Here is a 94,122-nt window from a genome sequence, read left to right as displayed (position 1 = left end):
TCTGATACGGAGCCCATGGAGTTCTCCACGCCATACTACACTCTTTCGCTACACGACGCTCTTCCGTTCTCTCGGCCAGCTGGGCGCGGTCGTGCTCCGCACCCGCCCGCGCCGCGGAGAGCGGCACGACCGCGGCACCGCCCCGGGTGACGGCGGGGTGGCGGCGGGCGATCGCCGACAGCCCCTGGCCGGGTCCGGCCTCCACCAGCAGGAACGGTCCGGGTCCCAGCGGGCCGCCCGTACCGAGGAGATGACCGAGCGCCGCGCCGAAGTGCACCGGCCGGGAGGGCTGCATGGCCCAGAACCGCGGGTCGCGCACGAGGGGTTCGCCCAGCTCCCGCCCGGTGTACCCGGACACCACCGGGGTGTGCGGCAGGCGCAGGGAGATCCGCCGGTAGGCGGGTACGGTCGCCGCGCAGGCGTCCGCCACCGAGGGGCTGTGGAACCCGGTGGTGGCCTTGGCCGGCATCCAGGGCGTGCCGTCCTCGGTGAGCCGGTCGGTGACCTCGCCCAGGTCCGGGTCGGGGCCGGCCAGCATGACCTGGGTGGGCGCGTTCACGGCGGCCACCACGACCCGGGGGGTGAGCCGCCCGGCGACCTGGGCCGCGCTCGCCGCCACCGCGACCATGCCGCCGGGCGGCGCCCCGGCCAGGGACTCCACCCGCGCGGCGAGTACGTCCACGGCGTCGTCCAGGCTCATGATCCCGGCGAGCACGGCGGCCGCGTACTCACCGGCGCTGTGCCCCAGGTATGCGGCCGGCCGCACCCCCCACGAGGCGAGCAGCGTGCCCAGCGCCACGTCCAGGCCGAACAGCAGGGGCTGCGCGCGCCGCACGTCGTCCAGCGGGACGGCCGGATTGTCGCCGAGCCAGTCCGCCCTGACCCGGGCACCCTCCTCGCCGAGCCGCCCGAGAACCTCGTCCAGCACCCGGGTGAACACCGGCTCGGTTCCGTACAGCCCGCGCAGCATGCCCGGGTACTGCGAGCCCTGGCCCGGCAGCAGCACGACCACCGGCGGGCCGGCGGACTCCCGTTCCGTGACGGCGCTCACCGGACCTCGCCCCCGCGGGTCTCCACGGTCGCCGGGGTCGCTGCGTCGGTGGCTGTCATCGCCATAGGTCCCTTCTCTCTGCGGAGTGCGCGGTGCGGAGCGCGCCGATGACGGAGCGCTCCGCTCAGGAGGGTCGCGGCAGCGGATAGCGCTGAGGTGGAGAAGCCCTGGAGAACCGGCCCCGGCGGCGGGCTGCTGTCCGTTGCCCGTCCCGCTGTCCGTCCCGCTGTCCGTCCCGTTCAGCAACCGCTGCCGGGCTCGCGGTACGGCTCCGGGTCGGTGACCCAGCCCGCCGCGAGGACCGGGCGCGTGTGCCGGTGCACGGTGAGAAAGCGTCCGTCACCCGCATACCGCCCCCGTCCGACGCGCGCTTAGCATGCGCTCTGTGACCGGCCGGCCGCCCGTCGGGCCCGGCCCCGAACCCCCAGTCCCGCGGCGCGTTCGCGTCATCGCCCGAAACAGGAGCACGGTACACGTGTCCACACCGCCGCCGCCCGACCCCCAAGGGCCCCATCCCCAGGGCCAGTTCCCGCCGGGACAGCACCCGCAGGGGTCGTACCAGCCGCAAGGGCCGTACCACGGGCCGTACCCGCAGCAGGGGCCGTACCCGCCGCACCAGCCCTACCCGGGCGCCTGGGGGCAGCCCTTCGGGACCCACCCCCGGCAGCCACCCGTCAACGGTGTCGCCATAGCCGCGTTCGTGCTGGGCGTGTTCTGCTTGGTGCCGGCGGTCGGGCTCGTGCTGGGGCTGATCGCGCTGGCCCGGATCAGGAAGCGGGGCGAGCGGGGCAAGGGGTTCGCCGTGGCCGGTTCCGTGCTGTCCTCCGTGGGGCTGGCCCTGTGGGTGGTGTTCCTCTCCACGGGCGCCGCCGGCGACTTCTGGGACGGCTTGCGGGACGCCGCGAGGGGCGGGGGCACGGCGCACGCGCTCTCGACGGGCCAGTGCTTCACCACCCCCAGCGGTTCCCTGCAGGGGGTGACGTACGACATCGACGAGGTGCCCTGCGAGGAGGAGCACGACGGTGAGGTGTTCGCCTCCTTCGAGCTGCCGGGCGGAGCCTTCCCCGGCGAGGGGGAGGTCGCCCGCGCCGCCGACGAGCGGTGCTACGCCCTCCAGGACACCTACGCCATGGATCGATGGGCCCTGCCGGCCGACGTGGACGTGTACCACCTGACACCGACCTCGCAGAGCTGGCGCACGGGCGACCGGGAGATCACCTGCCTGTTCGGGAACACGGACGAGCGGGGCACGCTGACCGGTTCGCTGCGCAACGACGCCACGCGGCTCGACCCGGACCAGCACGCCTACCTGGCGGCGGAGCTCCAGCTCCACCTCGCCATGGACGAGATGCCGGTGGCGGAGACCGTCGAGGAGGACCTCGCGGCATACCGGTCCTGGGCGGCGCGGATGTCGACGGCGCTCGACCGGGAGACCGGGATGCTGCGCGGGCACAGCTGGCCCGCCGCCGCCGAGCGGCCGGTCGCCGGCCTGGTCGCGGATCTGGAGGCGGCACAGCGGGAATGGGACCGGGCGGCCGAGGCCGCCGACGCCGACACGTACTACGAGCACCTCGACAACGGCTTCGGACTCGTCGAGGCCGAGTCGACGGTCACCGCCCGCAAGGCTCTGGGGCTGGACACGACCCCGCCGGTGTACGAGGAGGACGGCGGCGGTGCCGGGGAGGCGCCCGGCCGGGAGGTGTGACGACGGCCGTGGAGGGGAGAAAACGCCTGCGTAAAGCCTTCCCACACATAAGTCATCACATTGAGTGATTCTCTGGCCTTTGCTTGCCTGGCACAACCTGCGGTTGCCACGCTGTCGCTGTCTGTACAACCTGATGGGAGCGGCCAGTGACTTTCGGTGAGCAGCCGGCTTATCTGCGTGTCGCGGGCGATCTCCGCAAGAAGATCACCGACGGCCTGCTGCCGCCCCACACCCGCCTCCCGTCCCAGGCGCGGATCCGCGAGGAGTACGGCGTCTCGGACACCGTCGCCCTGGAGGCGCGCAAGGTGCTGATGGCCGAGGGGCTGGTCGAGGGCCGCTCCGGCTCCGGGACGTACGTCCGCGAACGGCCCGTGCCCCGGCGCATCGCCCGCTCCGGCTTCCGGCCGGCCGGCGGCGCCACCCCCTTCCGGCAGGAGCAGGCCGACGGCGAGGTGCGCGGCACGTGGGAGTCGCGCAGTGAGCAGGCCGAGGCGAGCGGCGCCGTCGCCGAGCGGCTCGGGATCAAGCCCGGGGACCGTGTGATGTGCACGCGGTACGTCTTCCGGGAGGGCGGCGAGGCCATGATGCTCTCCACCTCCTGGGAGCCGCTGGACCTCACCGGCCGCACACCGGTGATGCTGCCGGAGGAGGGGCCGCTCGGCGGTATGGGCGTCGTGGAGCGGATGGCCGCCATCGACGTCGTCGTCGACAACGTCACCGAGGAGGTCGGCGCCCGCCCCGGCCTCGCCGAGGAACTGCTCGCCCTGGGCGGCGTCCCGGGGCACGTGGTCCTGGACATCCAGCGCACGTTCTACGCCTCGGGGCGGGCGGTCGAGACCGCCGACGTGGTCGTCCCCGCCGACCGGTACCGGGCGGCGTACCACCTGCCCGTCAAGTAGCGGCGCTGCTACGGGAGTTCATGCCTCCCCGGTGGTGTGAGATGGCGCACGCCCTCAGTGCGCCTCTCGCGCCCCTTTCCCGTGCTCGCACCGGTGTCCGCTCCCCGCGCCGTCGTGCGCGCGGGCATCGGAATCCGGTCGTTCCCGCAGGTCGCCCCCACGTTCCCGGCATGCCTCCGACCAGAAGCACCGGCCTGCGGAGGCGGCGCGTTCCGCATCGTGCGCCCCTGCCGTTCTGGCTGGTTGCGTACCTCTTTGTGCAAAGCCGTGTTCGCTGCGTAAAGGTTAGGCGTAGGCTCCGGCATATGCGGACTGGGGTTTCCTTGGCGGGCGGGGCACGGCGCGGGCCGTGGACGGGAAGTGGAGGGGCGCGATGAACGACGGCACGGTCACTCTTCCCTGGCTGGTCTTCCGGCAGGACGACAACGGCAATCGCTACCGAGTGGGCAGGTACGCGACCCGGGCCGAGGCCCAGCGGATCGCGGACACCCTCGACGGACGCGGCCACAAGCAGCTCTACTGGATCGAGAAGCTCGGCGCGAACGGAACCGGCGCGGCGGACTGACCGCACCGGCGGGACCGGCCGGCGCCACCCGCGTAGGCTCCGGCGCATGACGGAACGGATCGTGGTGGGTGCCGCACTGGTCGACGGCGGGCGCCTGCTCGCCGCGCGCCGCAGCGCACCGGCCGAACTGGCCGGACGGTGGGAGCTGCCCGGCGGCAAGGTGGAGACGGGCGAGACGCCCGAGGCGGCCCTCGTGCGCGAACTGCGCGAGGAGCTGGGCGTGACGGCCGAACCCGGTGAGCGCGTCCCGGGGCAGTGGCCGCTGAGGACCCCGTTCGTCCTGCACGTGTGGACCGCACGTCTGCTCCCCGGCTCCGCCGCCCCCGAACCCCTCGAGGACCACGACGCCCTGCGCTGGCTCGCTCCCGACGAGATCTGGGACGTGCCCTGGCTCGACCAGGACGTGCCGGCCGTCGAGCGGGCGCTCGCCCACCTGGGACTGGAGGCGACGGACGCACGCGGCGCGTGAGCCGGACGGCGCGAGCGCCCCGTACGCCGTTGGTGCCACAGTGCGCCCTCCCTCGCGATACCCGGCCCCCCATATCGGGTATGGGCCCATTAACCCCACGAAATCGGACATGGGTGGGGGTGTCGGCCGGGGAAGTGATCGGCGTGATCGACAGCGAAGGCGGCTGTGCCGAATGGGTCTTCCCCGCGGCGCCGGACGCCGTGCGGACCGCCCGCTCCCTGGTCCGCCGCACGCTGCGCGGCTGGGGCCTCGACAGCCTCGGCGACATCGCCGCCCTGCTGGTCAGCGAGTTGGTCACCAACGCCCTCCGGCACGCGACCGGCCCCATCGGCGTCCGCCTGGTGCGCCGCCCCGCCGGGCCGGACGGCGTCCTGCTGGTGGAGGTCTCCGACCCGCTCCCGGACCCGCCGCGCGAGCGCGTCGCCCGCCCCGGCGACGAGGGCGGCCGGGGCCTGCAACTGGTGGCCTCCTCCGCGAGCCGCTGGGGGACCCGGCCCGGAGAGGTGGGCAAGACGGTGTGGTTCGAACTCGCGGTACCGGAAGGACCGGGCGGCTGGTGACACAGCGTTCCCGCCGTGCTGAAATGTCCTGACATCGGACCCCGTCCCGCCGGTCAACCGGTTCAGGCCAGTGGCAGTTGTCGAACTACGTGATTCGATGCCGTGTCCGCTGGTTAGAAGACTGGAAGTGTTGTCACGGTCCGGACCGAAAACCATCGGGACCGTGCTGTGATCGTGAACACCGTGTCGTGCGGCGCCGTAGTGCTGGATACTGCGGGCAGCCGCTCCCGGTGACCGGTGCCGGACGCGGTGAGCTGGAGGGGACGGTTCGCGTGAGCGAGATACCAGCGAGGGCCTCGGGGCCCGAGGGCCCGTCGGACGGCGCGTCCGGCGGCGCGCCGTTCGGTGACGCGGTGTGGCAGAGCAGCCCGCCCGGCTCCATCTACGACTACATCAAGGTCGCGTCCTTCTCCATCGGCCCCGACGGGCTCGTCGACCAGTGGAGCCTGCGCGCGGAGCAGCTGCTCGGCATCCGGGCCGAACACGCCGTGGGCACCGACCCCATCGAGGCCTTCGTCGACCCGGACCTGCGCGAGCGGGGCCAGCGCAAGATGGCCGAGATCCTCGACGGACGGGAATGGACCGGCGTGGTCCCCTTCCGCGTGCCGGACGACGGCGCCGAAGGCGGGCACCACCGGCGCGGACAGCGCGGGCTCGCCGAGGTCTACGTCATGCCGACCCGCACGGAGGACGGGGAGAAGGCCGCCGTCTGCATCGTCGTCGACGTCCGCGTCCTGCGCAGCATCGAGACCGACCTCGCCGCCTCGCAGGCCATATTCGGCCAGTCTCCGTTCGGTTTCCTGCTCATCGACCCCGAGCTGCGGGTGCGCCGAGCCAACCAGCGGTTCGCCTCCGTCTTCGGCGGCACGCCCGACGACCACCGCGGCAAGGGCGTCCACGACTACCTGCCGCGCGCCGAGGGCGACCGGGTCTCCGCGACCCTGCGCCGGGTGCTGGAGACCGGCGAATCCATCACCGACATGCACGTCACCGGCTTCGCACCGGGCACCGAGGAACGCCGCCACTGGTCCGTCAACCTCTACCGCGTGCACAGCGGTTCCGGCCGCCCCATCGGCGTCGCCTGGCTCGGCACCGACATCACCGCCCGCCGCGAGGCCGCCCGCGAGGCCGCCGCCGCCCGGCGCAACCTCGCCCTCCTCAACGAGGCGGGCGCCCGCATCGGCAACTCCCTCGACCTGGAGACCACCGCCCGCGAACTCCTCGACGTCGTCGTCCCCGGCTTCTGCGACCTGGCCACCGTCGACCTCTACCAGGGCCTGCTGGTGGGCGACGAGACCCCGCCGGGCCTCGCCGACGGCAGCGCGGAGCTGCGCCGCGTCGCCTTCTCCAGCGCCGTCTCCGACGTGCCGTTCCACGGCACCGGCGAGCGGGTCAAGCTCGGCGCCGTCCACCACTACCCGTTCAACTCGCCCTGCGCCGACGCCCTGCGCACCGCCCGCCCGCGCACTGTCCCCGCCGAGGACGGCGGCCTCGTGCAGTCCACGCTCGCCGTGCCGATGGTCGCCCACGACACGGTCGTCGGACTCGCGCAGTTCGCCCGGACCAAGGGCAGCGAACCGTTCGGGGACCGCGACCGCGACCTCGCCGTGGAACTGGCCGCGCGGGCCGCCGTCTGCATCGACAACGCCCGCCTCTACCGGCGCGAGCACGAGCGCGCGCTGATACTGCAGCGCTCCCTGCTCCCGCCCGGCGACCCCGAGGCATCCGGCCTCGACATCGCCTGCCGCTACCTGCCCGGCAACGCGGCCACCGGCCGGCCCAGCGAGGTCGGCGGCGACTGGTTCGACGTCATCCAGTTGCCCGGACACCGCACCGCGTTGGTCGTCGGCGACGTCATGGGCCGCGGCCTGCGCGCCGCCGTCGCGATGGGCGAGCTCCGCACGGCCGTCCGCACCCTGGCCGGGCTCGACATCGAACCGGCCGAGGTGCTCTCCCAGCTGGACGAGATCGCCCGCGGCCTCGGCGCCCCCGGAGGCGTCCAGCAGGCGACCCGGGCCGCCCGCCGCCCCCGCGAGGCGGACCTCTCCGAGGTCTACCTGGCGACCTGCGTCTACGCCGTCTACGACGCGGTGACCAGGCGCTGCACCTTCGCCAACGCGGGCCACCTGCCCCCCGTACTGGTCGAGCCAGGCGAGCCCGCGCTGATGCTGGACGTGCCGCCGGGCCTGCCGCTCGGCGTCGGCGGGGAGCCCTTCGAGGAGGTGCAGGTCGAGCTGCCCGAAGGCTCCCTGCTCGCCCTCTACACGGACGGCCTGGTCGAAAGCCGCGACCACCCCCTCGACGAGGGCCTCCACGCCTTCGTGGGGGCGCTCACCGACCCGCCCGCCCCGTCGCCCGGCCGCCCCTCCGCGACGACCGCGCCGCGCGCCGGCACCCACCGGGACCTGGAGGACGTCTGCGACCAGGTCCTCAGCACCCTCGACAGCCACCACGCCGAGGACGACATCGCCCTGCTGATGGCCCGCGTCCAGGGCCTGCCCAGCGAGTCCGTCGGCGACTGGACCCTGCCGCGCGAGCCGCGCAGCGTCGGCCGGGCCCGCGAGCTGGCCCGCGCCCGGCTGCTCGACTGGGACCTGGAACCGCTGGTCGACACGACGGAACTCCTCGTCAGCGAACTGGTCACCAACGCCCTGAGGTACGGCGAGGGCGAGATCAGACTCCGCCTCCTGCTCGACCGCACCCTGGTCTGCGAGGTCTGGGACTCCGGTCTGGTCCAGCCCCGCCGGCGCCGCGCCCGCGACACCGACGAGGGCGGCCGCGGCCTGCAACTGGTGGGCCTGCTCAGCGCCGCCTGGGGCTCGCGCCGCACGCCGCGCGGCAAGACGGTCTGGTTCGAACTGCCCCTGCCGGGCGCCGACACCCAGCTGACGGACCCCGCGGAGGCCCTGCTCAGCCTGTTCTGACGGGCGCCCCGGCGTCACCTCCCGGGGCGGCCCGGTGTCGTACGGGTCCGGGCCCGCCGGACCCGGCGCACCCGGCCGTATCCGGCCAGCAGCAGGGCCGCCCCCGCGGTGACCAGGGGCGGCACCAGATCGGCGGACATCACGGCGCCGCGCTCCCGACCGCAACCGGAACACCGCTTCGAGTCGTCCGCGCCGGCAACACCGGCAACACCGGCCACGCCCGGTCCCGGCTGACGCATGGCATCACCTTCGGAGCCTACGAGCACGAACGAGCCACCGCGACCGGGGACGGTCGACAGGGAGGGGAACGCCGTGGACCACACGGAGCCGCATACGGACCCGGACACGGACCCGACATCCACGGACCCGACGACCACCGGCCCGCCGGCCGCCGACGGCGGGGACACCCCACCGGGACGGCGGATGGACGGGAAACGCCGACTGGAACGCGGCCCGGAACATCCTGCACCTGTACCGGACCGGCCACGTCTTCGTGGAGGTCCCGGCCGCCGGAAGACGCGGTCGCAGGGCGGGCAGGACTGTCCGTCGCCGTCGCCGTCGCCGTCGCCGTCACCGCCGCCGTCCGCGGCGTCCGCCTCGGCCTCTCCCGGACGGACGCCGACCGGGAGCTCTTCGGTGTCGCCCCGTACATCGACTTCGCGGTGACGGAGACGAACCGGAAGGAGTACCGGGAGGACTGGGTCCGCTAGGACGACCGGCGCCTGATCTTCGACCCCAGCCACACCAGCGGGTCGTACTTGCGGTCCACGGCCCGTTCCTTCAACGGGATCAGCGCGTTGTCGGTGATCCTGATGCCTTCGGGGCAGACCTCCGTGCAGCACTTGGTGATGTTGCAGTAGCCGAGGCCGTGCTCGTCCTGGGCCGTGCGACCGCGGTCCAGGCCGGTGTCGCCGGCCGCGTCCAGCGGGTGCATGTCCAGTTCGGCGACGCGCATCAGGAACCGCGGGCCCGCGAAGGCCGGCTTGTTCTCCTCGTGGTCACGGACGACATGGCAGGTGTCCTGGCACAGGAAGCACTCGATGCACTTGCGGAACTCCTGCGAGCGGTCCACGTCCTCCTGCGTCATCCGGTACTCGCCGGGGCCGAGGTCGGAGGGCGGGACGAAGGCCGGGATCTCGCGCGCCTTGGTGTAGTTGAAGCCGACGTCCGTCACCAGGTCGCGGATGACCGGGAAGGCCCGCAGGGGCGTGACGGTGATCGTCTCCTCGCGGGTGAAGACGGACATCCGGGTCATGCACAGCAGCCGCGGACGCCCGTTGATCTCCGCCGAGCACGAACCGCACTTGCCCGCCTTGCAGTTCCAGCGCACGGCGAGATCGGGCGCCTGGGTGGCCTGGAGGCGGTGGATGATGTCGAGGACCACCTCGCCGTCGTTCACCTCGACACGGAAGGCCTCCAGCCCACCGCCCTCCACGTCGCCGCGCCACACCCTGAAGCGGGCCTCGTAGCCGCTCATTCGGACAGCTCCTCTTCCGCGAGGTACTTGGCCAGCTCGTCCTTCTCGAAGAGGGCGAGCAGGTCGGGACGGACGGGCTCGGTCCGCTCGCGGGTGAGCGCGATCCGGCCGCGCGCCGGGTCGGTGGCCGCGAGGCTCCCCGTGGGATCGGTCAGGGCGCACAGCAGGTTGACGCCGCGCCAGGCGCGGTCCATCGCCGCGTGGTCCTCGCGGGTGTGTCCGCCGCGCGATTCGGTGCGCTCCAGAGCCGACCGCGCCACGCACTCGCTGACCAGCAGCATGTTGCGCAGGTCCAGGGCGAGGTGCCAGCCCGGGTTGAACTGCCGGTGCCCCTCCACGCCGGCCCGGCGGGCCCGTAGCCGCAGCTCCGCGAGCTTCTCCAGGGCCTGTTTCATCTCCGGCTCGCGGCGGATGATGCCGACCAGGTCGTTCATCGTCTGCTGGAGCTCCTGGTGGAGGGTGTACGGGTTCTCCGGCGGGCCGTCGGCGGGCTGCCCGTCCTCCGCCTCGGCGGAGAACGGCCGCAGCGCCTCCGCGGCGGCGGCGTCGACCTGCGCGTCGTCCACCCGGGGCCGCGCTCCGGACGCCCGCTTCGCCGCGTACTCGGCGGCGTGCCAGCCCGCCCGCCGGCCGAACACCAGCAGGTCGGACAGCGAGTTGCCGCCGAGCCGGTTGGAGCCGTGCATGCCCCCGGCCACCTCACCGGCCGCGAACAGCCCCGGTACCCGCCGCGCGGCGGCCGTGTCGGAGTCGACGGCGATGCCGCCCATCACGTAGTGGCAGGTGGGCCCGACCTCCATCGGCTCGGCCGTGATGTCGACGTCGGCCAGCTCCTTGAACTGGTGGTACATGGAGGGCAGCCGGCGCTTGATCGCCTCGGCGGGCATCCGGGTCGAGACGTCGAGGAAGACACCGCCGTGCGGGGAGCCCCGGCCCTCCTTCACCTCGGCGTTGATCGCGCGCGCGACCTCGTCCCGGGGGAGGAGTTCGGGCGGCCGCCGGTTGTGGTCCGGGTCGTCGTACCAGCGGTCGGCCTCCTCCTCCGTCACCGCGTACTTGTCCTTGAAGACGTCGGGCACGTAGTCGAACATGAACCGCTTGCCGTCCGAGTTCCTGAGCACCCCGCCGTCGCCGCGCACCGACTCCGTGACGAGGATGCCTTTCACCGACGGGGGCCAGACCATGCCCGTCGGGTGGAACTGCACGAACTCCATGTTCAGCAGCGGCGCCCCGGCCAGCAGCGCCAGGGCGTGGCCGTCCCCGGTGTACTCCCACGAGTTCGACGTCACCTTGAAGGACTTGCCGATGCCGCCGGTGGCGATCACCACCGCGGGCGCCTCCAGCACGAAGAACCGGCCGGTCTCCCGCTCGTAGCCGAAGACGCCCGAGACCCTCCCCCGGCCTTCGGCCGGGGGGACCCCCACCCCGCTGCGCTCGCCCTCCTTGAGCACCCGGGTGACCGTGCACTCCTGGAAGACCCTGAGGCGGGACTCGTAGTCGCCGGTCTCCGCGAAGTCCTCCTGCTGGAGCGAGACGATCTTCTGCTGGAGGGTGCGGATCAGCTCCAGGCCCGTGCGGTCGCCGACGTGCGCGAGGCGCGGGTACTCGTGGCCGCCGAAGTTGCGCTGGGAGATCCGGCCGTCCTGCGTACGGTCGAACAGCGCGCCCCACGTTTCCAGCTCCCACACCCGCTGCGGGGCCTCCTGGGCGTGCAGTTCGGCCATCCGCCACTGGTTGAGGAACTTCCCGCCGCGCATGGTGTCGCGGAAGTGGACCTGCCAGTTGTCGCCGGAGTTGGCGTTGCCCATGGCGGCCGCGATGCCGCCCTCGGCCATCACGGTGTGCGCCTTGCCGAACAGCGACTTGCAGATCACGGCCGTACGGGCGCCCCGCTCGCGGGCCTCGATCGCGGCGCGCAGCCCGGCGCCGCCCGCGCCCACCACGACGACGTCCCATTCCTGCCGGTCGACCACGGACATCAGAAGAACCTCGGATCGTCGAAGGCACCGGAAGCGACGAGATAGACGTAGAAGTCGGCGAGCGCCACGCTCACCAGCGACGCCCAGGCGAGCTGCATGTGCCGGGCGTTGAGCCTGCCGACCAGCTGCCACGCCCGGTAGCGCACGGGGTGCCGGGAGAAGTGCTTGAGCTTGCCGCCGACGATGTGCCGACAGGAGTGGCAGGAGAGGGTGTACGCCCAGATCAGCGCGATGTTGGCGAGGAAGACCAGGGTGCCCAGCCCCATGTGGCCCCACCCGTAGTCCTCGTCGCGGAAGGCGAGCACGGTGTCGTAGGTGAGGATGAGCGCGACCAGGAGCGCGGCGTAGAAGAAGTACCGGTGGAGGTTCTGCAGGATGAGCGGGAAGCGGGTCTCGCCGGTGTACTTCTTGTGCGGCTCGGCCACCGCGCAGGCCGGCGGGGACGCCCAGAAGGCCCGGTAGTAGGCCTTGCGGTAGTAGTAGCAGGTCAGGCGGAAGCCGAGCGGGAAGATCAGGATGATGATCGCGGGGGAGATGCCCCACCAGCTGCCGAACAGCTCCCAGTTCGGCCCGCCGCGCATCGGCTCGCAGTTCTCCGCCAGACAGGGGGAGTAGAAGGGCGAGACGTAGGGGGCCGCGTAGTAGTCCGTGTTGGCGAAGGCCCGCCAGGTCGAGTAGACCACGAAGGCCAGCAGGCCGGCGGCGGTGGCGGCCGGCGCCGGCCACCAGCGGTCGGTGCGCAGGTGCGGGGCGCGGATGGCGGCGCGCGTCGGGGTGTGGACGCCGGCGCCTCGGGGGTGGGGTTCGGTGGCTGGTCGTTCCGTACCAGTGGCCACTGGGCGACTCCGGTCGGTCGGGTCGGGGTGGATGGCCTGTTCCGAGGCCTCAGGGGGCGCGGCGGTCGCGGGCGCCGAGTCCCTCGTCGTCCGAGTCCGTCCACAGGGAGCCGTCGTACGGCGTGTCGGGGATCGTGACGAGGTCCGGACGCGCGGGCGCGTCGGGTATGGCCGCCGCCCGCAGCAGCGCGACGCTCTCGCGCAGATGGTCGGCGTCGGTGCGGATCCGACGGACGTCCAGGCCGCCGCCGCCCAGTCGCTGCTCCAGCCGGGCCACCGACCGGGACAGGTCGTCGAGACTGCGTTGGATCGATGCCAGGTCGTCGTGCACGGACATGACGTGACCTCACTTCCGCCGGACACGGGACGCGACCGGCCTTGGGTGGCGACGTTCATGCGCCTGAGAGTGTCGCGCGTCACACCTGCCGCTGGGAAGGGATGTGCGGCGATTGGCCGGGGCGTGTCGGCGCATCACGGGGGTCGTTGGGCCGCACGGGTGGGCTTGCGGACCGCCACCGCCGTGTCTCCCGGCGTCGCCGAACCGTTTCCCCTTCAGTGGGCCGCATCCCCGTCCGGATACAAATGATCAACTCCAATACCGCATATAAGGCATAAGCCGCCCAAAGCGACCATCACGCCCGCGGCCTTCCGGAGGTAGCAGAGATGTCCCACGTCGGCGTCGGACCGCGCGCGGTCATGCGCTCGGTCGCCTTCCTCACCGCGGGCGTGCTCGCGGTCCCCGCGCTGGCCGGCTGCAGCTCCGAGGACCCGTCGGGCAAGCCGCTCGCCGAGCAGGACATCGCCTCCGCGGCCCGCGCCCGGATCTCCGACGGCGGCACCCTGCGCTGGGCCGTGGACTCCGTACCGGACACGCTGAACACCTTCCAGTCCGACGCCGACGCCACCACGGCCCGCGTCGCGCAGGCCGTGCTGCCCTCGATGTACCGGATGGACGGGACCGGCCGCCCGGTGCGCGACCCGGACTACCTGGAGTCGGCGGAGGTCGTCGAGACCGAGCCCAAGCAGGTCGTCGTCTACAAGCTCAACCAGCAGGCCGTCTGGAGCGACGGCCGGGAGATCGGCGCCGCCGACTTCGCCGCCCAGTGGCGCGCCCTGTCGGGCAAGGACAGCGCCTACTGGACCGCCCGCAACGCCGGCTACGACCGCATCGAGAAGATCGAGCGCGGTGCCGGGGACCTGGAGGTCCAGGTCACCTTCAGCCGGCCCTACGCGGACTGGCAGTCCCTGTTCACGCCGCTGTACCCGAAGAGTGTCACGGGCACCCCCGACGCCTTCAACGACGGTGCGCGGCGCAAGCTGGAGATCACCGCCGGCCCCTTCGTCCCGGCCGAGGTCGACACGCAGGACGACGAGATCGTCCTCACCCGCAATCCGCGCTGGTGGGGCGACCCGCCCAAACTGAACCGGATCGTCCTGCGCGCCGTGCCGCGTGACAAGCGGATCGCCGAGCTGGTCGCCGGCAAGCTCGACCTGGCCGAGATCGACCCGGACACGGCCGAGCAGGTCGCCCTGGCCGCCGCGCCCCGCGACGCCGGCACCGGCACCCCGCTCATGGGGCCGGAGGGAACTCCGGCCGCCGGGTCGGGCGGCTCGCCGTTCCGGGCCCCGCGGGCCGGGTCCGCCGCTCAGGCGCTGCGGTCCTGGGCGGTCGCCCACGGCTCCGACGAGGAGGCCGCCGAGGAGGAGATCCTCGCCCGGGAGAAGCGGCGCGAGGCCCTGGCGAAGTTCGAACGCCGGCGGAAGGCCCTCAGCGGCTACGAGGTCCGCAAGTCGCTGGAGCCCGCCTACACCCAGCTCGCCCTGAACGGCTCCGACGGGCCCCTCGCCGACGAACGCGTCCGCCGTGCCGTAGCCCGCGCCCTGGACCGCGAGAAGCTGGCGGAGGCGGTGCTGAAGCCCCTGGGCCTGCCCGCCGAGCCCGTGGGCAGCCACCTGGCGCTGCCCGGTCAGGCCGTCTACGCGGACGGCAGCGGCGCGCTCGGCGACCAGGACGTCAAGGAGGCGCGGGCGCTCCTCGCGGACGCCGGGTGGGTGCCCGGCGGGCCGGTGAGGAAGCCCGAGGACGGCGAGGAGGCGGCCGGGGCCCAGAAGTCCGAGGACGGCGAGGGCGGCGAGGACGAGCAGCAGTCCGAGGGCGGCGACGAGGGGACGTACATCGTCGGCGAGGACAACGAGAACGACAAGGACAACGAGAACGACAAGGACAACGACAAGGACGACAAGGACAACAAGGAGAACGGCGCGGAGGGCGGCGGGGACGGCAAGAACGCGGACGACGAGGAGGACGAGAAGGACGGCGGCACGGGCCGGGAGCGCGGCGAGAAGCACAGCAGCGGCAAGAACACCGCCCGGAGCGGTGCCTCCGGCGCCTACGCCCCCAAGGGCACCGCCGCCCCGGCCGGCCCGGCGGTGGCCCCGCTGGCGAAGGACGGCAAGGCGCTCACCCTGAACTTCGTGCTCCCCTCGGGCCCCGGCTCCGAGGCCCTGCGCACCGTGGCCGACCGCATCTCGGACATGCTGGAGGAGATCGGTATCGGCACCGACATCACCAAGGTCCCGGACAAGAGCTACTTCAAGGACCACATCGCCTCCGGCGAGTACGACCTCGCGCTCTACTCCTGGCCCGCCACCGCCTTCCCCGCCACCGACGCCCGCCCCATCTACGCCAAGCCCGTCCCGGCCGCCGACGGCTCCCTGAACGTCGCGCAGAACTACACCCGGGTCGGCACCGACCAGGTCGACCAGCTCTTCGACCAGGCCGTGGCCACGCTGGACCGGAAGGAGGCCCGGGGCCTGCTGCGCAAGGCGGACTCGCGGATCTGGGCGGCGGCCGGCTCCGTCCCCCTCTACCAGCGCCCCCAGCTCATGGCGGCCCGGAAGAACCTCGCCAACGCGGGCGCCTTCGGTTTCGAGACCCCGGTGCACGAGGACATGGGCTTCCTGGAGAAGGGCGCCCGGGGCTCGCGCCCGTCGACGGCGCCCTCGCCCTGACCGGTGTCCCGGCGCCGTCCCGAGCGGTGTCTGGGGCTGTCGTGGCCGGTGTCCCGGTGGTTCTGGGCGGCTGTCTGGGGCTGTCGTGGCCGGTGTCCCGGTGGTTCTGGGCGGCTGTCTGGGGCTGTCGTGGCCGGTGTCCCGGCCGTTCTGGGCGCTGTCCGGGACCGTCCTGACCGGTGTCCCGGCCGTTCTGAGCGCTGACCTGGACCGTCCTGACCGGCCTGACCGGTCGTCCCGCACCCTCCTGACCTCCGCCCGGACCTGTCCTGCCCCGGTGTCCCCGGTCCGCGCGCACAGCACCTGGCAAGCCCCAGCCCCCGGGGCCCCGTACCATTGGGTGAGGCCGTGGCATGTACCGCCCGGCGGGCCCGCGTGACAAGGACGTACGCGAGGGCCGACCTCACACCCTCCGGGAGTACGCCTCATATGGCTGCGTCTACAACGCGTCACGACATCCGCAACGTCGCCATCGTCGCCCACGTCGACCACGGCAAGACCACCATCGTCGACGGAATGCTGAAGCAGGCCGGTGCCTTCGCCGCCCACCAGCTCGACTCCGTCGACGACCGCATGATGGACTCGAACGACCTGGAGCGTGAGAAGGGCATCACGATCCTCGCCAAGAACACCGCGGTGAAGTACCACCCGAAGGCCGGCGGGGACCCGATCACGATCAACATCATCGACACCCCCGGCCACGCCGACTTCGGTGGCGAGGTCGAGCGCGGTCTGTCGATGGTCGACGGCGTCGTCCTGCTCGTGGACGCCTCCGAGGGCCCGCTGCCGCAGACCCGCTTCGTGCTGCGCAAGGCCCTCAGCCAGCGGCTGCCGATCATCCTCTGCATCAACAAGACGGACCGTCCGGACGCCCGGATCGACGAGGTCGTCAACGAGACGTACGACCTCTTCCTCGACCTGGACGCCGACGAGGAGCAGATCGAGTTCCCGATCGTCTACGCGTGCGGCCGGGACGGCGTCGCCTCCCTCACCAAGCCCGACGACGGCACGGTCCCGTCCGACTCCACCAGCCTGGAGCCGTTCTTCTCGACGATCCTGGACTACATCCCGGCCCCGACCTACGACGAGGACGCCCCGCTCCAGGCGCACGTGACCAACCTGGACGCCGACAACTTCCTCGGCCGTATCGCCCTGCTCCGCGTCCACCAGGGCGAGCTGAAGAAGGGGCAGACGGTCGCCTGGATGAAGCGCGACGGGTCCGTGCAGAACGTGCGGATCTCCGAGCTGATGATGACCGAGGCGCTCACCCGCAAGCCCGCGGAGAAGGCCGGCCCCGGTGACATCTGCGCCGTCGCCGGTATCCCGGACATCATGATCGGCGAGACCCTGGCCGACCAGGAGAACCCGGTACCGCTGCCGCTGATCACGGTGGACGAGCCCGCGATCTCCATGACCATCGGCACCAACACCTCCCCGCTGGTCGGCCGCGGCGCCACCGGCAAGGGCGCGGACAACAAGGCGGTCGTCAAGGACCGCAAGGTCACCGCCCGCCAGGTCAAGGACCGCCTGGACCGCGAGCTGATCGGCAACGTCTCGCTCCGCGTCCTGGACACCGAGCGTCCGGACGCCTGGGAGGTGCAGGGCCGTGGTGAGCTGGCGCTGGCCATCCTGGTCGAGCAGATGCGCCGCGAGGGCTTCGAGCTGACCATCGGCAAGCCGCAGGTCGTCACCAAGCAGGTCGAGGGCAAGACGTACGAGCCCGTCGAGCGCATGACGATCGACGTGCCCGAGGAGCACATGGGCGCGGTCACGCAGCTCATGGGCGTGCGCAAGGGCCGGATGGACAACATGTCCAACCACGGCTCGGGCTGGGTCCGCATGGAGTTCGTGGTTCCGTCCCGCGGTCTGATCGGCTTCCGTACCGAGTTCCTGACCCAGACCCGCGGCACCGGCATCGCCCACTCCATCCACGAGGGCCACGAGCCCTGGTTCGGCACCCTCACGACCCGTAACAACGGCTCGCTGGTCGCCGACCGCTCCGGTGCCGTCACCGCGTTCGCGATGACGAACCTCCAGGAGCGCGGCGTGCTCTTCACGGAGCCCGGCACCGAGGTGTACGAGGGCATGATCGTCGGCGAGAACTCTCGCGCCGACGACATGGACGTGAACATCACCAAGGAGAAGAAGCTCACCAACATGCGGTCGTCCTCGGCCGACTCGTTCGAGGCGATCGTCCCGCCGCGCAAGCTCTCGCTGGAGCAGTCGCTGGAGTTCTGCCGCGACGACGAGTGCGTCGAGGTGACCCCGGAGGCCGTTCGCATCCGCAAGGTGAACCTGGACGCCCGCGAGCGCGCCCGCGCCGCGAGCCGCGCCAAGCACGGCTGATCCACCGGCCGCTTGCGCGCGGTCCGGCGCACAACGGAGCCCGGGTGCCCCCGATCATGGGGGCACCCGGGCTTTTTTCAACTGGTTTTCCGGGACCCGGACAGCCGCCCGAAGCCTTCCGCGGGCCCCCGGGAGCCCTCCGAGGGCCCTCCGGTGTCCGAAACACGGAGATCGACGCCCGATAGCCATGTAACACGTCCGTTTCGCGGCCTTCTCGTCCCGAACAGTTTGTCCAGATTTTGGAAGATCTTCCTTTCAGCTGTGACTGAATTGAGATTTAAAGACGGTGGTCGGTCCTTCTGGTCATGGCAGATAGTTAGCCGCGTAGCGCTCGGGTCAATGGGTCTCGCGCTGTGGGGACAGCGCCCGACTCACGAGCACCAGGGGGTGTCTGACCTTCCGTCAGGGGTGTCGGAAGGCAGATGTGCGCCCCCTCCTGTCGGTGAACACGTGGAGTCATGAGGAGGAGCCCCATGCGCGGTGTCACGCACACCAGGTGGGTCACACGGTCTGTCGCCCCCCGCTTCGCCCCGTCGGACGGCGATCGGCTCTGAGGAGCGGACCGGGCCGCTGACGTCCGGGCATCCGGCTACGCGCGTCCGGCTGCGGGTTTCCCGCGTTCCCCGGGCTTTCCCGACGCTTCTCCATGATCCGTTCCGCGATCGCGCACACCCTGCGCCGGTCGCCGGTTCGGCACACCCACACCTGTGAAATGGGCGAACTGTGACAAGTCCAATCGACATTGAGGGCGGCGGAACGCCGGCCGTCGTCGACGGCGCACCGGAGCCGGCCCGGAAGAGCGGGACCAGCGGTCTCGAGGGCCGTTCCCCCGGGCAGTTGATGTGGCTGCGCTTCAAGCGCGACCGGACCGGAGTCGTCTGCGCCTGGATCGTGGTCTGCTACTTCCTGATCGCCGCGCTGGCGCCGGTGATCGCCAAGCTGTACGGGAAGAACCCGTACACCCTGTACGGGCAGGATCCCGAGTACGCGACCGACACTCCCGTCCTCGACGAGTTCGGGCTGCCGCTCGGCTACTTCGGTGGCGTCTCCGGGGACCACTGGTTCGGCGTGGAACCGCAGTTCGGCCGCGACGTCTTCACCATGCTCCTGTACGGCATGCGCACCTCGCTGTACATGGCGCTGGGCGTCACCACGCTGCTGATGCTGACCGGTGTCCTCATCGGCCTGGTCGGCGGCTACTTCGGAGGCCGGACCGACTACTTCCTCGGCCGGTTCACCGACTTCTTCCTCTCCTTCCCGCAGCAGCTCTTCTTCATCGCCTTCATGCCGGTGGTGACCTCGTTCTTCGTGGACCCGCGGGACGAGACGCCCACCTACTTCCGGGCGCTGGCCATCCTGATCGTGCTGTGGCTGCTCGGCTGGATGGGCATGGCCCGGCTGGTGCGGTCCACCGTGCTGTCCCTGCGGGAGCGGGAGTTCGTCGAGGCCGCCCGGGTCGCCGGCGCCTCGCCCTGGCGGATCATCCGCAAGGAGATCCTGCCGAACGTGGTCTCGCCGATCCTGATCCAGTTCACGTACCTGCTCCCCAGCACGATCCTCGGCATCGCGTTCCTCTCCTTCGCCGGTGTCGGCTTCGTCGAACCGACCCCCGACTGGGGGCGGATGTTCGCCACCGGCGCCAAGGTCGCCGAACAGGACCCGGCGTTCATGTTCTTCCCGGGCGTCGCGCTGGTCGTCTTCGTCCTGTGTTTCAACCTCCTCGGAGACTCCGTGCGGGACGCCCTCGACCCCAAGTCAGGACGGTAGGAGGGGGTCCATGGGTGGGGGGACTGCCGCCCCCGCGCCGGCCCACCGGCCGCGTCAGGCAGTGCACAGCAGTGCTCAGTGGACAACAACCCGACAGGCAGGTGCATCACCTCATGAAGTCGTTCAACTCTCGCACTGCGCGCGCCGTCATGGTCGCGCTCGCGGCGGGCTCGCTGGTCCTCACCGGATGCTCGGAGAACAAGGGCGGTGGCACCTCCGGCAAGGACTCGAAGAAGGACCAGAAGGAAGCCAAGGTCCAGTCCAACGCGGTCACCTATGCCGACGCCGCCGCGTCCACCGGGCCGGCCAAGGACGTCCCCGGCGCCAGGCCCGGCGGCACCATCATGGTCTACCAGGAGCAGGGCCTGTCCCACCTGGACCCCGGGCAGATCTACGTCTCCGACGCCGGCCAGGTCGCCAACCTGCTCTTCCGCGGCCTGACCAACTTCCAGGAGGACGGCAAGGGCAACGTCTCCGTCGTCGGCGACCTCGCCACCGACTCCGGCAAGTCCTCGGACGGCGGCAAGACCTGGACGTTCACGCTCAAGGACGGCGTCAAGGACCAGAACGGCAACCCGATCACGTCCGCCGACATACGGCACACCGTCGAGCGCCAGTACGCGAAGTTCATCTTCGACGGCCCGACCTACCTGCAGACCTGGCTGAGCGGCCCGAAGTACCGCGACGCCCTGCCCGACGGCGGCTACGGCGACAAGCACCTGCCGGACTCCGTCCTGGAGACGCCGGACGAGAAGACCGTCGTCTTCCACTTCGACACCCCGCGCCCCGACCTGCCGCAGACGCTGGCCATGCCGGGCTACACGGTCGTGCCCGAGGAGACCGACACCAAGGAGAAGTACGACAAGGCCCCGGTCGCCTCCGGCCCGTACAAGATCGCGGAGTACAAGGTCGGCAAGTCCCTGAAGCTCGTCAAGAACGAGAACTGGGACCCCAAGACCGACGCGGTGCGCCACCAGTACCTGGACGGCTACGACTTCGACTTCGGCGTCACGGAGTCGACCCAGACCAAGCGCCTGATCGCCGACCAGGGCGAGGCCAAGAACGCCATCCAGCTGACCGGCGGTGTCGAGGCCACCCAGATCCAGGACGTCGTCGGCGACCCGGCCGTCAACAAGCGCACGATCAAGGGCTACCAGCCCTACGTCATGACGCTGACGTTCAACCTGGACCGGATCAAGAACAAGGCGGTCCGCGACGCCATCACCCACGCCATCAACTCCAAGTCGCTCATCGCCGGCGAGGGCGGCGCGTACGGCGGCGACGTCGCGCCCAACCTCTTCGCCCCGACCCTGCCGGGCTACGAGGCCGACTACGACCCGTACGGCCGGCTGAAGACGCCGTCCGGCAACATCGAGAAGGCCAAGGAACTCCTCAAGGACGTCCCCGCCGCGGAGAAGAAGCTCGTCTTCGCCTACCGCAACAGCGAGGCGGGGCAGAAGCGCAAGGTCGCCGTCGAGGACGCGCTGAGCAAGGTCGGCCTGGAGGTCGTCTCCAAGGAGGTCGACGCGGCGAGCTTCTACGAGCAGATCGGCAAGCTCAAGAACCCGTACGACATGTACATCACCGGCTGGGGCCAGGACTGGCCGTCCCCGGGCACGGTCGTCACGCCGATCTACGACGGTGACCAGGTCGCCGACGGTGCGCCGAACTACTCGCACATGAACGACCCCAAGGTCCAGGACCTGATCAAGAAGGCGCTCACCCAGGAGCCGACCGAGGCCGCGGCGACCTGGAAGGAAGCCCACCGCTACATCCTGGAGGAGATCAACCCGTCCGCTCCGCTGTGGTACACGAAGACGTTCCAGCTCTACGGCTCGAACATCGGCGGCGCGCGCTACAGCACCGAGGCCAGCTACATCGACGTCAACGGCCTGTTCCTCAAGTCGTAACTCTCTACGGCTGACTGCGGGGGTGCGCACCAGGCGGAGCGCACCCCCAGGGTTCCGTGAAAATCCCCGACCACCTCCGCAGAGAGCAGCCATCCCGCCATGCTTCAGTTCATCATCCGACGCGCGGTCGGTGCCCTCGTCACCCTGTTCCTGATCGGTGCCGCGACGTTCTTCCTCTTCGTCGCCGCCCCGTCCGACTACGCCTCGCTGGCCTGCGGCAAGGACTGCTCGGCCACGAGACTGGAAGACATCCGCGAGGCCCTGGGCCTCAACCTGCCGATCGCCCAGCAGTTCTGGGACTTCATGTCCGGCATCGTCACGGGCCGGGACTTCCCCGAGGGCCACTGCGCCGCCCCGTGCCTGGGGCAGTCCTTCTACTCGGGGGAAATGGTCTGGACCGTCATCAAGGACCGCTTCCCGCTCACCCTGTCGCTGACCGTCGGCGCCGCGATCGTCTTCCTGATCGTCGGTCTCGGCACGGGCATGCTCGCCGCCTTCCGGCGCGGCTCGCACATCGACAAGGTGGCCACCGGCGCCTCCATGGTCCTCAGCTCCTTCCAGATCTACTTCCTCGGCCCGATCGCCCTGGCGATCCTCGTCTACGGCACGGGCGTGATGGAGGACCCCAAGTACGTCCCCATCACCGAGGACCCGGTCGGCTGGCTCGTCGGCCTGTCCATTCCGATGGTCGTGATGGCCACCATCTTCACCGCCCAGTACACCCGTATGTCGCGCTCCTCGCTGGTCGAGCAGCTGGCGGAGGACCATGTGCGCACCGCCCGGGCCAAGGGCATGTCGCAGAAGTACGTCTTCTTCCGCTACGCCTGGCGCGGCTCGCTCATCCCCATCGTCACCATCCTCGGCATCGACCTCAGCAGCCTGCTCGGCGGCGCCGTCGTCACCGAGCTGACCTTCTCCCTGCAGGGCATCGGCCGGCTCGCCGTGGACGGCGCGGTCAACAAGGACCTGCCGCTGACCATGGGCGTCATGCTGGTCGGCGCCTTCATGATCCTGATGCTGAACATCCTCGTCGACATCGCGTACGCCTGGATCGACCCGCGCGTCCGGCTTTCCTAGGAAGAGGGCATCGAGTGACCACACTGACCAAGACCGAGGGCGCGCCACCGCCCACGGGGCCCGAGGGCTTCCTGTCGGTCCGCGACCTGAGCGTGCGGTTCGCCACGGAGGACGGTGTCGTCAAGGCGGTCGACGGTCTCTCCTTCGACGTCGAGCGGGGCCGGACCCTGGGCATCGTGGGCGAGTCCGGCTCCGGCAAGTCCGTGACCAACCTGACGATCCTGGGCCTGCACAACCCGCGGACGACCACGGTCGACGGCGAGATCGTCTTCGACGGCAAGGAACTCGTCACCGCCACCGAGCGGGAACTGGAACAGCTGCGCGGCAACCGGATCGCCATGATCTTCCAGGACCCGCTGACGGCGATGTCCCCGTACTACACGGTGGGCCGGCAGATCGCCGAGCCGTACCGCAAGCACACCGGCTCCTCCAAGCAGGAGGCCTGGAACCGGGCGGTGGAGATGCTGGGCAAGGTCGGCATCCCCAACCCGGCCCAGCGCGCCAAGGACTACCCGCACCAGTTCTCCGGCGGTATGCGCCAGCGCGCGATGATCGCCATGGCGCTGGTCTGCGACCCCGACCTGCTCATCGCCGACGAGCCGACGACCGCGCTGGACGTGACGGTGCAGGCGCAGATCCTCGACCTGCTCAAGGACCTCCAGCAGGAGTTCGGCTCGGCGATCGTCTTCATCACCCACGACCTCGGTGTCATCGCCGACGTGGCCGACGACATCATGGTGATGTACGCGGGCAGCGCGGTGGAGCGGGGCAGCACCGACCAGGTGCTCAGGGCGCCCCGGCACCCGTACACGTGGGGCCTGCTGAACTCGATGCCGCGCCTGGACTCCGACCTCAGCGCCGCGCTCGCGCCGATCCCCGGCACTCCGCCGTCGCTGCTCACCCCGCCGTCCGGCTGCCGTTTCCACCCCCGCTGCACCTTCCAGGACCGGGTCGGCGGCAACCGCTGCGTCACCGAACGGCCGCTGCTGGGCGCGGACCGGTCCTCGGCGTGCCATCTGACGGCGGAGCAGAAGCAGACCATCTTCGTCGACGAGATCAAGCCCCGGCTGGGGTAGGGGAGGACCGGCCGACGGGCCGGGACGCCCACTAGGAGGACCTGCCGCATGAAAGAGGAATCATGAAAGAAGACCTCGTCCTCCCCGCCCCGCGCGAGGCCGCGGCCGGCGGGTCGGGGGAGCCGCTGCTGGTGGCGGAGGGCCTGACCAAGTACTTCCCGGTCAAGGGCGGCTTCCCCATCCGGCGGACCGTCGGCCAGGTCCAGGCGGTCGACGGCATCGACCTGACCGTGCACTCCGGCGAGAGCTTCGGCCTGGTGGGGGAGTCCGGGTGCGGCAAGTCGACGACCGGCCGGCTGATCACCCGCCTGCTGGAGCCGACCGCCGGGAAGATCACGTACCGGGGCCGGGACATCTCCCACGCGGGGCGCAAGGGGCTGGCGCCGATCCGGTCCGAGATCCAGATGATCTTCCAGGACCCGTACTCCTCGCTGAACCCCCGGCAGACGGTCGGCAAGATCATCTCCGGTCCGATGGAGATCAACGGCATCAACCCGGCGGGCGGCCGGGAGAAGCGCGTCCGCGAGCTGCTGGAGATCGTGGGTCTCAACCCCGAGCACTTCAACCGCTTCCCGCACGAGTTCTCCGGCGGCCAGCGCCAGCGCATCGGGGTCGCCCGCGCCCTGGCCCTGGAACCCAAGCTGATCGTGGCCGACGAGCCGGTCTCCGCGCTCGACGTCTCCATCCAGGCCCAGGTGGTGAACCTGCTCCAGAAGGTGCAGAGGGAACTGGGCATCGCGTTCCTGTTCATCGCCCACGACCTGGCCGTCGTACGGCACTTCTCGCAGCGCGTCGCGGTCATGTACCTCGGCAAGGTGATCGAGGTCGGCGACCGGGACTCCATCTACACCCGGCCCCGGCACCCCTACACCCACGCCCTGCTGTCCGCCGTGCCCGAGGTGAACCTGACGGACGGCGACAGCGACCGGCGCGAACGCATCCGCCTGGCCGGCGACGTGCCGTCCCCGATCAACCCGCCGTCGGGCTGCCGCTTCCGCACCCGGTGCTGGAAGGCGCAGGACAAGTGCGCGAGCGAGGCGCCGCCGCTGGTCCGGATCGACGGCAACCGCGACGGCCACCTCACGGCCTGCCACTTCCCGGAGGAGCCGACGATCGCCGCCCGCGGGGAGGACATCGTCCTGGACCCGGCGCTGGCCGCGCTGGAGGAGCCGGACGAGGACTGACCCGGCCCCGCGGCGAACAGACCGAGGGCCCGTGCCTGGGGAGGCGCGGGCCCTCGGTTTCCCTGGAGCGGACGTTCCGGGCTCGGGTCAATGGGCCGAGGAGGTCCGTTCCGCGGGCGGTGCCGACAGAAAAGGGGTGTTGTCAGGCGGCCGCCCGGGGGCTCTTGGTGAGACGGGGCGAGGGTACGTCATCCGTCTCGGGGTAGTGGCACGCGGTCAGGTGTCCGGCCTTGTTGCCCTCCACCTGCACCAGCGGCGGTGCCTCGGACGCGCACTTGTCCGTCGCCTTCCAGCACCGGGTACGGAAGGGGCAGCCCGAGGGCGGGTTGATGGGCGAGGGCACGTCGCCGACGAGCCGGATGCGCTCGCGGGGCGTGTCCTCCACCGTGGCCTCGGGCACGGCGGACAACAGGGCGCGCGTGTAGGGGTGACGCGGGTTGTCGTACAGGTCGTCGCGGTCGGCGATCTCCATGATCTTACCGAGGTACATGACCGCGACGCGCTGTGAGAAGTGCCGCACCACGGCCAGGTCGTGGGCGATGAAGACGAAGGCGATGCCCAGTTCCTTCTGGACCTTCTGGAGCAGGTTCACGACCTGGGCCTGGATGGAGACGTCGAGCGCGGAGACCGGCTCGTCGGCCACGATCAGCTTCGGCTCCAGGGCCAGCGCCCGTGCCACGCCGATGCGCTGGCGCTGGCCGCCGGAGAACTCGTGCGGGAAGCGGTTGAAGTGCTCGGGGTTGAGACCCACGATCTCCAGGAGTTCCCGGACGCGCTTCTCCCGGCCGCCCGCCGGGTTGATGCCGTTGATCTCCATCGGACCGGCGATGATCTTGCCGACCGTCTGGCGGGGGTTCAGGGACGCGTACGGGTCCTGGAAGATCATCTGGATCTCGGACCGGATCGGCGCGAGCGCCTTCCGCTTGGCGTGCGTGATGTCCTGGCCCCGGTACGTGATCTTCCCGCCGGTCGGCTCCAGCAGGCGGGTGATCAGCCGGCCGGTCGTCGACTTGCCGCACCCGGACTCGCCGACCAGGCCCAGGCTCTCGCCCTCGCGCACCTGGAAGTCCAGGCCGTCCACCGCCCGCACGGCCCCGACCGTACGCGCGATCGGGAAGCCGCCCTTGATCGGGAAGTGCTTGGTCAGGCCGCTGACGTCCAGGAGCGTTTCCGCGTTGCTCATGATGGTGAAGTCCTGTCTCTTGTACGTCAGTTGAGCCGGGATCCGGCGAAGTCGGCGAACAGCTCGGTGCGCTGCTCCTGGGGAAGGTGGCAGGCGGAGCCCCGGCCCTCGACCACGTCCAGTGGGGGCTGCTCCGAGGAGCACAGCCCCCCGCCGACCTTCTCGACGAAGGCGCACCGCGGGTGGAACCGGCAGCCGGAGGGCGGGTTGAGCAGCGAGGGCGGCGAGCCCGGGATCGGCGCCAGCGGCACGTCGACCGGTCCGTCCAGGCTGGGCATGGAACTCATCAGGCCCAGCGTGTACGGGTGCTGCGGGTCGCGCAGCACCTCCTCCTTGGTCCCGCGCTCCACGCACCGGCCGCCGTACATCACCAGCACGTCGTCCGCGATGTCCGCGATGACACCGAGGTCGTGGGTGATGAAGACGATGGCCGTGCCGAACTCCTGCTGGAGGTCCTTGAGCAGGTCCATGATCTGCGCCTGGACCGTCACGTCGAGCGCCGTGGTCGGCTCGTCCGCGATGAGCAGCTCGGGGTCGCAGACCAGCGCCATGGCGATCATCGCGCGCTGGCGCATACCGCCGGAGAACTGGTGCGGGTAGTCGTCCACCCGGGTCTCCGGCTGCGGGATGCCCACCCGGCGCAGCATCTCGATCGCCCGCTCCCGGGCCTCCTTCTTGGAGGCGCCGGTGTGCTTGCGGTACGTCTCGCTGATCTGCTTGCCGATGGTGTGGTACGGCGACAGCGAGGCCAGCGCGTCCTGGAAGATCATCGACATCTTGTTGCCGCGCAGCCGCTCCAGCTCCCGCTCGGTGGCGGTGAGCAGGTCCTTGCCGTCGAGGAGGATCTCGCCCTCGATCGCGGTGCGGTCCCGGTCGTGCAGGCCCAGGATCGTCAGGTTGGTGACCGACTTGCCGGAGCCGGATTCGCCCACGATGCCGAGCGTCTTGCCCTTGGCGAGGTCGAAGGAGAGCCCGTCGACGGCCTTGACGGTGCCGTCCTCGGTGGAGAAGTGGACCTTCAGGTCCCTGACGGAGAGGAAGGGCTGCTGTTCGGTGCTCGTCACGGGGACGCTCCAGGAGGTGATGCGGGGGGTAGGGGGCAGCGGGCGGAGGTCAGGCGAGCCGGATCCGCGGGTCGATGAGGGCGTAGACCGCGTCGACGACGATGTTGAAGACCACGATCGCACCGGCCGCCAGCACGGTGACGCCGAGCAGCATGGGCAGGTCGCTCTGGTTCACGGACTGGATCGCGAGCCGGCCGATGCCCTGGAGGCTGAAGGTCGTCTCGGTGATGATGGCGCCGCCGATCAGCACACCGAGGTCGATGCCGAAGAGGGTGACGATCGGTCCCATCGCACCGCGCCAGGCGAACCGGAAGAAGACGTTGCGCTTGGACAGGCCCTTGGCCCGCGCGGTGCGCACGTAGTCCTCGCTGAGCTGCTCCACCATCTGGGAGCGCGTCATACGGGTGTAGTTGGCGGTGAAGATGATCGACAGCACGAGCCAGGGCAGCAGCAGGCCGGACACCCAGGCGGCCGGGTCGTCGGTCAGCGGCGTGTACGACGGCTGGCTGAGGACTCCGAGCTCCGAGACCAGGAAGAACATGGCGATGTAGCCGACGAAGTAGATCTGCAGCGAGGAGCCGAGCAGCGACACGGAGCTGGCGAACTTGTCCAGGAACTTGCCCTGCTTCAGCGCGGCGAGCATGCCGGCGCCGACACCGATGATCACGAAGACGACGGCCGCGCCGAAGGCGAGCGACAGGGTCAGCGGCAGTCGGTCCATGATCGTGCCGAAGACGGGCTCGCGGTTGGCGAAGGAGTAGCCGAGGCACGGCGCGTCGCAGTAGCCGTAACCGCCGTAGTCCCGGCCGGCGAAGATGCCGGCGAGCCAGTGCCAGTACTGCATGAGGATCGACTCGTCGATGCCCAGGTTCTCCCGGATCTGCGCCAGGTTCTCCGGTGTGCAGTTCTTGCCGCAGGACATCATGGCGGGGTCACGCGGAACGGCATAGAAGAGCCAGAAGGTGATGGCGCTGATGATCAGCAGGATGACCATCGCGCCGGAGACTCGGCGGACTAGGAAGCGGAGCATGGGGCGTGACTTTCCGGACGGGGCGCCGTCGCCGGGGGTGGAGGGGGGTGGACCGGCCCGAGGGGGCGGCCGTGTGGATGGTGGCCGCCCCCGGGGGATGGTGCGCGCTTACTTCTTGACGTACAGCTTGCAGAGCGCGACGCAGTTGTTGCCGGCGTCGTAGACGACGTTGCCGATCTTGGACCCGTACATCCAGTTGCGGACGGGGTGGTAGTCGGGCACGGCCCCGGCCAGCTCCATGACCTGGCGGTCGATGGCGCCCCAGGCCTTCTTGGCCTCCTCCGGGTTCGTGATCGCGGAGGCCGCGTCGATCGCCTTGTTGAGGCCGGCGTCGTTCAGCTGGGCGTAGTTGTTGCGGCCGTCGCCGATGTTCTTGCCGTGCCAGCAGGGGTAGAACATCGAGTAGCCGCCCGGCCAGTCCGGGCTCCAGCCGGCGGCGAACAGGTCGTAGCCGTTGTCGATCTTGCCGATCTGGGTGTAGAAGGTCGACTTGTCGACCTGCTTGTTGACGACCGTGAAGCCGGCCGCCTCCAGCGCGTTCTTGATCGCGACGGCCTGCTTTACGGCGTTGTCCCCCTGCTGGTAGGCGATGACCAGCTTCTGGCCGACCTTGCCGGCCTCCTTCAGCAGCGCCTTGGCCTTCTCCGGGTCGCCGCCGGGCTTCTTGGTCTTGCCGTAGGTGTCGAACTGCTCGTAACCGGGGGTGACCGGGCTGAGGATCGTGGTGGCCATCTCGGTCACCGAGGCGCCGCCGCGGATCGTCTGCAGCTGCTGCAGGGGCCAGGCGTGGTTGATGGCCTGGCGGACCTTGACGTCCGTGATGCGGGTGGTGTTGATCGGCCAGTAGTAGGTGGCCACGTCGACCGCGGTGAGGACGCGCTTCTTCAGCTCGGCGTTGGTGAGCACCTGGGCGACCCGCTCGGCGGCGACCTCGTTGAAGATCACCATGGCCTGCTTGTCGTTGCCCTGGTCCGCGATGAAGCGGTCGGTGGCGGCCAGCGGCTGGAAGCCGAACTGGAACTGGAACTGGTCCGGGTACGCGTTGCGCATCGCGTCCGTCTTCGGGTCCCAGTGCTCGTTGCGCACGTACGTCATCGACTTGCCGATGCTGCGGCTCTCGATCTTGTACGGGCCGCAGGAGAACGGACGCTTGTCGTACTTCTCCTTGGTGTCGTGCTTCTTCGGCACCAGGGCGTAACCACGCATCGCGACGGTGAAGTTGAAGTCACCGCGCGCCTCCTTGAGGCGGAAGGTGATGGTCTTGCCGTCGACCTCGATCGAGTCGAGGTGCTTGCCCTCGTACGGACCCTCGTACTTGTCGGCGCCCTGCAGCCAGTCCTGGACGTAGATCGGGCCCTCGGTGATGAACGACGCGAAGGTGCGCTCGAAGGTGTGGCGGACGTCGTCCGCGGTGACCTCCGACCCGTCCTCCCACTTCAGGCCGTCCTTCAGGGTGAAGGACCAGGTCTTGCCGCCGTCCTTCATGGTGCCGGCGTCGGTGGCGGCGTCGCCGACCAGGATGGCGCCGCCCTTGTCGTCGAGCTTGTAACCGGTCAGACCGCGCAGGATCGGCACGGTGATGGCGGCCTCGGTGCTGGAGTAGATCTGCGCCGGGTCCAGGTGGTCCATGTCCTGCTGGTCGAGCGAGTAGGCGATCCCGCCCTTCACCGCGCCCTTGACCTCGGGGGCGGGGCCGGTCGAGTCGGCCTTCGTACCGACCGGGATGTCCACGGTCTTGCTGCCGCTGACCTTGGGGCCGTTGTTCTTGGCCGAGCCGCCCTTGTCGTCACCGCCGCCACAGGCGGTCAGGACCGACGACGAGGCCGCGACGACACCGGTCGCTATGAGGAAGTTTCTGCGGGAGAAAGCCATGATGCACCCCAAGAGTGGTCATACGGGACGGAGAAGGCCGGCCGGACTCCTGTGTACGGACCGGAGGGAGGGACGGGTCAGCGCTTGGACTTCGGGTCGAGCGCGTCGCGCACCGAGTCGCCGAGCAGGTTGAAGGCGAGGACGAAGATCACCATCGAGAGGCCCGGGAAGAGCATGAAGGTGATGTCCTCGGTGTAGAACTGGGCGCCTCGCTGGATCATGACGCCCCAGTCCGGAGTCGGGTCGATCATGCCGACACCGAGGAAGGCCAGGCCCGCCTCGGCGGTCACGAAGGCCGGGAGCATCAGCGTGGACTGGATGATGATCGGCGTCCACAGGTTGGGCAGCAGCTCCTTGAAGACGATCCGCATCGGCGAGGCGCCCGTGACCTTCGCGGCCTCCACGAACTCCCGCTCGCGCAGGCCGAGCACCTGACCGCGCAGCAGCCGGGCGAGGGAGGCCCAGCCGAAGCCGGACAGCACGATGATCAGGGAGACGGCTCGCAGCCAGGTCGGGATGTTCTCGTCGGGGGCGACGAAGAGGCCGTAGATGACCGGCATGAAGGCGATGAAGAACAGCGTGGACGGGAACGACAGCAGGATGTCGATCACCCGGCCGACGAGGTAGTCCGTCTTGCCGCCGAGGTAGCCCGCCGTGGTGCCGATCACGATGCCGAGCAGGGCGGTGACCAGCGTGGTGGCCACCGCGATGCCCAGCGACGTCCGGATGCCGTAGAGCAGGAAGGTGAAGACGTCCCGGCCGAGCTGCGGCTCGATGCCGAACCAGAACTCCGAGCTCATACCGCCGTTGGGGCCGGCCGGGTACGAGAAGGCGTCGAGCAGTTCGGGGCGCTGGCTGGCGTACGTGGTGTACGGGTCCTTGCCGTACAGCTTGGCTATGAGCGGCGCGGCGAGCGCGATCACGAAGAAGAAGATCACGATGCACGCGGATATGACGCCCGCGCGGTCGCGCTTGAAGCGCTTCCAGGCCAGGCGGCCCGGGGAGCGGCTCTCGCTGCCCTGAGGGGTGGTGGGCGTGGGCGACTTGGCGACGCTGTCGTCGGTCACCTCGAGCGGGGCAGCCGCTGCTGGAGTTGGGGGGGTCATGGTGCTCCTGGCCCAAGGGAGGGTCTGATGACTCCGCAGGGCGTCCCCCTACGGGCTACGCCGGACTTTTTCAACGCAATTCGTTCAAGGTCAATAAAAACCGGAGCGGCTTGGCTTTCTCTTTACCTTCTTTACCTTCCCTTGGGTGAACCGTAGTTACGCGTGTAGCGTGCTGTGATCGATCTGTGCCCTGGGTCGGGCCAATCGGACCAATCAGGCAAGGCGTTCGTTATGCGGACTCCAGGTCGTCGAAATGTGTACACCCAGGGTTCGGATTCGAACGGTTCGGCATCGGATCGTGGAGATCCGTTGCGCCGATGTTCAAGATCCTTTAGCGGAGGGTCGCAGCCTCCGCCCCGACGCCCCGTCAGGAGCGGACGGCGGGATGTTGGGTTCCTCCAAAGGGAGGCCTGCGTGTGCGATGTGTGCCTTTTGCCCCGATGCTGACCCGTAATGGATCAGTGGACGAGTCAGTGGACGAGTCAGCGAACGAGCCGGACGCGGCAGGGCACGAGGAGGCACCCCATGCGCGGAGCCAGGCACGCCAGGTGGGCGGCATGCGCGGCGGCGGCAGCCCTCGCGGCGACCGCCTGCGGAGGCGGGGGCGGCAGCGGCGGAGACACGAGCGCGGTCCTCAGTTCCTCCTGGGGCGACCCGCAGAACCCGCTGGAGCCGGCCAACACCAACGAGGTGCAGGGCGGCAAGGTCCTCGACATGATCTTCCGGGGGCTGAAGAAGTACGACCCCGAGACCGGCGAGGCACGGAACATGCTCGCCGAGAAGATCGAGACCTCCGACTCGCGGAACTTCACCATCACCGTCAAGGACGGCTGGACCTTCTCCAACGGCGAGAAGGTCACCGCCCAGTCCTTCGTGGACGCCTGGAACTACGGCGCGAGCCTCAGGAACAACCAGCGCAACGCCTACTTCTTCGCGTACATCGACGGCTACGACAAGACCCACCCGGAGAGCGGTGAGCAGAGCGCCGACACGCTCTCCGGGCTGAAGGTGACCGGGCCCCGCACCTTCACCGTCAGGCTGAGCCAGAAGTTCTCGACGTTCCCCGACACCCTCGGCTACCCCGCCTTCGCGCCGCTGCCCCGGGCCTTCTTCGACGACCACGACGCCTGGCTGAAGAAGCCGGTCGGCAACGGCCCGTACCTGGTGGACAACTACACCCGCGGCGCGCAGATGTCCCTGCGCAAGTGGGAGGAGTACCCGGGACCGGACAAGGCGCGGAACGGCGGCGTCGACCTCAAGGTCTACACCGACAACAACACCGCCTACACCGACCTGATGGCCGGCAACCTCGACCTCGTCGACGACGTTCCCGCCGCCCAGCTCAAGAACGTGAAGAAGGACCTCGGCGACCGGTACATCAACACCCCGGCCGGCATCATCCAGACGCTCGCGTTCCCGTTCTACGACAACGACTGGAGCAAGCCCGGCTCCGAGAAGGTCCGCAAGGGCCTGTCCATGGCGATCGACCGCAAGCAGATCACGGACACGATCTTCCAGCAGACCCGCACCCCGGCCACCGACTGGACCTCACCCGTCCTCGGCGAGGACGGCGGCTACAAGGCAGGCCTCTGCGGCGAGGCCTGCGAGTACAGACCCGACGAGGCCAAGAAGCTGATCAGGGAAGGCGGCGGGCTGCCCGGCGGCCAGGTCAGGATCACGTACAACGCCGACACCGGATCCCACGGGCAGTGGGTCGACGCGGTCTGCAACTCCATCAACAACGCCCTGGACAACGACCGCGCCTGCGCGGGCAACCCGGTCGGCACCTTCGCCGACTTCCGCAACCAGATCACCGACCGCAAGATGAGCGGCCCCTTCCGCGCCGGCTGGCAGATGGACTACCCCCTCATCCAGAACTTCCTCCAGCCGCTCTACTACACCAACGCCTCCTCCAACGACGGCAAGTGGTCCAACGAGAAGTTCGACGACCTCGTCGACAAGGCGAACGCCGAGACCGACACCGCCAAGGCCATCGGCTTCTTCCAGCAGGCCGAGGAGGTCCTGAGGGACGAGATGGGGGCCATCCCGCTCTGGTACCAGAACGGCAGCGCGGGCTATTCGGAGCGGCTGTCCGACGTGGAGCTCAACCCGTTCAGCGTCCCCGTCTACAACGAGATCAAGGTCGGCTGAGGGGGCGCCATGGGACGCTACGTCGTCCGGCGGCTGCTCCAGATGATCCCGGTCTTCATCGGGGCCACGCTGCTGATCTTCCTGATGGTCAACGTGATGGGCGACCCCGTCGCGGGACTCTGCGGCGACCGGGAGTGCGACCCGGCGACCGCCGCGCGGCTGCGGCACGAGTTCGGCCTCGACCAGCCCGTGGGGCAGCAGTACGTCACCTACATGGGCAACGTCTTCACCGGCGACTTCGGCACCGCCTTCAACGGGCAGCCGGTCACCGAGCTGATGGGCACGGCGTTCCCGGTCACCATCCGGCTCACCGTCATCGCCATCGTCTTCGAGATCGTCGTCGGCATCGTCCTCGGCGTCGTCACCGGCCTGCGCCGCGGCCGCCCCGTCGACACCGGGGTCCTGCTGCTCACCCTGGTCGTCATCTCCGTCCCGACCTTCGTCACCGGCCTGCTGCTCCAGCTCCTGCTCGGCGTCAAGTGGGGATGGATCGACCCCGCCGTCTCCACCGAGGCCCGCGTCGGCGAGCTGATCGTCCCCGGCCTGGTCCTCGCCTCGGTCTCCCTGGCGTACGTCACCCGGCTGACCCGCACCTCCATCGCGGAGAACCGGAGCTCCGACTACGTCCGCACCGCCATCGCCAAGGGCCTGCCCCGCCACCGGGTCGTCACCCGGCACCTGCTGCGCAACTCCCTGATCCCCGTCGTCACCTTCATCGGCACCGACATCGGCGCCCTGATGGGCGGCGCCATCGTCACCGAGCGGATCTTCAACATCCACGGCGTCGGCTACCAGCTCTACCAGGGCATCCTCCGGCAGAACACGCAGACCGTCGTCGGCTTCGTCACCGTCCTGGTCCTCGTCTTCCTCGTCGCGAACCTCCTCGTCGACCTCCTGTACGCCGTACTCGACCCGAGGATCCGCTATGCCTGAGCAGCAGCAGCCGTACGAGCCGGAGCGCGCCGTCGCCGGCACCGGCATGGGCGGGACGATGGACCTCGGCGCCAGCGAGGCGGTGACCCTCGAGAAGACCCCCGCCGGGCCGGACGGGACCGCCGGACCCCAGGACAAGCCCCGCAGCCTCTGGTCCGACGCCTGGCACGACCTGCGCCGCAACCCCGTCTTCGTCATCTCGGCCCTGGTCATCCTCTTCCTGATCGTCATCTCCGTCTGGCCGTCCCTGATCGCCTCCGGCAGCCCCCTCAAGTGCGACCTGGCCAAGGCGCAGGAGGGCTCCCAGTCCGGCCACCCCTTCGGCTTCAACGGCCAGGGCTGCGACGTCTACACCCGCACCGTCTACGGCGCCCGCACGTCGGTCGCGGTCGGCGTCCTCGCCACGCTCGGCGTCGCCGTCCTCGGCAGCGTGCTCGGCGGACTCGCCGGGTTCTTCGGCGGCGCGTGGGACGCGGTCCTGTCCCGGATCACCGACGTCTTCTTCGCGATCCCGGTCGTCCTCGGCGGCCTGGTCCTGCTCTCCGTCATCACCAGCAACACCGTCTGGCCGGTCATCGGCTTCATCGTGCTGCTCGGCTGGCCGCAGATCTCCCGCATCGCCCGCGGCTCCGTCATCACCGCCAAGCAGAACGACTACGTCCAGGCCGCCCGCGCCCTCGGCGCCTCCAACTCCCGCCTCCTGCTGCGCCACATCGCGCCCAACGCCGTCGCCCCCGTCATCGTCGTCGCCACCATCGCGCTCGGCACCTACATCTCCCTGGAGGCGACCCTGTCCTTCCTCGGCGTCGGCCTCAAGCCGCCCAGCGTCTCCTGGGGCATCGACATCTCCGCCGCCGCCCCCTACGTACGCAACGCCCCGCACGCCCTGCTCTGGCCCTCCGGCGCCCTCGCCATCACCGTCCTCGCGTTCATCATGCTCGGCGACGCGGTGCGCGACGCCCTCGACCCGAAGCTGAGGTGAGCCGCCGCATGCTGCTCGAAGTGCGCGACCTGCACGTGGAGTTCCACACCCGGGACGGCGTCGCCAAGGCCGTCAACGGCGTCAGCTACGGCGTCGACGCGGGCGAGACGCTGGCCGTCCTCGGCGAGTCCGGCTCCGGCAAGTCCGTCACCGCCCAGACGGTCATGGGCATCCTCGACATGCCGCCGGGCCGGATCACCGCGGGCGAGGTCCTCTTCGAGGGCCGGGACCTGCTGAAGCTGAAGGAGGAGGAACGCCGGAAGGTCCGCGGTGCCGAGATGGCGATGATCTTCCAGGACGCGCTGTCGGCGCTGAACCCCGTCCTCACCGTCGGCGACCAGCTCGGCGAGATGTTCACCGTGCACCGCGGCATGTCCTGCAAGGACGCCCGGGCCAAGGCCGTCGAGCTGATGGACCGCGTCCGCATCCCGGCCGCGAAGGAGCGGGTGCGGCAGTACCCGCACCAGTTCTCCGGCGGCATGCGCCAGCGCATCATGATCGCCATGGCGATGGCCCTGGAACCGAAGCTCATCATCGCCGACGAACCGACCACCGCCCTCGACGTCACCGTCCAGGCCCAGGTCATGGAGCTGCTCGCGGAACTCCAGCGCGAGCTGCACATGGGCCTGATCCTCATCACCCACGACCTGGGTGTGGTCGCCGACGTCGCCGACAAGATCGCCGTGATGTACGCGGGCCGGATCGTGGAGACGGCGTCCGTCCACGACATCTACAAGGCGCCCGCCCACCCGTACACCCGCGGCCTGCTGGAGTCGATCCCGCGCCTGGACCAGAAGGGCCAGGAGCTCTACGCCATCAAGGGCCTGCCGCCCAACCTCACCCGCATTCCGCCCGGCTGCGCCTTCCACCCCCGCTGCCCGATGGTCCAGGACGTCTGCCGCACCGACGTACCGCCCCTCTACGACGTGACGGAGTCCGACGCGGAGCGGGGCAGCGCCTGCCACTTCTGGAGGGAGTGCCTGCATGGCTGAGCCGATCCTCGAGGTCAGGGGGCTGGTCAAGCACTACCCGCTGACCTCCGGCATCCTCTTCAAGAAGCAGGTCGGCGCGGTGAAGGCCGTCGACGGCGTCGACTTCGAACTGGCCCGCGGCGAGACCCTGGGCATCGTCGGCGAGTCCGGCTGCGGCAAGTCCACGGTCGCGAAGATGCTGGTGAACCTGGAACGGCCGACGGCGGGGGAGATCCGCTACAAGGGCGAGGACATCACCAAGCTCTCGGGCAAGGCCCTCAAGGCCGTACGCCGCAACATCCAGATGGTCTTCCAGGACCCCTACACCTCCCTCAACCCCCGCATGACGGTCGGCGACATCATCGGGGAGGCGTACGACATCCACCCGGAGGTGGCCCCGAAGGGCGACCGGCGCGGAAGGGTGCAGCACCTGCTGGACGTCGTCGGTCTCAACCCCGAGTACATCAACCGCTATCCGCACCAGTTCTCCGGCGGCCAGCGCCAGCGCATCGGCATCGCGCGGGGCCTCGCCCTGCGCCCGGAGATCATCGTCGCCGACGAACCGGTCTCGGCCCTCGACGTGTCCGTCCAGGCGCAGGTGATCAACCTGATGGGCAGGCTCCAGGGCGAGTTCGACCTGTCCTACATCTTCATCGCCCACGACCTGTCGATCGTCCGGCACATCTCGGACCGGGTCGCCGTGATGTACCTGGGCCGCATCGTGGAGACCGGCCGGGACGCCGAGATCTACGACCACCCGACCCACCCCTACACCCAGGCGCTGCTGTCCGCGGTGCCCGTGCCCGACCCGGAGGCCCGGGAGCACCGCGAGCGGATCATCCTGGCCGGCGACGTCCCGTCCCCGACCGACATCCCCTCCGGCTGCCGCTTCCGCACCCGCTGCTGGAAGGCCCGGGAGCGCTGCGCCCTGGAGGTACCGGCGCTCGCCGTGCCCGCCGAGTTCCGCACGGTCCCCGGCCCCGCGGCCCACGACTCGGCGTGCCACTTCGCGGAGGAGAAGCAGGTGGTGCCGCCGGAGGGGGACACGGAAGGCGGTGGGGGCGGTGGGGGCGGTGGAGAGGGTGAAGGCGGTGGGCACGGCAGCGGGCCGGGGTGACATGGTGCTCCCCGGCCCGCTCACGGCACCCGCACGGCCGCACGATGCTCAGCCTCGCGCGTCCGTATATCGGTGTCGATTCGATGAGGTTGCCCGCGTGTTAAGCGGTCGGCGCATCCCCGCGGCGCTGTGCCAGTGACCGCTTGAGGAAGTCCACCTGGAGCAGCAGCAGGTTCTCGGCGACCGACTCCTGCGGGGTCATGTGCGTGACGCCGGACAGCGGGACCACCTCGTGCGGGCGGCCGGCGGCCAGCAGGGCCGAGGACAGTCGCAGGGAGTGGGCGACCACTACGTTGTCGTCCGCCAGCCCGTGGATGATCATCATGGGGCGGTGCGGCTCGGCGGCGTCGACCAGGCCCGCGTCGTCGATCACCGAGTTGCGGCGGTAGACCTCCGGCTGCTCGTCCGGGTGGCCGACGTACCGTTCCTGGTAGTGGGTGTCGTAGAGACGCAGGTCGGTGACCGGGGCGCCCACGACGGCGGCGTGGAAGACGTCCGGCCGGCGCACCGCCGCCAGGGCGGCCAGATAACCGCCGAACGACCAGCCGCGGATGGCGACGCGGTCCAGGTCGAGCGGGAAGTCGGCGGCGAGGGCCTGGAGCGCGTCCACCTGGTCCTGGAGGACCACCGCGGCGACGTCGTCCTTGATGGCCTTCTCCCAGGCGGGGGACCGCCCCGGAGTGCCCCGCCCGTCCGCGACGACCACCGCGAACCCCTGGTCGGCGAACCACTGCGAGGTGAGGTGGGCGTTGTGCGCGGCCACCACGCGCTGACCGTGCGGACCACCGTACGGGTCCAGGAGGACGGGGAGGGGGGTGTCACCGTGGTAGTCCCTTGGCATAAGCACGGCGCACGGGACACGGCGTGCGCCCCCCTGGGTGAGGGTCACGCGCGGGGACAAACCGGGGTCTTCGGCATGAGAGGTGACGATCGCCGCCGGCTTCCCGTCCCGCAGTACGTGAACCCGGGCACCCGGCCGGTCGAGAGTGGCGGAGACGAGAACGGTCACGCCCCCGGCACGCACCGCCGAGTGCACGCCGGGCTCCTGCGAGACGCGCTCCACGCCGAGCTCGTTCACCCGGTAGACGTGCACTTCACCCGTCTCCGGCTCGGCCGCCTCCTCGCCGGCCGAAGCGGAAACCAGCACGTCGTCGCCGGAGACGTCCAGTACGGCCCGCAGATGCAACTGGGCTCCGGTGAGCGGTCGTTCACCGACCGCCAGGACCCGCGCGCCGCCCTCGTCGGCGATCCGCACGAGCTGCCCGGAGGGGCTCCAGCAGGGAACGCCGGGGAAGAGTTCCAGCCAAATTGGATCTTCATCGGCGTGCACCATCCGGGTCGCCCCGGACTCGGTGTCCACAGCCAGGAACAGCTGGCTGCGCTGGTCGCGCGCCTGTACGAGAAGGAGCGGCGCACCCGCAGCTGACCAGTGCACTCGCGCCAGATACGGATACCGCGCCCGGTCCCAGAGGACCTCCGTGCGCCCCCCGTCCAGCCCGATCGCGAACAGCCGTACGTCCGCGTTGGCGGTGCCCGCCGCCGGGTACCGCACGTGGTGTGGATCACGCTCGGGGTGGGCCGGGTCGGAGATCCACCAGCGGCTCACCGGCGTGTCGTCCACGCGCGCCACCAGCAGCCGGTCCGACTCCGGACCCCACCAGAAGCCCCGGCCGCGCCCCATCTCCTCGGCGGCGACGAACTCGGCGAGCCCGTAGGCGACGCCCTCCGCGTCCGGCTCGGCCAGCGCCCTGTCACCGTCCCCCTCGGCCCCCACGACCCGCAGCGCACCCTGGGCGACGTAGGCGATGTGCCGGCCGTCGGGGGAGGGGCGCGGGTCGATCACCGGTCCGGGGGTGGGCAGTTCGCGTGCCGTACCGGCCCGCAGTTCGGCCGTGAAGAGCCGCCCTGACAACGCGAAAGAGGCCAGCTCGACGGCCGCGTCGGTGGCGTAGCCGACGATGCCGGCGCCGCCTTCGCGGCTGCGCTCGCGCCGCGCCCGCTCCTCGGGCGACAGGTGCTCCTCCGCGCCGCCCAGGAGGGCGCGCGGGTCGGCGGCGACGCGCTCGCCGCCCTCCTCGACATCGAGGATCCACAGCGAGTTGGCCCGGTCCGTGCCGGTACCGGAGCGCAGGAAGGCGACCCGTGAACCGTCGGGCGCCACAGTGAACGAACGCGGCGCGCCGAGCGTGAACCGCTGGGTGCGGGCGTGCCGTTTGGGGAAGGAGTCGGACTCGGTCGTCATGCCCTGACCATATTGGCCATGCGCCCCCTTGTGCGGCTGTGCGCCGAGAGATGCGCGCGCATGGATAGTTATGATCACTGGCGCATGGTGGGTATCAACCAGATGCCCGCTGCGTGGATTTATCTGTCCCAAGGTTTCGACTGCGTCCGACCCCCCCCATGTCCCTGGGCTTATTGGAGGTGAGCCGCCGTGGCACTCTCGATTTCGGCGGTTGTGCTGCTGGCGATCATCGTCTTCCTACTGGTCAAGAAGTCGGGGTTGAAGGCGGGGCACGCCGTCGTGTGCATGCTCCTCGGCTTCTACCTGGCCTCGTCGACGATCGCTCCCACGATCAGTGAGCTGACGACGAACATCGCGGGGATGATCGGCAGCATCAACTTCTGAGGGGGCGGCCCACTCCTCTGAAGGCGTGAACACTTCGACCTCATCGTCCTTGAGTCGCTCATTTGAGCGCCTGGAGGACATTCGACGGAATCTGTTCACGCTTTGAGCGGCGTGCGCCCTCCTTCGCGGCCAACAGCCGCCGGATCAGTCCTCGACCGCGTAGGCACGAAACCGTCCCACGTGGCGGGCGCGAAGGCCGATCGGGGATCATCCACGCCTTTCGCGAGGAGGTCACCGTCGCGGAGTGGACGATTCCCACGGACGGTCTCCCGCGTTACAGGGACGGGGCCGACGCCTCTTAGGGTGGAGCCCATGACGGAACTCCCCGCCCGGCGTCTGCTGCTGGTGCACGCGCACCCGGACGACGAGTCGATCAACAACGGCGTCACCATGGCCAGGTACGCCGCCGAAGGCGCCCACGTGACGCTGGTGACCTGCACCCTCGGTGAGCGGGGTGAGGTCATCCCGCCCGAGCTGGCGCACCTGTCCGGAGCCGCCCTGGGCGGGCACCGCAGAGGGGAGCTGGCGGCCGCGATGCGCGCGCTCGGCGTCGACGACTTCCGGCTGCTCGGCGGGCCGGGCCGGTTCGCCGACTCCGGGATGCTGGGACTGCCCGACAACGACGACCCCGGCTGCCTCTGGCAGGCCGACGTCGACCGGGCCGCCGAGCTCCTCGTCGAGGTGATCCGCGAGGTACGCCCCCAGGTCCTCGTCACCTACGACCCCGAGGGCGGATACGGCCACCCCGACCACATCCAGGCCCACCGCATCGCCATGCGCGCCGCCGAGCTGGCGGCCGAGGCGGGCTGCCCGGTCGCCAAGGTCTACTGGAACCGCGTGCCGCGCACCGTCGCCGAGGACGCCTTCGCCCGCCTCCGCGACGAACTGCCCGGCCTGCCCTTCGAGAAGGCGGCCGGCGTCGAGGACGTACCGGGTGTCGTCGACGACGAACGGATCACCACCGAGATCCGCGGCGAGGGCAGCGCGAACGCCGCCAAGGCCGCCGCCATGAGCGCGCACGCCACGCAGATCACCGTGGCCGGACGGTACTTCGTCCTCTCCAACGAACTGGCCCAGCCGGTCTTCACCACCGAGTACTACGAACTGGTCCGCGGCGAGCGGGCCGGCGACGATGACGGGCGCGAGAGCGACCTGTTCGCCGGAATCGAGACCGAGGAGGCGCCGTGAGCGGGCGCACCGAGCCGACGACCTCCGCCCTGGCCCAGCCGCTGCGCGCGCCGTCCCTCGGGCGGGTCGCCCTCTACCTGGGGCTCTTCGTGCTCGGCGCCGTCGTCGGAGCGGCGGGGGCGCTGGTGCAGCCGGGATGGTTCCCGGGCGGGCTGCTGCTCGCGCTGGCCGCCGAGGCGGGACTCTGCCTCGGCGCGGGCCGGGCCGTCGGACGCCGGGGCGGGGCCGTCGCGCCCGCCGTCGGATGGGGCCTTGCCGTGATCCTGCTGACCACCAGCCGTCCCGAGGGCGACTTCCTCTTCGCCGCCGGCAGCGGCACCTACCTGTTCCTGCTCGGCGGGATCGCTCTCGCTGTGATCTGCGCCACCCTCGCGCCGGTGCGGCAACCGGACGGCGACGCCGTCCGACTTCGCAAGTGACGTACTACTTCGCCATGACGCGGGCGTGCGAGTCCGGTGTGGGTTTCCCCATCGGTCAAGGAATACGCGTCAGACGTGGCCAGTATGGTGGTGCGCGCCGCCGAGCCGCCCGCTGTGAAGGTGTGACGGGCGGCGGAGCCAACCGGGAGAACCTGCCTTGAGTCGTGAAACTGACAGTTCGTCCTCCGGGCCCCACGGGCGCGGCGGAGCCGCATACCCCTCGGGCACCCCGCCCTACGGGACACCCATGGCTTCCGACGCCGGTGCGGACGCGGGCCGTTCGGCCTCGCGGCCGGAGGACCGCAAGACCGAGACGACGCTGACGACCCGCATCCGGATCAACATCCCCGGATCACGGCCCATTCCGCCGGTCGTCGTGCGCAAGCCCGTCGCGGGCGCCGAGGACGCCCCCGGTGACACGGAGACGACGGCCGAGTGGACCGCGCCGGCGCCGAGCGCCGCCGCACCGCCCGCGAGCGCCGTCGAGACTCCCGCCGAGCCCGAGCAGCACGCCCGGCCCGGCGAGGACAAGCCGACCAGCGACTGGTTCGCGCCGCGCAAGTCCGGCCCCGGCAAAGGCACTTCGGGCAGGGGCTCCACCAACGGCGCCGGTCTGCCCGGCGGTTCGGACCCGGCGGTCGCCGGTACGCCGGGCGCGGCTCCCGCGGGCCCCGGTACCGGCAGTGGTGCGCGACCGGGCGGCGGGAGTGCCCGTCCCGGAGGCGTCGTCGGCTCCATGAACGTGCCGGGCGGTTCCCGCCCCGGCTCCGCCAAGGGCACCGGCCTCTCCGGGGCGACCGGCGGACCCGTGGCGCCCGGCCACGGCGGCGGCACCGGCTCCTTCGACGTGACCGAGGCACTGGCGGCGGGGCCGCTGGGCAACAGCAACAGCAACAGCAACAGCAACGGCAACGGCAGCCGCCCGGGTGCCGGCAGCGGCACCGAACCGCGCCGCGACGACCCGCCGTTCTTCTCCGGGAACGGTCAGGGCGGCCAGGGCTCCGGCTCCGGCAGTGCGCACAGCGGCCCGAACGGGCAGTCCCCGTACGGCGACACCCGCGGCCCCGCGGGCCCGACCAGCGGCCCGGTCACCGGGGACAGCGCGCTGGCGCCGCCCCCGGCCGGCGGCCCCGGCGCGTCCGACGGGCAGCGCGGGCCCGCATCCCACGGCCTGCGCGGTCCGGGTGGCCCCGGTGGACCGGGTGGCCCCGGCGACGGCCTGAGCGGCTCACTCGGCGGCGGTTTCAGCGGCGGTCTCAGCGACGACACCGCGATCCTCACCCCGCAGAAGCCGGCCCCCGAGCCGGGCACCCCCGGCTACGGCAACCCGGACAACGTCTCCGGCAACACCGTCACCAGCGGCATCCCCGTCGTGCCGACCGACCGGAACGCGCCGTTCCAGGGCGCGTCCGCCGACGGGCCGCGGCCGCACACGCCCCCGAAGCTGCCCGAGCCGGTCTCCGCGCCCCCGGCGAGCTCCGCCAAGCCGGCCAAGAAGAAGGGGCGCGGGAAGCTCTCCCTGCTCGTCGGCGGCCTGGTCGTGATCGCCGGCGTCACCTACGGCGCCGGCCTGCTCATGAACCGCTCCGACGTGCCGAAGGGCACCACCGTGCTCGGCGTCGACATCGGCGGCAGTACCCGCGACGACGCCGTCGAGAAGCTGGACGACGTCCTCGCCGCCCGCGCGAGCAAGCCGCTCAAGCTCACGGTGGGCGGCGAGACCGTCTCCCTGAAGCCGGACCAGGCGGGACTCCAGCTCGACACGCAGGCCACGGCCAGCGCGGCGGCGACGAGCGACTACAACCCGGTCTCCGTGATCGGCTCGCTCTTCGGGCAGCAGCGGGTCGTCGACCCGGTCATGCCCGTCGACGAGGAGAAGCTGCACGCCGCCCTGGAGGACGCCGCCGGCGGGGCCGGGTCGGTGACCGAGGGCACCATCAGGTTCGAGGCGGGCAAGGCCGTCCCGGTGTACGGCAAGGCCGGCACGGGCATAGACGTCGACAAGTCGACCGAGGCCGTGCAGGCGGCGTACCGCGCCCAGGTGGAGACGGGCACCACCACCCCCGTGAACGTGCCGACCACCACCCAGCAGCCCACGGTCTCCAAGGCCGAGGTCGACCGGATGATGAAGGAGTTCGCCGAGCCGGCGATGTCGGCCAAGGTGACCGTGCGGACCGACGCCGGGCCCGCCGTCCCGATGAGCCCGGAGAAGTCCCTGTGGAAGTTCCTCCGGGTCACCGCCGTCAACGGCAAGCTGGTCGACAAGCCCGACCTGAAGGCCCTCGAGGACCTCTACGGCGGGGCGTTCGACGGTGTGCTCATCACCCGCGCCAACGGTGAGAAGACGCCCGTCACCCCCGAGGACGTCTACGGCGCCCTGCGCCAGGCCCTGAAGAGCAAGACCGACCGCGTCGCGGTCATCGAGACCAACCCCAGCTGACGCCACTCACGAGGGGGCGCCCGGCGAGTGCCGGGCGCCCCCTCGGCGCAGGCAGGTGCTCAGTCCGTCGGTGCTCAGTCCGTCGGTTTCCAGTCCGTCGGTGTCAGTCCGTCGGTGTTCAGTTCAGCATCGCCCGGGCCGCCCGCGCCTCCCCCCGCACCTGCTCCGCGACCGCCTCGTCCACCGCCCCCACGACGTCCGCGTACGCCTCCAGCTCCCCGGCCCCCGCCGAGAACTCCCCCCGCCGCACCAGCAACCGAGCCCGCTCGTACCGCAACCGCGCCGCGTGCGCCGGCAGCAGCAACGCCAGCTCGATCGCCCACAGGGCGACGTCCGACCGCTCCGGCCGGGCCGCCGCCCACGCCCGGACGTTGTTCAGGATGCGCGACACCACCTCCAGCGGCGCCGCCGGCTCCAGCATCGACGGCCGCAGGGCGGCCCCCGTCGCCCCCGCCACCAGCACCTCCGCGTCGTTCCCGCTGAGCACCCGGCCCCCGTCGAACGGATCGGCGAGCACCCGCTCCTCCTCCGGCCCGAACTCCGGCCCGAACCCGACCACGAAGTGCCCCGGCAGCGCGACCCCGTACACCGGCGCCCCCGCCCGCCGGGCGACCTCCAGCCACACCACCGACAGCAGGATCGGCAGCCCGCGCCGGCGCCGCAGCACCTCGTGCAGCAACGACGACTCCAGCCGCTGGTAGTCCGCGGCGGCCCCCTGGAACCCGTACCGCCCGCCGAGCAGGTCCCGCAGCGCCGCCGCCCAGGCCCGCGGCGTGCCCGGCCGGAACGGCAGCTGCCCGGCGAGCCGGTCGAGCTCCATCTGCGCGGCGTCCAGCCCCGCCTCGTCCAGCGCCCCGTCCGCCTCCGCGCCCACCAGCAGGCACAGCGTGGCCAGGTCGGGACGCTCGGACCGCGCCTCTTCGGCGAACCGCCGCCGCAGCTCGGCGGAGCGTTCCGGGGACGGCGGACGGGGATGACGCATAGCTGGCTCGTGCCCTTTCACGGCGATCGGTTACCGGTCCGCCGGCGATCGGTTACCGGTCCGCCCCGGAACCCGCGGGCTCCCGGTAGTGGTGGTAGGAGTGGTGCGCGGCGAAGCCCATCCCGGCGTACAGCGCCCGCGCCCCCGCGTTGTCCGTCTCCACCTGGAGGCATGCCGCCGACGCCCCCTCGTCGAGCGCCCGCCGGGCCAGGGCGGCCATGACGGTGGTCGCGAGCCCCCGGCGCCGCTGCGCGGGGTCGACCTCGACGGCCGCGAAGGAGGCCCACCGCCCGTCCACGGCACACCGCCCGATCGCCGCCGGGACGTCCGCCCCGGGCACGGTCGCGAACCACACCGATCCTCCGCCGCCGAGCACCCTCAGGGCCACGTCACTCACGCCCTTGCGCCGGTACCGCGCCAGCCACGCCTCGTCCGCCTCCCGGGACAGGACCACACCGGTCCCCTCCGCCAGGTCGGCGACCGGAGCCAGAGCACCGGTCCACACCTCGGCCGTCACCTCCCGCACCCAGCCGCGCCGCTCCAGCTCCGCGCACAGCAGCTCCTGCGTGCCCGCGGCCCCGGTGGCGGTCTGGACGTACGCGGGCAGGCCGCGTGCGCCGTACCAGCGGCGTACGGCGGTCAGCGCCTCGTCGAGCGGCAGCCCCGGATCGCCGAGCGGCAGTACGGAGTTGGCCCGCCGGGTGAAGCCGGCGGCGGCCCGCAGCTCCCACGCGCCGAGCCGCTCGCTCTCCACCGGCCGCCAGGCCCGCGCGGCGACCCGCGCCAGCTCCTCGTAGGAGGCGGCGGGCCCGCGCCGACGCGCGGGCGCCGGCGGCACGACCTTCCCGGCGACCAGCGCGGCCTCCGCGACACGCACGGATTCCCCGCTCTTCTTTGTGATCAGCAGCACACCGTCGTCCCATGATGTGAGAACGCCCACGGTGTCGGTGAACTTCTCACCCGGGGCACCAGCATCGCTCAAGCGCCGGACGGAGACTCGTTTGCCCACGTCAGAAGCGGTGATACGGACCTCGAGACGTCCTGCGGCAGAGATTTCCACGGGTCGGTTCACCCCTCCTGTTCGGATCATGCCCAAGAACGGAGATACTAGAGGCGGGCATCGACGACGCCGCGCTCCCGCGCGCCAGGCGGCGGAGCCTGAGGAGGCCCGCCAGCGCCCAATCGAGGAGGAACGACAGCGTGACCTACGTCATCGCGCAGCCTTGTGTCGACGTGAAGGACAAGGCGTGCATCGAGGAGTGCCCGGTCGACTGCATCTACGAGGGCCAGCGGTCCTTGTACATCCACCCGGACGAATGCGTCGACTGTGGTGCCTGTGAGCCGGTCTGCCCGGTCGAGGCGATCTTCTACGAGGACGACACTCCGGAGGAGTGGAAGGACTACTACAAGGCGAACGTCGAGTTCTTCGACGAGCTCGGCTCGCCCGGTGGTGCCAGCAAGCTGGGGCTGATCGAGCGCGACCACCCCTTCGTCGCCGCACTGCCGCCGCAGAACCAGTAGGAGCGGCCCGCGCCGCACCGCCTCGGTCCCGTACGGCTGATCGCTCCCGATCGGTGCCGTGCGGGACCGAGGCGTTTCGCCGTGCCGACCGCGCCGGCCGCATCGAGAAAGTGAGCCAGTAACCGTGTCCGCAGTCTCCGACCCCCCGCCCGCCGCCCGCCGCCCTTCCACGGAGTCGCTGCGCGACCGCCTTCCGGCCTTCCCCTGGGACAAGCTGGAGCCCTACAAGAAGACGGCCGCCGCGCACCCGGACGGCATCGTCGACCTCTCCGTCGGCACCCCGGTCGACCCGGTCCCCGAGCTGATCCAGAAGGCCCTGACCGACGCGGCGGACTCCCCGGGCTACCCGACCGTCTGGGGCACCCCGGCCCTGCGCGACGCGATCACCGGCTGGGTCGAGCGCCGCCTGGGCGCCCGCGACGTCACCCACCGCCACGTCCTGCCCGTCGTCGGCTCCAAGGAACTCGTCGCCTGGCTCCCGACCCAGCTGGGCCTCGGCCCCGGCGACAGGGTCGCGTTCCCGCGCCTGGCCTACCCGACGTACGAGGTCGGCGCGCGCCTCGCCCGCGCGGAGTACGAGGCGTACGACGACCCGACCGAGCTGGACCCGGCGGGCCTGCGGCTGCTGTGGCTCAACTCCCCGTCGAACCCGACCGGCAAGGTGCTGTCCAAGGCCGACCTGACCCGGATCGTGGCCTGGGCCCGCGAGCACGGCGTCCTCGTCGTCTCCGACGAGTGCTACCTCGAGCTGGGCTGGGAGGCCGACCCCGTCTCCGTCCTGCACCCGGACGTCAACGGCGGCTCGTACGACGGCCTGGTCGCCGTCCACTCGCTCTCCAAGCGCTCCAACCTCGCCGGCTACCGGGCGGCCTTCCTGGCGGGCGACCCGGCCGTCCTGGGCCCCCTGCTGGAGATCCGCAAGCACGGCGGCATGATGACCTCGGCGCCGACCCAGGCGGCCGTGGTGGCGGCCCTCGGCGACGACGAGCACGTCCGCGTCCAGCGCGAGCGCTACGCGGCCCGCCGCACGGCCCTGCGCGAGGCGCTCCTCGGCCACGGCTTCCGCGTCGAGCACAGCGAGGCCAGCCTCTACCTCTGGGCGACCCGCGACGAGTCCTGCTGGGACACGGTGGCCCACCTGGCCGAGCGCGGCATCCTGGTGGCCCCCGGCGACTTCTACGGCCCGGCGGGCGGGAACTTCGTCCGCGTGGCCTTCACCGCGACGGACGACCGCGTCCGCGCGGCGGTCCGACGCCTGGGAGCCTGACGGCTGACGCCCGCCCGCCGGGCAGCGCACCGGGCGACTCCCGTCCGCCGCACCGGCGCAGGCACGCAAAGCGCCGGGACCCAGGAAGCGAACCCTGGGCCCCGGCGCCGTACGGTCAGGTGATCAGCCGATCGGCAGGCCCTGCACGGGCAGACCGCCCTTGCCCAGCGCGCCCTTGCCCAGCGCGTCCGTCGGCAGCCCGCCCTTCGTGGCCGTCTGCGCCGTGTCACCGATGATGTCCCCGGCGGAGCCCGCCGCGTCCCCGGCGGCCTTCTGCGCCACCGGCGTGGCCTTCTTGACGACCGAGCCACCGGCCTTGCCCGCGGCCGGCACGCCCTGCTGGACGGCCTTGCCGCCGGTCTCGCCCGCGGTCTCGGTGACGTTCTGGGCCGCGGAGTCGACGGTGTTGCCGACGTTCGCCCCGTCCAGGGCGGTCAGTCCCCCGAGGTTCGGGGTGGCCGGCAGTTCGGCAGCCGCGCTGGCGGAGCCGGCCGCACCGACCCCGGCAGCCGCTCCCGCTGCGACGAGCAGCGCGGCACGGGCGATCCGGCGGGTCAGGGGGAGGGACATGATGCTCCTTCGACGGAAGTCAGTGATGAGGAAATCGACCGCGTCCGGTTGGTGATCGACCGGCTCGGACGCAGTGACTACCGCTCGAAGGCCACGAAGGTTGCGGCGGCCCAACGTAAAGAGTTGGCAATGCGTCGCATTATCAGGTGCCCCGAAAAACGGGCAAAAGGGCTGCGGCTGAAAAGTCTGACGAATCCTTACAGCCCTTGATCCTCCTGGGCTCCGGCGGATTCCGGGGTGACGGGGCGAAGGCGGCGCACCGCGTCGACGTGACGCCCCCGCGGGTAACTCCCCGGAGTGACGGCTCGTACGGGTGAGCGCTACCGCGCGGACGTGATCCGGACCGCTCCCGCGGCCCGCTCCGCGCCCCGCGCGCCGCCGGCGTCCGTCGGGTACCACTTGCTGTCGGTGTTCCCCGCGGTCCACTCCCGGCCCGCGTACGAGACCCGTTCGATGCGCAACTGCGAGGCGTTGGCCACCGCCCAGTGCGCCAACTGCCAGCCGCGCCGCCCGGGGTGCTCCTCGGCACCCGGGCCGGCGGTCACGGGCAGCGTCACGGTCCGCCCGTCGGAGCCGCCCGCGGTACCGGCGGGTCCCGAGGTGCCCGCGGACGGCGACGGCGACGGTGACGGCGAGGCCGGGGACGCCGCCGAGGCGCCGTCCACCGCCGCGCCGGCCGGCCGGAGCACGTCCTGCCCGAAGTCCCGCACGAGCGCCGCCCGGACCGCGCCCGGTCCCTGCGCCCGGGCCGCGCCCGGACGCCCCTCGCAGGTCAGCGTCGCCGCGGACCGTCCGGTCAGCGCGGCGGCGAGCAGCGCGGCGTCCGGTTCGTGCTTGGCGTACGCCTGGGGGAATCCGCTGCGCTGCACACGCTGGGCGGCGACGGTGAGCGGGAGGCGCGTGTAGCCGGGCACCTCGACCAGATGCTCGTAGAACAGGCCCGCCGAGTACGCCGGGTCCATGATCTCCTCCGGAGTGCCCCAGCCCTGCGAGGGGCGCTGCTGGAACAGGCCCAGCGAGTCGCGGTCGCCGTGGTCGATGTTGCGCAGCGACGACTCCTGCAGCGCGGTCGCCAGCGCGATCGTCACCGCCCGCTCCGGCAGGTCGCGCGCGGTGCCCACGGCGGTGATCGTCGCCGCGTTCGCCGCCTGCTCCGGCGTGAACTCGTAGGTCGCGCCGCCGTCCTCGCCCGAGACGACCTTGCAGCCCGGAGCGCCCGCGCCTCCGGTGACGTACTGCACCGCGAGGTAACCGGCGACCGCGAGCAGGACCACGGAGGCCGCGCCGGAACGGAGCAGACGGCCACGGCGTTTACGGGTTGGCGACGGCTGAAGCACGCGTACAAGGTACTGGAGGGCAGAACACGGTGTACGCCGGGCATGGACCCTGCCCGAAAGGGCGGGGGCGTTAGGGTCGGTGCCATGGCCGATACCCCGCTTGACCTCACGCTGGACGCCGCGGAGCTCACCGCCCGGCTCGTCGACTTCCCCTCCGAGAGCGGCACCGAGGAGCCGCTCGCGGACGCCATCGAGAGCGCCCTGCGCGCCCTGCCGCACCTGTCGGTCCAGCGGTACGGCAACAACGTGCTGGCCCGCACGGAACTGGGCCGGGCGGAGCGCGTGATCCTGGCCGGTCACATCGACACCGTCCCGATCGCCGGCAACGTACCGTCCCGGCTGGACGAGGACGGCGTCCTGTGGGGCTGCGGCACCTGCGACATGAAGGCGGGCGTCGCGGTGCAGCTGCGCATCGCGGCGACCGTCCCGGCCCCCAACCGCGACCTCACCTTCGTCTTCTACGACAACGAGGAGGTCGCCGCCGAGCTGAACGGACTGAAGCACGTCGCCGAGGCGCACCCCGAGTGGCTGGAGGGCGACTTCGCGGTGCTCCTCGAACCCTCCGACGGCCAGGTGGAGGGCGGCTGCCAGGGCACGCTGCGGGTGCTGCTGAAGACGACGGGGGAGCGGGCGCACTCCGCGCGTTCCTGGATGGGCTCCAACGCGATCCACGCCGCCGCCCCGATCCTCGCGCGCCTGGCCGCGTACGAGCCGCGCTACCCGGTGATCGACGGCCTGGAGTACCGCGAGGGCCTGAACGCGGTCGGCATCACGGGCGGGGTCGCGGGCAACGTCATCCCCGACGAGTGCGTCGTCACGGTCAACTTCCGCTACGCCCCGGACCGCAGCCCCGAGGACGCCCTCGCCCACGTGCGGGAGGTCTTCGCGGACTGCGGGGTGACGGAGTTCGTGGTCGACGACCACAGCGGCGCGGCCCTGCCGGGGCTGTCCCACCCGGCCGCCGCCGCCTTCATCGAGGCGGTGGGCGGCACCCCGCAGCCCAAGTACGGCTGGACGGACGTGTCCCGCTTCTCGGCACTCGGCGTCCCGGCGGTCAACTACGGACCGGGCAACCCGCACTTGGCGCACAAGCGCGACGAGCGGGTCGAGGTGGCGAAGGTCCTCGCGGGGGAGGAGCGCCTGAGGTCCTGGCTGACGGCGTGATCCGTACCGGGTTTGCGCCGCTGTGTGGCGGACATGCTGAGGTCCCTCGCACGTAACCCGCGTGGATCTACGCTGAGGTGGAAGAACCTGCAACTGGAGGGAGCGCGCATGGCTACTGGCAACCCCGAGGGCAAGAAGCGGCCACCGGAGGAGCAGCGCCTGGGCCCTGTCCTCCGGCGGCGGGGCCAGGTCCAGAAGAGCACCACGGACCAGCGCCTGCTGGACGAACGTGCCCCGACCGACTGGGTCCACACCGACCCGTGGCGCGTCCTGCGCATCCAGTCGGAGTTCATCGAGGGCTTCGGCACGCTCGCCGAACTCCCGCCCGCGATCAGCGTCTTCGGCTCCGCCCGTACGGCGGTGGACTCACCGGAGTACGAGGCCGGCGTGCGGCTCGGACGCGGCCTGGTGGAGGCCGGCTTCGCGGTCATCACCGGCGGTGGCCCCGGCGCGATGGAGGCGGCCAACAAGGGCGCCCTGGAAGCGAAGGGCACCTCGGTCGGTCTCGGTATCGAGCTGCCCTTCGAGCAGGGGCTCAACCCGTACGTCGACATCGGCCTGAACTTCCGCTACTTCTTCGTCCGCAAGATGATGTTCGTGAAGTACGCGCAGGGCTTCGTGGTCCTGCCCGGCGGACTCGGCACCCTCGACGAACTCTTCGAGGCGCTCACCCTGGTGCAGACCCAGAAGGTGACCCGCTTCCCCATCGTCCTGTTCGGCTCCGAGTACTGGGGCGGGCTGGTCGACTGGCTGCGCAACACCCTGGTCGCCCAGGGCAAGGCCGCGGAGAAGGACCTCCTGCTCTTCCACGTCACGGACGACGTGGACGAGGCGGTGGCCCTGGTCTCCAAGGAGGCGGGCCGCTGACGCCGCTCGGACCGGGGCGGTTGCCGGCGCCGCCCGCCCGGCGCCGCCCGCCCGGCGCCGGGCGGGCGACGGGGGCCAGGGCGACGCGGCGGGGCCCATCGGGCCCCGGGCCACCGCCCGGCGTCGGTGGGGCCGAGACCGCCCTGCCTGCGCCGGGCGGTGGCCTGCCTACGCCAACCCCTGCCCCGCCTAGGCCCAACCCCTGCCCCGCCTATGCCAACCCCCGCCCCGCCTACGCCAACCCCCGCCGAGCCACCGCCGGCTCCCGGTGCCCGGCGATCGTCGCCACCATGTCCAGCACCTGCCGCGTCTCCGCGACCTCGTGCACCCGGTACACCCGCGCCCCCAGCCACGCCGACACCGCCGTCGTCGCCAGCGTCCCGAGCAGCCGCTCCTTCACGGGCCGGTCCAGCGTCTCCCCGACGAAGTCCTTGTTGGACAGGGACACCAGCACCGGCCACCCCGTCTCCACCATCTCCCCGAGCCGGCGCGTCGCCTCCAGGCTGTGCCGCGTGTTCTTCCCGAAGTCGTGGCCGGGATCGATCAGCACCGACTCCCGCGGCACACCCAGTGCCACCGCCCGCTCGGCCAGCCCGAGAGTGACCTTCAGGATGTCGGCCACGACGTCGTCGTACGTCACCCGGTGCGGCCGGGTCCGCGGTTCCGCGCCGCCGGCGTGCGTGCAGACCAGGCCGGCCCCGTAGCGCGCGGCGACCTCCGCGAGCTTGGGGTCGACGCCGCCCCACGCGTCGTTCAGCACGTCCGCCCCCGCCTCGCACACGGCCTCGCCGACCTCGTGCCGCCAGGTGTCCACGCTGATCACGACGTCCGGGAAGCGCCGCCGGACCTCCGCGACGAACCCCACCGTCCGCCGCGCCTCCTCCTCGGCCGACACCTCGTCACCCGGCCCGGCCTTCACCCCGCCGATGTCGATGATCGCGGCGCCCTCGGCCACCGCCTGCTCCACGCGCGCGAGGGCGGGCTCGTCGCGGAAGGTCGCCCCCCGGTCGTAGAAGGAGTCCGGGGTCCGGTTCACGATCGCCATGATCACCGGCTCGTGCGCCGCGAATTCACGCCTGCCCAGCCTGAGCATCCCCTGTGACATCTCCTCGTCCATACCGTTCTCACGTCCCGCTCTCGGCCTCGGGGCCGGCCCCCGGACCCGGCCTCCGAATCCGGTCCTCAGGTGCGGCTTCGACCGCCTGCGGCCCCGACTGTCAGACTCGCATGGCACGATCGGACCCGACACAACCGACTCCGACTCCGATCCAACCAGCCACGCGATCCGCCGAATCCCCGAGTCCTCGAATCCGCGAGTCCTCGAATCCGCGTGATCGCCACGCTCGACCCGACCATGGGGGCCCCAGCGATGGTCATGTTCCTGTTCCTCGTCATCGCGCTGGCCGTCGTGGTCGCCGCGGTGACGCTCGCCGTGGTGAGCGGCGGCGACAGCGGGCCGTTGCCCGACGCCGCCCCCGAGCGGCTGCCGGACTCCCTGCCCCCGGACCGCCCGCTGGGCCGCGCGGACGTGGAACGCCTCCGCTTCCCGCTCGCCGCCCGCGGCTACCGCATGGCGGACGTCGACGACGCCCTCGGCCGCCTCGGCGCCGAGCTGGCCGAGCGCGACGCCCGCATCGCCGACCTGGAGTCCGCGCTGGCCGGTGCCCGGGCCGCCGTCGCCCCTCGGCACGTCTCCCTGGAGAAGCCGGCCCAGGAGGAGGAGCGGTGAGCGCCGGGGAGGCCGTCGCGGGCCCGGACGGCGCGCCGCGCTGCCCCTGGGCCCTGTCCACCGCGGACTACGTGACGTACCACGACGAGGAGTGGGGGCGCCCAGTCCACGGCGACGACGCCCTGTTCGAACGCCTCAGCCTGGAGGCCTTCCAGTCCGGCCTGTCCTGGATCACCATCCTGCGCCGCCGCCCGGGCTTCCGGACCGCCTTCGCCGCGTTCGAGATCGCCAAGGTGGCTGCCTTCACCGACGAGGACCGCGAGCGCCTGCTCGCCGACGCGGGCATCATCCGCAACCGCGCCAAGATCGACGCGACCCTCGCCAACGCGCGCGTGCTGACCGAGTGGGCCCCCGGCGAGCTGGACGAGCTGATCTGGTCCCACGCCCCGGACCCCGCCGGCCGCCCGGTCCCGAGGACCCTCGCCGACGTACCGGCCGTCACACCGGAGTCCACGGCGCTGTCCAAGGCGCTGAAGAAGCGGGGCCTGCGTTTCGTCGGCCCGACGACGGCGTACGCGCTGATGCAGGCGTGCGGACTGGTCGACGACCACCTGGAGACATGTGTGGCGCGCGGAAACACGTCCGGGGTCACCCTCTCCGGGCGAGCCTGAGGACGAGGCCGTTCAGGCCGGAGCGGGTCCCGGGACGGCGGTCCCGGGACGGCCGCCGCAGCCGACGGTCACCGGCTCACTTGCCGAGATAGCGCGGCTTCTCCTTGTCGACGAACGCCCGCACCGCGATCGCGTGGTCCTCCGAGGAGCCGGCCCGGGACTGCAGCTCGTCCTCCTTCTCCAGCGTCTCGGAGAGCGAGTGCGTCAGCCCGTACGCCATCGCCTCCTTGAGCGCCGCGTACGCCACCGTCGGTCCCTCGGCCAGCGCCCGCGCCGTCTGCTCGGCCTCGGCGCGCAGGTCGGCGGCGGGTACCACCCGGTTGGCGATGCCCAGCTCGTACGCCTCCCGGGCGCCGATGCTGCGCGGGAAGAGCAGCAGGTCGGCGGCGCGTCCGGGGCCGACGACGCGCGGCAGCGTCCAGGAGACGCCCGAGTCGGCGGTGAGCGCGACCCCCGCGAAGGACGTGTTGAAGGCCGCGGTGTCCGCGACGATCCGGTAGTCCGCCGCGAGCGCGAACCCGAGGCCCGCCCCGGCCGCCACGCCGTTCACGGCGGCCACCACCGGCTTCCGGGCCTCGGCGAGCGCCCGCACGATCGGGCTGTAGTGCTCGCGCACCGTGCTCATGGTCCGGCCCGAACCCGTCTCCCGGTCGGCGGCCAGCAGCCCGATGTGCTCCTTGAGGTCCTGGCCGACGCAGAACGCCCGCTCCCCGGCCGCGGTCAGCAGTACCGCCCGCACGGCGTCGTCCGCGGCCGCGGAGCGTGCGGCCTCCCGGAGCGCGACCTTGGTCTCGATGTTCAGCGCGTTCATCGCCTCGGGGCGGTTCAGCGTGATCGTCGCGAGCCCGTCGCTCACCTCGTAGAGCACGGTGTCGGCCATGGAAATCCCCTCCGCGTCGTGGTGTGTGTCCTGGAGCACGTCAGCCGGTCACCGCGTCGGTCGGTCACCGCGTCAGCCGGTCACCGCGGCAGTGCGTCCCGGGCAGTGCGTCCTGGCGCGCCCGGAAGACAGCATGACGGAGATCACCGGCGTCGGATCACTTCCGAGATGTGACCTGCGTCAAAGGATTCCGGTCCATATCCATTCGGCGGAAGTGGGCAGGGGCGCGCAGTATCGCAGTCACATCGCCGAATTGAGTGGTTTTGCTCGCGTGCGTTGCCCAAGCGATGCCGACCGATGTTGGTCATCGGGTCCTGGGATGCGGGATAATGGCTGGGAAGCAATGTGTTCGATGCCGGTGTCGCGCGTCCATGCCGGACTGCGCGTGCCCTCACGGGCCGTCGGCGGTGACGGTGAGCTGGTATCAGGAAGGGGAACGAGCATGGCGGCCATGAAGCCGCGGACGGGCGATGGCCCGCTCGAGGTGACCAAGGAGGGGCGGGGCATCGTCATGCGCGTTCCGCTCGAAGGCGGCGGTCGACTCGTCGTCGAGCTGACCCCCGACGAGGCCGACGCGCTCGGCGACGCCCTCAAGAAGGTCGTCGGCTGACGCGCGAGCGACCATACCCGTTCAGTCGCCCCGGTACCGGACATGGTGCCGGGGCGACTGTCTTCCTGTGTCTTCCTGGCTCCGCGTGCGGATCCGGGCTTCCCGGGCTTCTCCGGGTTTGGCCCCGGACCGGGGAGTCACCGCTTGACGGCACACAGCAGTCCGTCGCCCACCGGCAGCAGTGACGGCACCAGCTCCTGGCTCTCCCGCACCGCGCGCAGGACTTCCCGCAGCCGCAGCACCTCGGTGGGCTGCGGTCCGGAGTCGATCGTCCGGCCGGCGCCGAATACGCCTTCGAAGGCGACGAGGCCTCCGGGGCGCAGCAGACGCAACGATTCAGCGAGATAGTCCAGGTACTCCAGGCGGTCCCCGTCACAGAAGACGAGGTCGTAACCGGCGTCCGCGAGCCGGGGCAGCACGTCCAGCGCCCGCCCCGGGATGAAGCGGGCCCGGTTGCTGGCGAAGCCCGCGGCGCGGAAGGCCTGGCGGGCGAACTGCTGGTGTTCCGGCTCCGGGTCGACCGTGGTCAGTACCCCGTCCGGCCGCATGCCCTGCAGGAGGTGGATCCCGGAGACGCCGCAGCCGGTGCCGATCTCCGCGACCGCCTTGGCGTCCACGGCGGCGGCGAGCAACCCCAGCGCGGAGCCCGTGCCCGGGGCCACCGAGCGCAGGCCCGCGTCACGGGCCCGGTCGCGTGCCCAGAGCAGCGCGTCGTCCTCGGCGACAAAGGCGTCGGCGAACGCCCAGCTCGTCTGCCGGTTGCCGGTAATGACCCTCTCCTGTCCCCGTCGTTGCCTCGGCGTGACTGTATCCGTTGGCGCCGGGAACCCGCAGATGGGACCAGTCGTTTGAAGGGGAGAGCAGAGAGACGACTGAGCGGCCGGGCCGAGACGGGGGGCGGTGGATGTACCAGTGCGCCGAGCAAGTGCTGACGCAGCCGTACGAGCCGTGCCGGTCCAGATCAAATTCTCGTAAAACCGCTTATCCGGAGCTAACGGGCGAGGTGGCTATGGTAGGGGCTCCACTGGACACCACCAGAGCCGACAGGGGAGGTGCGGCCGCACCCGCGGATCGGGGAGGAGTGCTGCGGCGCTTCCTCGGATCGGCAGGCAGGCCGAAATCCGTGAACGACACCGCTGCTGACCACAGCCACGCAGGCCGTCCCACCACGGGACACACCCAGACCGCGACCTTCTCCAGCGACGCGGACGGGCAGGCGTGGACTCCGCCCACCTGGGAGGAGATCGTCAGCACCCACAGCGGCCGGGTCTACCGCCTCGCCTACCGCCTCACCGGGAACCAGCACGACGCCGAGGACCTCACCCAGGAGGTCTTCGTCCGCGTCTTCCGGTCGCTGTCGACCTACACGCCGGGCACCTTCGAGGGCTGGCTGCACCGCATCACCACCAACCTCTTCCTGGACATGGTCCGCCGCAAGCAGCGCATCCGCTTCGACGCGCTCGGCGACGACGCGGCCGAGCGGCTGCCCAGCAAGGAGCCCAACCCGCAGCAGGTCTTCCACGACGCCCACTTCGACGCGGACGTCCAGCAGGCCCTCGACACCCTCGCGCCCGAGTTCCGCGCCGCCGTCGTCCTGTGCGACATCGAGGGGCTGTCGTACGAGGAGATCGCCGCGACCCTCGGCGTCAAGCTCGGCACCGTCCGCTCCCGGATCCACCGTGGCCGTTCCCAGCTGCGCAAGGCACTCGCGCACCGTTCTCCCAAGGCGCGTGCCGAGCGTCGCTCGTTCGCGGCCCGTATTCCCGCACTGGGAGGAGGGGGCACGAGCGCGTGAGTGGGTCACGGCCTGAATCCGAGGGGCACCTCGCAGAGCAGCATCTGGGAGACCGGCTCTCCGCCCTGGTGGACGGAGAGCTCGGTCATGACGCGCGTGAGCGCGTACTGGCGCACGTGGCCACCTGCCCGAAGTGCAAGGCGGAGGTCGACGCGCAGCGACGGCTGAAGAACGTCTTCGCGGCAGCGGCCCCGCCGACGCCGTCGGAGAGCTTCCTGGCCCGCCTCCAGGGCCTTCCCGGGGGAGGTGACACGGACGGCGGCTCGCCGCTGGACGGCGACCGGTTCCCCGGCGGCCTCGACGGAGTCTTCGGAACCAGACGGGGCGGGCGGTTCGAGTTCGACTACGTCCCCGCCCGGCCGCACTCCGCCGTACTCTCACCCTCCTCCCCGGTGCGGGGATTCCGGATCCACGACGTGAGCCGGCACGAGCCGGAGCGGTCCTCCTCGCGCGGCCTGCGGTTCGCGTGCGCCGCCGCCGGTGCGGTGTCGCTGGCCGCGATCGCGCTGGGCGGAGTCACCGTCGGCATGCCGGACACCACCACGGAGGCGCGCGGCTCCGGCAGCGGCAGCAATGTGACGCCGACGCGCACGCAGGGCGCGGGAGCGGTCACGACCTCCGAGAGCCAGCGCCGTCGCGCGGGCGGTCCGATGCTCGGCCAGGGACAGCGGGCGCTCGGCGACACCCCCGTCGCGCCCACCGCGATGTCCGCGCCGCTGCTGCCCGGAATGCCGGCCCCGACGGGCGCCGATCCGCGGCAGCAGGCCCTGCGCGCGCTGACCACTCCGGTGACGGCCGGTGCCGCCGTCATGTCCCCGCTGATACGTCCGCTCGAAGCGGTTCCGCCGCTCGCGGCGGCCTCCTGGCCGACGGCCTCCGAGGTCAGGCCGCCCGGCCTGCTCGCCGCGCCCGTCCCCGACCCGGTCCCGCCCTCCCGTCCGGCGGCTTCCCCCGCCACCTCCCACCGTCCGGTTCCCTGACCGGCGTCTGCGGGCCGGCCCGCGGACCTGATTGAATCCGGGGTGGCACCAGAGCCCTTGGAGCCGACGATCTGCGGCCAGCTGCGGGGGAGAACATGAACGAGGGGAAGCCCACGAAGGCGAAGTGGTGGAGTCGTCCCCGCTCGTCCGACGACCCGGCCGACGGCGACTTCGAACTGGAACGCCCTCGCACGGTCCCCGCCACGGACACCGGTGACGACGTGTCCGACGGCGGCGACTTCGAACTCGAACGCCCGGCGGCACCCCGCGTGGCCGACGACGGAGACGGCGACTACGAGCTGGACCGCCCGACGTCCCGAACGGCGACCGGGCCCACGGCCGGTGACGGAACCGCGGACACCGGCCCGCACACCGGCGGGAGCCCGTACGCGGGCGCGACCGCCGACGCGGGCCCGCACACGGGCGCCGGTGCCGACGCCGGACCCCGCGCGGGCGTGGACGCCGATGACGCCGACGCCTCGCCGACCGCGGCACCCGTCGCCGAGCGCGGCAAGCCGCTGCACGACCCGGACCCGTACAGCACCCCTCCGTACGGCGAGCCGGGGCCCTGGGCCCCCGCGCCCCCGGTGCAGCATCCGTCGGTGACACCGGCGCACGGCACGGTCGCGGCGGGGGCGGAGGTGGGGGCGGTGGCGCCTCCCGCGTCCGGTGTCCCGGCGGTGCCGTCGTCGTTCGCGCCCGCGGGTGCGGTCCCCGACCCGGCGTTGGCGGATGCCCCGCCTCCCGTGGCCCCCGCGCCGCCGGTGCCTCCCGGGCCCGAGGCGTCGATGCCGCCCAGCCCGGGCGGCGACGGCCCGGGCATCGGCCCCTGGGGCCGCTACGACCCCTGGGCCGCCCCGGTGGCCGCCGCGCCTCTCCAGCACAGCGGTGCGGCCGCGCCGACGCGGGAGCAGCGGCGCAGGCGGACCAGGACGATGATCGTCGGCGGGGCGCTGCTGATCGCCCTGGTGTCCGGCGGCGTCGGCGGCGCCCTGGGCACCTACCTGGAACGCAACGGCGGCGTGGGCACGGTGGAACTCCCGCAGGCCGAGAAGGAGACGGTCGAGCGGGCGCCGGACAGCGTCGCAGGGATCGCCGACCGGGCGCTGCCGAGCGTGGTGACCCTGCACGTCAGCGGCAGCGGCGCCGCGGGCACCGGCACCGGCTTCGTACTCGACGACCGCGGCCACATCCTGACCAACAACCACGTCGTGGAGCCCGCCGGATCCGGCGGCGAGATAACCGTGACCTTCAACAGCGGCGACACCGCCGAGGCCACGGTCGTCGGCCGCGACGGCGGCTACGACCTCGCCGTGGTGAAGGTGAAGGGCGTCAGCGGCCTCACCCCCATGCCCCTCGGCAACTCCGACAACGTGCGGGTCGGCGACCCCGTCGTCGCCATCGGCGCCCCCTTCGACCTGGCGGGCACCGTCACCTCCGGCATCATCAGCGCCAAGGAACGGCCCATCACCGCCGGCGGCGAGGAGGGCGACGGCAGCGACGTCTCGTACGTCGACGCCCTGCAGACCGACGCGCCCATCAACCCCGGCAACTCCGGCGGCCCCCTCCTGGACGCCCAGGGACGGGTCATCGGCATCAACTCCGCCATCCGGTCCGCCGGCGGCGGCACCGAGCCGGACGGCGGAGGTCAGGCCGGCTCCATAGGGCTCGGCTTCGCCATCCCCATCAACCAGGGCAAGCGCGTCGCCGAGGAGCTGATCAACACGGGCAGGGCCACCCACCCGGTCATCGGCATCACCCTCGACATGAACTACACCGGCGACGGCGCCCGCGTCGGCACCCGGGGCAGCGACGGCGGACCCGCGGTCACCACGGGCGGCCCCGGAGCCGAGGCCGGCATCAGACCCGGGGACGTGATCACCGCCGTCGACGGCCAGCGCGTGCACTCCGGCGAGGAACTCATCGTCAAGACCCGCGCCCACCGCCCCGGCGACCGCCTGGAGCTGACCCTGGAGCGCGACGGCAAGGAGACGAACGTCTCACTGGTACTCGGCTCGTCCGACGGGTGAAGGGCCGCGCAGGTCCCGACAAGGGGCCAGGAAGGCAAACAATTCGGAAAGCGCCCGCATACACGCACTCGGGGCTCACGGGACGGTACCGGTCGGACGGGATCGGCGGGTACCGTGGTGGCGGCCCGGACATCCCAAGGAGCTTCAGGTGTTCAATGACATAGGCGCACTAGAGCTGGTGACGCTCGTCGTCCTCGCCGTGCTCGTCTTCGGTCCGGACAAGCTTCCCAAGGTCATCCAGGACGTGTCGCGCACCATCCGGAAGATCCGGGAGTTCTCGGACAGCGCCAAGCAGGACATCCGGCAGGAGCTGGGCCCCGAGTTCAAGGACTTCGAGTTCGAGGACCTGAACCCCAAGACGTTCATCCGCAAGCAGCTGGACAACGACGAGCTGGGGCTCAAGGAGATCCGCAACGGCTTCGACCTGAAGAAGGAGATGGCCGAGGTCACCGACGCGGTCCACGGCCGCGAGCCGGAGCCGTCCGGCACTCCGTCGTCCGGTTCCGCCTCCGCCTCCGCCGGCGGTCGGATCGACATGACCAAGAAGCCCGAGACGCCCGCCCTCGACGACCGCCCGCCGTTCGACGCGGACGCCACCTGAGCGTCCTCCGCGGGCCGGTCGGGCATCACGCGAGTACCACCTGAGTGAGGCCCGCGGGCCGCGGTACGCCGAAGCAGCCGGCTCCGCCGCCGCATGTGACGCGTCTCACGCTCCGGACGGGGCGCGCAAGGCCCGAAGGCGGCGTCCGCGCGCCCCACGCGCCGGGCGCTTTCCCGGCTGCCGCCTGTGGTGTGGCTATGCTGCCCGAGTTGTTGTGCGGACCGGACGAGTACGCCCGAAGGGGGGCGGGCCGTTCCGGCCCGACGAGAGCTAGGAGGCGTCCGGGCACATGGAGACGACGAGTGGCGCAGTCGCGCAGGCGCCGGCCGCGGAGGACGGACAACAGGTCCCCTCCGCCCGGCGTACGGTCGACGGCTACCTGCGCGCGCCCTTCCCTTGGTACGGCCTTGACGAGGCCTTCACGGGGCGGCGCTGGCTGATGCAGGTCGGTACGGCGGCCGACGGGGCCGTGGAGCACGGTTCGCTCGGGCACGGCGACGGACCGTCGGTGCGCAACGAGCACGTGGCGGGCGACGAGCGGGACGCCAAGGAGAAGTTCGCGGTCGTGGTGACCGTCGCGGCCAACCCCGACCGGCGCAGCGCCGACGGCACCGGTCTGCTGGAGGCCACCTCGGTGTCCTCGGCCGCCTGGCTGGCCGGCGTGGGGCTGCTGTCCTTCACCTGGCCCGGCCAGATGGACCACTCGCTGCGCGACGACTGGCTGGAGCAGCAGACGGAGACCGCGTGGGTCCTCGCGGACGATCTCGACGGTGAGGACTGGGCGAAGCTGTCCCTCCCCGTGGACGGCGTGCCGACGTCCTTCCACTACCGGGAGTCCGAGTTCGGCTGGGTGCTCGCCGGTTCCACCGAGCAGGGCGCGCACCTGGGGGCGTACGGACGGGGCATGAGCCCCTACGGGCTGGCCTTCTCCGTGGTCAAGGACATCACCGCGTACGACGGCTAGTCGGCGGGCGGGCGTACGACGGCTGTACGACGAGGGGCGCCGTCCCGGCGGACAGCGCCCCGATCCCGTACGTACGGAGGGTCAGAACTTGTTCTTCGGGGTGATCCCCAGCGACAGCCCCGAAAGTCCACGCTGACGCCCGCCCAGCTTCCCGGCGATCGACCGCAGGGCCGCGCCCGCCGGGGAGTCCGGGTCGGACAGGACGACGGGCTTGCCCTCGTCGCCGCCCTCGCGCAGCCGGACGTCGATCGGGATGGAGCCGAGGACCGGGACCGACGCGCCCGTGGTGCGGGTCAGGCCGTCGGCGACCGACTGGCCGCCCCCGGTACCGAAGACGTCGACCATCTCGCCGCAGTGCGGGCAGGGCAGGCCGGACATGTTCTCGACCACGCCGACGATCTTCTGGTGGGTCTGGACGGCGATGGCGCCCGCCCGCTCGGCCACCTCGGCGGCGGCCTGCTGAGGCGTCGTCACGACCAGGATCTCGGCGTTCGGGACGAGCTGGGCGACGGAGATCGCGATGTCGCCGGTGCCGGGCGGCAGGTCGAGGAGCAGGACGTCCAGGTCGCCCCAGTACACGTCGGCCAGGAACTGCTGGAGCGCGCGGTGCAGCATCGGGCCGCGCCAGACGACCGGCGCGTTGCCCGGGGTGAACATGCCGATGGAGATGACCTTCACGCCGTTGGCCGAAGGCGGCATGATCATGTTCTCGACCTGGGTGGGACGGCCGTCGGCGCCCAGCATGCGCGGCACCGAGTGGCCGTAGATGTCGGCGTCGACGACACCGACCTTCAGGCCGTCCGCCGCCATCGACGCCGCCAGGTTCACCGTCACCGAGGACTTGCCGACGCCGCCCTTGCCGGAGGCGACCGCGTAGACCCGGGTCAGGCTGCCGGGCTTGGCGAAGGGCACCTCGCGCTCGGCCTGGCCGCCGCGCAGGGCGCTCGCCAGCTCCTTGCGCTGCTCGTCGCTCATCACGTCCAGCTCGACGTCGACACGCGTGACACCCTCGACCCGCGACACCGCGTCCGTCACCCGCTGCGTGATGGTGTCCCGCATGGGGCAGCCGGAGACCGTCAGGTACACGGCGACCGCGACCGCTCCGTCCGCGCCGATCTCCACCGACTTGACCATCCCCAGCTCGGTGATGGGCCGGTTGATCTCGGGGTCGTTCACCGTCGCCAGTGCTTCACGCACCGCGTCTTCCGTAGCCATAGGACGATGGTACGGCGCCGCCCACCGGGCACGAAAAGCCCCGTCAGCGGTCGTGTACGTCACGCCCCGCGGACCGGTTCGCCGGGAATACCCCGCGGTCGGGGTGGTGGCCGTCGTGCCGCTCCTCCAGGTCCTTGATCACGTCCTGCAGTTCGGAGCGGATCCAGTCCCGGGTCGCGACCTCGCCGAGCCCGATGCGCAGGGCGGCGATCTCCCGGGTCAGGTACTCGGTGTCGGCGATCGACCGCTCGTTCTGCTTGCGGTCCTGCTCCAGGTTGACCCGGTCCCGGTCGTCCTGCCGGTTCTGCGCGAGCAGGATCAGCGGGGCGGCGTAGGAGGCCTGGAGCGACAGCATCAGCGTCAGGAAGATGAACGGGTACTCGTCGAAGCGCAGGCTGCTGGGCGCGGACACGTTCCACACCACCCACAGGATGATGACGACCGTCATCCAGACGATGAACCGCCCGGTGCCCAGGAACCGCGCGACGCGCTCCGACAGCCGGCCGAAGGACTCCGGGTCCCACTCGGGCAGCAGCCGGCGCCGCGGCGGGCGGGGCTGGTCCAGCCGGGCCCGGGTACGGGAAGCCGCCGTGGCGCCCGACACCGCCCGCTCACGGGGTGACGTCTCGCGCTCAGGCACCATCGGCCCGCACCTCCTTCGCCGTCGCTCCGGTCTCCTCGTCGAGGTGGTACTCGGTCTCCCGCCAGTCGTCGGGCAGCAGGTGGTCCAGTACGTCGTCCACGGTGATCGCGCCCAGCAGTGATCCGGAATCGTCCACGACGGGCGCCGCGACCATGTCGTACGTGGCGAAGAACCCGGCGACCACGGGCAGCGCGGCGTCCGGATCCAGGGGTTGCAGGTCGTCGTCGATGATCGAGCCGACCAGGGTGTACGGGGGGTCGCGCAGCAGGCGCTGGAAGTGCACCGTGCCCAGGTACTTGCCGGTCGGGGTCTCCTCGGGCGGCCGGCAGACGTAGACCTGGGCGGCGTGCGCCGGGGACAGGTCGGGGTTGCGGATGCGCGCCAGGGCGTCCGCGACGGTCGCGTCGGGCCGCAGCACGATCGGCTCGGTCGTCATCAGACCGCCGGCCGTGTGCTCCTCGTACGCCATCAGGCGCCGCATGTCGGCCGCGTCGTCGGGCTGCATCAGGCTCAGCAGCCGCTCCTTGTCCTCCTCGGGCAGCTCACCGAGCAGGTCGGCCGCGTCGTCGGGGTCCATCGCCTCCAGCACGTCCGCGGCGCGCTCCTCCTTGAGCTTGCCGAGGATCTCGATCTGGTCGTCCTCCGGCAGCTCCTCCAGTACGTCGGCCAGGCGGTCGTCGTCGAGGGCGGCGGCGACCTCGGCGCGGCGCTTGGCGGACAGGTGGTGCAGGACGTTGGCGAGGTCGGCGGGGCGCAGCTGCTCGAAGGTGGCGAGGAGGTTCTCGGCGCCCTGGCCCTGCTCCTCCACGGAGAAGCCGGTGACGGCGGACCACTCGACGGTCAGTGTCTCGCCCTTGTTGCGCCGGAAGGCGCCGCCCTTCTTCCCCTTGCGGACGAAGACCTTGTCGATCTCCCAGTCCCGGCGGGCCGGCAGCTGCTGTACCGACAGGTCGAGGACGGTGACCTCCTCACCGGTGTCGGTGAGGGTGACCCGCCGGTCGAGCAGCTCGCCGAAGACGAGGCGCTCGGTGGGCCGCTGCTCGAAGCGCCGGACGTTGAGCACCCCGGTGGTGATGACCTGGCCGGTCTCGATGCCGGTGACCCGGGTCATGGGCAGGAAGATGCGGCGCCGGGTGGTGAGTTCGACGACGAGGCCGAGCACCCGCGGGGGTTTGCCGGCGACGCGCAGCATGACGACCAGATCGCGTACACGTCCCACCTGGTCGCCGGTCGGGTCGAACACGGCGATGCCGGAGAGATGGGAGACGAAGATCCGGGGGGCGCCCGCTGCCATGGCCGCGGCTCCTTTTCGTAAGCGTGCGTCAGACTGCGTGAAAGCTGTTCCGTACGGTGTCTCTTTCCCGAATTGCCCGCTCGGACGGGCTTCAGGCTAGCCCGTCCCGAACGGCTCCGCTCTGGCGGCCGGTCCGGACGGACTGGCTCCGCTCGCCGTTCACGGCCCCGGTACGCTGCCGTACGCCGCTTGGACCCCTCTCAGCTCCTTGCCGGCCCCTTGCCAGGCCCCTTGTCAGTCCTAGCCAGTCCTAGCCAGTCCTTGCCAGTCCTTGTCAGAAAGGCAGCCCCACCTGTGTCTGTGACTCCCCGGCGCCGAATCCGCAGGGCCGCGATGATGGGCGCGGCGTGCGCCCTGGCGGTGACCGGAGCGGGGCTGACGGGATGCAGTAGTGAGGACCCGGACGCCGGCACCAACGGCGTCGGCAAACTCCCGGCCGACAAGATCCACGCCAAGACGCGCACGGCCGCCGAGTCCGCCCGGGCGGTACGCCTGCACGGGACCGTCGCCGCCGGCGGGGACACGTACACCCTCGACATGCGGCTGAAGCCCGACGGAGGGACCGGGTCGGTCGCCGCCGACGGGACGACGTTCGGACTGCTGCGCGTCGGCGAGCAGCTCTTCCTCAAGGCCGACGCCGGGTTCTGGAGCCACGACGGCGGCGACACCACGGCCGCCGAGAAGCTGGCCGGCAAGTACGTCAAGGTGCCGCAGAGCGACCCCGTGTACAAGAAGTTCAGCGGCTTCGCGGACAAGGACGTCCTCCTGGACGGCCTGCTGACGCTGCACGGCACGGTGGAGACGGACGGGCGCCACGAGCAGGAGGGAGTGCGCACCGTCCGGATCACCGGCGACGAGGGCTCCGGCGGCTCGCTGGACGTCTCCCTGGAGGGCACGCCCTACCCGCTGCGCCTGGTCCGGGCGGGCAGAGCGGGCACGATCAGCTTCTCGGACTGGAACAAGGACTTCGCGCTCACGGAGCCGGCGAAGGACGACACGCTGGACTACGGCAAGCAGCTGCCGACGTCCTAGGACGCGCTAACGCCTCTTCCGGCGTTTCAGCAGCAGGCGCGGCAGCCCCGCCGGGAGCGGTCCGCGCGTCGTCGCCGGGCTCGGCAGCGGCGCCTCGGCCAGCGAACCGTCGGGCAGCGGCGCCGTCGCCCCCGTCGGTTCCAGGCGCAGCACCCGGCACTCACGGGCCCAGCGGCCGGTCATCGCCTCGCCGTCCGGGGCGTTCAGCCGCTTGCCCTTGAGGTCGGCGACCGCCGCCTGCCACGCCTCGGAGCCGGACGGCAGCTCCACGACCCGGGCCGTCCAGGAGACCAGCCGGCCCCCCTTGTCCTTGCTGCGCACCGTCACTTCGGCCGCGGCCCCGTCGGCCAGCCCCGGCAGCGGCTGCTCGCCGGGGCCGTCGCCGACGACGCACGCCGCGCCCTCGTGCCAGACGTGCCAGAGCGGACGCGCGGCCGCCCCGGGCCCGCCGACCCAGATGAGACCGGACTTCTTCGTGGCCTCCTCGACGAGGGCCTGGTCGAGCAGCTCGCTTGTCATGCGGTCAGCCTATCCAGCCCGGTGCGGCGGTACGGCTGTCCTGTCCGTACGGTCCCCGTCAGGGCCGGCCGGAGTCGGCCGGTCAGAGCCAGCCGTTGCGCTTGAGCGTGCGGTGGATGCCCAGACAGATACCGACCGTGATCGACAGGACCAGCGGGTAACCGAACTTCCAGTGCGTCTCCGGCATGTAGTCGAAGTTCATGCCGTACACCCCGCACACCATCGTCGGTACGGCGATGATCGCCGCCCACGAGGTGATCTTGCGCATGTCCTCGTTCTGCGCGACGGACGCCTGGGCGAGGTTGGCCTGAAGGATGGAGTTCAGCAGCTCGTCGAAGCCGACGACCTGCTCCTGCACCCGCGCGACGTGGTCGGCGACGTCCCGGAAGTACTTCTGGATCTCCGGGTCGATCAGCCGCATCGGCCGCTCGCTGAGCAGCTGCATGGGGCGCAGCAGCGGGGAGACCGCCCGCTTGAACTCCAGGACCTCGCGCTTGAGTTGGTAGATCCGGCCGGCGTCGGTGCCGCGCGGCGTGCCCTTGCGGCCCGGCGAGAACACCTCCGTCTCGACCTCGTCGATGTCGTCCTGCACCGCGTCGGCGACCGCGATGTAGCCGTCGACGACGTGGTCGGCGATGGCGTGCAGCACCGCGGAGGGGCCCTTGAGCAGCAGTTCGGGGTCCTCCTGGAGCCGGTGCCGCAGCGCGCGCAGCGAGCCCTGCCCGCCGTGCCGGACGGTGATGAAGAAGTCCCGCCCGGTGAAGCACATGACCTCGCCGGTCTCCACCACCTCGCTGTTGGCGGTGAGTTCGTCGTGGTCGACGTAGTGGATGGTCTTGAAGACCGTGAACAGGGAGTCGTCGTAGCGCTCCAGCTTGGGCCGCTGGTGGGCCTGGACGGCGTCCTCCACGGCCAGCGGGTGCAGTCCGAACTCCCGGGCGATACCGGCGAATTCGTCCTCGGTGGGCTCGTGCAGGCCGATCCACACGAACCCTCCGTCGCGGCGCACCTGGCGCATCGCCGTCTGCGGGCTCAGCGGCGCGTCCGTCTCGACGCGCGTGCCGTCGCGGTAGACGGCGCAGTCGACGACGGCGGTGGCGGTCGCCGGGTCGCGGGTGGTGTCGTAGGCGCCGCTGTCCTTGCGCAGAGAGACGCGGGACGGGCGGACCGCGGCGCGCAGGTCACGGATCATCGACATGGCAGGCTCCTTCGCGACGGGCAGCGAACGGCGCCGGTGGCGGGTGGAGCCACCCGGAATGAGGACGTCCTGAGTACGTGTGTTCCGCACGTCCACAAAGCGGGGAGCACCGCACCGTCGCGGTGGCCGGCTTCGCTGCTGGTTTCAGCTGCTGGTTTCAGCTGCTGATACGGATCGATGAATCGACGAATCGATGAATCGACGGACCGGATCAGGCAAAACGAGACGAAGTGCTCTTCCGCGTGAAGGCGCGCGGGTGATGGGAGGCGGCAGGGGCGGGAAGCCGGAGCAGCTGCATCAGCGGCCGGAAGAGCGGGTGGTACTGCACGGTCGACTTCGGTCCATGCCAGCCCCACCTCCTCCGGCCGGTCCCTCGTGAGGGACGATCGATTCCCTCTGTTTGGAGGGGCTCCCCGTAGGGGAGTCTTCATGGGGTCGGGGTCTTGATCGCGACGCGCTGCGTGCTGCCCCGAACCGCTGGGCCAGAGTACCAGTCACCCACGTGTCAAGGTGCCGCTTCGCCGCTTCACCACGGGTTCTATGCTCGCCGCATGGCTGATGTTCTTCCTCTGGTCGAGGCCCGGTTGCACAGCGCGCTGGGCGAGCCGGACGCACGCGCGGCGGTCACCTTTCTCGGTACCGACCGTATCGAGGTGCTCCGCTTCCCCGGCGGCGGCCAGGAGGGCGACATCGTCCGCTATGCCACCCTCGGCATGGCGGCGCAGCCCATGGCGGACCCCACGGCCGTGCTCGCCGATCCGCTCAAGGGCCCCCGTGCCGAGCTGGTCCTCTCCGTCCGGGCCGGTCTCGCCGACACCGACAAGGTGCTCCGTCCGCTCGCCGTGCTGGCGGCGTCCCCGCAGGTCGAGGGCGTGGTCGTGGCGCCCGGAGCCTCCCTGGACGTGGGCGCGGCGCTGTGGCCCGGGGCGCCGTTCACCTCGGTGCTGGTGGCCGAGCCGGGCGGCCTGGTCGAGGACCTGGAGCTGGACGCCCCGCTGGACCCCGTACGGTTCCTGCCGCTACTGCCGATGACGCCGAACGAGGCGGCCTGGAAGCGGGTGCACGGTGCGCAGGCCCTGCAGGAACGCTGGCTGACGCACGGGACGGACCTGCGCGATCCGTCCCGCGGGTCCGTCCCGCTGGAGTGACGGAACTCACCGGTCTCCGGCCCGCGTCCGTCGGTCGGCGGAGTCCGTGGGTCAGCGAAGGCCGTGACTCCGTGACTCCGTCCTCGGCCGCGTGCCGCGGCTCGGTTCCGGTTCCTGAATGGTGCAAAGTACACCTGGTTCCGGCTGGGTGGCCGTTCCGTCCGGATGGGTGATCGTCCTTGACGTGGGCGGGTGAGGGTAGGACCGTGGGGCCCTATGAGGGGCGAACCCAGTTGCCCGAAATGTGGTGGCCGGGTCAGGGCTCCCGGCCTCTTCTCCGATTTCTGGCAGTGCGACCTGCACGGCACCGTGTATCCGGTGCAGCCCGTGCTCCCGCCCAGCGTCGAGGCGCTCGGCGTCGTGGTGCACCGCACGCAGGTGCCGGTCTGGATGCCGTGGCCGCTGCCCGTCGGGTGGCTGTTCACCGGCGTGGCGTGCGCGGGCGACGATCGCAGTGGCGGCCGGGCGACCGCCGTGGCCTGCTCCGGCCCCGGACCCCTCGGTGGCGTCGGTGAGCTGATCCTGATCGCCGAGGAACTCGGCGTCGGCCTCGGGGCGCGGTACGCGGGCATCGACGCCCCGGACCCCGGGCCGTTCATGGACGTCGAGAAGCCGCCCCAGGCGAAAGTCCTGGCGGCCGGCCGTCCGACGCCCCTGTGGCACGTCTCCGGCGCGCCCGTCGACCGCGCGGTCTTCGCCGGGGAGGCCCTCGGAATGTGGCTGTGGGCCGTCGTGTGGCCGGAGCGAGCGGGCCTGCTGATGTACGAGGAACTGGTGCTGACCGACCTGCGGGACGCGGGCGCCGAGGTGGACCTGGTGCCGTGCGGGGCGCTGTCGCCGCGGCTGATCCAGCCGTAGGTGCCGCGTGGGGCCCTGCCCCTTGCCCTCAGCGGCCCCCCCGGGGTCGTCGCGGGGGCGGGTGCGCGTAGGGGGTGCAGGGCCGCTGCGGGTGTGACAGTGGTGCGTGGAGTTCCGGTTATCCTTGAGCGTCCCCTTCCGTCCCGTCACCGCTTGGAGTCAGCGTCGTGCGCATCGATCTGCACACCCACTCCACCGCGTCCGACGGTACGGACACCCCGGCCCAGCTCGTGCGCAAGGCCGCCACGGCCGGGCTGGACGTCGTCGCGCTCACCGACCACGACACCACGCGCGGACACGCCGAGGCTGTCGCCGCGCTCCCCGAGGGACTCACCCTCGTCACCGGCGCCGAACTCTCCTGCCGCCTCGACGGTGTCAGCATGCACATGCTGGCCTACCTCTTCGACCCCGAGGAGCCCGCCCTGCTCGCCGAGCGTGAGCTGGTCCGGGACGACCGGGTGCCGCGGGCCAAGGGCATGGTCGCGAAGCTCAACGCACTGGGCGTGCCCGTCACCTGGGAGCAGGTCGCGCGCATCGCCGGCGACGGTTCGGTCGGACGGCCGCACGTGGCCACCGCCCTCGTCGAACTCGGCGTCGTGCCGACCGTGGGCGACGCCTTCACCCAGGACTGGCTGGCCGACGGCGGCCGGGCCTTCGTGGAGAAGCACGAGACCGACCCCTTCGAGGCGCTCCGGCTGATCAAGGGCGCGGGCGGCGTCGCCGTGTTCGCGCACCCGGCCGCCGCCAAACGGGGCCGTACGGTACCGCAGACCGCGATCGCGGACCTGGCCGCCGCCGGGCTCGACGGCATCGAGGTCGACCACATGGACCACGACACGGACACGCGCGCACGGCTGCGGGGTATGGCGGAGGAACTGGGACTCCTGGTGACCGGCTCCAGCGACTACCACGGCTCCCGGAAGACCTGCGTACTCGGCGAGTACACGACGGACCCCGAGGTGTACGGGGAGATCACGCGGCGGGCGTTCGGGGCGTTCCCCGTGCCGGGGGCCGGCGGGGTCTGAGTCCCGCCCCGGCCACACCTTTCCTCCCCTCTCCCGCAAGGCCAGTAGCTCACCCATGTTCGACGTCGCCGTCTTCGGCTCTCTGTTCCTGACCCTTTTTGTCATCATGGATCCCCCTGGGATCACCCCGATCTTCCTCGCGCTGACCTCCGGCCGGCCCGCCAAGGTGCAGAAGCGGATGGCCTTCCAGGCCGTCTGCGTGGCCGGTGGCGTCATCACGGTGTTCGGTCTGCTGGGGCACCAGATCCTGGGCTACCTGCACGTGTCCGTGCCCGCGCTGATGATCGCGGGCGGACTGCTCCTCCTCCTGATCGCGCTCGACCTGCTCACCGGCAAGACCGACGAGCCGAAGCAGACCAAGGACGTCAACGTCGCCCTCGTGCCGCTGGGCATGCCGCTGCTCGCCGGGCCCGGGGCGATCGTGTCGGTCATCCTCGCCGTGCAGAAGGCCGACAGCGCGACCGCCCAGGTGTCGGTATGGGCGGCGATCCTCGCGATCCACGTGGTGCTGTGGCTGGTGATGCGGTATTCGCTTCTGATCATCCGGGTCATCAAGGACGGCGGCGTGGTCCTGGTGACCCGTCTCGCCGGCATGATGCTCTCCGCGATCGCGGTGCAGCAGATCATCAACGGCGTCACCCAGGTGATCCAGGGCACCTGAGGGGCACATGAGCCCCGGGCATGACCAGGGCCCCGCACGGAACGCCGTGCGGGGCCCTGGTCATGTGCGCAGAGGGTCTGCGGAGTCTCCGCGCTACAAGGCCGAGGCGTCGGCGGGGCGGATCCACAGGCGCTGCCCGATGGCGGCGGCCTGCTGAACGATGCGGTTCACGGAGGCGGCGTCCACGACGGTCGTGTCCACGGGGGTTCCGTCGACGTCATCGAGTCGCATGATTTCGAAGCGCATGGCCTCTCCCTTGATCTGGTCATCCTCCTGAGGAGAACTACTGATGTGGCTCCTGGGTCGTCGGTGCCCGGGCTTCCGTAATGTGTCAACGGAGTGCGCGCTGCAAACATTCCCTACGCTAAGGAAATTTTTCGAACTGCTAAATACTGACTGGTGAGCGGCATGATCCCGGGGTGGCGGGTGACCGTTAGAAGACTGATCGGGACCGGTTGTGTTCGCAGCGTGACCGCCGGGACAATGGAGGCGATGAACGACGACCTCACGTCCCTGGACGCCCGCATCGATCGCACCAACGAACTGCTGCAGCGCATGCTCGCCGAGGTGGCCAAGACGCCCTCGACCCACGCGATCTTCGTCGACGCCGGGTACCTCTACGCGGCGGCGGGACGCCTGGTGGCCGGGACCGAGGACCGCCGGGCCTTCGACCTCGACGCCGAGGGACTGATCGAGGCGCTCATCGACAAGGCGCGCACCATCTTCGCGGACAGCCGCCTGCTGCGCGTCTACTGGTACGACGGCGCCCGGCGCCGCATCCACACCGCCGAGCAGCAGTCCATCGCCGAGCTGCCGGACGTCAAGGTCCGCCTGGGCAACCTCAACGCCAACAACCAGCAGAAGGGCGTCGACTCACTCATCCGCTCCGACCTGGAGTCCCTCGCGCGGCACCGCGCCATCAGCGACGCGGCCCTGCTCGGCGGCGACGAGGATCTGGTGTCGGCGGTCGAGGCCGCCCAGGGCTACGGCGCCCGCGTCCACCTGTGGGGCATCGAGGCGCCGGAGGGCCGCAACCAGGCCGACCCGCTGCTCTGGGAGGTCGACAGCCAGCGCACCTTCGACCTGGATTTCTTCAAGCCGTACGTCTCCCGGCGCACGGCCCAAGCCTTCGACACGGCGGGCGTGGCCCGGCCGGCCCGCGAGGACGTCCGTTTCGTGGGCGCGCAGATCGCGGCGAAGTGGCTCGCGGCACGAGGCCGTGAATCGCTGGTGGAGCTGCTCCCCGGCCATCCCTATCTCCCCGGCTCGGTGGACCAGGACCTGCTGGTGGAGGCCGAGGGGCTGCTGCAGTACTCGCTGCGCGGCCAGCCCGACCTCCGCCGGGCGCTGCGGGACGGCTTCTGGGAGCACTTGCGGGCGCAGTACTAGGCACAGTGCCGGTCGCGCAGTACGTGCTCGCAGTGCCGGTCGCGCAGTACGTGCTCGCAGTCCGGGCGCACAGTGCGTACTGCTCGCAGTGCCGGGCACAGCTCAGTGCCACCTGCGGTACCGGCGGTGCTAGAGGTCCGTCTGCGGCCGGGTGGGGGCGCCGTCCCAGAAGTCGGCGAGGGCGCGGGCGGTCGGCAGGGGCCGGTCGGTGTTGGGGGAGTGTTCGGCGCCGGCGATCACGGTCCTGCGCGCGTCCAGCCGTACGGCCATCTCGTCCAGGAGGGGTACGGGCCAGGTGTCGTCGTACGCGCCCGACAGCACGTGGAACGGCAGCGGCACGGCGGCGAGCTCGGCGACGCGGTCCGGCTCGGTACACAACTGCCGCCCCGTGGCGAGTAGTTGAGCGGGCCTGGTGCCCAGCCAGCGGCTGCGCAGCCGTTGCGGGTCTCCGGGACCGACGGCGGGGCCGCCGACCTCCTCGGGTGGCCCCATCGTCTGGATCACCTCCCAGACCTCGGCCATCGTCATGGTGTCGAGCGCGTCCCGAAGGAGCTTCACCCGCTGCTGCTGGGAGACGGAGATCCTCGCCGGGCCCGAGGACATCAGCGTGAGGGAGGCGAAGGGGGCGTGGTCGAGCAGGACGGCGGCACGCGCGATCTGACCGCCGAGGGAGTGCCCGACGAGATGCACCCGGGTCCCGAGGGCGGCGACCTGCGCGAGCACGTCCCGGGCCAGCTCGGTCTGTGCGTAGCCGGCTTCGTCGTGCTCGGGTCCGTCGGACTCGTACTGCCCCCGCCCGTCCACGGCGACCGTACGGTACCCGCGCGCCCCGAGCGGTTCGTGGAGCTGTGTGAAGTCCTCCTTGCTCCCCGTGAACCCGGGCAGCATCAGCACCGTCCCCTTCGCCTCGACCCCGTCGGCCACGGGCGAGTCGACGACGGCGAACTCACCACGCGCGGTACGCAGCCGGTATGCGCGGGCGCCGGAGGGCAGGGTGAAGGTGGCGTTACTGCTCACGGGCAGAGGTTATCGGGCGATACGGGTGACGGAGAGGGCGGCCCGCTGCCGGGCGTCGCCCGCCCCGTCCCCGCCGACCCCGTGATTCCCTGCTCCAGCACCCGACCACCGGGCCTCCCGGTGGTCGGGTGTCCGGGCGGGGAGGCTAGGTGGGCGGGCCGGAGGCGCCGGCTGGTCGGGGGATGGGCGGGGGACGGATGCGGGAACGCCGTCGGCCCGGGCCCGCGCGGGTGGCGGGACCGGGCCGACGGTCGGGTGGCGGCGTTGATCAGCTTTCGCCGGCCTCCGCAGGCTGCGTGGCAGCCGCGGCTGCCTTGCGGGTGCGGCGCGCCTTCGGCTTCACCTCGGCCGTGTCGGCGGCCTCGGCGGGTGCCTCGACGGCAGCGGCTGCCTTACGGGTCCGGCGCCGCGGTGCGGCCTCCGGCTCCTGCGAGGCCTGGGCCGGGATACCGGCCGTGGCCTCGGTGGCTTCGACGGGCTCGGCGGCCTTGCGGGTGCGGCGGCGCGGCTTGGCCTCCGTGGCCTCGGCCGTGTCGACGGCGGTCTCGGCCGTGGTGGCGGCGGTCTTGGTGGCGGCCGTCTTGCGGGTGCGGCGCGGCTTGGCCTCGGCGGCTTCCGGGGCCTGCGCGTCCGCCTCGGTGACCTCCGCGGCCTTGCGGGTGCGGCGGCGTGGCTTGGCCTCCGTGGCCTCGGCCGTGTCGACGGCGGCTTCCGCCTCGGCTGCGGCGGTCTTGGCCGCGGCCGTCTTGCGGGTGCGGCGCGGCTTCGCCTCGGCCGCTTCCGGCTCCTGTGCCGTCTGGGCCGGGATACCGGCCGTGGCCTCGGTGGCTTCGACGGGCTCGGCGGCCTTGCGGGTGCGGCGGCGCGGCTTGGCCTCCGTGGCCTCGGCCGTGTCGACGGCGGTCTCGGCCTTGGTGGCGGCCGTCTTGCGGGTGCGGCGCGGCTTGGCCTCCGCGGTCTCCGTGAGGTCCGCGGTGTCCGTCGCGGCCGACGCCGTCGCGGCCTTCTTGCGGGTGCGGCGGGGCTTCGTCTCCGTGGGTTCGGACGCGGGCTCGGTCACTCCCTCGGCCGTGTCGACCGCCGTCTCGGCGGCCGTGGTCGTGACCGCCGCCTTGCGGGTGCGGCGGCGCGGCTTCTCCACGGGAGCCTCGACCGGCGGGGCCTCGACGACCGCCGGCTCGACCACCGGTGTGGCCTCCAGCGGCGCGGTCGGCGTCTCGGCCGCCTTGCGGGTGCGGCGGCGACGCGACTGCGCAGGCGCCTCGGCGATCTCCGTGGCGTCCGCGGTCTCGGAGGCCGCGAGCGTGGTGTCCGCCGTCCGCGCCGAGGGGGCGTCGGTCGCCGTGGCCGTCACCGGCTGGCGCGACGGCTCTCCACTGCGCGTGCGGCGCCGGCGGCGCAGCGTGCGGGGAGCCTTGACGGCGTCCGTGTCCGCGTCGGCCACGCTGTCCGCACGGCCGGCCACGGCCTCGGGTGCGACGGTGGCGGAGGCGTCCGCGTCCACCGGTGCCCCACCGCGCATCCGGCGGCGGCGACGCGGCGTCGTACGGGACGAACGCTCGCGCTCGGCGGAACGGGACTCGTCCCGGCCACCACGGCCACCGCGGCCACCCCGGCCGTCACGGTCGCCGCGCGCGCGGCCACCCGGTTCGCCCAGGTCCTCCAGCTCCTCCGCCTCGAGGCCGGCGCGCGTGCGCTCCGAGCGGGGCAGGACACCCTTGGTGCCCTCGGGGATGCCGAGGTCGGTGTAGAAGTGCGGGGAGGTGGAGTACGTCTCCGGCGGGTCGCTGAAACCCAGGTCCAGCGCCTTGTTGATCAGCTGCCAGCGCGGGATGTCGTCCCAGTCGACCAGCGTGATCGCCGTACCCTTCGCGCCCGCGCGGCCGGTCCGGCCGATGCGGTGCAGGTACGTCTTCTCCTCTTCCGGCGACTGGTAGTTGATGACGTGCGTCACGCCTTCGACGTCGATGCCGCGGGCGGCGACGTCGGTGCAGACGAGCACGTCCACCTTGCCGTTGCGGAAGGCGCGCAGGGCCTGCTCGCGGGCGCCCTGGCCGAGGTCGCCGTGGACCGCGCCGGAGGCGAAGCCGCGCTGCTTGAGCTGGTCGGCCAGGTCGGCCGCCGTGCGCTTGGTGCGGCAGAAGACCATGGCCAGTCCCCGGCCGTCGGCCTGCAGTATGCGCGCCACCATCTCGGGCTTGTCCATGTTGTGCGCGCGGTAGATGAACTGCTTCGTGTTCGCGACCGTCGCGCCCGCGTCGTCCGGCGAGGTGGCGCTGATGTGCGTGGGCTGCGACATGTAACGGCGGGCCAGCCCGATGACCGCGCCCGGCATGGTGGCCGAGAACAGCATGGTCTGGCGCCGGGCCGGGAGCATGTTGATGATCTTCTCGACGTCGGGCAGGAAGCCCAGGTCGAGCATCTCGTCGGCCTCGTCCAGGACCAGGCTCTTGATGTGCTTCAGGCTCAGCTTCTTCTGGCCCGCGAGGTCCAGCAGGCGGCCCGGGGTACCGACGATCACGTCGACGCCCTTCTTGAGGGCCTCGACCTGGGGCTCGTAGGCCCGGCCGCCGTAGATGGCGAGGACGCGCACGTTGCGGACCTTGCCGGCGGTCAGGAGGTCGTTGGTGACCTGCTGGCACAGCTCGCGCGTCGGGACGACGACGAGGGCCTGCGGGGCGTCGGTCAGGGCCTCGGGGGCGGCGCGGCCCGCCTCGACGTCGGCGGGGACGGTCACGCGCTCGAGGAGCGGGAGGCCGAAGCCCAGCGTCTTGCCGGTGCCGGTCTTGGCCTGGCCGATGACGTCCTTGCCCGAAAGGGCCACGGGGAGCGTCATCTCCTGGATGGGGAAGGGAGTGATGATGCCGACGGCTTCAAGGGCTTCGGCGGTCTCGGGGAGGATCCCGAGGGATCGGAACGTCGTAGTCAGGGTGCTGCCTCTTCTGTGTACGTGGTGCGAGGCGAGCGCGCGGGTCGTGCCGGACCGTGTCGGGGACGTCGGCTGCCTTACGGGGGAGCCGTAGGACACGGGACCTCTGTCGACGCTCCAGCGCTCGTACCACTGAGGGTCCCCCTCCGGATTCCGTACGCAGTGTGGCGTACGGCAGGGAGGGCTGTCGGGTCGGAGCCGATCGGGCCACCGACCGGGCATCCTCATGCGTGCGGCCCGACGAAGATGTCACGTACCCGTACGTCACATACTCGGCAGGCGCATTACCACCATACCCCGGATTCGCGCACACGCGATGGCCGATTTGGTCGCGTAGTTGTCGTCACACTGATCGGCCGGGGTGGATCGGGGGCCGACCTGGGCCGACGGGGGTCCTTCCGGCAGACGGCAGGCGGGCTATTGTGCGCTGCATGACGAGCTCGGACAAGCCTGGCAACGCCGCAGACGCCCCCGCCGAAACCACCGGAGCCACCGAAATCTCCGGAACCACTGAAACCTCCGCAGCCACCGAAACCACTGGAGCCACCGGGGTCGCCGCCCTGGACTGGGCGACGGCAGCCGCCGACCCCCAGTACCGCGCCGCGGTCGTGGACCTGCTCGGTGCGCTCGCGTACGGCGAGCTGGCGGCGTTCGAGCGGCTCGCGGAGGACGCCAAGCTGGCGCCCACGCTCGCGGACAAGGCGGAGCTGGCGAAGATGGCGTCGGCGGAGTTCCACCACTTCGAGCGGCTCCGCGACCGGCTCGCCGAGATCGGCGAGGAGCCGACGGCGGCGATGGAGCCGTTCGTGGCCGCCTACGACGGCTTCCACAAGCAGACGGACCCCTCCGACTGGCTGGAGGGGCTCGTCAAGGCATACGTCGGTGACTCCATCGCCAGCGACTTCTACCGAGAGGTCGCGGCCCGCCTCGACTCCGACACCCGCGAGCTGGTGCTGGCCGTGCTCGACGACACCGGGCACGCCGGTTTCGCCGTGGAGAAGGTGCGTGCGGCGATCGACGCGGACCCGCGGGTGGGCGGGCGGCTCGCGCTGTGGGCGCGGCGGCTGATGGGGGAGGCCCTCTCGCAGTCCCAGCGGGTGGTCGCCGACCGGGACGCCCTGTCGACGATGCTGGTGGGCGGTGTCGCGGACGGCTTCGACCTGGCCGAGGTCGGCAGGATGTTCTCCCGGATCACCGAGGCGCACACCAAGCGGATGGCGGCGCTGGGTCTGGCGGCCTGAGCGCTGCCGGGCACCCCGGTGCGGGTCCCGTCGGGCGCTCACTTCCGGCGTGGACCCCACCGGACGCGGCGGCCGCTCAGGCGGTCGCCGATCGGCCACGGAGTCTTCCCGCGGGCCGCAGCAGCAGCGACAGCGAGGCCGCGGAGAGGGCCGCCGAGCCCAGGAGGACCAGCAGCAGACCGCCGGCGCCCAGCGCGGTGTGTGTGACGAACGCCCCGAACAGTGCCCCCGCGATCCCTGTCGGCAGGACCAGGACACGGTCCGGCAGACGGTGTGGCAGACGGCGGGCGGCGGCCCATGCCAGGGCCAGGCCGAGGATCGCGGCGCTGAGCGCTTCCAAGAGCATGTCGGGGGTCCCTCCCACATGGCCGGCCTGCCCGAAACGGTCACAGCCGTCTTACCCCTGACCTGCGGAATGCAACCCTCCCTCTGTGGGTGAACTGTGCTCCGTGTGTGAAACGGGAAGAGCTCGGACAACGGGAAGACCTCGGACAACGGGAAGACCTCGGACAACGGGAAGAGCTCGGACAACGGGAGGGGCCCGGCGGCTGGTCACCGCCGGGCCCCTCCCGTTCTTCGTCCGTCGCCCTGCTTCCGCCGGCTACAGCGCGCCGAAGCCCACCTTGCGCGGGGCAGGCTCGCCGATCTCGACGTAGGCGAGACGGTCGGCCGGCACCAAGACCTTGCGACCGTGTTCGTCCACCAGGCTCAGCAGCGCCGACTTGCCGGCCAGTGCATCGGCCACCACCCGCTCGACCTCCTCGGCACTCTGACCGCTCTCCAGAACGATCTCGCGGGGCGCGTGCTGCACGCCGATCTTGACCTCCACGGCTATGTCCCTCCGACGGTCAGTGAAGTGCGCGATCTTCGCGCCGTACCCAGCACACATTAGCCCGGTGAGGGGACGTACACGCTGCGGCGGAGAACGCCAGGAGCGAACAGCCGACGGGAACAGGCCGTCGTACGCCCGCGGCCGCCCGGCGCACCGTGCCGGTCAGTGCTGCTCGCTGCCGTGCAGCGGGAAGCCGGCGATGCCCCGCCAGGCCAGTGAGGTCAGCAGCTGGACCGCCTGGTCGCGCGGCACGCTGCGGTCGCTGTGCAGCCAGGAGCGGGCCACCACCTGGGCGAGACCGCCCAGCCCGGAGGCCAGCAGCATCGACTCGGCGCGCGAGAGTCCGGTGTCCTCGGCGATGACGTCGCAGATCGCCTCGGCGCACTCGTTCGTGACCTTGTCGACGCGCTCGCGCACGGCGGGCTCGTTGGTCAGGTCCGACTCGAAGACCAGGCGGAAGGCGCCGCCGTCGTCCTCGACGTACGCGAAGTAGGCGTCCATCGTCGCCCGGACCCGCTGCTTGTTGTCGGTCGTCGACGCGAGCGCGATCCGTACGGACTGGATCAGGGCCTCGCAGTGCTGGTCCAGCAGGGCGAGGTAGAGGTCGAGCTTGCCCGGGAAGTGCTGGTAGAGCACCGGCTTGCTGACGCCGGCGCGTTCGGCGATGTCGTCCATCGCGGCCGCGTGGTAGCCCTGGGCCACGAAAACTTCCTGTGCGGCGCCCAGCAGCTGGTTGCGTCGGGCTCGGCGGGGAAGGCGTGTGCCCCGTGGGCGTACCGCCTCTGTCTGCTCGATGGCTGTCACGCCGCCTCCCATAGTCGTCCTCGTGCGGTGTGCGCCGCGTCGCCATCGTACTTTTCGGTAACCGTGGTGTGTGCGCTGCGAGCGCAGAATTTCACGGACCGGACGGTGGTGAAAGCAGCACAACAGGTTTCAAAAGGGTTCAGGCCGGGCAGAGATGGCCTCCTTCGGCTCGGCGGGCCTCTCCGTCGTCTCGCGGCGCCGCGTCTCAGCGGTAGTCGTCCTCGTCGTGGGAGACGACCCGGGCCTGTTCCACCAGGTCGGCCTCGTTGGCGCGGTCCGGGTCGACGCCGGTCAGCGGGTCGTCGCGCTCCGGAGCGATGTCGGCCTGCTGCTCGGCCGCGTCGGCGTCGGGTGCCTCGACGTCGAATTCCTCCGGTTCCTGTGCCTCGTCGTCGAAGGTCTCGGGGTCGGTCGGGTCGACGGTCATGCTGGGCTCCCTTCCTACGGACGTCCCTGAAGGTGCAGGGGCCACACGCGGGTGCCCACTCCACGAGCCTAGGAGACACCCGATCCGGACGCCATGCGTCGGCTCCTGCCTACGCTGGGGGCCGGCGCGGCGGGCTGGCGCCGTGCACGCGCTTGTGACGGCGAACACATGAACCACCGTGTGATCGTCTCGTAACATTGCCGCATGCCTTCGACCGAGCCGCCGACCGTGCCGCCCGCCAACGTGCTGCCGAAGGTCGCAGCCGTCAAGGTCGCGGCCGGTGAGCGGCTCAGGTCGGTACAGCTGCCCGGCATCACCCTGACGGTGCGCTCGAGGCCGCCCGCGCGCGAGGGACTGCCGCCCGCGCTCTACGTCCACGGCCTCGGCGGCTCCTCGCAGAACTGGTCGGCGCTGATGCCGCTGCTGGAGGGCGTTGTCGCAGGCGAGGCCATCGACCTGCCGGGCTTCGGGGACTCCCCGCCACCGGACGACGGCGACTACTCGATCACGGGTCACGCGCGCGCGGTCATCCGCCACCTCGACGCGGCCGGGCGCGGCCCCGTCCACCTCTTCGGCAACTCGCTCGGCGGCGCCGTCGTCACGCGCGTGGCCGCGGTGCGGCCCGACCTGGTGCGGACGCTGACCCTCGTGTCGCCCGCGCTGCCGGAGATCCGCGTGCAGCGCAGCGCCGTGCCGACGGGGCTGCTGGCACTGCCGGGGGTGGTGTCGCTGTTCACCCGGCTCACCCGGGAGTGGACCGCGGAGCAGCGGGTCCGCGGAGTGACGGCGCTCTGCTACGGCGACCCGGGGAGGGTGTCGCCGGAAGGCTTCCGCAACGCCGTGGAGGAGATGGAACGGCGGATGCGACTGCCGTACTTCTGGGACGCGATGGCCCGCTCCGCACGCGGAATCGTCAACGCGTACACGCTGGGCGGCCAGCACGGGCTGTGGCGACAGGCCGAACGGGTTCTCGCACCGACGCTGCTGGTCTACGGTGGACGGGACCAACTCGTCGGCTACCGCATGGCCCAGCGGGCTGCCCGCGCCTTCCGTGACTCCCGGCTGCTGACCCTGCCGGACGCGGGACACGTGGCGATGATGGAATATCCGGAGACCGTGGCCACGGCGTTCCGCGAACTCCTCGCGGACACCGGGGAACCGATGGTCGGCGAGAGGACCGAAGAGGCCGTCGACGACGAGCCCGCCAACCAGACCACAGGAGGCTGAGGCGCGACGTGGGACGCCACAGCCGCCGCGGACCCGCCCCCAAGGCCGACGCCGCGGACACCGCCGCGGCGCGGGAGCCCCGGCCCGGCCTGCTGGGCCGCCGCCGGGCGCCCGGTCCTCCGGCGGAGGAGCAGGCACCGCAGGCGAACGGAACGCCCGGCACGGCTCCCCACGGGACAACGGACGGGGCGCCGGGCAGGGCGGACGGGACCCGAGGCGGGGCCCCGTCCGGCGGCCCGCAGGGATATGCGGGCCCGGGCCCGCATTCAGGCCCGGCCCCAGGTCCACGGCTCCCGGGCGGGATGCCGGCCCATGGTTTTCCGACGGTTTCGGACGGCACTCCGGCGCGTGGTTTTCCGACGGCTACGGACGCTACTCCGGCGCGTGGCTTCCAGGGTGTCGCGGATGGCACTCCGGCGCACGGTGTGCCGCGGACCCGTGGTGGCCATCCCGAGCAGCGTGAACCCGGCGGCGGCTGGGGCGAGCTGAGCGGGCGGGCCGGTGCCGGGCACGGCATTGCGGGGGGACCGTCTGCAGGTGCCCCCTCGCGGCCCGCGCCGCCCTCCTCGCCTTCCTCGTATCCTTCGCGACCCGTGCAATCCGGGCCCCCCGGTCGGTCCGCGCGGCCCGGCCCGTCCTTCCCGCGGCAACGGCAGGCGGCTGCGGGAGAACCACGGCAGGAGTACCTGGACGCCTTCGGCGAGGACGGCGACGTCTTCGCCGCCCGCTCCCCGCGCCGCACCCCCGTCTCCGCGCGCCCCGCCGACCCGTACGCCTCCGTCACCGACTGGAGCGCCGACGGGGTCGGCGGCATCGCGGGTGGCGGTGGCGGAGGCGTTGGCACAGCCTCCGGCACCGATTCCGACGACGCGCCGCCCACCGGTCGGCCCGCGCCGGCCAAGGGCGGCAAGGGCAGGACCTTCACCGGCATCGCCGCGGCCGCCGTCACCACCGTGCTGGCGGTCGTCGTGGCCGGGCAGGTCGCCGACGGGGCGGACGGCGAGGACGTGCAGTCGCAGTCCGCCGCCGACCAGGCCCGCGGCGTCCGCGACTCCGCGTCGCGCACGGACGGACGGCCGACGCCCTCGGCACCCGAGTCCCCGGCGCCACTGACGTACGAGCAGAAGATGGGAAAGAAGTACCCGCTCAGCGCCACGCTCGAGGGTTCGGGGAAGTTCGACGCGGTCCCGGGCATTGCCAAGGGGCCGGGGACGGGGCAGAAGTACACCTACCGCGTGGACGTGGAACAAGGGCTCGGACTCGACGCGCGACTCTTCGCCGATGCGGTGCAGAAGACGCTCAACGACGACCGGAGCTGGGCCCACAACGGCGCCCGCACCTTCGAGCGCATCCACTCCGGGCAGCCCGACTTCGTCATCACGCTGGCCAGCCCCGGCACCACCGCAGTGTGGTGCGCCAAGTCCGGCCTGGACACCACCCAGGACAACGTGTCCTGCGACTCGGCCGCCACCGAGCGCGTGATGATCAACGCCTACCGGTGGGCGCAGGGCGCGGAACCGTACGGCGACGACCTCCACGGGTACCGGCAGATGCTGATCAACCACGAGATCGGCCACCGCATCGGCTTCAACCACGTTACCTGCGACAAGGACGGTGAACTCGCCCCGGTCATGCAGCAGCAGACCAAGTTCATCGACCACGACGGAATCGACTGCCGCCCCAACCCCTGGGCGTACCCCAACAGCTGACCGCGAGGCCCGGCCGTTCGTCGCTCACCGTGACGGATTCATCCCTTAGCGCGACAGAACGCACTCCGGGTCGGAAAGTTACGGCCGTTCACCCCTTTTGGTGGCGCGATGGACAACCGTCCATCGCGCCACCGCCTTGTCCGCATACGTTCGTCCCGCTGCGAGCCGCCGGGCCAACGACGGCTCCCCAGACGGGAGATCGGGGGTGCGCGCGTGCGCATCGGACTGCTTACGGAGGGTGGCTACCCGTATGTGAACGGTGAGGGCGGACCCTGGTGCGACCGGCTCGTGCGCGGTCTCGAGCAGCACGAGTTCGACGTCTACGCGCTCAGTGACAGCGAGCGCCAGGAGACTGACGGGTGGGTGCCGCTGCCGCCGCAGGTCAGCCGGGTCCGCACCGCGTCGCTGTGGGACGCCGGGGACGGCGGCGCCGTGCACGGACGGCGGGCTCGCAGGCGCTTCGCCGAGTGCTACGGGGAACTGGCCGCGGCCCTCTGCACCGCCACCCCCAACGACTCGTCCGGGGCCTCGCAGGAGGCGTCGGCCCTTGAGGCGGACCGTTTCGCCAGCGCGCTGTACGGGCTCGCCGAACTTGCCCGTGACGAGGGCGGGCTGTCCGGCGCACTGCGCTCGGAGGCCGCCGTACGCGCCCTGGAACGCGCCTGTCGCGCGCCCGGCGCCCACCGCGCGGCGCGTGAGGCGCGCGTCCCCGATCTGCTCACCGTCGCCGCGCGCCTCGAACGCGTTCTGCGCCCCCTGTCGCTCGACTGGTACGAGGACGACGGCCTCGGTGCGGTCGACCTGTGCCACGCCGCCTCCGGTGGCACGGCCGCGCTGCCCGGCCTGCTCGCCCGGCACTTCCGCGACGTGCCCCTGCTGGTGACCGAGTACGGGGTCCGGCTGCGGACGCACTACCTCACCGACCTCACCGACCCCGACTCGCCACCCGCGACACGGTCCCTGCTGGCCGCCTTCCACACCCGACTGGCCGCCGAGACCTACCGGCACGCGGCCGTGATCACGCCCGGCAACACGCACGCCCGCCGCTGGCAGGAGCGCTGCGGGGCCGACCGCACCAAGCTCCGCACGGTCCACCCGGGCATGGACGCGGCCCCCTACGCGGAGGTGGGAGAGTCGCCGGACCGCGCCGACCCGCACACCCTCGTCTGGGTCGGCCGCGTCGAGCCCGCCAAGGACCTGGTCTCGCTGCTGCACGCCTTCGCGGAGATCCGCGAGGAGGAGCCGGGAGCCCGCCTCAGGATCATCGGCGCCCCCGACGGCCCCGAGGGCGCGGCCTACCTCGCCCACTGCAAGGGCCTGGCCGCGCAGCTCTTCCCCGACGAGGCCGACGGCCCGTACGCCGTCGGCCGCAACCCGGTGTCCTTCGAGGAGACCGGCGGACCGGAACTGCCGTCCCGCGTCGACGCGTACGCCGCGGGCGCCCTGGTGGTCCTCTCCAGCGTCGTCGAGGGGTTCCCGACCGGCCTGGTCGAGGCCATGCTCTGCGGGCGCGCGACGGTGTCCACGGACGTCGGCGCGGTGGTGGAGGCCATCGGCGGCACCGGACTCGTCGTGCCGCCGCGTAATCCCCGGGCGCTCGCCGAGGCGTGTGTCGCCCTGCTGCGTGACCCCGAGCGCCGTGAGCGCCTGGGTGCCGCCGCGCGCGCCCGCGCACTGGAGCTGTTCACCGTCGAGCAGAACGTCGCGGCATTTCACGGCATTTACCTGGAGATCCTTTCGAGGGCGCCCGTACGCCGCGTCGCCCCCGACGACACCGGAGAGCCGCTGCCGTTCGCCGTTCCTGCCGAGGCGCACGTCCTCGGCCGCTCGGCCGTACCCACGACTCGCGTCGTGTCCCGCGTCGGCCCCGGCTGGGCGACCGACGCCCCCGTCCGTGGCACGACCCCGGTCACCGCGACCGAGGGGGTCCGATGAGCGGCCTCGGCGAACTGGACCGCCCCGAGACCCCGGGCAGCCCGGGCGCCCGGGACGAACGCCCGCGGGAGTTCCTGACCGCCGGGACGCCTGCCCCTGCAGCTCCTGCCGACCGGCGGATGGCGGATGAACGGCGGTCGGGTGCGGGTGAGGGCCCGTGGCCGCTCGAGAACCGGGAACCGGGCGAGGGACGGCACACGGGTGTCGACCGGCGGTCACACGAGGACAGGCGGTTCGGTGGGGGCCTGCGGCCCCGCGACGACCGGCGGTCCGGTGGTGTCCGGGGGGCGGACGGTGACGGGCGAGGGCCGGACGAGGGGGGGCGCGCGGGCGACGACCAGCGCGCAGCCGGGGGTCGGCGGCCGGGGGAGAGCGGGCGGCCGGGCGAGAGCAGGGAGCCGGGCGAGAGCAGGGAGCCGGGCGAGGGCCGGCGGCCGAGCGATGGCGGGGGAGTGGGCGCAGACCGCTGTCCAAGGACGGGCCAGGACAGCTGTCCGGGGACGGGTCAGGACCGCTGTCCAGGAGCGGGCGAGCGCCCGCGCGCAGCCACCGACGGCAAAGCGGCCACCGACGGCAAAGCGGCCACCGACGGCAAAGCGGCCGACTGCGGCGGCGCGGCCGAGCACAGCGCGGTAGCCGCCGTCGGCAAGCCGCCGCCGCCCGCTGCTCGCCGCGCCACCGCGGACCCGGTGAAGGCCCTGCTGCACCGGCACCACGACCTCTGCGAACGCGCCGTGGACCCGCTGGAGATCGCGGCCGGCCTGGAGGCGCACGGCATCACCGACCGGACCGCCGCACACTTCCGCCACCGGGACGTCTTCTCCCTGGCGGAGGAGATGTACGCCCGTGTCCCCCGTGACGACACGCCCCCGCGCCCCACGGACCTGCCGGCCCCCCGGGTGCGCGCCACCTGGGTCGTGCTTGCCCTGCTGCCCGGCGCGCTGTGCGTCGCCGCCGTGGCCGGCTTGCGCCTCACCGACGGACGGCCGCGCCTGATCGTGGCCGTCGCCGGCACCCTCGCGGTCTCCCTGGCCCTGCGCGCGGCCCTGCGCCGGGGGCCGCTGAGCGCCCCGACGCGCACCACCGGCACCTGGGCCTGGACCTGCTGGCTCGTCGGCTATTCCCTCCTCGGTGACGGACTGCTCGCCACCGCGCTGGCCGGTGGCCCGGACGGCCTGCCCGACGGCACCACCGACGGTCCGTGGCCCGTCACCGTCGCCCCCGTACTGGCCCTCGCCCTGGCCTGCGCGCCCGCAGCCGCGAGTGCCCACCTCTTCGCCGTGCGCGCCCGCCGCAAACTGTCGGACAGCCGCGGTCTGGCCGACTTCTCAGCCTCCGTACGCCCCCTCCTGCTCGGTGTGGTCGCCCTGTTCATGGGGGCCTTGGCAGCCCTGGCCGCGCTGACCGGCGCGGTCCTCGCAGAGCCCGCCGCCTACGCCCGGACACTCACCCTGGGCGCCCTGCTCCTGCTCGCCCGCCTGCTCGCCGTGCACGGCTGCACCCACGCCCCCACTCTCGTCCTGACCGCGTCGGCCACCGCTCAGGCGGCCGCCCTGGCCACGCTCTTCGCCGGCCGTCTCCCCGGCTGCGGTTTCCTGGCCGCCCCCGTGGAGGCCGTGGTCGTCGCCTGCGGCCCGGCCGGCGTTCCGACGGTGGTCTGCGGCACCGGCGCCCTGGCCCTCCTGGTCCACGCGACTCGCCGCCTGACCAGGGCCTCGGCCCACGCATCGACGGAGCAGCCGCGATGACCTCACCCCCGGACAGCCCCCCACACGTCCCCGTCACCCTCCGAAGGAGCCCCCAGATGACCACCTCCCGACCCGACGCCTCGGCACCGGGAGCCGCCCGATGAGAGTCCTGCTGATCGGAGCCAACGGCTACATCGGCCGCTTCGTCGCCGACCGTCTGCTCGCCGACCCGGCCGTCCAGCTCACCGCTCTCGGCCGCGGCGACGACGCCGACGTCCGCTTCGACCTCGCCACCGGCAGCCCCGGCGCCCTCACCCGCTTCCTCGACGCGGTTCACCCCGGCGTCGTCGTCAACTGCGCCGGGGCCACCCGGGGCGGCGCCCGCGAACTCACCCGGCACAACACCATCGCCGTCGCCACCGTCTGCGAGGCCCTGCGCCGCAGCGGCTGCGGCGCCCGCCTGGTGCAGGTCGGCTGCAGCGCGGAGTACGGCCCCAGCCAGCCCGGCTCCTCCACCGCGGAGGACGCCGTGCCCCGACCCGGCGGCCCCTACGGTGTCAGCAAACTCGCCGCCACCGAACTGGTCCTCGGCTCCGGCCTGGACGCCGTCGTCCTCCGCGTCTTCTCGCCCGCAGGCCCCGGCACCCCAGCCGGCTCCCCCCTGGGCCGCCTCGCCGAGGCCATGCGCCGCGCGATGCAGTCCGGCGACGGCGAACTCCGGCTCGGCGGCCTCGGCGCCCAGCGCGACTTCATCGACGTCCGCGATGTCGCCCGCGCCGTCCACGCCGCCTCGCTCTCCGCGGCGCAGGGGGTCATCAACATCGGCTCCGGCCGTGCCGTCCGCCTGCGCGACGCCGCCGCCACCCTCGCCCGCGTGGCCGGCTACGGCGGCGCCCTGCACGAACTCGACGGACCGCCCGGCGCGCTGCGGCCCGTCATCGGGCACCCCCGCACCGAATCCGTCGGCCACCGCGTCGAAACCCTCGGTCACCACCGCACCGACGGCCTCGGCCCTCACCGCCCGGAACCCCTCGGGCACCGCGGCGACCGTGCCGACACCGAGCACGCGGCCCCCGCCGTCCACCCCTACCCGGACGGCTGCGGCAGCTGGCAGCAGGCCGATGTGCGCACCGCGCGCGACCGCCTCGGATGGCGACCCCGGATCGCCCTCGAAGAGTCTCTCGCCGATATCTGGATGGAGGCCGCATGCCGTATCTGACCAGCGTCAAAGCGGGCAGCGCGAGCACCGGCGTCCGCACCGGCCTCGGAGTCCCCGGTCTGGCCCACCCCCTCGTCGCCGCCGGCGAGTGGGCCGACCTCACCAGCCCGGGCACACCCCTGCACTGGGTCGTCCTCAACGTCGCCGACGGCCCCGGCGCCCAGCCCGACCCGAGTTGCCTGGAAGCAAGCGGCCGCCTGCGCAACGCGGGCGTTCGCGTCCTCGGCCACCTCGACCTCGGGTACGGGGCGCGGAGCTTCGGCGCACTGATCTCCGACGCACACCGGTACCTCGACTGGTACCGGGCCGACGGCTTCCTCCTCGACCGCTGCCCGTCCGACCGGGCAGCGCTTCCCGAAGTCCGCCGCACCGTCACCGCACTCCGAGAGATGCGTGACGACGCCTACGTCGTCCTCGGCCACGGCACCCACCCCCACCCCGGCTATGCCGAGAACGCCGACCAGCTCGTCACCTTCTCGGGCGCCTGGAGCGACTACCGCTGGTCCCAGGCGGCCGAGTGGAGCGCCGGCCATCCGCCCGAGCGGTTCTGCCACCTCGTGCACGGCGTGCCCCGCGGGCATCTTGAGGAGGCGCTGCGTATCGCCCGGTGGCAGGGTGCCGGGACGATCTACTTCACCGACCGCACGGACCGGGGAGGCCGAACGGACCCCTGGGAGACGATGCCCGGCTACTGGGACGAGATCGTCTCGCGGGTCGGGACGGGTGTCTCGGAATGAAAAAGGCCGTGGCAGTGTTGCGAGGAGAACAACCGTAATTACTGACCGACCAACGGAGTCCCCGTGTCGCTGCCACCCCTGGTCGAGCCGGCCCCCGAGCTCACCGTAGACGAGGTCCGCAGGTACTCCCGCCACCTGATCATCCCCGACGTGGGGATGGACGGGCAGAAGCGGCTGAAGAACGCGAAGGTGCTCGCCGTGGGCGCGGGCGGTCTCGGCTCGCCGGCCCTGATGTACATGGCGGCAGCCGGTGTCGGCACGCTCGGCATCGTGGAGTTCGACGAGGTCGACGAGTCGAACCTGCAGCGGCAGGTCATCCACAGCCAGGCCGACATCGGCCGGTCCAAGGCCGAGTCCGCCCGCGACACCATCAAGGGCATCAACCCGTACGTGGACGTGGTCCTTCACCAGGAGCGGCTCGAGGCCGACAACGTGATGGACATCTTCAGCCAGTACGACCTGATCGTCGACGGTACGGACAACTTCGCGACCCGTTACCTGGTCAACGACGCCTGCGTGCTGCTGAACAAGCCCTACGTCTGGGGTTCCATCTACCGTTTCGACGGCCAGGCCTCCGTCTTCTGGTCCGAGCACGGTCCCTGCTACCGCTGCCTCTACCCGGAGCCCCCGCCCCCCGGCATGGTCCCCTCCTGCGCCGAGGGCGGCGTCCTGGGCGTGCTGTGCGCGTCCATCGGTTCCATCCAGACCAACGAGGCCATCAAGCTGCTCGCGGGCATCGGCGAACCCCTCGTCGGCCGCCTGATGATCTACGACGCCCTGGAGATGCAGTACCGCCAGGTCAAGGTCCGCAAGGACCCCGACTGCGCGGTCTGCGGTGAGAACCCGACCGTCACCGAGCTCATCGACTACGAGGCCTTCTGCGGCGTCGTGTCCGAGGAGGCCCAGGCGGCGGCCGCCGGCTCCACGATCACTCCCAAGCAGCTCAAGGAGTGGATCGACGACGGCGAGAGCATCGAACTCATCGACGTCCGCGAGCCGAACGAGTTCGAGATCGTCTCCATCCCGGGCGCCCGGCTGATCCCGAAGAACGAGTTCCTCATGGGCTCCGCCCTCGAGAGCCTCCCGCAGGACAAGAAGATCGTCTTGAACTGCAAGACGGGTGTCCGCAGTGCGGAAGTCCTGGCGGTCCTGAAGTCCGCCGGCTTCTCGGACGCCGTCCACGTCGGCGGCGGCGTGATCGGCTGGGTCAACCAGATCGAGCCGGAGAAGCCCGTCTACTGATCACCACTCCCGCTGACCAGCGGGCCCGAAGAAGCCCACGGCTCTGAACGCTCGGATGCCGTGGGCTTCTGTCGTTGTCGGTCGGCGCTGAGCAAACCTCGCACGGCCCCGGGGCAGCCCGGCCTCGGCGCCGGACCGCCACCAACGTGGAGACCGCGTGACCGGATGCGGGCTGATGTGGCAAGACACCGTCCTGCACCTTCCCGGAACGCTCGCCGGCGATCCCCGGTGTTCCCCCGCCGATCGCCGTCCGATCGGGCATGCAGGGGGCATGCGCGCCGACAGTCCGCGCCCCCGGCGGGGTCCGCTTACCTGTCAGGTCATCGTCCCCGGCGCACCGGCATGCCAGGATCTCGGTGTACGGAGCCCGACCGACCGGAAGGACACCATGCCCGCCTACGCCATAGCCCACCTGCAAGAGGCCGCCCCGCACCCGGAGATCGTCGAGTACATCGAGCGCATCCGGGCCACCTTCGAGCCGTACGGCGGACGCTTCCTCGTTCACGGCGCAGAGCACGAGGTGGTGGAGGGCAGCTGGCCCGGGCACGTCGTGATGATCAGCTTCCCCGGGATCGCCGAGGCGCGGGCATGGTGGGACTCACCCGCATACCAGGAGATCGCACCGCTGCGCTCGCGGCACATCGAGTGCGACATCATCATGGTCGAAGGCGTCCCCGAGGGCTACGACCCTACTGCCACCGCAAAGGCGATGCGGGAGGCCTTGCCTGCCGACTGAGCCCCCGCCGCCGTCATGAGCAGACCTTGCCGTCCTCCGGCACCGTCCCCTTCACCAGGTAGGCGTCCACCGTGGAGTCGACACAGTCGCTTCCGCTCCCGTACGCCCCGTGTCCCTCGCCCTTCCAGGTGAGCACCACACCCACGTCCTTGCCCAGTTCGTCCGCCATCCTGCGGGCACCCTCGTAGGGCGTGGCCGGGTCGCCGGTGTTGCCGACCACCAGGATCGGGGCCGCGCCGGAGGCGCTCACCTCGGGGGTCTCGTGCTGACCGGCCACCGGCCACTCGTGGCACCACCCGGCCGTGTCCCAGCCGAGGAAGGCCCCGAACACGGGTGAGACCTTCTCGAACCTCGGCAGCAGCCTCTTCGTCTGCTCCAGGGTCGGCCGCTGCTTGTCGTCCAGGCACGATATGACCCGTTGGGAGTGGGTCGTCGTGCCGTAGCGTCCCGAGGGGTCACGCTCGTTGTAGCCGTCGGCGAGCGCCAGCAGCTCGGAGCCGTCGCCCTCCTCCGCCGCGGCCAGCGCGCTGGTCAGGGCCGGCCAACCGTCCTTGCTGTAGAGCGGCAGCACGATGCCGGTGAGTGCCAGCGTCTGGGTCAGCTTCCGCCCGGGCGACGACGTCGGCAGCGGCTCCGCGTCGAGCCGCTCCAGGAGGTCGGCGATCTCCCGCGAGCCCTGTTTCGGGTCCTCCCCGGTGGATTCCAGGTAGTCGTCCAGGGCGCGCTGGAAGCCCCTGGCCTGGTTCTCGGCGTGGCCCATCGTGTCGGCGCTCGGGTCCACGACCGCGTCGAGGACCACGCGCCCCACGCGCTTCGGGAACAGGTGGGCGTAGACGCCGCCGAGTTCGGTGCCGTAGGAGATGCCGAAGTAGTGCATCTTCTCGTCGCCCAGCACATGCCGCATCAGGTCCATGTCGCGGGCCGTGTCCGTGGTCGAGACGTGCCCCATCAGCTTGCCGGCGGCCTTCTCGCAGCCCTTGCCGAAGTCGGCGGCATCCTTCAGGTAGGCCTGTTCCTCGGCCGCGGTGTCCGGAGTGGAGTCCACGGACTCGGCGTCCTCGATCGCCTCGTCGCCGCGGCAGCGGATCCCCTCGCTGGCGGCCACCCCCCGCGGGTCCCAGCTCACCAGGTCGTATCGCTCGTGCAGGGAGGAGACGGTGTCGGCGTAGGACGGCATCGTGGAGACGCCCGAACCGCCGGGGCCGCCGAAGTTGAACAGCAGCGAGCCGATGCGCTCGTCGCCGGTGGCCTTGGCGCGGATCAGCGCGAGGCCGATCGTCTCGCCGCCCGGCTCGGCCCAGTCCAGCGGCGCCTCGAGCGTGGCGCACTGCCAGTCGCCGTCCGGCGCGGGGGAGTCGGCGGTGCCCTTGCAGCGGCCCCAGTCGAGCGTCTGGGAGGCCAGCGACTCGGGCACCCCGGACGGCGCGGCCACCGACGGCCGTGCGCTGTCCGTCCCGCCGTCGTCCTCGCCGTCACCGGACGAGCCACCGCTGCAGCCCGCCGTTGCCAGCAGTGCGGCGGCGGCCGTCAGAGCCGTCCACCGTACGAGACGCGCCATGTGCTCTCCCCCCTCACAAGCCGTCCGCGCCGTGCAGCGGATGGCGGTCATGCCATGGTAGGTGGATCGCGCAACGCCTGCCGCGCCCTGTGGATAACTTTCTGATCTGCGGTTTTCTCGTGTCGTGGTGTCGTGGAGGTCAGGAACAGACGGTTCCGGCCGCCGGTACCTTGCCGTCCAGCAGGTAGCCGTGCACCGCGTCCTGCACGCACTTGTTCTTGCTGTCGTAGGCACCGTGCCCCTGGCCCCTGTAGGTCAGCTGCACGCCGACGCGCTCGCCCAGCGCCTCCGCCATCCTTCCCGCACCCTCGTAGGGCGTCGCCGGGTCGCCGGTGTTGCCGATCACCAGGATCGGCGGCGCACCGGGCGCGCTGACGTCGGGATGGTCGGCGGCACCGGTGACCGGCCAGTCGGTGCAGCCGAGCATGGACCAGGCGAGGTAGTCACCGAACAGCGCGGAGGCCTTCCGGAACTCCGGCAGCTTGCGTTCCACGTAGGCGGGGTCGTACCGCGGCTTGTCGTCGGCGCAGCTGATGGCGACGTTGGCCGCGTTGATGTTGCTGTACGCGCCGTTCTCGTTGCGCCCGTTCAACGCGTCCGACAGCCTCATGAGGAGCCTGCCGTCACCGTTGTACGCCTGCTCCAGGCCGTCGGTGAGGTACTCCCAGAAGTCCTTCGAGTACAGAGCCTGTGCGATGCCGCCGGTCGCGGCGGTCTGGGTGAGTTCGCGGGGGAAGACGCCGGGGACGGGTTCGCGGTCGAGATCCTTCAGGAGCCGCGCGATGCGGTCCTTGACGTCCTGGGCGCTGTTCCCGACCGGGCAGTCCTCGGCCTTCGACACGCAGTCCTCGGCGAAGTTGTCGAGCGCGAGCTGGAAGCCTTGCGCCTGCGCGAGCGAGCTCTGTTCCGGCGTCCGCGTCGGGTCGACGACCGCGTCGAAGACGGCGCGGCCCACCTTCTTGGGGAACAGGTGGGCGTAGACGCCGCCGAGTTCGGTGCCATAGGAGATGCCGAAGTAATGCAGCTTGTCGTCGCCCAGGACCTGGCGCATCAGGTCCATGTCGCGGGCCGCGTCGGTGGTGCGCACGTGCGGCAGGATCTGCTTCGAGTGCTTCTCGCAGGCCGTGTTGAACTCCTCCGTGTCGTCCACCAGCTCGGTGCGCTCGGCCGCGTCGTCGGGGGTGGCGTCCTGTTGGAAGTAGGTGTCGAGCTGGTCGTCGTCCAGACACTTCACGGGGGCACTGCGGCCGACACCGCGTGGGTCGAAGCTGACCAGGTCGTAGCGGGTGCGCAGTGTCGCGTAGTCCTGGCCGAAGGCGGGCAGCGTGGTGACGCCCGATCCGCCCGGCCCGCCGAAGTTGAAGACGAGTGAACCGATCCGCCGGTCTGCCTCACCGCTGGCCTCGGCACGGATCAGCGCGAGGTCGATCGTGTCGTCCTTGGGGGCGTCCCAGTCGCGCGGAGCCTTCATGGTGGCGCACTGCCACTCGTCGCCGTCCGGCAGCGGGGACGGAGCGGCGCCGCCGCCTTCGGCTTCGGACGGAGCCGGGCAGTCCTTCCAGTCGAGCTTCTGGCTCGCCAGGTCCTCGTCCTCCCGGCTTCCGTCGCCGCAGCCCGCCAGCAGCGCGGACAGGGTCAGGGCGGTGGCGGTGGCGGTGGCGAGGGTGGTGAGGGAGGCGGCTCGTAGCCGGGAGGGAGTCGGCATGCGTCCATCGTGCGGTTGCGCGGTGTCATGCGCTCGGGGCCGGAGCCGTAAGAGGTACGGGGCGGGTCCTTGAGGTGTCCGGGTGTGGCCCGGTGAGCACGGTTCGTGATCCCGAGGCATGGGGGTCTCGCTTACGGGGGGTACGGGGCCGGCCCGAGCTGTACGGATCAGGGGCCGAAGCGTGCGGATCCCGCCCCGAGTCGTACGGATCAGGCCGAAGGGTGCGGGTGCGGCCCTGAGTCGTACGGATCAGGGGCCGAAGCGTGCGGATCCCGCCCCGAGTCGTACGGATCAGGCCGAAGGGTGC

82 protein-coding genes and 1 pseudogene are annotated in these 94,122 nt (G+C 71.6%); 50 read left to right on the top strand and 33 right to left on the bottom strand.

What is annotated here, in order from left to right; translation table 11 throughout:
- The coding region (locus ACP4J0_RS27465; protein ID WP_426601400.1) for an acyltransferase domain-containing protein at nucleotides 1-1,051 on the bottom strand (1,051 nt) is incomplete at its 3' end.
- Between the two features lie 475 nt (nucleotides 1,052-1,526).
- Here ACP4J0_RS27465 and ACP4J0_RS27460 point away from each other — a divergent pair.
- From ACP4J0_RS27460 to ACP4J0_RS27435, 6 genes are all read left to right on the top strand, one after another.
- A complete protein-coding gene (locus ACP4J0_RS27460; RefSeq protein WP_426601399.1) occupies nucleotides 1,527-2,756 on the top strand; it encodes a DUF4190 domain-containing protein in 1,230 nt (409 codons plus the stop codon).
- 146 nt (nucleotides 2,757-2,902) lie between these two features.
- Nucleotides 2,903-3,655 (top strand): GntR family transcriptional regulator, encoded by a 753-nt coding sequence (locus ACP4J0_RS27455; RefSeq protein ID WP_426601398.1) that lies wholly within the window; start codon nucleotides 2,903-2,905, stop codon nucleotides 3,653-3,655.
- Between the two features lie 373 nt (nucleotides 3,656-4,028).
- Nucleotides 4,029-4,220, top strand: a complete 192-nt coding sequence (locus ACP4J0_RS27450; protein ID WP_426601397.1) for an SPOR domain-containing protein — start codon at nucleotides 4,029-4,031, stop codon at nucleotides 4,218-4,220.
- A gap of 46 nt (nucleotides 4,221-4,266) precedes the next feature.
- Nucleotides 4,267-4,689, top strand: a complete 423-nt coding sequence (locus ACP4J0_RS27445) for a (deoxy)nucleoside triphosphate pyrophosphohydrolase (RefSeq protein ID WP_426601396.1) — start codon at nucleotides 4,267-4,269, stop codon at nucleotides 4,687-4,689.
- 80 nt (nucleotides 4,690-4,769) lie between these two features.
- Nucleotides 4,770-5,249 (top strand): ATP-binding protein, encoded by a 480-nt coding sequence (locus ACP4J0_RS27440; RefSeq protein ID WP_426601395.1) that lies wholly within the window; start codon nucleotides 4,770-4,772, stop codon nucleotides 5,247-5,249.
- Nucleotides 5,250-5,521: 272 nt separating this feature from the next.
- Complete coding sequence (locus ACP4J0_RS27435; RefSeq protein WP_426601394.1) at nucleotides 5,522-8,173, top strand: SpoIIE family protein phosphatase; 2,652 nt, start codon at nucleotides 5,522-5,524, stop codon at nucleotides 8,171-8,173.
- 14 nt (nucleotides 8,174-8,187) lie between these two features.
- On the opposite strand, the gene ACP4J0_RS27430 is transcribed toward ACP4J0_RS27435, so the two are convergent.
- On the bottom strand, nucleotides 8,188-8,313 hold the full coding sequence (locus ACP4J0_RS27430; protein WP_426601393.1) for a hypothetical protein: 126 nt from the start codon (nucleotides 8,311-8,313) through the stop codon (nucleotides 8,188-8,190).
- Between the two features lie 275 nt (nucleotides 8,314-8,588).
- Here ACP4J0_RS27430 and ACP4J0_RS27425 point away from each other — a divergent pair.
- A pseudogene (locus ACP4J0_RS27425) lies at nucleotides 8,589-8,720 on the top strand (RNA-guided endonuclease TnpB family protein); the annotation flags it as partial.
- Between the two features lie 159 nt (nucleotides 8,721-8,879).
- Here ACP4J0_RS27425 and ACP4J0_RS27420 read toward each other — a convergent pair.
- Genes ACP4J0_RS27420 through ACP4J0_RS27405 form a run of 4 tightly spaced genes read right to left on the bottom strand, consistent with a single transcriptional unit; the run spans nucleotide 8,880 to nucleotide 12,802 of the window.
- Nucleotides 8,880-9,650, bottom strand: coding sequence for a succinate dehydrogenase/fumarate reductase iron-sulfur subunit (locus ACP4J0_RS27420; protein ID WP_426601392.1), 771 nt, complete (start codon nucleotides 9,648-9,650; stop codon nucleotides 8,880-8,882).
- The gene (locus ACP4J0_RS27415; protein ID WP_426601391.1) at nucleotides 9,647-11,629 is read right to left on the bottom strand and encodes a fumarate reductase/succinate dehydrogenase flavoprotein subunit; all 1,983 of its coding nucleotides are present in this window, start codon (nucleotides 11,627-11,629) and stop codon (nucleotides 9,647-9,649) included. Before ACP4J0_RS27415 ends, ACP4J0_RS27420 begins: the two co-directional genes overlap by 4 nt.
- Nucleotides 11,629-12,465 (bottom strand): hypothetical protein, encoded by an 837-nt coding sequence (locus ACP4J0_RS27410; protein WP_426601390.1) that lies wholly within the window; start codon nucleotides 12,463-12,465, stop codon nucleotides 11,629-11,631. Before ACP4J0_RS27410 ends, ACP4J0_RS27415 begins: the two co-directional genes overlap by 1 nt.
- A 49-nt stretch (nucleotides 12,466-12,514) precedes the next feature.
- Nucleotides 12,515-12,802 (bottom strand): hypothetical protein, encoded by a 288-nt coding sequence (locus tag ACP4J0_RS27405; protein WP_426601389.1) that lies wholly within the window; start codon nucleotides 12,800-12,802, stop codon nucleotides 12,515-12,517.
- A gap of 326 nt (nucleotides 12,803-13,128) precedes the next feature.
- On the opposite strand from ACP4J0_RS27405, the gene ACP4J0_RS27400 reads away from it, so the two are divergent.
- The 7 genes from ACP4J0_RS27400 (at nucleotide 13,129) to ACP4J0_RS27370 (ending at nucleotide 24,837) form a co-directional block, all read left to right on the top strand.
- Nucleotides 13,129-15,477 carry an ABC transporter family substrate-binding protein gene (locus tag ACP4J0_RS27400; protein WP_426601388.1) on the top strand — a complete coding sequence of 783 codons (2,349 nt, stop codon included), beginning with the start codon at nucleotides 13,129-13,131 and terminating at the stop codon, nucleotides 15,475-15,477.
- Nucleotides 15,478-15,906: 429 nt separating this feature from the next.
- Entirely contained in the window at nucleotides 15,907-17,823 is a 1,917-nt protein-coding gene (typA, locus tag ACP4J0_RS27395; RefSeq protein WP_426601387.1) for a translational GTPase TypA, read from the top strand.
- A gap of 723 nt (nucleotides 17,824-18,546) precedes the next feature.
- The gene (locus ACP4J0_RS27390; protein WP_426523748.1) at nucleotides 18,547-19,590 is read left to right on the top strand and encodes an ABC transporter permease; all 1,044 of its coding nucleotides are present in this window, start codon (nucleotides 18,547-18,549) and stop codon (nucleotides 19,588-19,590) included.
- Nucleotides 19,591-19,703: 113 nt separating this feature from the next.
- Nucleotides 19,704-21,500, top strand: coding sequence for an ABC transporter substrate-binding protein (locus ACP4J0_RS27385; RefSeq protein WP_426601386.1), 1,797 nt, complete (start codon nucleotides 19,704-19,706; stop codon nucleotides 21,498-21,500).
- Nucleotides 21,501-21,599: 99 nt separating this feature from the next.
- Complete coding sequence (locus tag ACP4J0_RS27380; protein WP_426523750.1) at nucleotides 21,600-22,577, top strand: ABC transporter permease; 978 nt, start codon at nucleotides 21,600-21,602, stop codon at nucleotides 22,575-22,577.
- A 14-nt stretch (nucleotides 22,578-22,591) separates the two neighbouring features.
- A complete protein-coding gene (locus ACP4J0_RS27375) occupies nucleotides 22,592-23,653 on the top strand; it encodes an ABC transporter ATP-binding protein (RefSeq protein ID WP_426523751.1) in 1,062 nt (353 codons plus the stop codon).
- Nucleotides 23,654-23,715: 62 nt separating this feature from the next.
- Nucleotides 23,716-24,837 (top strand): ABC transporter ATP-binding protein, encoded by a 1,122-nt coding sequence (locus ACP4J0_RS27370; RefSeq protein ID WP_426601385.1) that lies wholly within the window; start codon nucleotides 23,716-23,718, stop codon nucleotides 24,835-24,837.
- Between the two features lie 142 nt (nucleotides 24,838-24,979).
- On the opposite strand, the gene ACP4J0_RS27365 is transcribed toward ACP4J0_RS27370, so the two are convergent.
- From ACP4J0_RS27365 to ACP4J0_RS27345, 5 genes are all read right to left on the bottom strand, one after another.
- Nucleotides 24,980-26,020, bottom strand: a complete 1,041-nt coding sequence (locus tag ACP4J0_RS27365) for an ABC transporter ATP-binding protein (RefSeq protein ID WP_426601384.1) — start codon at nucleotides 26,018-26,020, stop codon at nucleotides 24,980-24,982.
- Nucleotides 26,021-26,046: 26 nt separating this feature from the next.
- On the bottom strand, nucleotides 26,047-27,084 hold the full coding sequence (locus ACP4J0_RS27360) for an ABC transporter ATP-binding protein (RefSeq protein ID WP_426601383.1): 1,038 nt from the start codon (nucleotides 27,082-27,084) through the stop codon (nucleotides 26,047-26,049).
- Nucleotides 27,085-27,133: 49 nt separating this feature from the next.
- Nucleotides 27,134-28,114: an ABC transporter permease gene (locus ACP4J0_RS27355; protein WP_426601382.1), complete on the bottom strand. Its 981-nt coding sequence runs from the start codon at nucleotides 28,112-28,114 to the stop codon at nucleotides 27,134-27,136.
- Between the two features lie 108 nt (nucleotides 28,115-28,222).
- Nucleotides 28,223-29,986: an ABC transporter substrate-binding protein gene (locus tag ACP4J0_RS27350; RefSeq protein WP_426601381.1), complete on the bottom strand. Its 1,764-nt coding sequence runs from the start codon at nucleotides 29,984-29,986 to the stop codon at nucleotides 28,223-28,225.
- A 77-nt stretch (nucleotides 29,987-30,063) separates the two neighbouring features.
- Complete coding sequence (locus ACP4J0_RS27345) at nucleotides 30,064-31,092, bottom strand: ABC transporter permease (protein WP_426523757.1); 1,029 nt, start codon at nucleotides 31,090-31,092, stop codon at nucleotides 30,064-30,066.
- Between the two features lie 525 nt (nucleotides 31,093-31,617).
- Between ACP4J0_RS27345 and ACP4J0_RS27340 the strand changes: the two genes are divergently transcribed.
- The 5 genes from ACP4J0_RS27340 to ACP4J0_RS27320 are packed head-to-tail and all read left to right on the top strand — an operon-like array spanning nucleotide 31,618 to nucleotide 37,246.
- The gene (locus ACP4J0_RS27340) at nucleotides 31,618-33,243 is read left to right on the top strand and encodes a peptide ABC transporter substrate-binding protein (RefSeq protein ID WP_426601380.1); all 1,626 of its coding nucleotides are present in this window, start codon (nucleotides 31,618-31,620) and stop codon (nucleotides 33,241-33,243) included.
- Nucleotides 33,244-33,252: 9 nt separating this feature from the next.
- Nucleotides 33,253-34,176, top strand: a complete 924-nt coding sequence (locus tag ACP4J0_RS27335; RefSeq protein WP_426601379.1) for an ABC transporter permease — start codon at nucleotides 33,253-33,255, stop codon at nucleotides 34,174-34,176.
- Entirely contained in the window at nucleotides 34,169-35,158 is a 990-nt protein-coding gene (locus ACP4J0_RS27330) for an ABC transporter permease (RefSeq protein ID WP_426601378.1), read from the top strand. Before ACP4J0_RS27335 ends, ACP4J0_RS27330 begins: the two co-directional genes overlap by 8 nt.
- An 8-nt stretch (nucleotides 35,159-35,166) precedes the next feature.
- Nucleotides 35,167-36,150 (top strand): ABC transporter ATP-binding protein, encoded by a 984-nt coding sequence (locus ACP4J0_RS27325; RefSeq protein WP_426601377.1) that lies wholly within the window; start codon nucleotides 35,167-35,169, stop codon nucleotides 36,148-36,150.
- Nucleotides 36,143-37,246 carry an ABC transporter ATP-binding protein gene (locus ACP4J0_RS27320; RefSeq protein WP_426601376.1) on the top strand — a complete coding sequence of 368 codons (1,104 nt, stop codon included), beginning with the start codon at nucleotides 36,143-36,145 and terminating at the stop codon, nucleotides 37,244-37,246. The genes ACP4J0_RS27325 and ACP4J0_RS27320 overlap by 8 nt, the downstream gene beginning before the upstream one ends.
- A gap of 100 nt (nucleotides 37,247-37,346) precedes the next feature.
- On the opposite strand, the gene ACP4J0_RS27315 is transcribed toward ACP4J0_RS27320, so the two are convergent.
- The gene (locus tag ACP4J0_RS27315; protein WP_426601375.1) at nucleotides 37,347-39,488 is read right to left on the bottom strand and encodes a prolyl oligopeptidase family serine peptidase; all 2,142 of its coding nucleotides are present in this window, start codon (nucleotides 39,486-39,488) and stop codon (nucleotides 37,347-37,349) included.
- 189 nt (nucleotides 39,489-39,677) lie between these two features.
- Here ACP4J0_RS27315 and ACP4J0_RS27310 point away from each other — a divergent pair, with 189 nt between their 5' ends.
- The 4 genes from ACP4J0_RS27310 to ACP4J0_RS27295 all read left to right on the top strand — a co-directional run bounded on the left by ACP4J0_RS27310 (nucleotide 39,678) and on the right by ACP4J0_RS27295 (nucleotide 43,919).
- Nucleotides 39,678-39,872 carry a hypothetical protein gene (locus ACP4J0_RS27310; RefSeq protein WP_030145837.1) on the top strand — a complete coding sequence of 65 codons (195 nt, stop codon included), beginning with the start codon at nucleotides 39,678-39,680 and terminating at the stop codon, nucleotides 39,870-39,872.
- A gap of 312 nt (nucleotides 39,873-40,184) precedes the next feature.
- Complete coding sequence (gene mshB, locus ACP4J0_RS27305; protein WP_426601374.1) at nucleotides 40,185-41,060, top strand: N-acetyl-1-D-myo-inositol-2-amino-2-deoxy-alpha-D-glucopyranoside deacetylase; 876 nt, start codon at nucleotides 40,185-40,187, stop codon at nucleotides 41,058-41,060.
- Nucleotides 41,057-41,479 (top strand): DUF6113 family protein, encoded by a 423-nt coding sequence (locus tag ACP4J0_RS27300; RefSeq protein WP_426601373.1) that lies wholly within the window; start codon nucleotides 41,057-41,059, stop codon nucleotides 41,477-41,479. The genes mshB and ACP4J0_RS27300 overlap by 4 nt, the downstream gene beginning before the upstream one ends.
- Before the next feature lie 157 nt (nucleotides 41,480-41,636).
- Nucleotides 41,637-43,919, top strand: a complete 2,283-nt coding sequence (locus ACP4J0_RS27295; protein WP_426601372.1) for a hypothetical protein — start codon at nucleotides 41,637-41,639, stop codon at nucleotides 43,917-43,919.
- A gap of 118 nt (nucleotides 43,920-44,037) precedes the next feature.
- Here ACP4J0_RS27295 and ACP4J0_RS27290 read toward each other — a convergent pair whose 3' ends face one another.
- Nucleotides 44,038-44,901, bottom strand: a complete 864-nt coding sequence (locus ACP4J0_RS27290; RefSeq protein WP_426601371.1) for a transglutaminase-like domain-containing protein — start codon at nucleotides 44,899-44,901, stop codon at nucleotides 44,038-44,040.
- 52 nt (nucleotides 44,902-44,953) lie between these two features.
- Complete coding sequence (locus tag ACP4J0_RS27285; RefSeq protein WP_426601370.1) at nucleotides 44,954-45,961, bottom strand: GNAT family N-acetyltransferase; 1,008 nt, start codon at nucleotides 45,959-45,961, stop codon at nucleotides 44,954-44,956.
- 140 nt (nucleotides 45,962-46,101) lie between these two features.
- On the opposite strand from ACP4J0_RS27285, the gene fdxA reads away from it, so the two are divergent.
- Nucleotides 46,102-46,422, top strand: coding sequence for a ferredoxin (gene fdxA / locus ACP4J0_RS27280; RefSeq protein WP_003973842.1), 321 nt, complete (start codon nucleotides 46,102-46,104; stop codon nucleotides 46,420-46,422).
- Between the two features lie 124 nt (nucleotides 46,423-46,546).
- Nucleotides 46,547-47,689 carry a bifunctional succinyldiaminopimelate transaminase/glutamate-prephenate aminotransferase gene (locus ACP4J0_RS27275; protein WP_426601369.1) on the top strand — a complete coding sequence of 381 codons (1,143 nt, stop codon included), beginning with the start codon at nucleotides 46,547-46,549 and terminating at the stop codon, nucleotides 47,687-47,689.
- Between the two features lie 123 nt (nucleotides 47,690-47,812).
- Here ACP4J0_RS27275 and ACP4J0_RS27270 read toward each other — a convergent pair whose 3' ends face one another.
- Nucleotides 47,813-48,259 carry an ATP-binding protein gene (locus tag ACP4J0_RS27270; protein ID WP_426601368.1) on the bottom strand — a complete coding sequence of 149 codons (447 nt, stop codon included), beginning with the start codon at nucleotides 48,257-48,259 and terminating at the stop codon, nucleotides 47,813-47,815.
- A gap of 320 nt (nucleotides 48,260-48,579) precedes the next feature.
- Nucleotides 48,580-49,596, bottom strand: a complete 1,017-nt coding sequence (locus ACP4J0_RS27265) for a heavy metal transporter (protein WP_426601367.1) — start codon at nucleotides 49,594-49,596, stop codon at nucleotides 48,580-48,582.
- 84 nt (nucleotides 49,597-49,680) lie between these two features.
- On the opposite strand from ACP4J0_RS27265, the gene dapE reads away from it, so the two are divergent.
- Both dapE and ACP4J0_RS27255 read left to right on the top strand, forming a co-directional pair.
- A complete protein-coding gene (gene dapE, locus ACP4J0_RS27260) occupies nucleotides 49,681-50,760 on the top strand; it encodes a succinyl-diaminopimelate desuccinylase (RefSeq protein WP_426601366.1) in 1,080 nt (359 codons plus the stop codon).
- 108 nt (nucleotides 50,761-50,868) lie between these two features.
- A complete protein-coding gene (locus tag ACP4J0_RS27255; protein ID WP_191884459.1) occupies nucleotides 50,869-51,627 on the top strand; it encodes a TIGR00730 family Rossman fold protein in 759 nt (252 codons plus the stop codon).
- Nucleotides 51,628-51,859: 232 nt separating this feature from the next.
- On the opposite strand, the gene folP is transcribed toward ACP4J0_RS27255, so the two are convergent.
- Complete coding sequence (folP, locus tag ACP4J0_RS27250; RefSeq protein ID WP_426601403.1) at nucleotides 51,860-52,720, bottom strand: dihydropteroate synthase; 861 nt, start codon at nucleotides 52,718-52,720, stop codon at nucleotides 51,860-51,862.
- A 276-nt stretch (nucleotides 52,721-52,996) separates the two neighbouring features.
- On the opposite strand from folP, the gene ACP4J0_RS27245 reads away from it, so the two are divergent.
- The gene (locus ACP4J0_RS27245; RefSeq protein ID WP_426601402.1) at nucleotides 52,997-53,356 is read left to right on the top strand and encodes a DivIVA domain-containing protein; all 360 of its coding nucleotides are present in this window, start codon (nucleotides 52,997-52,999) and stop codon (nucleotides 53,354-53,356) included.
- On the top strand, nucleotides 53,353-53,967 hold the full coding sequence (locus ACP4J0_RS27240) for a DNA-3-methyladenine glycosylase I (protein WP_426601365.1): 615 nt from the start codon (nucleotides 53,353-53,355) through the stop codon (nucleotides 53,965-53,967). Before ACP4J0_RS27245 ends, ACP4J0_RS27240 begins: the two co-directional genes overlap by 4 nt.
- Nucleotides 53,968-54,043: 76 nt before the next feature.
- Here the strand turns inward: ACP4J0_RS27240 and ACP4J0_RS27235 are convergent, their stop codons facing one another.
- Nucleotides 54,044-54,847, bottom strand: coding sequence for an enoyl-CoA hydratase/isomerase family protein (locus ACP4J0_RS27235; protein WP_426601364.1), 804 nt, complete (start codon nucleotides 54,845-54,847; stop codon nucleotides 54,044-54,046).
- 442 nt (nucleotides 54,848-55,289) lie between these two features.
- Here ACP4J0_RS27235 and ACP4J0_RS27230 point away from each other — a divergent pair, with 442 nt between their 5' ends.
- Nucleotides 55,290-55,457 carry a DUF3117 domain-containing protein gene (locus ACP4J0_RS27230; protein WP_003966491.1) on the top strand — a complete coding sequence of 56 codons (168 nt, stop codon included), beginning with the start codon at nucleotides 55,290-55,292 and terminating at the stop codon, nucleotides 55,455-55,457.
- A gap of 137 nt (nucleotides 55,458-55,594) precedes the next feature.
- On the opposite strand, the gene ACP4J0_RS27225 is transcribed toward ACP4J0_RS27230, so the two are convergent.
- Nucleotides 55,595-56,293: an O-methyltransferase gene (locus tag ACP4J0_RS27225; RefSeq protein ID WP_426523793.1), complete on the bottom strand. Its 699-nt coding sequence runs from the start codon at nucleotides 56,291-56,293 to the stop codon at nucleotides 55,595-55,597.
- A gap of 287 nt (nucleotides 56,294-56,580) precedes the next feature.
- Between ACP4J0_RS27225 and sigE the strand changes: the two genes are divergently transcribed.
- The 5 genes from sigE (at nucleotide 56,581) to ACP4J0_RS27200 (ending at nucleotide 61,827) form a co-directional block, all read left to right on the top strand.
- Nucleotides 56,581-57,252, top strand: coding sequence for an RNA polymerase sigma factor SigE (sigE, locus tag ACP4J0_RS27220; protein ID WP_426601363.1), 672 nt, complete (start codon nucleotides 56,581-56,583; stop codon nucleotides 57,250-57,252).
- On the top strand, nucleotides 57,249-58,232 hold the full coding sequence (locus tag ACP4J0_RS27215; RefSeq protein WP_426601362.1) for an anti-sigma factor family protein: 984 nt from the start codon (nucleotides 57,249-57,251) through the stop codon (nucleotides 58,230-58,232). Before sigE ends, ACP4J0_RS27215 begins: the two co-directional genes overlap by 4 nt.
- Before the next feature lie 95 nt (nucleotides 58,233-58,327).
- Nucleotides 58,328-60,262 (top strand): trypsin-like peptidase domain-containing protein, encoded by a 1,935-nt coding sequence (locus tag ACP4J0_RS27210; RefSeq protein WP_426601361.1) that lies wholly within the window; start codon nucleotides 58,328-58,330, stop codon nucleotides 60,260-60,262.
- 148 nt (nucleotides 60,263-60,410) lie between these two features.
- Nucleotides 60,411-60,863, top strand: coding sequence for a sec-independent translocase (locus tag ACP4J0_RS27205; protein ID WP_426601360.1), 453 nt, complete (start codon nucleotides 60,411-60,413; stop codon nucleotides 60,861-60,863).
- A gap of 289 nt (nucleotides 60,864-61,152) precedes the next feature.
- The gene (locus ACP4J0_RS27200) at nucleotides 61,153-61,827 is read left to right on the top strand and encodes a hypothetical protein (RefSeq protein WP_426601359.1); all 675 of its coding nucleotides are present in this window, start codon (nucleotides 61,153-61,155) and stop codon (nucleotides 61,825-61,827) included.
- A gap of 81 nt (nucleotides 61,828-61,908) precedes the next feature.
- Here ACP4J0_RS27200 and ACP4J0_RS27195 read toward each other — a convergent pair whose 3' ends face one another.
- Genes ACP4J0_RS27195 through ACP4J0_RS27185 form a run of 3 tightly spaced genes read right to left on the bottom strand, consistent with a single transcriptional unit; the run spans nucleotide 61,909 to nucleotide 64,979 of the window.
- A complete protein-coding gene (locus ACP4J0_RS27195; protein ID WP_426601358.1) occupies nucleotides 61,909-63,042 on the bottom strand; it encodes an Mrp/NBP35 family ATP-binding protein in 1,134 nt (377 codons plus the stop codon).
- Nucleotides 63,043-63,085: 43 nt separating this feature from the next.
- On the bottom strand, nucleotides 63,086-63,685 hold the full coding sequence (locus tag ACP4J0_RS27190) for a DUF1003 domain-containing protein (RefSeq protein WP_426601357.1): 600 nt from the start codon (nucleotides 63,683-63,685) through the stop codon (nucleotides 63,086-63,088).
- A complete protein-coding gene (locus ACP4J0_RS27185) occupies nucleotides 63,675-64,979 on the bottom strand; it encodes a magnesium transporter MgtE N-terminal domain-containing protein (protein WP_426601356.1) in 1,305 nt (434 codons plus the stop codon). The genes ACP4J0_RS27190 and ACP4J0_RS27185 overlap by 11 nt, the downstream gene beginning before the upstream one ends.
- A 294-nt stretch (nucleotides 64,980-65,273) precedes the next feature.
- Between ACP4J0_RS27185 and ACP4J0_RS27180 the strand changes: the two genes are divergently transcribed.
- Nucleotides 65,274-66,011, top strand: coding sequence for a hypothetical protein (locus ACP4J0_RS27180; RefSeq protein ID WP_426601355.1), 738 nt, complete (start codon nucleotides 65,274-65,276; stop codon nucleotides 66,009-66,011).
- A 6-nt stretch (nucleotides 66,012-66,017) separates the two neighbouring features.
- On the opposite strand, the gene ACP4J0_RS27175 is transcribed toward ACP4J0_RS27180, so the two are convergent.
- Both ACP4J0_RS27175 and ACP4J0_RS27170 read right to left on the bottom strand, forming a co-directional pair.
- On the bottom strand, nucleotides 66,018-66,530 hold the full coding sequence (locus ACP4J0_RS27175) for a hypothetical protein (protein WP_426601354.1): 513 nt from the start codon (nucleotides 66,528-66,530) through the stop codon (nucleotides 66,018-66,020).
- Between the two features lie 82 nt (nucleotides 66,531-66,612).
- Complete coding sequence (locus ACP4J0_RS27170) at nucleotides 66,613-67,728, bottom strand: magnesium and cobalt transport protein CorA (RefSeq protein ID WP_426601353.1); 1,116 nt, start codon at nucleotides 67,726-67,728, stop codon at nucleotides 66,613-66,615.
- 551 nt (nucleotides 67,729-68,279) lie between these two features.
- Between ACP4J0_RS27170 and ACP4J0_RS27165 the strand changes: the two genes are divergently transcribed.
- From ACP4J0_RS27165 to ACP4J0_RS27150, 4 genes are all read left to right on the top strand, one after another.
- Nucleotides 68,280-68,876, top strand: coding sequence for a suppressor of fused domain protein (locus ACP4J0_RS27165; RefSeq protein ID WP_426601352.1), 597 nt, complete (start codon nucleotides 68,280-68,282; stop codon nucleotides 68,874-68,876).
- 216 nt (nucleotides 68,877-69,092) lie between these two features.
- Nucleotides 69,093-69,734, top strand: coding sequence for a DUF6758 family protein (locus ACP4J0_RS27160; RefSeq protein WP_426601351.1), 642 nt, complete (start codon nucleotides 69,093-69,095; stop codon nucleotides 69,732-69,734).
- A 167-nt stretch (nucleotides 69,735-69,901) separates the two neighbouring features.
- The gene (locus ACP4J0_RS27155) at nucleotides 69,902-70,759 is read left to right on the top strand and encodes a PHP domain-containing protein (RefSeq protein WP_426601350.1); all 858 of its coding nucleotides are present in this window, start codon (nucleotides 69,902-69,904) and stop codon (nucleotides 70,757-70,759) included.
- Nucleotides 70,760-70,814: 55 nt separating this feature from the next.
- Nucleotides 70,815-71,420: a MarC family protein gene (locus ACP4J0_RS27150; RefSeq protein ID WP_426601349.1), complete on the top strand. Its 606-nt coding sequence runs from the start codon at nucleotides 70,815-70,817 to the stop codon at nucleotides 71,418-71,420.
- Between the two features lie 93 nt (nucleotides 71,421-71,513).
- Here ACP4J0_RS27150 and ACP4J0_RS27145 read toward each other — a convergent pair whose 3' ends face one another.
- Entirely contained in the window at nucleotides 71,514-71,666 is a 153-nt protein-coding gene (locus ACP4J0_RS27145; RefSeq protein WP_426601348.1) for a hypothetical protein, read from the bottom strand.
- A gap of 237 nt (nucleotides 71,667-71,903) precedes the next feature.
- On the opposite strand from ACP4J0_RS27145, the gene ACP4J0_RS27140 reads away from it, so the two are divergent.
- The gene (locus ACP4J0_RS27140) at nucleotides 71,904-72,809 is read left to right on the top strand and encodes an NYN domain-containing protein (protein WP_426601401.1); all 906 of its coding nucleotides are present in this window, start codon (nucleotides 71,904-71,906) and stop codon (nucleotides 72,807-72,809) included.
- Nucleotides 72,810-72,938: 129 nt separating this feature from the next.
- On the opposite strand, the gene ACP4J0_RS27135 is transcribed toward ACP4J0_RS27140, so the two are convergent.
- Together ACP4J0_RS27135 and ACP4J0_RS27130 are read right to left on the bottom strand one after the other, a co-directional pair.
- Complete coding sequence (locus tag ACP4J0_RS27135; protein ID WP_426601347.1) at nucleotides 72,939-73,826, bottom strand: alpha/beta fold hydrolase; 888 nt, start codon at nucleotides 73,824-73,826, stop codon at nucleotides 72,939-72,941.
- 268 nt (nucleotides 73,827-74,094) lie between these two features.
- Nucleotides 74,095-76,662 carry a DEAD/DEAH box helicase gene (locus ACP4J0_RS27130; protein ID WP_426601346.1) on the bottom strand — a complete coding sequence of 856 codons (2,568 nt, stop codon included), beginning with the start codon at nucleotides 76,660-76,662 and terminating at the stop codon, nucleotides 74,095-74,097.
- Between the two features lie 524 nt (nucleotides 76,663-77,186).
- Between ACP4J0_RS27130 and ACP4J0_RS27125 the strand changes: the two genes are divergently transcribed.
- On the top strand, nucleotides 77,187-77,996 hold the full coding sequence (locus ACP4J0_RS27125; RefSeq protein WP_426601345.1) for a ferritin-like domain-containing protein: 810 nt from the start codon (nucleotides 77,187-77,189) through the stop codon (nucleotides 77,994-77,996).
- A gap of 76 nt (nucleotides 77,997-78,072) precedes the next feature.
- Here ACP4J0_RS27125 and ACP4J0_RS27120 read toward each other — a convergent pair whose 3' ends face one another.
- The 4 genes from ACP4J0_RS27120 to ACP4J0_RS27105 all read right to left on the bottom strand — a co-directional run bounded on the left by ACP4J0_RS27120 (nucleotide 78,073) and on the right by ACP4J0_RS27105 (nucleotide 80,059).
- Nucleotides 78,073-78,342, bottom strand: a complete 270-nt coding sequence (locus ACP4J0_RS27120; protein WP_426526709.1) for a hypothetical protein — start codon at nucleotides 78,340-78,342, stop codon at nucleotides 78,073-78,075.
- Nucleotides 78,343-78,597: 255 nt separating this feature from the next.
- On the bottom strand, nucleotides 78,598-78,825 hold the full coding sequence (locus tag ACP4J0_RS27115) for a DUF3107 domain-containing protein (protein ID WP_426526711.1): 228 nt from the start codon (nucleotides 78,823-78,825) through the stop codon (nucleotides 78,598-78,600).
- Between the two features lie 165 nt (nucleotides 78,826-78,990).
- A complete protein-coding gene (locus ACP4J0_RS27110) occupies nucleotides 78,991-79,632 on the bottom strand; it encodes a TetR/AcrR family transcriptional regulator (RefSeq protein WP_426526713.1) in 642 nt (213 codons plus the stop codon).
- A gap of 205 nt (nucleotides 79,633-79,837) precedes the next feature.
- Nucleotides 79,838-80,059, bottom strand: coding sequence for a hypothetical protein (locus ACP4J0_RS27105; RefSeq protein WP_426601344.1), 222 nt, complete (start codon nucleotides 80,057-80,059; stop codon nucleotides 79,838-79,840).
- 204 nt (nucleotides 80,060-80,263) lie between these two features.
- Between ACP4J0_RS27105 and ACP4J0_RS27100 the strand changes: the two genes are divergently transcribed.
- The 8 genes from ACP4J0_RS27100 to ACP4J0_RS27065 all read left to right on the top strand — a co-directional run bounded on the left by ACP4J0_RS27100 (nucleotide 80,264) and on the right by ACP4J0_RS27065 (nucleotide 90,552).
- Nucleotides 80,264-81,286: an alpha/beta fold hydrolase gene (locus tag ACP4J0_RS27100; RefSeq protein ID WP_426601343.1), complete on the top strand. Its 1,023-nt coding sequence runs from the start codon at nucleotides 80,264-80,266 to the stop codon at nucleotides 81,284-81,286.
- A gap of 8 nt (nucleotides 81,287-81,294) precedes the next feature.
- Nucleotides 81,295-82,995 (top strand): DUF3152 domain-containing protein, encoded by a 1,701-nt coding sequence (locus ACP4J0_RS27095; protein ID WP_426601342.1) that lies wholly within the window; start codon nucleotides 81,295-81,297, stop codon nucleotides 82,993-82,995.
- Nucleotides 82,996-83,208: 213 nt separating this feature from the next.
- On the top strand, nucleotides 83,209-84,930 hold the full coding sequence (locus ACP4J0_RS27090; protein ID WP_426601341.1) for a DUF3492 domain-containing protein: 1,722 nt from the start codon (nucleotides 83,209-83,211) through the stop codon (nucleotides 84,928-84,930).
- 452 nt (nucleotides 84,931-85,382) lie between these two features.
- Nucleotides 85,383-86,678, top strand: a complete 1,296-nt coding sequence (locus tag ACP4J0_RS27085) for a hypothetical protein (RefSeq protein WP_426601340.1) — start codon at nucleotides 85,383-85,385, stop codon at nucleotides 86,676-86,678.
- A gap of 100 nt (nucleotides 86,679-86,778) precedes the next feature.
- Nucleotides 86,779-87,837 carry an NAD-dependent epimerase/dehydratase family protein gene (locus ACP4J0_RS27080; RefSeq protein ID WP_426601339.1) on the top strand — a complete coding sequence of 353 codons (1,059 nt, stop codon included), beginning with the start codon at nucleotides 86,779-86,781 and terminating at the stop codon, nucleotides 87,835-87,837.
- Nucleotides 87,825-88,574 (top strand): spherulation-specific family 4 protein, encoded by a 750-nt coding sequence (locus tag ACP4J0_RS27075; protein ID WP_426601338.1) that lies wholly within the window; start codon nucleotides 87,825-87,827, stop codon nucleotides 88,572-88,574. The genes ACP4J0_RS27080 and ACP4J0_RS27075 overlap by 13 nt, the downstream gene beginning before the upstream one ends.
- A 63-nt stretch (nucleotides 88,575-88,637) precedes the next feature.
- Entirely contained in the window at nucleotides 88,638-89,816 is a 1,179-nt protein-coding gene (gene moeZ, locus ACP4J0_RS27070) for an adenylyltransferase/sulfurtransferase MoeZ (RefSeq protein ID WP_426601337.1), read from the top strand.
- 388 nt (nucleotides 89,817-90,204) lie between these two features.
- Nucleotides 90,205-90,552: a DUF1330 domain-containing protein gene (locus tag ACP4J0_RS27065; protein ID WP_426601336.1), complete on the top strand. Its 348-nt coding sequence runs from the start codon at nucleotides 90,205-90,207 to the stop codon at nucleotides 90,550-90,552.
- A gap of 13 nt (nucleotides 90,553-90,565) precedes the next feature.
- On the opposite strand, the gene ACP4J0_RS27060 is transcribed toward ACP4J0_RS27065, so the two are convergent.
- Nucleotides 90,566-92,110: an alpha/beta hydrolase gene (locus ACP4J0_RS27060; protein ID WP_426601335.1), complete on the bottom strand. Its 1,545-nt coding sequence runs from the start codon at nucleotides 92,108-92,110 to the stop codon at nucleotides 90,566-90,568.
- A 139-nt stretch (nucleotides 92,111-92,249) separates the two neighbouring features.
- Nucleotides 92,250-93,815, bottom strand: a complete 1,566-nt coding sequence (locus ACP4J0_RS27055) for an alpha/beta hydrolase (protein WP_426601334.1) — start codon at nucleotides 93,813-93,815, stop codon at nucleotides 92,250-92,252.
- Between the last annotated feature and the right edge of the window lie 307 nt (nucleotides 93,816-94,122).

It is taken from the genome of Streptomyces sp. WG7 (genome assembly GCF_049975785.1).
GTDB lineage: Bacteria > Actinomycetota > Actinomycetes > Streptomycetales > Streptomycetaceae > Streptomyces.
This window is presented reverse-complemented; position numbering and strand designations above follow the sequence as displayed.

Bases quoted from the DNA above. Each gene is read 5' to 3' on its own strand.
- ACP4J0_RS27450 (WP_426601397.1), top strand. From the start codon at position 4,029: ATGAACGACGGCACGGTCACTCTTCCCTGGCTGGTCTTCCGGCAGGAC.
- ACP4J0_RS27445 (WP_426601396.1), top strand. From the start codon at position 4,267: ATGACGGAACGGATCGTGGTGGGTGCCGCACTGGTCGACGGCGGGCGC.
- ACP4J0_RS27440 (WP_426601395.1), top strand. From the start codon at position 4,770: ATGGGCCCATTAACCCCACGAAATCGGACATGGGTGGGGGTGTCGGCC.
- ACP4J0_RS27430 (WP_426601393.1), bottom strand. From the start codon at position 8,313: ATGTCCGCCGATCTGGTGCCGCCCCTGGTCACCGCGGGGGCGGCCCTG.
- ACP4J0_RS27420 (WP_426601392.1), bottom strand. From the start codon at position 9,650: ATGAGCGGCTACGAGGCCCGCTTCAGGGTGTGGCGCGGCGACGTGGAG.
- ACP4J0_RS27415 (WP_426601391.1), bottom strand. From the start codon at position 11,629: ATGTCCGTGGTCGACCGGCAGGAATGGGACGTCGTCGTGGTGGGCGCG.
- ACP4J0_RS27405 (WP_426601389.1), bottom strand. From the start codon at position 12,802: ATGTCCGTGCACGACGACCTGGCATCGATCCAACGCAGTCTCGACGAC.
- ACP4J0_RS27400 (WP_426601388.1), top strand. From the start codon at position 13,129: ATGTCCCACGTCGGCGTCGGACCGCGCGCGGTCATGCGCTCGGTCGCC.
- typA (WP_426601387.1), top strand. From the start codon at position 15,907: ATGGCTGCGTCTACAACGCGTCACGACATCCGCAACGTCGCCATCGTC.
- ACP4J0_RS27385 (WP_426601386.1), top strand. From the start codon at position 19,704: ATGAAGTCGTTCAACTCTCGCACTGCGCGCGCCGTCATGGTCGCGCTC.
- ACP4J0_RS27380 (WP_426523750.1), top strand. From the start codon at position 21,600: ATGCTTCAGTTCATCATCCGACGCGCGGTCGGTGCCCTCGTCACCCTG.
- ACP4J0_RS27370 (WP_426601385.1), top strand. From the start codon at position 23,716: ATGAAAGAAGACCTCGTCCTCCCCGCCCCGCGCGAGGCCGCGGCCGGC.
- ACP4J0_RS27365 (WP_426601384.1), bottom strand. From the start codon at position 26,020: ATGAGCAACGCGGAAACGCTCCTGGACGTCAGCGGCCTGACCAAGCAC.
- ACP4J0_RS27355 (WP_426601382.1), bottom strand. From the start codon at position 28,114: ATGCTCCGCTTCCTAGTCCGCCGAGTCTCCGGCGCGATGGTCATCCTG.
- ACP4J0_RS27350 (WP_426601381.1), bottom strand. From the start codon at position 29,986: ATGGCTTTCTCCCGCAGAAACTTCCTCATAGCGACCGGTGTCGTCGCG.
- ACP4J0_RS27345 (WP_426523757.1), bottom strand. From the start codon at position 31,092: ATGACCCCCCCAACTCCAGCAGCGGCTGCCCCGCTCGAGGTGACCGAC.
- ACP4J0_RS27340 (WP_426601380.1), top strand. From the start codon at position 31,618: ATGCGCGGAGCCAGGCACGCCAGGTGGGCGGCATGCGCGGCGGCGGCA.
- ACP4J0_RS27335 (WP_426601379.1), top strand. From the start codon at position 33,253: ATGGGACGCTACGTCGTCCGGCGGCTGCTCCAGATGATCCCGGTCTTC.
- ACP4J0_RS27330 (WP_426601378.1), top strand. From the start codon at position 34,169: ATGCCTGAGCAGCAGCAGCCGTACGAGCCGGAGCGCGCCGTCGCCGGC.
- ACP4J0_RS27325 (WP_426601377.1), top strand. From the start codon at position 35,167: ATGCTGCTCGAAGTGCGCGACCTGCACGTGGAGTTCCACACCCGGGAC.
- ACP4J0_RS27320 (WP_426601376.1), top strand. From the start codon at position 36,143: ATGGCTGAGCCGATCCTCGAGGTCAGGGGGCTGGTCAAGCACTACCCG.
- ACP4J0_RS27315 (WP_426601375.1), bottom strand. From the start codon at position 39,488: ATGACGACCGAGTCCGACTCCTTCCCCAAACGGCACGCCCGCACCCAG.
- mshB (WP_426601374.1), top strand. From the start codon at position 40,185: ATGACGGAACTCCCCGCCCGGCGTCTGCTGCTGGTGCACGCGCACCCG.
- ACP4J0_RS27290 (WP_426601371.1), bottom strand. From the start codon at position 44,901: ATGCGTCATCCCCGTCCGCCGTCCCCGGAACGCTCCGCCGAGCTGCGG.
- ACP4J0_RS27270 (WP_426601368.1), bottom strand. From the start codon at position 48,259: ATGTCCCTCCCCCTGACCCGCCGGATCGCCCGTGCCGCGCTGCTCGTC.
- dapE (WP_426601366.1), top strand. From the start codon at position 49,681: ATGGCCGATACCCCGCTTGACCTCACGCTGGACGCCGCGGAGCTCACC.
- ACP4J0_RS27255 (WP_191884459.1), top strand. From the start codon at position 50,869: ATGGCTACTGGCAACCCCGAGGGCAAGAAGCGGCCACCGGAGGAGCAG.
- folP (WP_426601403.1), bottom strand. From the start codon at position 52,720: ATGCTCAGGCTGGGCAGGCGTGAATTCGCGGCGCACGAGCCGGTGATC.
- ACP4J0_RS27245 (WP_426601402.1), top strand. From the start codon at position 52,997: ATGGTCATGTTCCTGTTCCTCGTCATCGCGCTGGCCGTCGTGGTCGCC.
- ACP4J0_RS27235 (WP_426601364.1), bottom strand. From the start codon at position 54,847: ATGGCCGACACCGTGCTCTACGAGGTGAGCGACGGGCTCGCGACGATC.
- ACP4J0_RS27230 (WP_003966491.1), top strand. From the start codon at position 55,290: ATGGCGGCCATGAAGCCGCGGACGGGCGATGGCCCGCTCGAGGTGACC.
- ACP4J0_RS27210 (WP_426601361.1), top strand. From the start codon at position 58,328: ATGAACGAGGGGAAGCCCACGAAGGCGAAGTGGTGGAGTCGTCCCCGC.
- ACP4J0_RS27200 (WP_426601359.1), top strand. From the start codon at position 61,153: ATGGAGACGACGAGTGGCGCAGTCGCGCAGGCGCCGGCCGCGGAGGAC.
- ACP4J0_RS27195 (WP_426601358.1), bottom strand. From the start codon at position 63,042: ATGGCTACGGAAGACGCGGTGCGTGAAGCACTGGCGACGGTGAACGAC.
- ACP4J0_RS27190 (WP_426601357.1), bottom strand. From the start codon at position 63,685: ATGGTGCCTGAGCGCGAGACGTCACCCCGTGAGCGGGCGGTGTCGGGC.
- ACP4J0_RS27185 (WP_426601356.1), bottom strand. From the start codon at position 64,979: ATGGCAGCGGGCGCCCCCCGGATCTTCGTCTCCCATCTCTCCGGCATC.
- ACP4J0_RS27175 (WP_426601354.1), bottom strand. From the start codon at position 66,530: ATGACAAGCGAGCTGCTCGACCAGGCCCTCGTCGAGGAGGCCACGAAG.
- ACP4J0_RS27170 (WP_426601353.1), bottom strand. From the start codon at position 67,728: ATGTCGATGATCCGTGACCTGCGCGCCGCGGTCCGCCCGTCCCGCGTC.
- ACP4J0_RS27165 (WP_426601352.1), top strand. From the start codon at position 68,280: ATGGCTGATGTTCTTCCTCTGGTCGAGGCCCGGTTGCACAGCGCGCTG.
- ACP4J0_RS27160 (WP_426601351.1), top strand. From the start codon at position 69,093: ATGAGGGGCGAACCCAGTTGCCCGAAATGTGGTGGCCGGGTCAGGGCT.
- ACP4J0_RS27150 (WP_426601349.1), top strand. From the start codon at position 70,815: ATGTTCGACGTCGCCGTCTTCGGCTCTCTGTTCCTGACCCTTTTTGTC.
- ACP4J0_RS27145 (WP_426601348.1), bottom strand. From the start codon at position 71,666: ATGCGCTTCGAAATCATGCGACTCGATGACGTCGACGGAACCCCCGTG.
- ACP4J0_RS27140 (WP_426601401.1), top strand. From the start codon at position 71,904: ATGGAGGCGATGAACGACGACCTCACGTCCCTGGACGCCCGCATCGAT.
- ACP4J0_RS27130 (WP_426601346.1), bottom strand. From the start codon at position 76,662: ATGACGCTCCCCGTGGCCCTTTCGGGCAAGGACGTCATCGGCCAGGCC.
- ACP4J0_RS27125 (WP_426601345.1), top strand. From the start codon at position 77,187: ATGACGAGCTCGGACAAGCCTGGCAACGCCGCAGACGCCCCCGCCGAA.
- ACP4J0_RS27120 (WP_426526709.1), bottom strand. From the start codon at position 78,342: ATGCTCTTGGAAGCGCTCAGCGCCGCGATCCTCGGCCTGGCCCTGGCA.
- ACP4J0_RS27105 (WP_426601344.1), bottom strand. From the start codon at position 80,059: ATGACCGTCGACCCGACCGACCCCGAGACCTTCGACGACGAGGCACAG.
- ACP4J0_RS27100 (WP_426601343.1), top strand. From the start codon at position 80,264: ATGCCTTCGACCGAGCCGCCGACCGTGCCGCCCGCCAACGTGCTGCCG.
- ACP4J0_RS27080 (WP_426601339.1), top strand. From the start codon at position 86,779: ATGAGAGTCCTGCTGATCGGAGCCAACGGCTACATCGGCCGCTTCGTC.
- ACP4J0_RS27075 (WP_426601338.1), top strand. From the start codon at position 87,825: ATGCCGTATCTGACCAGCGTCAAAGCGGGCAGCGCGAGCACCGGCGTC.
- ACP4J0_RS27065 (WP_426601336.1), top strand. From the start codon at position 90,205: ATGCCCGCCTACGCCATAGCCCACCTGCAAGAGGCCGCCCCGCACCCG.
- ACP4J0_RS27060 (WP_426601335.1), bottom strand. From the start codon at position 92,110: ATGGCGCGTCTCGTACGGTGGACGGCTCTGACGGCCGCCGCCGCACTG.
- ACP4J0_RS27055 (WP_426601334.1), bottom strand. From the start codon at position 93,815: ATGCCGACTCCCTCCCGGCTACGAGCCGCCTCCCTCACCACCCTCGCC.